The organism is Paenibacillus sp. BC26 (assembly GCF_900116125.1).
In the GTDB taxonomy this organism is placed as follows: Bacteria; Bacillota; Bacilli; order Paenibacillales; family Paenibacillaceae; genus Paenibacillus_Z; species Paenibacillus_Z lignilyticus.
The window spans coordinates 57672-173014 of record NZ_FPAD01000007.1; the positions used below are offsets into that span (position 1 = coordinate 57672).

Here is a 115343-nt window from a genome sequence, read left to right on the forward strand (position 1 = left end):
AGACGTTCCTTGCTCCAGTTCAGCCAGCCGCCATTCGTATTGTAGGCTTTGATTTTCTCCGGCTTATGTCCGCCGAGATACTTCCAGAGCGGCAAATTCGCCGCCTTGGATACGATATCCCAGAGCGCGATATCAACGGCTGCGAGCGCCATATGGGTAATGCCGGCCCGACCGATCCAGTGCATCGGTCCAAACCGAAGCTCGTCCCAGATTTGTTTGATCATCGTCGGATCCTTGCCAATCAGCACAGGTGCATAGTAACGATCGATCGTATCCGCAATCATCTCGTCGCCTTTCGCAGTCGTACCGGTATAACCATACCCCGTAATGCCTTCATCCGTTTGAATCTTGATTCCCGTTACGCCCCAATGAGTCGCTACGTTGATCGCATCGGTAATCGGCGGTGTGATCGGTACATGAAGGATAAAGCTTTGCGCGCTAACAATTTTCATCGGGTTGTCCTCCGGTTATATGGGATTATTAGTTTCTCGTTCGCTTAGAATGTGCTTGCCTTGTGCGTATCCGGACACCAGCGTGCCGCGCGATATTGGGAAATCAGTACATCAACTGCCTTGTCCGTTCGAATGGCGGTCAACGCTTCGAAAGCATAGGCACGTGTATAGCGGTCCGAGCTCAGCAGCCCGGTTTGCAGGCCGGTTACTACGAGGTCCGGATCACCGAGCTTCCCGATGCGAAGCAAGGATAACGCTGCCGTATAACCGATTTTGTTCTTGATATAATCCTGGTTGTGTACATAATAGTCGCCGTTGCCTGCAGTTTCATTCTCCGAATGCTCCTGCTCGACCGCTTCCTCCATGACGCGAACGAGAGCAGGTATTGCAAGCTCAATCGCCCCGCCAATCATCCCGAGCGATTCGACAGCGTTGCGGCGAACCCATTCACTGGCATCGGCGAGCGCGGCTATTAAGGCCGGTACCGCAGGCTCGGCCTGTATGCCAGCCATGCCGAGTACGAAAGCGGCAAGGGCTCTGCTATTCTCCTCTGCATGCTGAAGAACATCGATGAGACTCGGCACCGCCGCGGCACCTGCCGCTTGAAGGCCATAGGCTGCACGCTGTGCAGTTAATTTGGATCCTTCCTTCAGCGTGGTGAGCAGCACCTGCATCCCGGCCGATCCGATATGACCCAGCGCATATACGGCGTTCAAAGCCACATCTTCGACTGTATCGGAAATCAGCGCTGCAAGCTTCGATGCTGCAGCTGACGCCGCTTCGCCCATTAGCCCCAGCTCGTCGGCAGCGCGTCCGCGGCGAATGGCGTCTTCGCTCGCCAGCTCTTCAATCAGAGCCTGTACCTCATCTTCGTTACCGGTAATGACAGGCTTAAAGCTCTTCTCCCCTCTGAGCCAGTTCCATGCGTCATGCCATAAATTCAGATGCGCTGACGGCGCTTCAACCGGAAACGCCGGCGTACCGTTCGTATGATTCCAGCTTGGCGACTGCGGAGCCTGCAAGCGTACAAATTGAAACTTCAACATGTAACGATCGAGATTCGAAGTATTGAGCGATGCTTTATGCCAGATATCAAAATGGACCAATGCGATCGTCCCCGCTTTTCCGGTAGGCAATATGACGGCTTCATTGGGGAATTTCTCGTTGTATTGGGAGCCGGGCATAATAGCGGTCGGTCCCATTTCTTCGGTAATGTCCTGCGTGTAGTAGAACATCATGACCCACCAAGGACGATGGCTGCGCATCGAGGACCAGTAGCCGTCCTTGTGCCACTGCCCTCCGCCCGGCGCTTGATTTCCCGGCTGATTGTAATGCATATGGCGGTGAGGATGCATATAATAGTCAGGTCCGAGTACGCTTGTCAGTGCTCCTTTTACAGTCGGAGTATCAAAGAATCGCTGGATATCAGGCACGCGCGGCAAAATATTATTGCCCGGATTGCCTTCATTTTGCAGCACGTAGTCGATTTGTTTCATTACATTCTGATGCAGCGCCGACGGTAATTCATTGTGTAAAACCACGAATCCATTGGTTATAAATGAGATTATCTGCTCGTCGCTTAGCAAATTCATTTCATTGTGCACGGTGATGCAGCTCCTTCATTCGTAAGTTATTGTGTTATATTTAATGTAAACGAGAAGAAGAGTTTTGTATTTAGCATACAGTCATCCAGTTGCACAATAGTCAGGTATATTTGAGTCCAATCATCCCGTATACAATAAAGGAGGTACCCTACCAGCCATGGATTTCAGCAAGTTCCATCCTTATGTCTATTACGCGACCAAATATGCCTTCTATCGCGGACAGACCAGCAATAACCGATACGTCTATTCGAGCTCCATCTATATCGTGACGGAAGGGAAAGGCATCTTCGGTTTGCGCGGGAAGCAATACGAAGCACTTCCGGGCATGATGGTTTACATGGAAGCCGGGCAGCCTCACGATTGGATTGCGGACGCCACGGACCCGCTCGTTCATGTGTGCTGCTATTTCGATTGGCACTATGTAGACAGAACCGAAGTGTTTAAAGATCACGCCGCGCCGCTATGCTATGACTTTGCACAGCTGCGAACCGAACTGGTGGGCGAGGCGTTCCCTTACCCGCTTCCGGAAATCTCCTCGATTAGCGCATCCCTGCTCAATTGGACTGACCTGCTGCAGAGGAGCTTTATTTCGAGCGAGCACACGACAGAGCGAACCTTCCTGCGGAGCATGGCAGCTCAGAGCCATTTTGCCGTATTCATCAATCATTTCCTAACCTACTCGCTGCAAGAGAAACATATCCCGGACCCGCGGATCGGCAAACTGCTCGCACGCATTGAGGTGGATTTAATCAATGGCCATGCGATCGATTTAGAGAACTACTCGGAGTCGCTTGGCGTAAGCCGGGGTTACTTCTTCGAGCTGTTCAAGAAAACAACCGGTTTATCGCCGATTCAGTACATCAATCAATTCCGCATTAACAGAGCAAGGGAAGATCTGAGCTCTTCCAATTTGAGCGTTATGCAGATCGCGGACAAATACCATTTCAATTCCGTTCACTACTTCTCCAGAATGTTCAGCAAATATGTCGGCGTGTCGCCTCAGACCTACCGAGAATCCGAAGCCTCAAGCAAAATCCTGCTTTAAAACAAATAGCCTGGCAGTGTATGCACTGCCAGGCCTCAGAGTGTAGAGAAACCCACTTTTTCTTAATGACGGGTTTCTTTTTTCATTTATGATGGTTCAGTTCCATCGCTTCTATTGGAGGCTGCCCGAGAATGTCGCTCCCGAAGTCTAAAGGTTGCCAGTGCGCCTAATCTCCCTTTATCTGCGTCTCACAATTGTAACGGTTGCCAGAGAGGCTATTTCGTAATTAAAGTAGGGTTTCCGCTTATATAAGGACAAATAAGGTTTCTGGCAACCGTTAGAACGCATCCCTTCTTCCTTAGCAAGGGATTCTATCTAACAATCCGGTCCAGACTATTGTAGACGCGGGCAAGTAAGCAAGTAGTACAACAATACTTAACCGCTGTGTACATCCGATCTGCGGAAATACCAGGCAATAAAGAGAAGCGGAACGAAGAAGGCAATCAGCATCGTCGTCACACCGAGTGAAACATTGTTATAATCAGGTGCTGCATGGGTAACCAGATTCAGCGGCACACTCCACGGATAATACATAATGAATCTGGACTGCATAATGGTGAGCTCCGATACGACGGCAAAGACGCCAAGACCCATCGCCGGAATATAACTGCGCCACAATAGGGCTACCGCAGCAGCAATCGGCAGTAAAGCGTACTCCAGGACGAAGAGCAAGCCATATTTCCCGATTGCTTCGCCAATGACAGCCAAGGTCGGCATTTCGCTAGTAAACAAGAAGCCTGTACCAAAGGTAAGCAGGAACGATAGCAGGATAACCGAAAACAGTACCGGAATGGCGATGATAAACTTGGCAGTCAGCACCTGGTTACGCGAATGCGGCCCCGTCAATAGGTTGTTTACGGTACGCTCTTGGAACTCCCTTGCGAATAAGTAACCGCCCAATAAAGCAAATAAGGCCGGACACATCAGCATCGTCAAAATAAACAAGTTATTCTCGAACAAATTCCCCCACTCGAAGGCCCCCGAATTGTTCAGTTGTATGAAGAATCCGAGTGCTCCCGGGAGCAGCGCGCCAAGCAGAACCAACCAAAGCATGCGGGAATTACGCCACTTGAGCCATTCACAGGCAATGAGATTAAGCACGGGCCGCACCTCCTTCCACAAGTCGCACAAAGTAGTCTTCGAGCGAATCCTTCATTGCGGAAAGACTGTTTACAAGAATGCCTTCCTTCACGAGCAGTCGGTTCATCTCGCCCGGCACCAGCCCGTCATCGTAAACACGGAGCCAGCCGTTCTCATCCAGTCGGCAATCACGAATGCCCATCTCCGACACTAACAGCTCCATTGATTTCTCCTGTTGATCCACTTGCAGACTAATATAGTGGCGGTTACGCTCCTTAAGAGCATCCATAGTCGACTCCTCCAACATGACGCCGCGATGGATGATGCCGACTTTCGTCGCCAGCTGCTCCACTTCACTCAGAATATGGCTGGAAACGAGAATCGTAATTTTCCGTTTCTGCGCGAGCTCTTGAATCAGCAGCCGAATTTCTTTAATCCCCATAGGATCAAGGCCATTGGTCGGTTCATCCAGAATAAGCATCTCCGGACTGTGAAGAATCGCTCGGGCAATGCCCAGACGCTGCTTCATACCGAGGGAGAAGTCGGCCGCCCTGCGGTTTCTGGCCTCCCATAAACCTGTCGTATGGAGCGCATCCTCCACCGCATCTTGACCGCGAACCCCCATCATTTTGCGATGAATATCCAGGTTCTGGATTGCCGTTAAATTCGGATAAAAGCCGGGATATTCAATAACGGAGCCCACTTTGCGCAGCACGGCATTACGGCCTTTCCCAATGCGTTCCCCAAGCAGCTCGACAGATCCCGCCGTCGGCTGAATGAGTCCCATCATCATACGGATAGCCGTCGTTTTGCCAGCCCCGTTCTGTCCGAGAAAGCCGTAGATATCTCCGGGCATTAACGTCATATCAATGCCGTTCACGGCTTTAACTCCTTTATAATGTTTGCAAAGTCCGCGGACCTGCAGGATTGGCTGATTCATTTCCTTGATACACTCCTTTTGTCTATTAAGCGATGTCCTTGCGCCGGAAAGCCGCACAGCCCAGTCCGAGCAAGAGGATGAAATAAATGACGGTATAACCGATAAAAGCGGCACTTGGCACATTAATGGCGGAGAAAGGACCGAGCGATTGAATCATATCCGTGGTCACCGGTAGATTCAGCCCACTGAACAGCTCATAGGTAATCCGCCGCAGCATCGCATTGGAAGGCATCAGCATGGAGATAAACAACGACAGCTGGCTGGCCGTTTGGTTAGCGCCTGTACCTTGGATCGCATACAAATTCTCGGCGAAGCCGCTGAACAAGCTTAAGCCATACAGCATCGCGCAGGCTACCCCATTGCCAAGCATCGGTAAATAAATCGAGCCGAGCAACGTAACGGCAAGCAGCAGCTGCGGCGCCCATACGAAGTACAGCAGTGCTTTCAAGGCAGAAGGCACATCGAGCGGATAGTCCAGCCAATAATGAACCGGAAGCAATATCGCCAGAAACAAGAGGATGCTGTAAATCAAGAGCCAGCCGGCGATGCCCGCATATCTGCCGAGATATACTTTCCATCTCGGTATGGGACGTGCTAAGACGGCCAGCATTAATCCGCTTTCCACTTCCCCCGATATGACCCCCATCGTCGAAAACAAGACGAGGAACGCAATAATCATCTGGGAGAAAATCAGTCCAAGCGTAAGAAACGACAAGCCATTCATCAAAGCCTGTGCCGGAACGAGTTCCCCTTGCGTATGCGATGCAATCTGGGATAATCCGTAGCAGAACAACCCGACAAACAACACGGTAAGCACCATGCTTACGATCCATATTTTCTTGCGAAACAGCTCCTTGCCTGCATAAGAGATCCACATCATACAGGAGCACCTCCTTCACCGGTGCCGCTGCTGCCGCGATTCTCTCCGGACATCGCGAGGAACCAGTCCTCCAGCTTCTCTTGAACAGGCCGCACTTCATAGACGGTTACGCCTTCTTCCATCAACAGTCGGTTCATGAAACCAATCTGTTCATGGCCCCTTGCAGTCACTTGAAGAACAGCGCCGCCATCACTCTCTTGCTTCGCGATGAGGAAGGACATCCCAGGCAGCAGCTGACCCTCAAGCGCCTGCTGCAGCTCAGGCAGCCAGCCGGAAACGGTAATTCTCCAGCTTAGGCCGCTTCTCAAGAGATCCCGCATTGGCCCGACCGCACGCAGCTTACCATGATGAAGAAACGCAACTTCATCGCATACGGCTTCGACATCCTCAAGCAAATGCGTATTCAGGAACACGGTCTTTCCTTCCGAACGAAGCCGTTCCAGCAGCAAGCGAACCTCATAACGTCCGATCGGATCAAGCGCTGACGAAGGTTCATCCAAAATAATGAATTCCGGATCCATCAGCAGCGCGCAAGCAATTCCGAGCCGCTGCTGCATCCCCTTGGAATAGTGACGAACGCGATTCAAGCCGCGTTCATTAAGCCCGCATATGCGAAGCACTTCCTTAATGCGTGCCGTAAAATCGGCTGACTTCGAATCGGAGCGGGCTATGCCGCATAATCCGGCATGATAACGCAGCACTTCCTCCCCTGTTAACCACTCCTGGAAACGAAACAGCTCAGGCAAATACCCAACCTTGCGCCGCGACTCCGGATGGCCGATCGGCATGCCGAAGAGGGTTCCACTGCCGGAATCCGGACGAAGCAAGCCGACAACCATCTTAACAAAAGTGCTCTTGCCCGCTCCGTTAGGTCCGAGCAGACCGAATATTTGTCCCCGCTCTATTTCCAGGGAAATATCGGTACAGCCCGCACCGGATGCATAAGTCTTAGTCAGCCCTCTCGTTTGCAATATGCTCATTTCATAATTCCTCTTGCTTCATTCAGAAGGGCTTCTTCCGTTGGATAGGACTGCATCGATCCGCTCAACTGATACACCCACTCATTCTGCAGCCAGATGATAGAACGTCCGTTGACCGATGCCGTAACAATTGCCTCATTGCCATCGACTTTTGTCGTATGGATATTGTCTGTGGAGGTCGAAGGAATCGGAAGCGTCGTGCGCCAATCCCCGATACCGGCGAGCTTAGCGCGCATGTCTTCCGGAATGACGGGCAAATCAAGCACGGCCTGGCGAATTTGCTCCACATCGATGTCATCGGACACTTCGAGGGATGGTGCCGGCATTTGAATCAGCTGTTTTGCCGTCTGCCCCTCCTGAGTTACTTGCTTCGTCATAAATGTACCCGGCATCTTGAGCACGATTGGCGAATTCTCGACGGAATCCGGGAATTTGGTTTTCCCGCCAAACATGGCAAGCAATTTGTTAATTTCCTTTGGATGCAGATTGAAGGTAACCTGCTGCTCCGGCATATATTTCATCACCTTATCCCCTTCACCGGGGAGCTGTTTCAGCGCATGACTGCCTGCCAATTCGGCTGCTTCCGCCTCATCAACCTGGCGCTGCTGACCGCCGCCTTGCTGCTGGATATCACCGTATCGATTCAAATCCAGTTCACGCGAGCCGCCCGTTCCATCCTGCAGCGCTCTCTGGAAAGCATTCAAATCGGATTGGCTGATCTCAATGGTTTCAAAGTGCTGGACGCGGAATGTGCCGAGCATAGCCGCCATCACGCCCTGTCCCCAAGACGTGAACAGCAGCATGCTCGCGAGCACCGCGGCTGTTGCACCGGAAAGCCATCTTTTCTTCTGCCAAAACGGCTTCTTCTTACGTGTTCCTTCATTAATAGCAGCGATTCGCAGCGATGCCTGCGGCTGTTGCTGTTCTGACAAGGCAAGCTCTTCAACCGGCTGCTGCCCGCTTGGCTGTTGCTCCGCTTGCGATTGCTGCGGCTTCGCATCCTGCATCCAAACCGCAGGTACCTCTTCCTCCTTCACCGCATCAAACAATCGTTCAAGCGCATTCTCGATGTCAGCATCGCTAATGCTAAGCTCTTGCGCATCTGCATGATTCAATGGTTTATGTTTCATTGCTCCATAACCTCCTCGGCACTCATATTCTTCTTAAACCGACTGGCCGCCCGCATGAGCAGCGTCCCGACAATCTTGGGGTTCACCTGCAGGGCCTCCGCGATTTCAGCATGCGTGTAGCCTTTTTCTTTGAGCAGCAGTGCCTGTCGGTCCCGCTCGGACAACTTGTTCAGTACATTTCGAACGACATCCCGTTCCCAATTCTGAATGACTGCCGCATCATTGGACGGATGGACCTGTTCTTCCGTTAACGCTTCGTTCATCTGTTTCTCCGTCAGATTCTGTTGTCTGCCGGACTTGCGGTAATGATCATATACGATACGGGTTAACACCCGGTGCAGCCATGCTCCTGTACGATCAAGATCTTCGGGTGGATTACGGTAAAGCCGCAGGAACACTTCCTGGGTTAAATCCTCTGCTGCTGCGCGATCTCCGATGAGAGAAATAATCTTGCGCAGCACGGCGGGATAATGTTCCCGGAACAACGCTTGAAACCGTTCCGGCCTATTCTGGTTTACCATGTATTCGCCTCCTTCATCTGTTAAGACGACGCATTTAGCCCAAATATAGCACACCCCATAAAAAAAGCTAACGATCCCCGTATAGTGCCTTAATACACAATAAAAAAACAGCCGACAGAGTGACCTCTGTCGGCTGTTTTTCGATCATATGATCATAAACCATTAACCTTCAACTAGTGTTTTGTAAGCATCCAGTTGTTTTTGGATTTCGTCTTTCACTTTGTCATAACCGGCAGCTTTCAGTTTATCGCGAAGCGCGTTAACCGCAGCAGCAGGGTCGCCTGCTTTACCGAACAGAATCGCCGGAAGCTGCTCGCCGATTACTTGGGAGATTGCAGTCATTTCAGGATCTACGCTTGCTTTGTCGAATACGAATTTGCCGTAAGGGAATGGTTTCTTGATGGCATCGTATTTAGCATACACATCGCCAATACCGCTCCAGTCCGTGTCGGAAGGAATTTCGAATTTGTCGACGCGGCCGCCCCAGAAGTCTGTGTAGAAGCCGTCTTTTGCTTCATCGTAAGCAGCAGGACGGAAACGCTTGCCGTCTTTGATTTCATACTGTACGCCTTCAAGACCGTAGTTGATCAGTTGGTACACTTCTTTGTCTTGACGGATCAGCTCATACGCCATCAGAGCGCGTTCCGGATGTTTGCTGTGCGCGCCTACAGACGTACCGCCATGCGTAATCGGCATGGAGATCAGGTTGCCGCGAGTATCGGAGTAGGAGAACATTTGCAGCTCGGAGCCCGGTTGTTGTTTATCCATTTCAACGCGAAGGCCTTTGTACGTTTGCGTATGGTGGGAATCTGCGCCGGTGAGACCTGCTTTAAGTGCAGCACGAGTATCTCCTTTATAGTTCAGCACATCCTCACGCCAGAAGCCTTTGTCTGCCCATTCCTTCATCAAGCCGGCAAATTTAATGAAATCATCGTTGAAGATCGGGCTGTCTACCGTATAACGATCATCGTAAGATTTCGCATAGTATACGTTCGCATAACCAGTGGAAATCGGCAATTCAATGTTATCTGTGTATGTGGTAGCAAAGCCGTTATAGAACGTGCTTGTGCCGCCGTTTACATCATAAGGGACAACGCCTTCTTTTTTGTCTTTCACGCCTTGGAAGTACTTGCCAAGCCCTTCGAAATCTTTAATCGGCTCGGTAATGCCAAACTCTTTCGCCCAGTCGCCGCGGTAGTACACGCCGTGGTTAACCCATTGCGTGTAGTGATTCTCCGGAATCAGGACGATATCATCCTTGAATTTGCTTTGCTCCCAATCCTCTTGCGGAATTTCAGCAAACGTTTGCGGCGCATATTGCTCCAGCAAATCGTTCAGCGGCAAGAAAGCACCGCGCTGCGCATTGCCCCAAGTATCGAGCCAGTCTGTACCGATCGTGATCAGGTCAATCGGTTCGCCGGAAGCGAGCAGCAAGTTGTACTTCGTTTGCCAGTCCGCCCACTCCACCCATTTGAACTCAAGCTTCGCGTTGATTTTTTCTTTCATAATGGCATTTACTTTCTCCATTACGGCTTCGAGCTGGCCATTCTTTGGTTTATCGCCCAGCACGACATAAGAAATGGTTTCGAATTCGCTCGTATCGATTTTGCTTACATCCGCACTGTTATTACCGGACGTATTGCTCGAGGAATCCCCTGATGTGTTGCCGGAAGTGTCCCCTGTGTTACCCGTGTTCTTGTTGTTGTTGTTGTTACTTCCGCAAGCCGCGATACTGAAAACCAGGATGAGCATAAGTACGATGGTGGATACCCGCTTCAAGTTTCCCATTCTTTGTAGCCTCCCTTTTTAGATACATCGCTTTGTTCCGCCCTTAAGATGTGGAAGCGCTTTCGAGCGGCTATGGCAAGAGGATCGGCAAGCTTCCCCTAATACCCGTTACCCTTTTACTGCACCAACCGTAATCCCTTGAATGAAATAACGCTGTACGAACGGGTAGAACATAATAACCGGCCCCGTCGCAACAACCGCGGTTGCCATCTTCATCGATTCCAGCGGCATATCCCGCAGCGGAACGTTCGATGATGCGGATGAGTTTCGAATAAAATCGGCGCTTGTGATGACGTTATAGAGGAACAGCTGCAGCGGACGATACTTCATATCCGGTGACAGAAACAGCATCGCGTTATACCACTCATTCCAGTAGCCCAGTGCGATAAACAAGCCAATCGTAGCCAGCGCCGGTGTAGTCATCGGCAGAATGAGTCGCATGAAGATGGTGAAATCGCCTGCTCCATCGATCTTCGCGGATTCGGTAATGGCATGCGGGATCGATTTCGTGAAGCTCTTCATCATAATGATGAGGAACGGGCTCATTAATCCCGGCAGCAGCACCGCAAGGTAATTGTCGCCCAAGCTTAAGTATTGTTTGATCAGCAGATAGAAAGGAACAAGTCCGCCGGAGAACAACGTTGTGAAATAGATGAAGAACGAAATGGAGTTCCGCTGCTCAAAGTCCGGCCGCTGAAGCGCGTAGCCTGTCATGGCAACCAAGAACAATCCTGCAATCGTGCCCACTATCGTAAGTCCGATCGTCACCGCGTAAGATCCGATAATTAAATCCGGATTCTCGAAGACGATTTTGTAAGCAAACGTACTGAAATCCCGCGGCCAAATATTAAAGCCATGTTTCGCAATGGAGGCTTCTTTCGTAAACGAAGTTCCCAGTACGACCAGAAACGGGACCAAGCAGCAGAGCGCGAACAAGCCGATGAATACATATCCGAAGCCTCGAACCATTAAGGACGTCCCATCCGTCCGAATGCGCTTTTGGACCACTTCCATGCGAGTCCCTCCTAGAACAATGAGTTATCCGGTGATGTTTTCTTCACGAGCCAGTTCGCTGTGAGGACGACGACGAAACCGAATACCGACTGATACAAACTTACCGCGCTGCCCATCGAGAAGTTAAAGTTGTTCATCAGGGAGCGGAATACATACGTCTCGATAATATCCGTTGTCGCATAGAGCGATGTATTGTTTGCGCCGACGAGGTTGTAGAACAAACCGAAGTTTCCTCGAAGCACGCCGCCAAGCGAGAACAGCAGCAGAATAATAAACGTTGGCTTCAGCCATGGCAGAACGATGTAGCGTATCCGTTGAAGGGCGTTGGCACCGTCAATCTCGGAGGCTTCGACGATTTCGGAATCAAGCCCCATGATGGCGGCAAAATAAACGATGGATCCATAACCGGTCGACTGCCAGAGGTAGGTGATAATAATGATGAACGGCCAGACATGCGGGTTCGAGTACGTTTTGACCGGATCCGCGCCGATGGTCTTCAAGATACTGTTCAGCATCCCGTAATCGTAGCTTAGGATGTTGTAGGCGATGAGCCCAATAATGACGAATGAGATAAAGAACGGCAGGAACATGATCGTCTGCGATACTTTCTTGAACCATTTCTTGCGCAGCTCATTCAATAGAATGGCGATGAAGATTTGCAGGAAATTACCAAGAATGATGAAGGCCAGATTGTACAAAATCGTATTTGCGGTCAATCGCCACAAGTCGCCCGTCATCACGAGGAATCTGAAGTTATCCATCCCGATAAATGCGCTTTTGAAAATACCGTCCGTATAGTTGTATCTAATGAAGGCAAGGTACAAGCCCGGCATTGGCAGATAAGCAAATATGGCAAAGAACAAAATGGCCGGTACGCACATGAGAAGCAGCGTACGATTGTTCCACAGCCTCTTCCTTCGCGTTTGCATCGACTGAGCAGTCGACTTCGCGGCTGCTGCCGGCTGCGCGATTGTTTTCATCCTAACTCCTCCCTCCAGATCAAGTTGTATAAACTATAGCTGCACGCCTGCAGGTACAAAGGTTAAGCTCTCGAGCTGCGATGCCGCTCCCGCCTCAACCGCTTCCAGCAGAATGAAGAGCTTGTTATCGCCCTCTGCGATCCAAGGCGCCGGAAGGAAGAAGGAATCCTGACTGCCTCCGCTCATCGCCGGTCTCGACTCACCGCCTGCTGTCCATAACCGCCCTACAATTACGCCGCCAAAATAAACCGTTGCTTTCATCCCGCTGCCTTTTACATATACCCGCCAGCCATTTGCACGCGCTTCCGGCGGCAAATTCCCATAGAGCCAAGACACGCTTCCCGCTTCCATTGTGACCGGCAGCATGGTTGGAGCAGCGCCCTGCTCGGATTCTTTCGCATGTGCGAGCAATCCGGCTTCGTCTGCAGCGGATAGCTGCCAGTTGCGAGCAGCATTTCCTTCGTAGACGATAACCTCTCCGGCTCCTAATCCAAGCACGCGCTCCAAGAACACGGTGACTTGAACTTCTTCGCCCGGCTGAACATGCTGGGTGATATTGAGATAAGGATCAAATGGGTGAACCGTACCGATGGATGCGTCGTTCACGAACACCTGCGCCAATGCTTGAATGCCTTTGAAGTGCAGCGTCCACGAATCCGCGCTAACCGATGCCGTGAACGTTTTGCGATAGTATTCACTGGATGGATGATCCGGTGAGAGCCATCCGCCAAAGGTGCATATCGCCCAAGCTTGATCATCATAGTTGCTTTCCAGCAATTCCGGCTGCAGCGTGCGCGATTTCACTCGCAGCATTCGCCAATGCAGCAACGGCTTCACGCCTGTAATTGAAACAAGTCCGGTCAAACCCTTCATGGAATTAAGTCTTAGTGCCGGCAGACGAGGATCATCGAAGTTGGTATGTCCCCAAATTTCTGCGCGGGCCGTCAGCTTGCTTCCCGCACCGCCGATATGGCTGCTCCGGATAAATCGGCTGCCGCCGCCCGGCGTAATCGTTCCCAAGTAGCTGTCTCCTGCATAAAGCGAGATCATGTCGCTGCCATTCTGAACGAGAATCCCTTGCACGGTTTGTTCTGCCGTATCGATGCCGCTGTCCGCTTCGTACCACGCATAACCGCGGTAAATGCCGCTATGCTCCAGGAAGTCCGCTGCCGGGAGTGCTGCGGCAGCTTGCGCCGACATGCTTGCTTGCGGCGTTACTTGTTTCAAGGACCAGTCGATATCGATCTCGCGAGGTGCAAGATCATACTCGATTGGGCGGCCGATCGTAATTTCGCCGCCGGCATGAATCGCATTCATCAGCAGCGCATCTGCTCTTGCTAAGCCGATTAGTTCAAGCTCGGTACCGTCCGCCAGCTCTAAGGTACAAGAAGCAATCGTCCCCGCTTTCGCTTGGAAAACGAAGCGGTACTCGCCATCATCACCGTTAGCCGATGCCGCAATGCCTTGCTCTTCGATGCGGACTGCCGGCTGCTTCAAGTTCAGCGCGATTTCGCCTTCGTACTCGCTGTGGAACACAATGACCGTCTTCGCAGTTTCGCGGTGTACATCCGTCAGCTCTGCCGTCGAATAGCGCAGTACGCCATCGATTCCCCAGCCGCTCATCGGAACCCCGATCGGCAGCATTTCGCATCTTGCCGGAATGGTGCGAAGCTTCGAAGCTTGCGGAATCAAGCTGCCGGTACCTTGCAGTTCAAGCTGTACGGCTTCCTCTTGCTCGCCTACATTGGCTACGAACAGGAGATGCCCGCCTTGCGCGAGTTTCAACTGCCGCTGAACCAGTGTTCCTGGTGCTGCCGCATCAGCCGAATCCACGAGCCGTCTTGCTGCTGCAATATCCGCTGCCGGAGCAGTTTGCGCTTCGGCAAGCGAGCTGCCGTAAGCGGTAAGCACGCGGCGCATCAAGCGGCCTTCGTACGCTTCCTTGCGAATATGGCCTTCAGGCGAAATCATGCCGTAGAAGTCATAATCGGATGTCATGAGTGCCAGCGGGTTTCCCCAGTTGTTTGTACCGTTGGTGAAGCCGAAGTTGGTTCCGGAAACTTGAAGGTAAGGACCTAGCAGCTTAGCACCGCAAGATAACAAGCGGCGAAGCAGGAAGTGCGAGCGGTTTGTCTCGGTGACCAGCAGCGGCAGGTCTTGTTGCGCCAGTCTCTGTTCATAAGAGGTTACTTTGTATTCAAACTCGGGGTCTTTGTCATTCGGATAAAAATTACAAGTCGGTGCGACGCCTTCCACAAGGCCGGAAGCTTCGTAAAGTCCGCCCTGTCCCGCACAAGCAATTAACGGAACCTGTATGCCGCGGCTTACTGCCATGTCTCGAAGGGCGGTTATGTAACCTTTCGGATCAGGGCAGTCGTAGAAGTCGAGCTCGTTCTCAAGCTGCACGCAGATGATGGAGCCGCCTCGCTGCTGTTCGTACTTGGCCAGTATCGGGAGAATGCGATCAAACCATTTCTCTACTGCCTGCAAATAATTGCTATCTGTGCTGCGGATAACCATATCCGGTTTGGCGAACAGATACGCGGGAAGTGCGCCTCCGTCCCATTCGGAGCAAATGTACGGCCCCGGTCTTGCGACTATCCAAAGTCCAGCGTCAGCGGCCATCTGCAGGAATGCTTCCACATCCCGCTCGCCGCTGAAATCCCAGCTGCCTTCTTCCAGCTCGTGAAAGTTCCAAGGGAAGTAAACATCGATGGCGTTGTATCCGAAGGCCTTCACTTGTTCCAATCGTTCGCGCCAGTGAGCCCGTGGATTGCGAAAGTAGAAGAGTGATGCGCAGAGGATAATTTCGGCTTGGCCGCCGATGCGCAATGCGGAAGACGAAAGCTGCAAAGCGGAACTCGTTTTCATGTCCATGTTCATGCGTTCGATCCTCCCTGAGGTGAGCCATTGACCATTTTTTATGAAACCCATTTCATATGCCGTTAAAATAAAAATACACTTTAACGTTGCGGGTTTGAGCGAAGTTTGAACAACATCACAGATACCGTTTGTAAGTGTATTTCGGGTGACTACATGCGTCTGCATCCTGCCGGTTTATACGATTGTGTGGGTTTTTATGAAACCCATTTCATACCTGGGTTAAAATTAAACCCTTGCTAGAGGGTCATCTTGATTTGAAGTGTACATTCAAAATGATAGCGCTGTCAATACTATTTTTTTGAAAGAATGTTTACCCCTGCGACGACAGGTTTCCGTCCGCGCTAATGCTGACACCAACCCGCAAAGGCGCTGTACTTTCACGCACGACAAGCTCAGGCTGAAGGACGGTTAGCGTATCAATGCCGTTCTTCCCGATCAACTGATGCAGAATATGAGCAGCCGTACGGCCAAGCTCCAAACATTTCAGCGAAATGGTAGTCAACTCCGGAATTACGTTAGCCGCGAGCGGAATATCGTCGAAGCCAATAATCGACATATCCTCGGGAACACGCAAACCATGCTTAACGGCAGCTTTGATCGCACCGATTGCCGATAGATCATTCGCGCAAACAATAGCCGTCGGCCGACTTTCCGTTTCCCCGCTGAGCAGCTGGTTCATGAAAACTTTGCCTGCCTCTACCGTGAAGCCGCCCGTAATAATCCAATCCTCGCGAATCGGCAATCCGGCCTGCTGCATCGCTTTCGTATAGCCTTCCAAGCGCTGCACCGTATTGGACATCTGCTTGTATCCGCCGATAAAGGCAATATCCGTGTGGCCAAGCCCAATCAAATGCTCGGTCGCAAGCACGCCGCCGGCAACTTCGTCGATGATGACGCGGTGAAACTTCGCACCCGGCAAATTGCCGTTAATCAGTACGACAGGAAGACGTTTGTTGACTTCCGCTACTTCTTTGGCCATTTCCTTGCTGCAACGGGCAAGATCAATTCGGCCGCCAATCATAATAATCCCATCGACCTGCTTCTCCATGAGGATATTCAGGTACTGGGATTCCCGCTGGTACTGCGCCTTGATGTCCTGGTTGGAGGAGCCGGTATCGCATAGGAAAAACGTATAGCCGTTGTTTCTTGCTTCCTGCTCGAGACCTGCCAGCACTTCCGGGAAGAACGGATTCGTAATGTCAGGCAAAATAATGCCGATCATGCCGGTTTCCTTCTTGATCAGGCTGCGTGCAAGGGCGTTGGGTTGGAACTGATGCTTCTGGATGAGACCCATGATCCGTTCCCGAGTTGATGCTTTTACTGGTGCCGTGTTGTTCAAGACACGTGAGACGGTTGCGACGGAAACGTTTGCTTCTCTGGCAATGTCGTAAACAGTAACCGGTTTCATTATGCCTCACCCTTTGGGCTAAGATCTGTCTAGGTGACAGTTTTTCACTAGCATAGCAGAGTTTTTTCCTTCTTGTAAATGGGGCAAGCTAATCTAGTGATGTCGAATTTATGTATATTATCGAAATACATATATTTGAAAATACAATAAAAAAGTTGAAACTCCATCCATTTTAACATGGATATATTTTGCAGTCTATGATTGGTTCGTCATTGCTATTTTAAGGAGGTTTTTTTATAGATTAGGTAGGCAATATATTTCGCTGTACCCTCTCCAACGTCTATTAACATCACGCGCTCACTGCAAAAGTTTGTATTAATTCATACCAAAAAAGCCCGGTTCAGGGAAGGACCGACCGATGAAGATTTGTTCAATTATTGGACAAAATTGCCAGTAATCGAAAAATGTAAGATGTTAATAAATAGAAATAATTAGGATGATATTTCTGCTCCAACAATTAATTTAGAATACTGTTATTTGAGGAGCATGCGGATGCATCCATTCGTGAAAAATGGGAGTTCCACGTTAAAGTCCAACTGGAACCGGTTGAATATTCCTATTTCTTGCAGGGAATTCAAACGACAAATTTAGTTTCGTTTTGACAATATACGCACGAGTATTGCAAGTAATGCGCTGTTGTACCTTGTGCCGCCGATGATCCCCAAATAACGCCGCTAATTTCCGGCCATATAACGCCTTACAGTTCGTTCGCTTTTCGCGGAGAGCTCTAACGAATCGTACAGGACTTATTTGCCCGAAAATAACAAAAAAAAAAATTTAACGAATCGTACAGGTCTTATTCGGCGGTTTACGGGCAAATGAAAGCCGATTTTCTCAAAATAAGACCTCTACGATTTGTTAGATTCGCGGAGACGAGAAATTCGGCCAAATAAGGCTTCCGGGATTCGTTAGCTTTTCAGCCATCCCCACCACCACAACAAAAGCCGCCTCAAAAGTCACAGCACTTTTGAGGCGGCCCTTCGCCGAACACATCGCAACGATGCAAAACCTACAAAATTCTTGCCGCTCCGCAGCTGCGGAAAGCCGCTTCCGCCGCGCCGCCGCGCGACAAATCCGGGCCATCCGCCTCGTCGCTGTTGCCGATATCCGCTGCCACGATAATGGCGCCTTGACGCAGTGCCTCGCGGCATGGTTCTGCATCGCTGCTATCCAGGCCAATGTCGGTCAGCGCGTTCTCCATATTGCGTTCATCGCCCAAGAAGGCGGTTGAGATCAGGAATCCATTGCTCGGATAGGTCATGCCGCCAATAAAGCCGCCGCTAATATTGAGGCCGCTGGCTGCAGACATCGGCGCATAAATGCGCAGATCGTCTACTCCATGATCGTCTGCCGCAGCGCGTGTCAAGAGCAGATCCGTCATCTCGTCGGCATGCACGTTCGTTTCCGATTCGATCTGCCGCGAGTGCTCCCGGTCCTTGGCCAGCACCTTCAGCTCATGGTTCGTAAATCCCGCCTGCTCCAGTGCCTGAACCGCCGTAACAGCTTCATTTTCCGTATTGAATATGCCTATTTTGTATGTCATGTTCTTCGCCTCCGCATCCCGTAATTAAGTTTGTTATGCCCTAATCGGGGAGGATTAAACCGGATGATGAAGGAAAATCTGCCATACCAAACAGGATCAATAAGGCTAAACCGACTGTTAAGGACGAGACGGCGAACCGTCCGGAATCCGCGAGAGCGTCCACCCCGGCAGCACATCATGACAAGGATACAAGGCCGCTTTCTGTTCATCCAATTCCACGCCGAAACCGGGGGCGTCCGGGACATACGCGTAGCCGTTACGGAGAACCGGACTGCCGGGGAACACCTCGCGCATCCGATCGGAGATCGCGCTCCATTCCTGGACGCCGAAGTTCGGACTGCTGAGGTCCAGATGAATGTTCGCGGCCATGCCGACCGGCGACAGGTCCGGCGGGCCATGCCAAGCCGTGCGAATGCCGAAGGCTTCGCATAGCGTACCCAGCTTCTCCGCAGGAGTCAGGCCGCCAATGGCGCTGACGTGGCAGCGAATGAAATCGATCAGCCGCTCCGTAATAAGCGGCATCCATTCCGCGGAATGGACGAACAGCTCGCCCATCGCGAGCGGTGTCGCGCATTGCGCGCGGATATGCCGAAACCAATCGAGATGCTCCGGCGGCAGCGGATCCTCGAGGAAGAACAAGCGATGCGGCTCCAGCTGCTTCGCCAATCGCACCGCCTCAATCGGCACAATCCGCTCATGGATATCGTGCAGCAGCTCGACCTCGAAGCCGAGCTTAGCGCGCAAATGATCGAACATTTGCGGCACGCTGCGCACGTAGGCATCCGGGTCGAAATAAGCACCCGGCAGCACATGGTCGGGCTGATGCAGCTTATGGCCCTGACCGCCGTAGCCGCCTAATTGACAGCGGACATAGCGGCAGCCCTGCTCCATAAACATGCGGACATTCTCTTCCACTTCGCTGGCATCCCGTCCGTCGGCATGGCGATAAACGGCCGCTGCCTCCCGCACTTTCCCGCCTAACAGCTCATAGACGGGGACGCCGCATAGCTTGCCTTTGATATCCCACAACGCCATATCAATCCCGGATACGGCATTGTTCAATACCGGACCGTTGCGCCAATAGCCGCTGACCATGGCGGTTTGCCAAATATCCTCGATCCGTCTCGGATCCTTGCCAATCAGGAACGGCTTCAAATAGTGCTCCACCGCCGCCGCGACGGCAAGATGCCGCTGCGTAAACGTCGCACAGCCTAGGCCATATAGACCGGGCTCATTCGTTTCGATCTTCACGACAACGAGATTAACCCCATCGGGCGCGGTCATGATGACCCGAACGTCCCTGATTTCCAATTGTGCCATAGTGAGGACAGCTCCTTTTGAACCCTATAGATTAGCTAGCTGCTCTTCAGCATCCGCCGGAATTTCATGCCAACCATCGAATTTGCCGAGCAGCTGCTGAATGTAGAACGGTCCGCTCTCACGGAGCTGACGAGAACGCTCGCCTGCGAAGTTATCCACCCGGTTCTTGCAGAACGACTGCAAGTAGTTATAATACAACGCGCGCCGTTCCTCGGTCGGGTGCACATTCGGCTTCGCAGCATGCCACAGAGCACCATGGAATATAACGGCGTCTCCCGCTTCGGCCATCACATCGATCTGACCTTCAATCTCGCTCAGCCCATCCGGCGGATTCTTACCAGAGAGATGCGAGCCCGGAACGACGACAAGCGGCCCCTTCTCCAGCGTAATTTCATCCAAGTAATAAGCGCAGTTAATCGATACCGGAAAATACCAATAAGGCGGCAGCGGATCCGGGTAAACATGCGAGTCCATATGCCAGCCGACAGGCATTCCCTTGCCCGGCTTAATGCGCGTAGCATTCACGCTTTCCATCTGAACCTTCGGTCCCATTAACGCTCTCATCAAATGAAATACCGGAGGGTTAACGAGCAGCGGTACGAATGCCTCATCCCGGTCGATAATGTCGGGAATTTCCCGTGTAGTAAAGCCCTCCGAAATGGCTATCACTCTATCAATTAATGTCGAAACCTGATCGGGAGACAAGGCCCGCTTCACGACAAAATAACCATCTCGTTTAAACTGCTCGACCTGCTCTTCCAGTGTCATGCTCATTTCAATCGTTCCTCCTTGAAATCATGATTTTAGGATGAGCGCCTTATTCATCGGCATATTGCCTCTTGGGCTCACATCAAATAATCGATTGCCGATCCAAGTGCCTTCATAGCGCTCGCCGGCTACGATTTCTTCCCGCTTCACAAGCTCGGAAGGAAAGGCCAATTCCACCGTCTCGCCGGCCTCCAGCCCCGCCACAACCAAATACGGATGTGCAAGCGAAACGCTTTGCTTACGCGGGGTATGGCAAGTAATCGCGTCCGTCGACAGCCAGCCCGGAACGCGGATATAGAGATCGCCGGCTTGCTTCGGCTGTATGCGCAGCACACCGGCCTCCGGCACCTCGTACTCCATCTTGACGTGCTCATTTTCCTTCGTCAGCCACAGATTGACATAGAGCCGATCCTCGCCGAGCGAGGTCGCATGATCCCAGACCAGGTACAATCCTCTGCCGCCGGCAGCGCAGCAGCAAGCCATCGTATCCACCTTGCCCCGGTTAGAGAAATCATTCGGATTCATCCGGCCCGTAAAGCCCCCCATATAACGTTTCGGAACGTTGCGATATGTACGCGTCGGCGTGTCCGGCTTATCCGTCACTTCCCTCGCCCACGACACATCTCGCACCTGCGAGGCTACGAGCGTATTCGCGAACCGATCGGCATCGTCCCAGCAGGCGACATTGCCGTTCTTCGCCAAGTAAATCGCCGTATGAATCATATCCGTGGTGCAGCAGGTTTCGCTGTGCTGAATAATGCCCGGCAGCCAGCGGTATCGCTCATCGACCGGCTCTTCCCCGTTCAGGCCCGTGCCTTCCGGGAACCATCCATATGTACTCCCCATCGTGCAGGCCCAGTCATAGACCTTCTGGCACCAAGCGATGAGCTCCGCATCCTGCTTAATGGTGGCATAGCGCAATATTCCGGCAACCGCGCCCATCTTGGAATGAAAGTGGCCATCATCCGGATATCGTCCCTGCGACCAGAAGCTGCCGTCTGCCTCGAATACCCGGGAATGCTTCACGACGAAGCGAGTGAGTTTCTCCAGCATTTCCGCGGCAAGCGGATCGCCATATTGCTCATAATAAATCGCCAGCGGCAGGATAAAGACGCCACCGCCATAATGCGTCGGCTCCACGATGAACCCATGCTCCGTATAGATTTGCTCCGGAACAGCCATGCCCGGAACGTACGTCTCAAACGGATAGCAGATGTAATCCTCGCGCTCGACCGCAATGCTCCGCATCCCTTGCAGCATCCGTTCGATCCGCGTCTTCGCCTCATCCTCTTTATCGAATTTGAGCCAGCTCAATAGCCCCAGAAACACGCTCCGCTGGTCAAACATATTGGCGCCCGCAGGAACATCCCAATCATTGCTCATCCGGTAAAACAGCCCATCCGACTCGCTCTGCATCCAGCGCAGCGCATCCTTCATATGCGTCTCGGCATCCCGGCCAAGACGCTCGCCGACGATTTCGCCGCAGAGGATCGAAGCATCGAGAAACCGGCCAACCGCATCGCCGAAGTCCCACTCGCTATGCCAGGCGAACGATTCGTCGCTGCCGATCTTCGCAAAGAAATACGGTAAATGATGATAGTCCGGATCAAGCATTTCCTTATAATGATGAATCGCTAGCGCCGCCAATTCTCTGTAATCCAGTGCTCTGCCGAGTTCCACCTACTGATCACCCTTTCAATGAGCCTAGCATGATGCCCTTCACAAAATACTTCTGCAAGAACGGATAAATACATAGAATCGGCGCCGTCGTCACAATCAGCATCGCCATCTTGATCGATTCCGCCGTTACCGTCACGGTTCCTTTATGCATCTTGCTCAGCACCGCGAGATTGGACGCTTCATTCGACTGAATCAGGAACAGCAGCAGATTCTGCGCGGTCCACAGCTTCGTATTGGAGATAAACGTGAAGCCCGTGAACCAATCATTCCAGTGGCCTACGCCGACAAACAGCGCAATCGTGGCGAGTACCGGCTTGGAGAGCGGGAAAATGATGCTGAAGAAAATCCGGAAGTCCGAAGCGCCGTCAATCTTCGCCGATTCCTCAAGCGCCTCCGGTAGTTCCGTCATAAACGTGCGCACCAGCATAATGTTGAAGGCGCCGTACAGACCGGGAATAATATAGGTCCAGAAGCTGTTCAGCAGATGCAGCTGCTGCAGCGTGATGTAGAACGGAATTAACCCACCGCTCAGGAACATCGGAATGACGATCCACCAGTTCAGGAATTTGCGCAGCGGGAAGCTTTTCTTCGTTAGGACGAAGGCAAACATCGCCACCAGCAGCACTTGGGTAATCACGCCTACAAGTACCCGAGCAATGGTCACGCCATAGGCCAAGAAAATATCTTTATCGTTAAAAATAACGCTGTAATTCTTCCAAGTGAACATACGCGGCCAGAGGTAAATGCCCCCCTTCTGCGCATCCATCGCATCGTTCAACGAAATCGCCAAAATATAAATGAACGGATAGAGGCACAGGAACGAGAACGCGAGCATGAGCACCATATTGACAACGTTAAACCATTTTTCTCCACGTGATCTCTGCATGAGGCACTCTCCTATAAACCATGCTGGTCCCTTAGCTTCGTCTCAAACCAATTGGCTAGCCGAATGCTGATCCACCTGATGGTGAATCAAACCAATCGGCACTAAATTAACGATTCCTGTTTAAACAGCTTCGCGATAAAGTTACAGAGCAGGAATAGAAGCAGTCCAACGGTCGCTTGGAAAACACCCATGGTCGCGCCGAGCGACAGGCCCATAAATCCGCCGGAATTGCGCAAATAGCTCAAGATGAGCGTATCCAGAATTTGACCGACCTCTTGCACCTGCAGGTTCCCCATCGTCCAGAGCTGATCGAAGCCCGCGCTCATGAGACCGGAAGCGCTCAGAATGAACAGAAGCACCATCGTGCCGCGAATGCCGGGCAGCGCGATATGCCAGATCTGGCGTACTCGGCTTGCGCCGTCGATGCTCGATACCTCGTACAGATGCGGATCAATGCTTGAAAGTGCTGCTAGATAAATGATGGCGTTAAAGCCGATATTTTTCCAAAGTTCGGTGAAGATTACGATCGGCAGGAAGGCATTTGTGCTCCCCATGAAATAGAACGGTTCATTCATGAAGCCGATCTTAGTCAGCATTTCATTAATAAGTCCGCCATCCGGAGACAGCAGCTTATACCACAGCCCCGCCGCGATAACCCACGAAATAAAATAAGGCAGGTAGCTGATCGTTTGAACGAAGCGCTTGAATACGGTTTGATGAATCTCGTTAATAAGCAGCGCGAATAGAATGGTAGCCGGAAAACCGATGACCAATTTAAGTCCGCTGATGATCAGCGTGTTGCGCAGCGCGTTCGTAAAGTCCGGTAAATGGAAGATCGTTTGGAAATTATCCATGCCGACAAAGTCGCTGCCGGAGTACCCTTTAACCGGATTGTAGTCCTGAAATGCCATGATAATGCCGATCATCGGGTAATAAGAGAACAAGAGAAAGAAGACGAGCCCTGGCAGCGCAAAAATATACAACCAGCGTTGATCCCACATTTTACGGCCTATTTTCCCCATGAGAAGCTGTCTCCGGCTTGGCGTTTGCTTCTGCGTTTCAGCGAGAGTCGTCATCGCGAGACCCTCCTTTTCGGATAAATGGTGGAGGAGAGCGCAGAAACGCTCCCCTCGTATGCGAGTTTGGTCAGGCGATTACTTCAAGCTATCGAGATTAATCGACTTCGCCGCTTCCGTTCTTTCTTCCACGACTTTGTCATAGCCGAGCGCACGGGCATTCTTGCCCCAATCCTCTACAAGCTTCTTGATGTCATCCGGGTTCTTCGCTGTAATAGACTTCGCCACCAATTGCTTGTAACGATCGCTTTCGCCTACGGTTACTTTGTTCTCGACATCGCCCGGATCCACGTAACGCTGCGGATCTGTGATGAATTCCGTCGGGAATTTGGAGCCTAGGTTTTTCCACGTTTCGATCATGTCATCGCGCATTTCGTAACCGGATGGAGCTTGGTTCTTGATTAGCGCTTCGTAGTTCGGAATGAAGGAGTAGACGTCGATACCGAGATGGGCGCGTTTGTTCCAGTCGCCTTGCGTCTCATCGAAGAAAGCTTTGGTGTCTACGATCTTGCCATCGGCGTTGCGCTCCCATTGCTGGCCTTCCAACCCGTATTTGGTCAGAATCGTGCCTTCCTCGGAAAGGACATAATCAAGCGTCTTGAAGAACGTATTGACTTCCTCTTCCGGAAGACCTGCCTTCACCGCCCACAGACTCCAAGCTTCCAGTCTGAATTGCGGCAAGCTCGGTCCCGAAGCGATTGTCGGATCGTACAGCTGTACGCCAACGAACTTCGCGTTCGGATCGGTCTTCTTTATGCTGTCCGTGTAAGGGTTCGCCTGCTCCCAATAAGCGCCGTGAACGGCACCGATGCGGCCTTGGTTCCCTTTCTCGTCAATTTGGCCCTGCTTGAGCGAGAAGCTTTCTTCTTCAATTAAGCCTTCTTTGTACAGCTTGTTGTAGAAGGTCAGCGCTCTGATCAAATTGTCCGGCTGCGACACGTCAGAGCGTGCTGCTTTGCCGTCGGCATCCGTGTACCACCAGCCCGTGCCATTGTTTTGGCCCGGCGGGAAGAACACGTTGATCATGTTGCGGAAGTTTTCGCCGAATGCCGAGTAAGGTACGACCGGCTGGCCGTTTACATCTTTGATTTGTTCCTTGAATGCTTTCAGCGCATTATAGAACTCATCGATTGTTTTCGGATAACCCAGGTTGACTTTATCGAGCCAGTCCTTGCGAATCCAGATTGTCGGCTGGTCAATCGCATAAGCCTGCATATTGGAGAAGTTTTGCGGGATGCTGTACAGCTTGCCGTCGTGAGGATTGGTCGAGAAAGGCAGCAGCTTCTCGACGGCTTTCTTCACATTCGGGTATTTATCCAGCCAAGGCGTCAAGTCTTCCAGCTTGCCGCTTTCGCCCATGGTGTTTAGAATGAGCTTTGTTTTGCCGTCTGCCCCAACCGCTACGAAATCCGGCCAATCGGAACCGCCGGTGGATGCCCATAGCTGCAGCTTCTGCACGACATCGCCGTAGCTGCCCGTTTTGAGCACATCATACGTTAAATTGTTCAGTCCGAGGCGCTTCGTCAGCTCAGGGAGGACGATATCCTTAGCCGGATCGGCATTATCCCAGCCCCAGTTGAACGCCGTGATTTTCAAATCGCTGACCGTTCCGAGCGGTTTCTCTTCTGTATTCGTCGCTGCTGCATTGTTCGTAGCGGCGTTGTTCGTTGCTGCCGCGTTGTTCGTCTTCGTTGTATCGTTCGTGGCGGTATTGGTCGTAGTGTCGTTGTTATTGCTTCCGCTGCAGCCAACGACACCCAGAGATAGGGTTGCTACACTTAACAGAATGCCTACTTTACGCTGGATTCTCACACGTTATTCCCCCTGTACATGAGTGATGGAACCTTGCTCAACAAAAAGGAACAAAACTGATCTTCAGTGCAGTCCACGCCGCCCGGCCAATCGACCGTGCTCCACTCCCCCTTACTTCATGCATGCGATACATGTGTGCGGGATTCTCATGCCCCCCTTGGCCGTGCAAGCATTCGCAATCCCAGTCGTTATCTATGTGGTACAGGTGATCCGGGAGATTCCGTCCGCCTGCGAAGTCCAGCCGAACCTGCCCCCGATCATCCTCATCCCAAATTCACTCCAGCCCCCGGTGAGGCGAGGAGGCTGCTATAATGCAGACTACCAATGAACCTTGCCGCTGCGCTGAGCGGCGTAAGGAATACCCTGCACGAGCGGTGCTGCCTGCTGATTCATCCATTCGCGCTTAAACAGCGGATAAATTTGTCCCGAAGGCGTAACGGAGATTACGGTGTCGCCGCGCCAACGAACGTTATAATCCTGTCCGGAAACACGTTCAACCTTCTCTACAGTGGTTATTGGATAGAGAAGCTGGACCAGCTGACCGACTTGCAAGCCATCGAGACGGATATAACCATCCTCCGGAAGCTGAACGCTTATGACTGCACCGTCGATGGATACGGTAATATCCTCGAAAGCCACCCAAACCGGCACGCGGACACGCAAGCTTGGCGCATCGTGGATGACGAGCTCGAGCTTGCCCTCATACGGCTGGTAGCTGATCACCTCAACCCAATCGCTGTTGCGGCTAAGCGACATATGGACGGAAACGACGTCGTTTTGCTTCGTCACGATATCATCCCAAACCAGGTAGCAGGCCCGAATGCCCGCTCCGAGACAGCAGCCCTCCACGCTCTCGCGGCAGTTGTCCAGCGACCCCGGCTTCGACCAGGAAGCCCAGCTTCCATAGAGCGCCCGCTCGAATTGCGGCTTCTGTGCTTGATCGACATTCGGCAGCAGCGGATCGGTATGTACGATTTGGTTCTCCAGCAGCTGATTGCGGGCGAACCGCTCTAAGATCGCGTAATAATTCGGATCGATATGACGGGCGATGAGCAACCCCAAATGAATGGCGTCCGTGATCGAACACGATTCGCAGGAAGCGTCGTCCGGACCGACACCATCCGGTATCCAGCCCCAAGAGCTGGAATAGCGCAGCGTCCAGTCGAAGACTGTTTTCATTTTCGCAATGGTGGGCGTGTCATTGGTTCTTAAAGCACGGCGCATGAGAGCTACCGCCGCTGTGAGAATGCCTCCGGAATGCGTATGTCCTTGATAATGACCCTCTGCATCGAACGTACCGCTGACATCCAGCACGAAGCGGCCCATGCGATCAAGCAAATCCTCGCAATCCGGTGCATCGACGCTTTCGGTGTACCGAGCAAGCGCAAGCATAATTCCGCCGAGCGGGAAGGTCGGATAGCCGTTAAAATCTCCGAATACGGCGTGCTCCATCGTGTTCCAGCCTTCGGCATTCCGGAACCAATAGCTGTAGTCCTCTTCATGCTGAAGCTTGCTTCTGATCGCAGCGGCGAGCTTCTCGATGACCTCTCCTCCGGCTTCAGACGGCGAATCCAGGTACAAATCGACGTAAGCCAGGAGCATCCTGCCCGCCATGAACGGATTCAGAAACGGATCGCAAGTGTCCAGCATCGCACGAAGCGCTTGCTCTTCTTCCACATAATCGGTGGCCCCGGTGATAGGACGTCCGAGTAAATACGCATCGGTGAATCGGGAGCACATATCGCCTAAATCCCAGATATGGTGTTCAAGCTTAGGCTCGGGCTGCAAGCGAAGCAGAAAATAAGGCCGCATGTTCTGTTCGGGATCCAAACGGTTCGCAATCGCGCTGAAACCGCGCTCGATCGCTTCCTGCAAATAATACGTTTTCGGTCTGCTTGCCATGTGAGCTTCGTTTACCATCGTTACTTCCCCCTGTTTGTTCGCATAGATTCTATAGGTATGAATCGAATAGCTAATCAACGTGAATGGAGACAAAACGAAATAAATAGAGCGCTTACATTTTGAGCTTAGAAAAAAGCTGTGTTGAGGCTTGATGATGTACTTGACGATGAAGATTGCTGTGAGAAGAACTTCGAAAAGGTGATATTGCTGAAGTGGTGTACTAGGAGGCAGTTCAAAATTATATATCAAATATACAACTTATAAACTTTACTTGGTGGCTGTTTACCTGCATCATACTCCCATATTACAGCCTCTGTAAAGAAAAAAATTGGAAATCCGCAAAGAAAGTTGTATATTCATTATATCAGGAGAGAGAGTGTGATTATATGACTGCACCAACGAAAAGAGTTCCCCTATACAACCAAATACGCACGTATATAACCGACCAAATCGCGCAGGGTCAGCTTCTCCCCGGGGATCGACTGCCATCGGAAAACGAGCTTGCGGAGCATTTTGGCGTCAGTCGCATTACGGTCAAAGGCGCCTTATCCTCACTCGTGAAAGAGGGTACCGTTTACCGCATTCAGGGCAAAGGCTCCTTCATTGCGGATCAAGCCCAAGGCGAGCCTCTTCGTTATCAGTCGCCGGAAATCCGTACGCTGAAGCTGATCTCCTTGCTGATTCCGAGTCTGAAAACCGCCTATATGGTGAATTTGGTCAAAGGTGTGGAAAATGCCGCTTCGAGTCAAGGCTACCGCGTTATCGTCTCGCTGACTCATGAGTCGGTAGAAACAGAGTGCCAGCTGCTTGCCGAGGCCGAGGAAATGGGCGTAGCCGGCGTAATCGTCTATCCCGTCGAAGGGGAGAGCTATAACGAGGATATTCTGAGGATGACCTTGCGCGGCTACCCGATCGTGGTTATAGACCGCTATCTCAAAGGGCTCGAAACCAACTGCGTTTGCACGGATCATTTCAGCGGCGCTTACGCAGCAACTTCCCATCTGATCGAAGCAGGCCATTTCCGAATTGCTTTCCTTACCGCTCCTTACACGGGAACGACGAGCATGGAGGATCGGCTTGAAGGGTACCGGCAAGCGTTGGCTGACCACGCTCTGTTAAGCGACCCAAGGCTTGTGTTTACCCGTACGGAGCCGGAGCAAATTGAGCTTTATCTGCAGCAAAATCCCGATGTTACCGCTGTATTCGCGCTCAATTCCTCGCTCGGATTGAAAGTGTTTGCGGTTGCGGAGCAGCTGCAGCTCTCCATTCCCGATCAATTGTCCGTTATCTTCTTCGATGACTATGAATATTCGACCCGGTGGACGCTGCGCCCGACCTGTATTCTGCAGCAGGAGGAAGAGATCGGCGCCCAAGCAGGACGGCTCATGCTCTCGCTTGTCAGCAATCCTGCTCAAGAGCGCAAGAAGATTGTGCTGCCTCCTCGCCTTGTTATCGGGGGCACGACGGCTGCACCATCATTTCGATCGTAAGCGTTATGTTTCAAGTCCCCTTGGAAGGGGTATACAACTCGTAATAAGAAATTTTGGATACAGGAGCGTCGAGCTATGAAACAAACCGATAAACTATTTTTGCGTACGGAGAATCAGGAAGGCAAATGTATCGTTTATGTCGGAGGCGAGCTGGATTTGGAATCCGCCGTTCATATGCGTGCAGTCATGACTCCACTGATTGAATTGACTGATCGAGAGCTAACACTTAATTTGCGCGAGCTCCGTTATGTGGATAGTACCGGCATCGGCATTCTCGTGTCCGTACTGAAAGCCAGACATGCCAAACAAGCACCTTTTAGCGTGGAAGCTGTTCCTCCTCATATTCGCAAGCTGTTCGATATGACGGGCATCACTCCATTTTTACTCAAACAAGCCTAATTCGTAATTGCCGCAGAAAGGGACGAGAGCATAATGAACATACAAGTCGAAGAAGTAATCACCTTGCAGGTGCCGGCTTCGGCGGAATATATTGACCTGGTTCGATTAACGCTCTATGGATTAGCTGTCAAAATCGGCTTCTCCTACGAGGAAATCGAGGATATGAAAGTGGCGGTATCCGAGGCGTGTAACAATGCGGTTCTCTACGCTTACGGCGACCTGAGCACTGGGGAGGCCGCTCCGGTTCCACAGCCAGCGCCGCGGATTGAGGTGCGCTTCATTAAGAAGAACGATGCCCTCTCCATTATCGTCAAAGATGATGGCCGCAGCTTTGATGCGTCAGCCGCAGCCGCACGTGCCAAGCCGGTAGACGGAAAGTCGATCGATGAACTCCAAGCAGGCGGACTTGGCCTGTTCTTGATGCAAGCATTGATGGATGACGTGGAAGTGAACAGTGAAACCGGAACGGAAGTGGTTCTTACCAAGCGCCTAGTAAAGAGCGGTGAATTGTGATGAGCGCCCAGCCGGTTAAGCAGCCCAAGCCCTCAAGCATGGAACTTATTATGGCTTATCAAAGCGATCCGACGAACGATATCGCCGAACAGCTCATCGCCCATTACGAGTCAATGGTTCGAATGGCCGCCGGTAAAATCTCGCGAAACCGCCCCGATCTGTACGAGGATTTAATGCAGGTAGGCCAGATTGCGCTGCTTCGTTTATTCGGCCAATTCGACAGCTCGCTCGGTGTGCAGTTTGAGCCTTACGCCATGAAGAGTATCATCGGGCATATGAAAAATTATTTACGCGATAAGTCGTGGTATGTTCAGGTCCCTCGCCGTATTAAGGAGAAAGGGATCGCCGTTCAGCAAGCGATCGACGAGCTGACCGTGAAGCTTGAACGCTCTCCTAGAATCGAAGAAATCGCGGAGATCATGTCGCTGTCCGTGGAGGAAACGACTGAGATTCTGGCAGGCCGCGAGCTCTATCATTACGTCTCGCTGGACACACCGATTTCTGATGATGACAACACGTCATCGCTCGGTGATTTGCTCGGATCGGATTCCAACGATTTTGAAAACATTGACCGAAGGCTCGATCTGCAAGCTGCACTCTCGAAGCTGAAGCCCGAGGAGCAGAAAGTATTGCTGCTCGCTTATCAGGAGGGACTCCCCCAGCGACAGATCGCGGATCAGCTTGGCATCTCTCAGATGAGCATTTCCCGAATACAGCGGCGTGCGATCGATAAATTAAAGCAGCTGCTGCATGAGCATCATGAGCAGGAAGAGTAGAAGCACGCTGTAGGCCGAGCAGGATGGCCGCGGCGTGCTTTTGTGTTTTTGGATAAAATTGTCGGCGGCGCAGTTGTGCTTCACGCGGGGTTCGCGTTATGATGGTAACATGTTTAGCTATACGTACGGACAAGCAGGAGGCTTCTAAACCATGATGCATCGGATGCTGCAATTTCCGCAAGCGTGGGAATGGCTCATGCTTCACGAACAGCGGCCGGCGGGAACGTCCGGTCTTAGTCGCAGCAGCAAAGCAGCAGTCGATGATGCCAGTTCGGGGGCGCCTGCTACTGCTGCTGAACTGGCGGCAGAGCTGGCTCACGCGAAACAAGCCGTTGTGCAAGCCCATCCGGAGCTTGCCAGCTGGCTTAATAATGTTATAGGCATAGCACACAATCAAATTATCGTGTCTGAGCTTCCGGGCGGTGAAGCTATTTTGCATGGGACCTTGCTGTTTCAGGTGTCCGAGGATGAGACCGACATCCTCCCTTTGCATTTTCACATCACCGATCGGAAGCTGGTCACGTATATGTCGGATATGCGTCTGTCCGTTCGGCTGCAGCTGGATCCTTGGCAGGATAAGCTGAACCGCTGTCAGAGTGCGCCGGAAGGTTTCTTCGCGCTGCTTGGCGCCGTGCTGGAGACGTTCCATGAAGGGCTCGATCGGTTCGAGACGCGGCTCGGCGATTTGGAGCAGAAGATGCGCAAGTCGAATCGCACCGGCCTGATGAATGTGATCTTCGAGCGGCGCTATGAGCTGCTGCACTGGAGCCACTTGTTCATTCCGATCAAGGAAATTCAAGGCGCAGCCCGGGAAGCCTTCATGCATACGCTGCTGGAGCAGGAAGAATTCAAACGGATGGAGCTGAAACTCGACCGTATTCACGGGCTTCTCACCCATTACGCGATGGAGATCGACACGCTTCTCATGATGGACGATGCCATCTCGAATTTCCGCGGCAATGACATCATGAAGACGTTGACGATCTTCACCGCCTTGTTCATGCCGGCCACGGTCATCGGCGCCATCTGGGGCATGAACTTCAAGGATATCCCTTGGGCCAGTGAGCGCTGGGGATTCGTGACTGTCAGCCTTGTGATCGTCGTAACCACCCTCTTCATCTATTGGTGGTTGTGGCGTAAAGGCTGGACAGGCGATCTGCTGACCGGCCGGCACAAGGGCGACCACGCCGGCATCAGCTCGCGCAGCGAAGACATCGCGCTAGTCGGCGGCGACGATGCGCCGCTGTCGCGGCTTCGCCGGGGCGGCGGCCGCGCTGGCGCGGCGGAGCCCGGCGCGGCGCGGCCGGCGGACGGCGCGAGCCGCAGCGGCGTCGAGCACGACGCGCCGCTGCCGTCGCGGGCGCGACGGTAGTGACGCGGGGCCGTGGGTGGACGCTAGTCGCGGATAGGGCTGAGAGTCGGATTTTCGGACTCTCAGCTTCTTTTTTGTGCGGTTTCGCCGCTGAGAGTCGGGTTTTGCGACTCTCAGCCTCCGGCGCGAACAGTTTGGGGTGGTTTTCGGAGCTGAGAGACGGATTTTCCTACTCTCAGCTTCTTTTTTGTGCGGTTTCGCCGCTGAGAGTCGGGTTTTGCGACTCTCAGCCTCCGGTGCGGGCAGTTTGGGGTGGTTTCCGAAGCTGAGAGACGGATTTTCGGACTCTCAGCTTCTTTTTTGTGCGGTTTCGCCGCTGAGAGTAGGGTTTTGCGACTCTCAGCTTCAAAGCGACAGTTTGGTGTGGATGCTGAAGCTGAGAGTCGGATTTCCGGACTCTCAGCTTCTTTTTTGTGTAGTTTCGCCGCTGAAAGTCGGATTTTGCGACTCTCAGCCCCCGGCGCGGGCAGTTTGGGGTGGTTTCCGGAGCAGAGAGACGGATTTCCCTACTCTCAGCTAATTTTTTGTGCGGTTTCGCCGCTGAGAGTCGGGTTTTGCGACTCTCAGCCCCCGGCACGGGCAGTTTGGGGTGGTTTCTGGAGCTAATATGCCGCTATCGGTGGCGGAAATCATGCGAGAAGTGTTAGCTAGTCGAGTTATTGAGCACTGATAAGCGGAATATCCGCTTATCAGGCTTATTTCGGGTGATTTTCCTTACTGTTAGCGGTTATGCCGATTAAGGTGAGGGAAATCATGCGGAGTATGGATTCAGGGTGCTGGTGCTCGTTCATGCGCGGGTACAGGATGCGGATTTCAGTGTCTAGGGGTTCGGGTTCGGGTTCGGGTTCGGGTTCGGATTCGGGTTCGGGTTCGGGTTCGGGTTCGGGTTGATGTTGATGTTGATGTTGATGTTGATGTTGATGTTGATGTTGGGCAAACAAAAGAGCCCCCACAACCATGGGGGCTCTCTCAATCCCTACTTCAAATCCACGACAACCAAGCAGCGGTCGTCGGATTGCAGCTCTTCGGTGTGCGCGCGCGAGAAGAGCGCTTCTTCGAGCGCTTGCAGCGGCGCGTGTATGCCGTAAGGCTGCAGCAGCTCGGTGAGGCTGGCCTCGCGGTCTTCCGCGTAGTCGCTGCCGACGAGATCGTAGATGCCGTCGGTCAGCAGCACGATGCGGTCGCCGGGTCCGATGGCGAGCGTGTGCTTCTCGATCGGCATTTCGCTGAACATGCCGATGGCGACGCCGCCTTGGGCGAACCGTTCGATGCTGCCGTCGCTTCGAATGAGCATCCCCGGCGGATGGCCCGCATTCACATATTCGAGCGTGCCTGCGCCTAAATCGACGACCATATACAGCCCCGTGAAATAGTACTGGATCAGCTGATCCGCAAATTGCAGCTGCAGCGATCGACGGTTCAGTTCCTTGATGACGCGTTTGGCCCCGGACTGCTTCGTCATCGCTTCCTTGAGCACGGATGCGATAAACATACAGGCTAGCGAGGACGATATGCCATGGCCCATCGCATCAATCACGGCTACGCCATAGCGGTTATCATCGATTCGATGCCACGCGTACAAATCGCCGGACAGCTCCTCCGACGGGCGGAATATCGCATCGATGGCAATACGCTCGTCATCCACCGGCTGCGGGAGCGCCGCAAGCTGAACCTCGCGCGCCAGCTGCAGCTCTTCCCTCATCCGCCGGTCTCGTTCCTTATGCCAATCCTTCTGCTCCTTCAGCCGCAGGGCCACGCGTATACGAGCAAGCAGCTCTATGCGATTGATTGGCTTCGTCACATAATCGATCGCCCCGGCATCCAGCGCTTCGGCCAGCTTCTTCGAATCGCCGATCGCCGTCACCATAATGATCGGAATATCCCTCAAGCGCGGCGATTCCTGAATCATCGCACAGGCTGTAATCCCGTCTACGCCCGGCATCATCATATCGAGCAAGATCAAATCGATGTCATGATCGTCATCGCCCGGTGCTTCCTCCGGCTCACTCCCTTGCCTGTTCAAGCCAAGCAAACTAAACAATTCGCTGCCAGAGGCAGCCTGCAAAACATTCGTATACCCCGCACGCTTCAATATCTCTCTGACAACCGTAATATTCATCGGATTGTCATCCACCACTGCAATTCGCATCTTCAATTTCCTAGGCATTTCTGATCTCCTTATCGTTGTCCTTTACCGGTACGATGTTATGTACTTCGTTACCCCCGAAGATCAGGCTTGAATCTGGAACATGTAGGACAGCTGCCTAAAGCACATTGGCCCATAGCCTCATACACTGGTAGCAAGGAGAGTGGGTGCAGAAATGAACAATGGCAGTGCGATGGACATTCGAACGGCCATCTTTTTGGCTGCGGTTTGTGGGCAAACTTATGTGCAATACAATAATGGCGGGTTATTCCTGGTGCCTGAATCCTACCGGCTGGTCGGGTCGTTCGATGCCGCTTCCTACATCGGAAAAGAAGAGCCTTTCGGCTTCGTTATCGAATCAGACCGAGCGGTCATATTGGCTTTCCGCGGCACAAGCTCCCCCACTGACTGGGTGATGGATATGATCGCCCAGCAAATTCCGTTCAAGCCCGTTAAGAATGGGGGCAATACGCACAAAGGGTTTACCGAGGTCTATATGTCGGCTCGGGATCAAATCTTCCGTTTGCTTAATCAAGTGCCGAAGTCGAAGCCGCTATTCGTAACCGGACATAGTCTTGGCGGAGCATTGGCGACACTCGCCTCGCTTGATATCGCTGCCAACCGCATGCCTGCCGCCCTCATCACCTATACGTACGGATCGCCTCGAACCGGAGATCCCGCTTTCGTTCGCGCCTATAATGCAGCCGTGCCGGTCACCTTCCGGGTGCAAAATGAATACGACGTCGTGCCTCACCTGCCGCCGCTCGTGTATCAATCCCCGAATACGGACAAAACGTACTATTATTTGCACGTCAAAGAAGAGGTCAAACGGAACTTCCGAATGGGCTCCGTCGGAGGAAATCATGTAATCAGCAGCTATTTTGCCGATTTGGCGCGGGAAGCACCTTCGTTTACAATGGCGATTTGTTCAGGACCTCCCGGCTGGTGCCCTCAGTAATGAGGTCATCAGCCCTGATGGGATTTCTTATAGGGCATGTCTGCGCTTAACTTAGCCCTTCAAACCAGCCAGTTCGGCAATACGGCTTCGCTCCGCCTTCGTCATCCCTTTAAGGACAAGCTCATAGGAGTGTTTAATCATATCCTGCAGCTCGTCTTGCGGAATCGATCCGTCGAGCGCGATGGAGTTCCAATGCTTCTTGTTCAAATGATAACCCGGCGTGATGGCATCATACTGCTGCCGCAGATTCTCCGCGATAATGGGATCGCATTTCAAGGAAATGCTGCCTTCCGAGAGGAGCGCGAACATTTTGCCGCCTGCCTTCATCACCAACGGATCCGGTCCAAACGGATAATCCTTCTCTGCCCCCGGCATGGACAAGCAATAGATCGTTAACTCTTCCATCCGCTAATCTTCCCCTCTTCACACAAAAGTATAGTTCGCAAATGCAGCCGCTTGTCCATAATACGCGCCGGCTTCATCATACAAGTTCCATACGACAGCCTGCTCGATTCGAAAACGTCGGCCGCTGCTGGAAATTCGGATGCCGTTGTAGTCGTCGATATAACCTTGACCTGCGACGGCTTCCAGAAATCGCTGCCGCTCCTCTTGCATCATCGGCTCCGCCGTATGCTTCGATTCGATTTGCGTAAAAGCCTCCCAATCCATTTCCCATAACGACAAAGCCGCGCGGTTGCCGTAATTTAGCACCGGATCCTGCTGCGTGCCATGCGAAAGCACCACGAGATCCGCATGAAATAACGCTTCCGCTGCCGACTCCTGCTCTCCCTGCGGAATTAACGGCTTACCCAGCAGCCGATTGTAGCTGTTCAAAATAATGGCGGCATGGCGCTCTCCCGCGCCGACACCGGTCAGTTGCTGCAACAATGCCATTTGCTCCCTTCAATCTTCAACTTTCAACTTCAATCCATTTAAAAAAACTGAAGGTGAATTTCACCCTCAGTTCTTCGGTTTCGCTGCTATACGCCCATTTTCTTGCGCTGATTGTTAACTTTTTTGTGGTTTTGGCTTTTCATCGTTTGTTGGTTGCCGCCTGGACCGTGTTTTTGCTTACTGTTCGCATTCGCTTGCTCTTGTTTCTTCTGGGCGAGCTTCTGCTTCATTGCTTCGGCAAGGGAAATTTTCTTCGGCTCTTGCTCTTGCACTTCCGGCGTCGTTTGGTTTTCTTCCATTTCAGATCACCTCGTCTGTTTGTACTAGTTGTATTGTAGCCTTTTTTTCGCTTGCTTTCCAGTGTGCGAGGCATCAATTTTCACATCTTTGCCATTATATCCCGCATGCTACTCCCGCAGCGCATCCTTCAGCTTGGTGGACATGTTGTCCGTGCTTCCCGCACGCAGCTTTCCGCGAAGCTTCGCAACCTCTTGCTGCAAGCGGAGCTTATCTCCCCGCAGCTGCTCAATCTCGGCTTGCGCCTGTATAAGCTGCTCTTGCAATGAAGAAATCGGCTCGTTCATCGCCGGCTTCCCCCTCCCTCTATTCACATCACTTCTCTCTATTGTAACGCTGACCCTCCTCAATGTAAAAAAAGCTCCGACGTCGCAGCAACCAGCGCTCTCCATGGAGAACGCCAAGTGCCGCAGCTATCGGAACCTTGCTTGTTAACTTGGCTCCTTACTTCACCGCAACGGCAACCTTCTGCGTCGTCACGAGGACATTCTTGCTGTCGAACGCTTTGACAACCACATCAATCTTCTTCCCTTTATACGGCGCAAAATCAATCTGTGCCGTCCAAGGCAGCGATGTTACGGTCGCCACCGTCTTGCCGCCGATCGTATAGGTCACTTTGCCGAGTGTTGGCGACCATGTTTTCACATAAGCGGATATCTTCTGCGTCGAGGCCGGTACCGGCGAAGCGGTGTTAATCGGCTTGTAAGCAACCGGCGATTCATCGCCAAGGCCGCTCAGATAGAACGGATTGGCAACGGACTGCTTGTAGCCTTCGAGAAGCTTCTGATTCGCCGAAAGCATATAATATTTTATCCGAGCCGAAGCATCATGGTTGCTGTCGAACCAAAATACCGCTTTTACCTTCGGGTACAGCATCGGAAGCGAAGCGTAAAATTCTTTCATTTTGTACACGGCCCAGTCCGTCTTATCTTGTTTCTTCTCCGGATACATGTACGCGACGCCGCCTTCAGAAATATAAACCGGTTTGCGCGATGCGTATTGTTTGTAGATATAATCGAATTTCTCCAAATGGCTTGAACGGTCTTCCCCTTGCTTCAGCGGATCAAGAGTAGGGTTAAAGATGGTATACAGACTGACACCCACCCAATCTACTGCATCGTCACCCGGATAGTAGTCGTTAATGCTATATTCCGGCGAGCGGTCCGGCGCCCAAACCATAGCCACATTATCCGGTGCTTCCTCGTGGAAAACCTTCGCCACAACACGGAACTTATCGATGTAATTCTTCGGGTTCGTTTCATGCCAAGGCACCCAGTCGCCATTCATTTCATTCGCGAAACGCAGGAATACGTTAACGCCGGATGCCGCAATATCACGTGCCAGCTGGCGCAAATACGCATCATCTTGTACTTCGCCAAGTCCCTTTAGCGGCTGAATGCCAAGCTGCAGGGCGACACCGGCTTCACGTGCGCGATCGATGTGGCTCTTAATGCTTGAAAGCGGCTTCCCATATGTAAAATAAATCAAATAAGCTGCATGATCCTTACCTGTAAGCGCCGGGAATCCCTCGGTGTAGAACGGTTTTGCCGTCTTCGAATTGTGCACGGCCGGATCAAGCTCCGCGTATGCACCGATATAAGCGCCATTCTTCGGTTCGAAAATCGCTCCATGCGTGTTCGTAGAACCGAGTGAGGAAGCCGCAGTCTCCACAAACAGTCGTGCCGAGCTGCGAAGCTGATCGGCCTTGCGTTTGGCGGCGATGCTCATCTGCGTCATGTTCGCTTTGCCGGTATACTCCGCTTCCTTATCCCAGTTCGTTACGGCATCGTCATATTTCTTCAGCTTGGCATAATCGTCGCCGATGCGGCGGTACATGCCGGCTGCATTACCGTACTCTTTCTTCTTCAGAAACTCAGGCGCGATTTGATTGTATTTCGCAATAGCCTCCGCATATTTCCCTAGCTGGTCGAGTTTCTGCGCTTGTTTGAATATCCCCCATACGTCCATCGCCTGTACCTCGTAGGTATGGAATGTCGTAAAAGCAACAATAATCGTAAATAATGCCACCATCATTTTACGGCTAAACGTAAAGTAATTCTTGTAAGTCACCATGATTCCTCCATGTGCTAGTAGTAGAAGTTACAGCGACATTTTACAGCATATGGGATGGATTGGAAAGACAAAGTTTTACAAAATGTTACAATAATCAGCTTCCTGCAACATGTTACGACATTCATTCGTTAAGTCTGGTATAGGCGGTAAGACAGGCTTGGCAGCAGTGACCAGTTGTAAATGAGATTCTAGCGTCTATAATTATCTTTATTATGGTTTGCGCTTTATTATAGGAGGAACAGCAATTGAAAACGAATACCCGTATGTCCTATCTCATACTCGGCGCGGCGCTTAGTGCCGTTATTCTAACGACCCAAACTTCATGCACCAATAACTTGTTCGGCAAAGCCGCTTCCCAAAACAATGAACTGAACGCCGGCAATCCGGTTACAAGCGATGATGCGGCGTCGAGCACCGTTAAGACGAGTACCGGCGATACGAAGGGCGCGACCGGAACAGCTTCCGGAACCGGCAATTCCGATTCAAACGGCGGTACATCAGACTCCACGGATAATGGTACTACAGATCCCGGAAAGTCGAGCGTCAGTACTTCCGCCAACGTCCAATCGAGCAATCAATCTGCTTTTATAGCGTTTATGCGTGAAAATGCTCCGTCCCGCACTATTAAGAAGAAGGACGGCGTTGTATATGTGACCAACACGGACAGCCCGCTCGTTCTCGTCAACAAGAAGCGCGAACTCGAATCGTCTTACGTACCGAAGGATCTTGTGAAGGCAGACGTCGGCTTCTCCTTCTCCGGCGACAATCCGAAGCAGCAGCTGCGCCAAGTTGCGGCGACGGCGCTGGAGAAGCTGTTTGCCGGGGCAAAACAAGACGGCATTGAGCTGAAAGCCGTATCCGGCTATCGCTCTTATGCTTCTCAGCGTTCCATCTTCAACAACTATGCCAAGAAGAACGGCGAAGAAGAAGCCAATACGTTCAGCGCGCATCCCGGACAAAGCGAGCATCAGACCGGACTTGCAATGGATGTGTCGAGCGCCAGTGTCAAATACGATCTTGATAAGAGCTTCGGTGAAACGAAGGAAGGCAAATGGCTGAAAGAGCATGCGGCGGACTATGGTTTCATCATTCGCTACGAGCTCGGCAAAGAAGACGAAACCGGCTACATGTACGAGCCGTGGCATATCCGCTACGTCGGCGTCTTCATCGCACAGGAAATCAAGAAGAAGGGCGAAACGTTCGAAGCTTATATGGCACAGTTCTGATACGATGTAAATGAAAACAAGCCCTCCCGGCTAAGACGCCTGGGGGGCTTGTCGCGTTATCGTGGATTATGCTGCGTTATTCGCCAAGCTTCCGGAACAGATCCCTAAATACGGAATCACGATGCGCATAGTGGGCACACCGGATGAAATGGCGGGAACGATCGACGCTCCAGCGGAAGTCCTCCGACAGCAGCGGGCTGTGCACAAGCGTGCTCGGTATCCAGCTTGGATCAACCAGATAAGCAATGGTCGAGATGTCCCAGATGACGCGGGAATAGCCGAAGTGATCTTTGCTGCAATCCCGATAGGTTTCGTACAAATATTGACCGATCGGCCCTTTGTCGCGGACGTAATCCTCGACCTCGGACAAGGTTGTCGCCAGATGGGAGGCTACCCCTGCACAAGGAACCAAGATAAGCGGAACGCCGCTGTTAAGCACCGTGCGGGAGGCATGCAGATCTTGAGCCAAATTGAATTCCGTTGTATCGTGCCAGTGCAGCGCATGTCCGCCTAGCCAGACGACAACGATTTTCTCAATAATACGAGGCTCCATCAGCAGGGCAGAAGCTACATTCGTAATCGCTCCGATCGCGACAACATACAGAGGGTCATCTTCGCTTGATGCCATTGCCCGCTCCACCAGGTTTCTAGCAGCTTCGCTCTCTTGAGGAACGCCGGCTTCGGCCAGGTAGCCCTCGGACCCGCGGTAGATCGGAATATCCGTCATCTCCGGCATAATCGCCTGGATCTTGAGCAGCTCGTTGTAGCTTTTCTCCATGCCGTCCTTCGGACCTTCAGACAGATCGTTGAAGAACGGGGCAGCATAGAACGCTTCAACCGTTACGCTTTCCGGCGATTTCAATGCGTAGATGACGGCGAATTGATCGTCGATTTCGTTGTATGTATCCGTATCCAACACCATTCGAACCTTGCGCTGCGGATGTTCTAAACGCTGCAGAAGCTTTTGCTGAGGCAATTTTGGAAATTCAACCATGTCCCTTGTCATCCTCCTTGAATATATCCTGTATTCCTTTTATGATGTGGTTATGAATTCAGGATTTTTCTCGCTTACTACGCTTATTCTACAACGAATACCGCATATGAAGATTATAGGATATGGCTGTTTGTTTGCATGATTTGGCTAGGATAATGAGAGGGGGAGCATGCTGGATGCTGGCGCAAATGGATTTTCTGTTTCAAGCTACGCGGCATGCGCATTCGTATATGCCGATGCATGAGCATACCTGCTACGAGCTGGTCTATTATCAAACGGGGAAAGGCCTTACGCGCTTCCATGACGCGGTCTATACCTACACGCCCGGCACGTACGCGATCATTGCGGCAGGAACGCTGCATGACGAGCGGCGTACGCAGGATACGGATGTTATTTTTGTCGGCTTTCGACTGCCTCGGGGGGAGCTGCTGCTCAAGGAAGGGCTGTATCAGGATGACTCCTCTTCCCCGATCTTGCCGCTTCTGCTGAACATGATTGAGGAAATGCAGGAGCAGCGAGCCTATTATGCGGAACAGTTGAATTCTTACATCAGCTCCATCGTGATCGCGCATCAGCGGGCCGCGGATACCGGCACATCGGGAGGATCGGTTGATCATCTGCTCTATGCCCGCACCTTCATCGACGAGAACTGCAACCAGAAGATTACGATCGAAGAATTGGCCGAGATGGTCGGGTACAGCTACCACCACTTCCGGCATCTATTTAAGGATAAGTTCGGTTTATCGCCTATTTCCTATTTACTCCGTAAGCGCATACAGAAAGCGGAGCATCTGCTCCTGCACTCCGCACTCCCTGTCACCGCCATCGCGATGGAATGCGGCTTCTCGAATGATGCTCAATTCTGTACGATGTTCAAAAGGGAGAAGGGGGAGTCGCCTCGCGCCTTCCGGCAAAGCCGGGCAGCCGCTAAGGCTTAGAAGCCTACTGCTGGTTGCCGCCCGCTTATTGCCGCGCCGCTATTCCGGCGTCGCACAAGGACGACCGTTGATATAGTAGGCGGTTTCTTGATATACCTTGAACGCAACCTCTACTTCAGCAACACCGGCCTTATTCAGATGTTGAGTAACGGCACGGGCAAGCTCATCTTGAACGGCTTGTCCTCTGTCGAACCAAGCAATTTCTACAAAAGGATAGGTAGGCACCGTTTCGCCTCCGAACACGGACACCAATTGCAGCGCGTCAATCGTGAAATTATCGGTACCGCACTGACAGATGCCTGCCATCTCTTCGACCAGAGCCTTGCTCACTTCCGCTAATATAGACGTTTCAACGCCTCGAACATTTAATTGGGGCATAGGGAATCCTCACTTTACTCGTATTCGTGCAGCTGCTCTTCCTCTGCAATGTTTTGCAAATCGTAGCCGGATATCGTAATGATGCGGTAGTCCGGCGTAATCTCGGCATGCTGCTTAGCCAGCTCCAGCAAATAACGCGGCGAACCATCCTGCTCCTCATCATAGATGAGAATGAGTCCCTCGGAATTATTGAGCAGGAACCGATCTCTCGCCTTGAACTGCCACGGTCCGTCATACTTCTGTTTGGAGATTGCGCTCACGTAATCCGCACCGGCCAGAATTTCGCTGTAGGTCGTTTTCTTCTGCTCGTTCCAATTCTCTTCTTGATCCAGGAAAGGGGTAATAATCGCGAGTCGCAAGCTCTCGTAGCTGGCTTTCAGCTCGATGGTCACTTCCGCTGCCCACAGCTCCACGCCCCAGCCGCCGCTCACAATCACCCACTCCAGTCCATCCTCCACAAGAGCCGTAATCTGTTTCTTGAGTGCTTTCTTGATGATGGCGATGCCGGGATGCTTAGCCGAGAATATGCCCAGCTCCGTTGCTCTATAACCTGTAATCAATACCTGCTTCATCGCGGTTTGCTCCTCGTTTACTCTTCCAAATAAGGGTAGCATACGCGTGACGAAATTTCACCAACTGCAGCGAACTTATGGACAAATTCGAAGCTCCTTTAGCTCGGTTCTCCCTACATTGAACAGAAAAAAACTGCCTCGAACGTGCACCGATGCACGTTCGAGACAGCTTCTCGACTCTACTCCATCCCTTGCGGATAATGAGGCTGCGGCTCGTGAATGACCGTCCCATCGTCCAGCTGGATTTCGGTTGTGAATTCCCGCGCTCCCTTGTGCAGCTTAATGACGCGTGCACCGCGGGGAAAGCCTTCCCGGCCGTAGGTCTGGTAGCCGCTGGCCCGGCCGTAACATAAGCTGATGCCATGCAGGTCACCGCGGTAATCATTGACGTGATCATGCCCGCAGAAGGTTCCCACGACATCGCCCATCTCCACCATCGCGGTGAACATGCCCGAATTGATAGGAGCACTTGCGACACCTTCAAACTTACTGCCGTAGCACAGCTCTTTTCTCCATACCTCTTCGTATTCCGGCAACGGAATATGGAAGAAAGCGAGCGAGGGCAGCGGCTGACCGTCGTTTGCAGCCTTCAGTGCAGTGGATTGCGCCGTATACCAATCGATCTGATCACGGCCAATCCAAGCATAACCTTCAAGATTCGGAATCTCCGAATAGCTCCCGCTGTCGAGGAGATAGAGAGCATGATGAGGTTTGCCGGTGCCGGAATCTTGAATGAGCAGCTTAAAATTCCCTGTACCTTTAAGCTCCTCCGGACCCGCTTCGCTCACACAATACTCATGCTCCAGTTGAACGTCCATCAACTCTTCTCTTGTTATCCCATGCTCGGTATCATGATTCCCGAAAACAGCTGCCCATGGGATGCCCCTGAACTCGACCTCACTCACAGCCTCACGAAAAGACTGCCTCGGATCCGTGCAATTGTCGCTGTAAATCACATCGCCTGTAAAGATGACCAAGTCTGGAGAAGTTTTCTCGAGCACCCGCTCCATCAGTAATCGAGTCAGGATGTCTCCCGGCTCCCCATTTTGCCAGTGAAGATCCGTAAATTGCACGATGGTAAATGTGCCGTCCTCGCGATAATGCAGTTTTTTCCCCATCTTACTCATCCCCTATCCTAGAGCGATTCCCCTCCGGCTTCGATCCCGATAACGCCTTCAATTGAAGCAAGCGAAACGATGACTTCCTCGAAGCGCTTCTTATAATTAAGCTTCACTTGCATCCGGACGATCAGCATCTCGCCGGAATCGCCTTGCGCGGCTTCTTCGTTCTCCACGATGATTTTGCTAATCTGGATACCGAAGTGGTGAAGCTCCGTTACAACTTTGTTCAGGCTTGCGGAATCTTTGTTTATTTTCATCACCAAGTCCTGCTTGCGCTTGGTTCGCGAGAATTTCTTCTCGAACTTATTCAGGAAAAACAAGCTGACCACAACAAGGAGCGTGAGCACCGCAGATCCATAATAGAACCCTGCGCCTACCGTAAGCCCAATTGCAGCGACTACCCAAAGCGAGGCAGCCGTCGTAAGTCCCGAAACCGTAATGCCTGTTCGCAGTATCGTCCCTGCGCCAAGAAAACCAATCCCGCTGATCACCTGGGCCGCTAACCGAGCCGGGTCTAGCCGGACATTCGGATCTGCCGCAAACTCGGCAAAACCATACATGGATAACAAGACGATCGCCGCAGATCCCAAACAAACGAGAATATGTGTCCTAAATCCTGCCGAATGCCCGCCAAGCTCGCGTTCTACTCCGATTAAACCACCCAGAATAAGCGCGAGCACTAATCGAATCGTCAGCTCCAAATAACTGATTTGCCAGATGCTGGGGTCGTACACTTGTGCCGCTGTTTCTCCCATATGCGTCAATCCTTCTTTGTTTATGGTCCTTTGCTTATCTATACGCAAGGCAACAGCGAATGCCTACTGATAGGCCGAAAAAATATAAATTCTTGACATGATCCCCGCGCTGCTAGCTGCGTTTGAATTGCGATTCAAACCAATCCCAGCCGGAACCGACATGTTCGGGACGATGAGCGTCCGAGCCATAAACCAGTTCAATCCCCTTGGTCATACATTCCTGCATGAACCACTCCGGCACGTACGGCTTGCCGCAGCTCGGCACACGCAGGCCAGCCGTATTGACGTCGATACCGACATTTCCTTGTTGCAGCAACGGTAAGAGAGTCGTCAAGCGGCTCCGAATTTGCGCTTCATCGATCGGCGGAAGCTTCAGTGCGAATTTCTCGATTAAATTAATATGACCGATCCGCTTGCGCATCGGAAGCTTACTTGCGAAAGCAATGGCAGCTTCCACATGATTGTAATATTCGTCGACGACCTTCTCCATCGTACCGTAGTAGCTCAATAAGTTGGCCGTGAAATCGTCAGCCGTGAAATCAACGCAGTACATACCGTCTTTACCCGGTAAATAGTGAACTGAATAAACGACATCCTCCAGCTGCTGCTGATACCGCTCTACGATCGCTTGCGTAAACGGCAGTGCACCTTGCAAATAGTCCAGCTCGAGTCCGACGACGATATCGATTTTCGCTTCATACTGCTGCTTGATCGAGTTCGCATAGGCCATATAGAGAGGAAGCTCCTCGCTCGGCATGGCAAGCTCGTACATCAGCTTCTCGTCTTGTACCCATTTTGCAGGAAGCGGCGGATGCTCACTGATGGTATAACGCGTAAAACCAAGCTCAATGGCACGGTCCACATATAGTTCCGACGGTGCATCGTTGCCGTGATAGCAGAACTTTGTATGCGTATGTCCATCCCATTTCATTTCGTTTGACATGCTGCTCTACCCACTCCTCTAACGGCTATTTACTCATCCCATGGCAATATGTACCTTTCCAGTATATCATCTTGAAAAATGCCTTCAATAAGGAGCTGCAGCACGTGAAACTGCTCCTTCCAACAAGCGGCATTTCTGTTATAATGAATTCTGTTCATTTAGGTTAATCTAAAATAGAAATCCTTGTAAATTTTTTCACCCCAAGCAAAGAAGAGAGGAACATGTATGATCAGCCGATTTAAACGACTTCTTATCGGGCGGCCGATGAAAAGCGCAGAACTCGAAGGCGAGAAGCTCAGTAAGCTAAAAGCGCTCGCCGTACTGTCCTCCGACGCCTTGTCGTCGGTCGCGTACGGAACGGAGCAGATCTTGCTCGTACTCATGGCTGCCGGTTTTGCCGCAGTGTGGTACTCCATTCCGATATCCATTGCCGTGCTCGGTCTATTATTAATACTCATTATCTCGTATCGTCAAACCATCTTCGCTTATCCGAAGGGCGGCGGCGCTTATGTCGTGGCCAAAGATAACTTAGGCGTATCCACCGGGCTGCTTGCAGGCGGATCGCTGCTTGTCGATTATATTCTGACCGTAGCCGTTAGTTCATCGGCAGGAACCGATGCCATTACATCCGCATTTCCTTCGCTGCATGATCATCGGGTCAGCGTCGCCTTAATCATGATCGTCTTTCTAACCGTCATGAATTTGCGGGGAATTGGGGAGTCCGCTTCCGTACTTGCCTATCCCGTCTATCTGTTCGTCGGCGCGATCTTCGTATTGATTATCGCAGGCGTTGTAAAAGTAATCGTAGGCGGCGTCCATGCCGATGTGCCGGAGATCGGCGCCGCGGTGTCCAACATCAGTTTGTTCATGTTGCTTAAGGCATTCAGCTCCGGCTGTTCGGCGCTCACCGGCGTCGAGGCCGTATCCAATGCGATTCCGAACTTCAAGAAACCGGCGGAGCGCAATGCCGCGACAACGCTCATCATGATGGGTAGCATTCTCGGTGCCATGTTCATCGGTATCAGCTTGCTCGCTTATTGGTACGGCATCGTGCCAAGCGCTACGGAAACCGTCGTTTCCCAAATCGCGAATGCGACGTTTGGACGAGGTGTCCTCTATTATGCGATTCAAGGGATTACCGCATTGATTCTGTTCCTTGCGGCTAACACAGCCTACTCTGCTTTCCCGCTGCTCGCGTTCATGCTGGCCAAAGACAAGTATATGCCCCATGCGTTCATGGTGCGCGGAGATCGGCTCGGGTTCTCGAACGGGATTATTTTTCTCGGCGTGTTCTCTGCGCTATTAGTCGTCCTGTTCCACGGGGACACTGAAAATCTTATTCCGCTCTATGCGGTCGGGGTATTTATCCCGTTCACGCTATCGCAGCTTGGGATGATGGTCCGCTGGATTAAGCTGAAACCGGCGAACTGGGGCGTTGGGTTGACGGTTAATACAATCGGTATGTTGACCACGCTCATCATTACGCTGATCTTTATCTTCACGAAGTTTAGTCAGATTTGGATGGTCTTCATCTTCTTGCCGATCGTTATTATCGGGTTCTACAAGATCAACCGCCACTATATGAATACCGCTGATGAGCTTCGCATTAACATCGATAAAGAGAAACCTGCGATTAAAGGCAGTACCATCGTCGTTCCGGTCGCTGGCATTACGAAGGTCGTTCTGCAATCCATCAGTTATGCCAAATCGCTGACGGATAACGTGGTGGCGGTCTATGTCGGGTTCGATGAAGAAGAAATCGAGCGGCTCGAGAAGAAATGGGAAGAGTGGAATCCCGGCGTGCGGCTGATCGTCCTGCGATCAAGCTACCGCAGCATCATTCGCCCGCTCGTCCGCTTCATCGAGACGGTGGAATGGAAGACGCAGGAGACGGATCATATCACCGTGCTGATTCCGCAGTTTATCACGAAGCACTGGTGGCATAACATTCTGCACAACCAGTCGAGTCTGCTGCTTCGCGCGTACCTGTTCACGCAGAAGGACGTTGTTATTGCGACTGTGCCTTACCGGTTGCACCGGTAAAAGCACCGCTGAAAAGCATCGTTAAAAAGCACCGCTGAAAGCACCGATAAAAGTACCGCTAGAAAACATAGCTAAAAAGCAGCTTTAGAAAGCATCGTTAGAAAGCATCGCTAAATAACACAGCTAAAAAGCAGCTTTATAAAGCATCGCTAAAAATACCGCTAAAAAGTTGAAGAGCTGTCCCGGCCGTCATCCGTAGGATGAGGGTTGGGACGGTTTTTTTGTAGTGCGATGGTGGTGGTGCGTTGGTAGTGGGGCGAGGCGGGGATGGTGGCGAGGAATTGGTGGGGATGGCGTGGCAGGCGTGGTGGCGGGCTGCTTTGGCGGCTGAGAGACGGCTTTTCCGACTCTCGGGGCGCGGTAGTCGTGGTGGTGGGCGATTTTGGTGGTGAGAGACGGTTTTTCCGACTCTCGGCATCATTTTTCAGTTGTTTTGTGACGGAGAGTCGGTTTTTCCGACTCTCGGGGCATGGTAGTGGTGGTGGGAGGCGATTTTGGTGATTGAGAGTCGGTTTTTCCGGCTCTCAGCATCATTTACCAATGATTCTATGATTGAGAGTCGGGTTTTCCGACTCTCAGGACGCAGTAGTTGGTGGTAGGAGGGGCTTTACTCGGCTGAGAGTTCGATTTTCGCACTCTCAGCTTTGATTTTGCATGATTTTACCTATGAGAGTTCCATTTTGAGACTCTCAGGGGGTGGGAGCAGTAGTTTGAGGGGGTTCGGCGGCCTGAGAGTTCGATTTTCGAACTCTCAGATTTTGTATTGGCACGATTTCTCCTATGAGAGTTCCATTTTGAGACTCTCATGGGGCGGGAGCAGTAGCTTGATGAGGTGCGGCGGCCTGAGAGTTCGATTTTCGAACTCTCAGATTTTGTATTGGCATGATTTCTCCTATGAGTGTTCCATTTTGAGACTCTCATGGGGCGGGAGCAGTAGCTTGAGGAGGTTCGGCAGCCTGAGAGTTCGATTTTCGAACTCTCAGCTTAGTATTGGCGCGATTTCACCTGCTGAGAGTTCCATTTCGAGACTCTCAGCAGGTTGGAGCAGTGGTTTGAGGGGGATCGGCGGCCTGAGAGTTCGATTTTCGAACTCTCAGCTTTGATTTTGCATGATTTTACCTATGAGAGTTCCATTTTGAGACTCTCAGCAGGTGGGAGCAGTGGTTTGAGGGGGTTCGGCGGTCTGAGAGTTCGATTTTCGAACTCTCAGATTTTGTATTGGCACGATTTCTCCTATGAGAGTTACATTTTGAAACTCTCAGGGGGTGGGAGCATTGGTTTAAGAGGGTCCGGCAGCCTGAAAGTTCGATTTTGAAACTCTCAGGCAACGGTAGTCGCAATGGGAGGAACTTGCGGCGGGCGAGCTAAGCCAGGCTTGTACGCCGCAGCCAATAAAAAACGACTCCTAAGTAAGCGAGTCGTTTTCCGTCAAGGCGCGAACAGCTCCAGAAACGCGCTAACGCTCATCGGCTCCAGCAGCTGCGGGTCCTCGCATACCGCTACAATGCGTGCCGTTTGTTCTGCGGAGAATCGCGTCAGCAGATTAGATTCAAACTTCTTTTTCAACAACGGAATACCTTCGTCCCTCCTGCGCCTATGACCAATCGGATACTCCGTCAGTACGTCATCCGTCGCGCTGCCGTCCGTGAAGAACACCTGCACGCTGTTTGCGATCGAGCGTTTGTCCGGATCCAGATAATCCTCGGAGAAACTAGGCCGCTCCTTCACCTCCATTAAATTCCGCAAACGATCAACCCTTGGATCGGCCGCCGCCTCATCCTCGTAATGATCGGCAGTCAACGCGCCGTGGAGCAAACCGATCGCCGTCATGTATTGCAAGCAATGGTCGCGGTCGGCAGGGTTGTGCAGCGGGCCTTTTTTGTCGATGATGCGAATTGCGGATTCGTGTGTGGTGATGGTAATCCGGACGATTTCGTCTAGCCTTTCGGAAACGTGAGGGTGCAGCGCGATGGCGCTTTCCACCGCGGTTTGCGCGTGGAATTCGGCTGGGAACGAGATTTTGAACAGCACATGTTCCATGACATAGGAGCCGTAGGGACGCGAAAGCGAGAACGGTTTACTTTTGAAAAGCACATCATAAAAGCCCCATCCCTTGGCCGACAACGCGGATGGATACCCCATCTCCCCTCGCAGCACCATCAGCGACAACCGCAATGCACGGCTCGTTGCGTCACCGGCTGCCCAGGATTTGCGCGATCCGGTGTTCGGCGCATGCCGATAGGTGCGAAGCGCTTGGCCGTCGATCCACGCATGGGACAGCGCCTGCGTGATCTCATCCTTCGTACCGCCGAGCAGACCGGTCGCTACCGCGGTGGACGCCACTTTTACAAGCACGACATGGTCGAGTCCGACCCGGTTAAAGCTATTTTCGAGCGCCACTACGCCTTGCAGCTCATGCGCCTTAATCATTGCGGTAAGCACATCGCGCATGACGAGCGGAGGCTGTCCCGCAGCCTGCCTTACCTTGCTTGCATAGTCGGCAGCAGCGAGAATGGCCCCAAGATTATCGGAGGGATGCCCCCACTCCGCGGCAAGCCATGTGTCGTTGTAATCCAGCCAGCGAATCATGCAGCCAATGTTAAAAGCAGCCGTCACCGGATCTAGCCGAAATGCTGTCCCCGGCACACGTACGCCGCCTTCCATCTCTGCTCCCGGTACAACCGGACCAAGCAGCTTCGTGCAGGCCGGATAGTTTAACGCAAGCATGCCGCAGCCAAGCGTATCCATCAAACAATAGCGAGCCGTCTCATAGGCAAGCTCGCTGTCTACCTTATAGTCCGTTACATAGGAAGCCATATCGGCAAGCACTTGATCCGGCTCAGGCCGACTATTATCCTGACCATGTCCCATTGCGGCAGTACACCTCCCATTATCGCTTAATGGCGTTCATGAACGGCCAGCCAAGGCAGCGGATCAGGTCCGACATAGGCGGCGGTCGGCCGAATAATGCGGTTATTTTGCCGCTGCTCCATAATGTGCGCCGTCCAGCCCGTCAAACGAGAGATCACGAAGATCGGCGTGAACATCGGCGTAGGGATGCCCATGAAATGATAGGCGGTGGCGCTGTAGAAATCGAGGTTCGGAAATAAGCTTTTTTCCTGACGCATGACCTGTTCAACCGCTTCCGAAATCGCATAGAGCTGGCTGTCATCCGCCCACATGGAGAGTGTCTCCGACCATTTCTTGATGATGTCCGAACGCGGATCGGAAACGGTATACACCCGGTGGCCAAACCCCATAATGAGCTGCTTCGCCGCCAGTCTCGCACGCGTGGCCGCTTCCGCTTCCTCCGCATTGTCGAACTGAGTTATCAGCTCCATGACAGCCTCATTCGCTCCGCCGTGAAGATTGCCCCGCAGCGTGCCGATCCCGGTCGCAATACAAGAGTAATAGTTCGACAGCGTGGAAGCCGTTACGCGTGCGGCAAAAGTCGATGCGTTAAACTCATGCTCGGCATACAGAATAAGCGAAACATCGAATACGCGAATGGCGAGATGCTCCGCATGTTTGCCGTGCAGCAAATAGAGAAAATGGCCCGCAACCGTATAATGGTCGAGGTCGAACGGCTCTTCTTGCACCTCGCCGGTGTCCGAACTGTCCGAGCCGGGCGCATCCGAAGTGACCTCAGATTCCACTCCTTCAGCAGCTTTAGCGTCAACGGGAACTTCGGTTGCCGAGGATTCCAACTGAGGCTCCTCCGCCGAACCATCCCCAAGAGCAGCCCGCCTGTGAAAATGATACCAATGCAGCAGCATCGGGCCTGTCAGAGCAATGAGCCGATCCGCAATATCGGCTGCGCCGACCGATGCCGATTCCGGCTCCATCGTCCCGAGCGCGGTGCAGCCCACCTGCAGTACCTCCATCGGATGGGCATCTGCAGGCAGCAGCTCCAGAATTCGCTGCAGCGTCTCCGGCAGCTGACTCGCTTCCGCCAGCTTGCGCCGGTAAGCCGCAAGCTCATCGACATTCGGCAGCTTCCCCCGAATGAGCAGATAAGCCGTTTCTTCAAAGCTGCCGTGCTCTGCCAAATCCTCGATGGAATATCCGCGGTAGGTGAGTCCAAGTCCGTTTTTTCCTACCGTACTGATTGCCGTTTCACCGGCTTCAATGCCGGCCAAGCCTCCGGGCTTCTTCACGGTCATCTCTCATTCCTCCTCCGAGTTCCGTGCGGCGAACAGCGCATCCAGCTTGCGCTCATAATCGTAGTAGCCGAGATAACGGTACAGCTCCTCGCGCGTCTGCATTTCGCCAAGCACGGAGGCTTGAGACCCTTGCTCCCGAATCGTTTGATACACCTTCAGCGCTGCCGCATTCATCGCACGGAAGGCCGACAACGGATACAGCACCAGCGATACCCCTGCCGCTGCCAGTTCATCCACCGTGAAGAGCGGCGTCCGCCCGAACTCCGTCACGTTCGCAAGCACCGGCACCTTCACCACGTCCGTGAATGCCTTATACTCCTCCAAGCTCCCGGCCGCCTCCAGAAAAATCATATCCGCGCCGGCCTCCACATATGCCTGCGCCCTTGCGACAGCGCCTTCCATGCCTTCCGAAGCAAGCGCATCCGTACGCGCCATGAGCACGAAATCCGCGTCAATCTTCCCATCTGCCGCGCTTCGGATACGATCCACCATCTCCGCGGAGCTGACGATGGCTTTGTTCGGACGATGGCCGCAGCGCTTGGCGGCCACCTGATCCTCGATATGAATGCCAGCGGCACCGGCACGGATCATCTCGCGCACGGTGCGCGCAATGTTAAACGCCGAACCGAAGCCGGTATCGGCGTCCACAAGCAGCGGCAAATCAACCGCGCTGCTGATGCGCCGCACGTCCTCCAGCACATCGCCCTGCGTCGTAATCCCGAGGTCCGGCAATCCAAACGATGCGTTTGCCACTCCTGCGCCGGACACATACAGCGCGCGAAAACCCGCCGATTCGGCGAGCAGCGCGGCATAAGCATGAATCACTCCTGCCACCTGAAGCGGCTTCTCTTGCTGCAGCGCCTCTCGAAGCCGGCGTCCCGGCGAGCTGCGATTCGTAGATCCCATATGCCCTCATCTCCCTCCACAACAGACCGCAAGCAAACGCCGCAAGGGTTATCCGTTAACTCCCTCGCAGCAGCTCGCCGGAAATCACCAGCCGATGAATTTCGTTCGTCCCCTCGTAGATTTGCGTCACTTTCGCATCGCGGAACAGCCGCTCCGCATGCAATTCAGCCGCCAAACCGCTGCTGCCGCACCACTGCAGCGTCTTCGTCGTCGCATGCATCGCGGTATCGCTGGCGAACATCTTCGCCATCGACGCTTCCTTCGTGCACCGCATGCCGCGCTGATGCATATCCGCCGCGCGATATACGAGCAGCGCAGCCGCCTCCACCTGTGCCGTAAGCTCCCGATACTCCGCCGCGGCTCTGCTCCGTTCCCGATGCGGCAGCGAACGCAGCTGCTGCTCGCTCAAGGTCAGCGCCGCTCGCGCAATCCCGAGCGCCTGCGCGCCAATGCCAATCCGCCCGCCGTTCAGCGCCGATTTGGCGATGGCGAAGCCTTGCCCCTCCTCGCCGAGGCGCTGGCCCGCCGGCACGATCGCATCCTCTAGAATCAGCTCGCAGGTGTTCGATCCGTGCAGCCCCATTTTTTTCTCCTTTTTACCCACACGGAAGCCCGGCGTATTCTTCTCTACCAGAAAAGCAGTAATCCCGCCTACACTGCCGCTTTGCCCGTTATGCACCGACGCGAACAGCACATATTGGTCGGCTTCACCCGCATTCGTTATAAACACCTTTGTGCCGTTCAGCACATAGTTATCCTCATGTCGAACCGCTGCCGTCCGGATCGTCGAGGCATCTGAGCCTGCATGAGGCTCGGTTAATGCAAAAGCGCCCAACCATTCCCCGGAGGCAAGCTTAGGCAGACAACGCAGCTTCTGCTCCGGCGTACCATGATATAGAATCGGAAGCGTCCCAACTGACGTATGCACCGACAAAATAACCCCAACCGTCGCACTCACCCGAGCGATTTCTTCAATCGTGAGGATATAGGAGGTTAGCTCCAGCCCGCTTCCACCCCATGCAGCCGGCACCGGCAGCCCCATCAAGCCCTTCGCGCCCATCTCCCTCACGAGCTGCGCCGGAAAGCGGTCATGCTCCTCCATTTCAGGGATGACTTTGGCTACCTCCTGCATCGCAAAATCTCGGACCCTCGCACGCAACCGTTCTTGCTCATCCGTAAAATGCAGCAGCATAGCAGCGGTCACCCCCCTTCGTACACGTAGAAGCCTCGCCCGCTCTTGCGCCCCAGCCAACCGGCAGCGACATAATTGCGAAGCAGCGGACAAGGCCGGTATTTGGAATCCCCGAAGCCGTCGTGCAGCGTTTCCATGATGGCAAGGCAGGTATCGAGCCCAATCAGGTCAGCCAAAGTCAGCGGTCCCATCGGATGATTCATGCCCAGCTTCATCACGCCGTCGACGGCTTCGATCGAAGCCACGCCTTCATATACCGTATACACGGCCTCGTTGATCATCGGCATCAGAATGCGGTTGGACACGAATCCCGGATAATCCCGCACCTCCAGCGGCGTCTTCCCCATCCGCTCCGCCAGCTTCGCAATGGTGGCATAGACATCATCCGATGTTCGCAAGCCACGTATGATTTCGACCAGCTTCATGACCGGTACGGGGTTCATAAAATGCATCCCGATCACCTGTTCCGGCCGCCCCGTCACCGCAGCCAGCTCTGTGAGCGACAGCGATGACGTATTGCTTGCCAGAATCGCCCCTTGCCCGCAAATACCATCGAGCTTAGCTAATAGGGCTTTCTTCACCGGCATGCTTTCGGTTACCGCTTCGATGACAAGATCAGCGCCAAAGGCTGCATCCAAGTCAGCCGCGGCGGTTATTCGTCCAAGCGTCTGCATGGCCGACTCTTCCGTGATTCTGCCTTTCGCAACGCTGCCGGTGAGCTGCATGCCGATTTGCGCCAATGCCTTGCTGATGCGTCCCGCTTCCGCATCATGCAGCAGCACTTGGCAGCCTGCCTGCGCGGCAACAAGTGCGATGCCGCTTCCCATCTGGCCTGCTCCGACGACCGACACATGGTGGATATCTGCCATGAATGACTACCGCCTTCCCTAAGCCCCTCTGCCATTTGCAATTTTCATTGCCTCTATGCTCTCTATACTCCCTACTCCACCCGAACCAACACGGCATCGCCTTGACCGCCGCCGCTGCAAATCGCGGCAATCCCAAGCCCCCCGCCGCGCCGCTTCAAGTCGTTAATCAGCGTGATCACAATCCGCGCTCCGCTTGCCCCGACGGGATGGCCGAGCGCGATCGCGCCGCCGTGCACGTTGACCTTGTCGGCATCCCAGCCCGCCAGCTTCCCGCAGGCCAAGACGACGACCGCGAACGCTTCGTTGATCTCGAAGCGGTCGATCGCATCCATCGCGAGCCCATGCTGCTGCAGCAGCTTCTGCACGGCAAAAGCCGGCGCAATGGGATAGTTGCGCGGCTCCACGCTAACCGCGGCATGACCGAGCAGCACGGCCTGCGGAGCGTAGCCATCCTGCAGCGCCCTGCTCTTCGTGGCCACGACGAGCGCGGCCGCACCATCGTTGAGCCCCGGGGCATTGCCGGCCGTAATCGTGCCGGAATTCCCGGCAGCGAATACCGGATTCAGCGCTGCCAGCTTATCGGCGCTCGTATCTCCGCGGGGAGCTTCATCCTTATCGATCGCGAACACGTGGCTCTTCGTCGGCACTGCGCCAGGTAACGGAACGGGGATTATTTCCGAATGAAAGTAGCCCTGCAGGCTGCTCTGAACGGCACGCTCGTGACTGCGCAGCGCCCATGCATCCTGCTCCAAGCGGCTGATGCCATATTCAGCGGCAATGTTGTCGGCATAGTCCCCCATATGCATGTCAGCGAAAGCGCAGCGTAACCCATCGCGGAGCAATAGATCCGCCGCCCGGCCATCCCCAAGACGCATGCCTAACCGGGCTTCCGTCAACGCATACGGCACTTGGCTCATGCTCTCCATGCCGCCTGCGACGATCAGCTCCGCATCGCCCGCCCTAATAATCTGCGAGGCCATCGTCAGTGCCCGCATCCCCGAGGCGCACACTTTATTGATCGTCTCAGCCGGCACCGTCTGGCTGACTCCTGCCAGTATGGATGCTTGCCTTGCCGGATTCTGGCCCGCTCCCGCTTGAACGGCCATGCCCATAATGACCTCGTCCACTGCCGCAGACGAGATCCCTCCGCGCTGCAGTGCCCCTTCAATGGCGAGTGCGCCAAGCTGAGTCGCCTTCATCCCCTTCAGCGCTCCGCCAAACTTGCCGAAGGCCGTCCGAGCGCTCCCTACAATGACGAGCTCAGCCATGGCGTCGCCCCCTTTCCCTTCCGCTTCCGCCACTGCCTCTTCCTTTGGGCTGCGGCATTTTCGGACTGAGATCCAGTCCTTTGAAAATCTGCACCGCCTTCGCATCACGCATAAAGCGCTCCACCGGATATTCCTTCATATAGCCATATCCGCCATAGACCTGAACGGCATGTATCGTCGATGTCATCGCCGCATCCGCGGCAAAGCTAAGCGCCAGCGCAGCTTCCCAGCCTTCACCGTCCGTAAGCCCCCGATCCTCCTGCCAAGCGGCTTGATACACAAGAAGCTTCGAGGCATCGGCAGCAGTCCGCATATCCGCAAGCATCCAGGCCACCGCTTGATGTTTCGCGATCGGCTTGCCGAACTGCGAACGCGCCTTGGCATATCCAAGCGCAGCTTCCGCAGCGCCTTGGGTAATTCCCGCGGCAACCGCGGCAAGGCCGTAGCGCACACCCGCCGCCGCTCGGCCTGCAATCGCGCCGCCTTGACCGTCACGACCGATTCGCTGCCGCTTCGGTACGCGGCAATCCTGAAATTTCAAATGCGCCATTCCCGCCGAGCGCAAACCAAGCTTCTTCGTGACCGGTTGAATCAAGAGGCCGGGGCTGTCTTTCTCGATGATAAAAGCGCTGTAGCGCTTGCGTCGTCCTGCCGCACTTTCTCCGGTTACCGCGTAAATGATGAAGAAGTCTGCCGTCGTGCCGCCGAGGATATATTTTTGCTGACCGTTTAGGACGTAACACTCCTCTTCCGCCCCATCACCCTGCAACTGCAATTGCCCAGAGACGCCAATTCTAAGCGTGGTGTTCGGATCAACCGCTCCCGGAAGCACGCCCGTACCCATGCTGTTGCCATCGATAAGTTTCCTCAGATAATGACGCTTCAGCTCCACGCTCCCGAACCGATGCAGCGGCCACGCGGACAGAAAAACATGCGCCCACAGCGCCGCGCCAAGCGACGCGCTTACGCGGGACAACTCCTCCAGCACCAGCACGAAACTTAGAAATCCTCCACCTGCGCCCCCGTCCTCCTCGGGCCAAGGCAATGCCGTAAAACCCAGCTGCGCCATCGCGTCAAACGAACGCCTGTCGAATAATTCGGCCTCATCCAGTCCGCCTGCTTCCCTTGCAACCTCATGCTCCGCAAACCGTGCCGCCATCTCGCGAATCATCAATTGTTCTTCCGTCAGAGAGAATTTCACCTCATACGCTCCCCCTTCTTGAATCAGACAGAAGCGTTGCCTGCTATTTGGCGCTTATTACATCGTATTTTCGCCGGAGCCGATTCATGATAGAGTGGGAACAAAGGCCTCATGTTTTGACCATTACGGGTTGGAGATGATAAACGGATGAATGGTGAGAATAAGCTCGATAATCAAGCAAAAGATCAATCGCTCGCGGCAGTATTTCCGGATGCCTATACGGCGGTGAAGACCGGGAACGTAGAGCAGCTCAAGCAGCTGCTGCAGGCGCATCCCGCTTTGGCGGATGCCAGGTCGCTGCAAGGGAGAACGCTGCTGCACCATCTATGTGACTGGCCCGGACATTATCCGAACCAGCTTGAAATCGGACAAGCTCTGCTGGATGCGGGAGCAGATGTTAATGCGAGGGCCATTGATCCGGAGCGCGGTGAAACGTCGCTGCAATGGACGGCCAGCAACGACGATGTTGCGATGGCGACCTTGCTGCTGGATGCCGGCACGCCAATTGACGGCTTGAATGATGACCGCAGACCGCTTGCGCAATCCCTTTGGTATGGCTGCACGAAGATGACGAAGCTGCTCGTCCGCCGAGGCGCGGCGCTGGATCTCGAGCTTGCTGCCGCCGTAGGCCGAGTCGATCTGCTTCCCTCCTTCTTCAGCCCGGATGGAACGCTTCTGCCTAGCGCCGGCAAACACCGCGAGCCTGTAAATACAACGACTCCAAGCGCTCCCGAAGAACTGCTGCAGCAGGCGCTCATCTATGCCATTATTGGAGGCAGCTATGAATCCGCCGCCTATCTGCTTGACCGCGGTGCCGATGTGAACGGCATTCCTTCCGGCTTCGACCATACCGGCGCAGCACCGCTCCACTGGGCAGCGGCCGGTACGAATACGGCCATCATCCACCTGCTTATGGATCGAGGCGCTGATCTGAATGGGAGAGATCGCCGTTATAACGGTACGCCGCTCGGATGGGCGAATCATTTCAAACGGACCGAGCACGAGGAGCTGCTGCGCAGTTTAGGCGGCTTATAGAGACAAGAGAAAAGGCCGAGCAGTCTTCCCCCCGCATGCGTGCGAGTGGAGACCGTTCGGCCTTCTTCATGTATCCGTACATCACTTTGGCGCTGTCATGCCCATCTGTTCCCATTCTTCCTTGGAAGGACCATACACACCTGCAACAGGCAGTCCGGCTTGACGCATTAGCATGGTCAGTTGACCGCGATGATGGACTTCATGCTTAATGAACTTCGACAGCGTAACACCATTTTGCCATTCCAGACCAAACAGGTTATGGCTCTCAAGCAGCTTCTCATCGGACCACTGTGAAGCCGCTTCAAGAATGGATGCCGCTGTTTCGCGGTAGGTTGCAGCTATAACCGCTGCCGATTGCGGCGGTTCTGCATGGGTAGCCGGAGCCTTGAAATCAAGGCCGATGCGGCGCAGCATCCCTGAATCATCGTGGATCAAATGCCATGCCAAGCGGCCAAGCGGCCTGCGGCCTTCCTCGATCGACTGTGTCAGCGATTCATCTGTCAACAGGTCCAGCAGCTTCTGCGTCCCTTGCGATTCCACTTTGTAGTCCTCAATAAAATCCTTCACCGTTCTAAACATAAGTTTTCGCCTCCATAGCCTGCTTTGCATTCAATATTCTTCTCGCATTCACTATATCGCAGGTCTCCTGACAACAGCATGTCAGTGGAGTTCAACTTTTATTCGTTGTTCATGCTGTTTAGTTTCTTTCGCACCATATTCAGTTCGGGATGACGTCCCAGAATCGATTCATATTGGGCTTTCGCCTCCGCTTGCTTACCCGCTATGGCCGTAAGATCCGCCAGCGCGAGATCTGCTTTCCAATCCGCAATGGCAGCGTCCGCCGTTACGGTTCCCCGATACGTACGGAAGGCCTCCTTCGATTCTTTAAGACCTCGCTCTGCCTGCTGCAGCAGAACCCCCGCCTGCCTCATCTTAGCTTTCGCCAAATGATACTTGGCATCCGGGAAGTTAGGCTGCACTTCAAGGGCACGCAAGCAAACGCGCTGTGCTTGCTCATAATCCTTCGTGCTCATATAGATTTTGTTCAAATACATAAGGACATCCAGCAGCCTGCCAAAATTCGGCTTACCCGGCGCAAGCCGCTCCGCTTCTAGGAATAACGCTTTTGCCTTCTCAATGTCCCCTGTCGCAAGCGTCTCTCTGCCATAATAGAGCAGCCAGCCCGGATTGTCCGGTTCCTGCTCCACCATCAGCTTCAGCAGCCGTAAGTTGCGTTCCAGCTTGTTCTGCTGACCCATAATAGCCGGCTCGTAGCCGTCATGATGAAGCCGAATGCGAACCGGACGCCGCATCATGCGGTTGTCGTACATATCTTCGCCTTCAATCACAACCTGCTCGTGAACACGCCCGTAATAATGCAAGCCGCGATTAAGCGGGAACATCCGTGGATTCGCATAATCAGCCGATATTTTGCCTTGGATCTGATTGACCTGACATACATTTAGAACCGTGTGCTGAAACCGATCATGGAACATCGATGCCGCCAACCGGACAGCGCCGATGTCCTCCTGAAAGAGCCATTCATCCGCATCCACCCAGAGCACCCAATCGCTCTTGATATGCGGCAGAGCTTGATTTCGTTTCCACGCAAAATCATCATTCAGCGCCACGCTCCGAATAATCTTCACCTTCGGCATATGCTCGACAAGCTCAATCGTTCCGTCCGTAGAATCCGAGTCAATGATAATGATCTCATCCACGGCATCCTGTAAACTATTGACGCAGCGGACGATACAACGCGCTTCATTCCGCGTCATAATAGCGGCCGCAACGGTTACGGGCGGTTGCAGCTGCCACAATTCCTTTAGTTCCTCTCGCATGTCCCCCGGCGGTTTGCCCGCCAGCACCTTCTGCACCTCGCTGCCCCATTGCGCCTGCGGGTCGAGCACGCTGCCTCTCTCGAAGGCATGCCCTGCTTCTTGAACGTAGCCTTGATGCAGCAGCGCTTCCCCAAGAAACACCCAATTCTGTGCAAGCAGCGGCTGGCTGCGCAGACTATCCAGTGCGAGCTTCTCCGCCAGTTTGAACTTGCGGGCCGTTAGCGCTTGACGAATGGCGTTCGAAGCTGACTGTTTTCTATCCGTTGCCTGATTCAAGGGCTCATTCTCCTTCGGTTTGAGTTGAAAAGAAAAGGCCAACCTGAAGTAAGTTGGCCATTAGTTAAACATCATTTCTTCTAAGCGGATCCCGGGTCTATTTCCTGATCCTCTTCTTCGATATACATGTAGAAAATGAGTACTCTGGTTATATTTCCGTCCGTGATACTTACATTAATGATTTCACTATCGCCTGGGCCCATGTTTTCTGTATTCACGTCAAAAGATAACATCGTCCCATCTAAAGAAATGCTGCTATGAATAATATACTCACTGTCAATGTATTGGAGCTCCAAGGACCCTAAGTTCATGCCCGCTAATAGCCCTGTAAGGTCCTTGTTGACACTAGATTCGTCTGCAAGAACGATGCTATCATCGTAAACGGTAAAGTAGCGATAAACGCTATCATAACCAAACGGCAGTCCATCGGATGTAGCGATTCTCAGTGACCTTGTGCCGGTTTCCACCCCTGTAACAACCAGAATCCCATTCGCATAGGTCGTCGAGATGCAGATGCCGCTTTCCCCACAGATTGAATCGTCAGGCTGGGCAGTGACCGTAGTAATTGGATCTCCCTCGGCATCCGTGATTAGCAACTCAACCGTTTCGCCTTTCTTGAGCGGGGTCGGCATCTCACTCTCATGGTCTACATACGGAGCCGAATTCATTCTGATCTTCAGAGGGTAGCTTTTCACATTTGTTTCAATCCCCTCATCATCTAATGTACGGCCTTCTACCAGAATCTCTGATACATTCGTGAATGAAGCATCTGTCCATAAGCTTAAATAATCATCATTTGTCCACTCGTTCAGCGAATAACTGCCAATGCTCTTAACCTCATCTTCGTTATACGCAGTAACTCGGAATTCATCGGCATTACGGAAGATGTCCTTCATATAAACGTGAGCATTGTGATCCGTGTAATATTGCACATTGTTAAAAAATTGCACGCCGATATCTTTTACTCCAAGCCCTACATACAGATTGAAAGTATCTGTAATCGTCAAGCCGTATCCGTCTCTAGCTGAAACGACAACAGTGACATTATCATCATCTTCCAACGGAATCGTTAACGTCGACTCTTCAATCGGCAGCATTGCGCCGGTTTCCACATCAAACGCGACGTAATCGAAATAACCATAGAAATAATTGGCTAAATCAATCGTATACTCATCCTGCTCATTGCTGATATCATTTACATCCGGAAGGCTGCCTAATTGAGATTCATCGACCTGAACCATAACCGGGGCAGAAACCCATGTTTCAAAGCCGTCATCGCTAGCCTGTAAATCGAAAGAAGTGAAGCCTGGGGAGCCCAGCGCATTCAAATAATAACTCGATCCATTAAGCGTTCCGTTTAGACTGCTATTGCCTTCGAAGGATGTACGATATGCAAGCTGCTGACCGTCCACCTCGGTGAAAATCTGAGACAGATCCAGCATGGCCGTTTGATTCGGGCGAAGCTGAATGTAACCTTCCAGACCTACCATACCCGCAATAGGTTCATCGTCTACCGGCGAAATATTCACAGTAACGGTCACTTCATCCGAATACGAGGTTCCGTCATAGACCTTGAACGTAAAGGAACCCACTCCGTTGGCGTTCTCATTCGGCGTATAGGTGAATTCGCCCGTCTCTTGATCAAGCGTTACATCTCCTTTTACCTTGGTCCCCGCTAAGAAAAATTGTAGCCCTGCTCCGTTGCCGCCTGCTCCTGTTAATGTTCCGGATACAGCCTCATCTTCAAGCGTTTCAACGGTTTGCTGTATCGCTTTCGGCCTGCCGTCACCAACGGTAATAAATACCGTTGCCGTATTGGAATCTCCCCAACCATCGTTCACTACATAAGTGAAGGAGTCAGTGCCACTGAATCCCTCGGCAGGCGTATAGGTAAACATACCCGGCTCCGGCTCATTCATGATCAACTCTCCATGCTGAGGCCCGTCTACCAAACTATAGACCAAAACATCATTCGTGTTCACATCACTGCCTTGCAAAACATAGGAATGCGATTCATCTTCAGGCACTTGAAGCTGCATATCGGATGCAGCCGGCAGCTCATTTTCAGCTATCGAAATTACTACGGAAGCAATATTGGAATACTTCTTTCCGTCATAAACTTGATAAGCAAACGAATCCGCACCGGAAATACCGCTCATCGGGGTATAAGTAAACTCGCCCGTTTCTGGATCCAATTCTATTTCACCTGCACCTGGGGAAAGATAAATGGAATAGGTCAATTCATCCCCATCTGCATCCCCGCCGCGCAAGATATCCTCGTACGGAGCATTCCCCGTCACTGCGATTTCAAAGTCTTCCGCTACCGGAGCTACATTTACCGAGTGTATTGAAATGGATACGGTCGCTTCCCGGGAATACCCTGTTCCATCATAGACCCTATAAGTAAACGAATCGAATGCTTGCTCACTGCCATCCTGTTGATACGTAAAATGACCTAATTCGGTTGAACTTATCGTCACTGTACCGTGGCTTGGCGCAGTTACAATGCTATACGACAGCGAATCGCCTTCATCAAGATCCTCACCCCAAAGATTTCCTTCAACACTGTTGCCAACGTTGACATCCACACTTAATTCGTTCGCAGTAGGGGGATCGTTTACAGGCTTGACCGTGATCGAAACGATAGCTGCTACCTGCGAATCCTCCGTTCCGTCATTCGCCTTATAAGTAAAGGAGTCGGTTCCTGAATAATCCTCATATGGCGTATATCTGAACTGATTCAACTCGAGTGAGCTATAGCTCAGCGTACCGTGACTTGGTGTCGATGCCGTTACGAATGAAAGAATATCCGCTGCATCTGCATCCGTTCCGGTAAACGTACCAACATAGCTGCCATCCTCATCCACTTCAAAGCTAATAGCGCTGGCTACCGGCTTATCGTTCACAGAATTAATCGTAATTCCTACCGTAACCTCTTCCGAATCCTCCGTGCCGTCGTTCACGATATACGTGAACGAATCGGTGCCATAGTAATTCTCGTCCGGCATGTACGTGAACTTGTTCTGCTCCGAAGAGCTTGCGATTAACTCACCGTGCGCTGGACCTTTGCCTTCTACAATAATAGCTGTCAACTCTTCGTCGTCTGCATCCGTCCCGCCGAGCTGAATGGATGTAGTAGTATCTTCATTCAGTTCTACACTGAGCTCGTTTGCTTCAGGCTGGTGGTTCACATCGATAATTGTAATCTGTACCGTCTTAACATCCGAATATTCTTTGCCATCATAAATTCTGTACGTGAATGAATCCGAAGCGCTTGTCTCCCCATTCTGAATATAGGTGAATTGTCCCGGATTCGGCGAATCCAGCGTAACCGTGCCGTATTCCGGCCCATCGACGATCATGTACTGAAGCGTGCTCGTCTCTCCCGGATCCGCGTCCCAGCCGTTGAAGCTAACTTCTTTACTGTCACCTTCATTTACTTCAAAACTAATATCCTGCGCTCTCGGCGCATCATTTTGAGCCGAGATGTTAATGTTTACGACCGACTCATTCGAATCTTTCTCTCCGTCATTGACGACATAGGTGAACGAAGTGCCTCCATACGAGTTTGCGATCGGCGTAAAGCTGTAATTGCCGTCTTCGTTTAAAGTAAACGCATCTGATGCAGGAGGCGCCGACGTCAGACGATAAGTCAGCTCATCGCCTTCCACGTCACTCCCTGTCAATTTACCAGTGATGGATTGATCTTCAAGGATGTTGATATCCTGTACTCCCTTAACTGTCGGCGCGTCATTCACGGCGTTGACCGTGATCGTCACCGTGACCTCTTCCGAATCTTCCGTACCATCGTTCACGATATACGTGAACGAATCGGGTCCGTTATAGTTCGCGTCCGGCATATACGTGAACTTATTCTGCTCCGACGAACTTGCGATCAACTGGCCGTGAATCGGACCTTTGCCCTCTACGATAATAGCTGTCAACTCATCTTCGTCTTCATCCGTACCGCCGAGCTGAATGGATGTCGTAGTATCTTCATTTAGCTCCACCACACTGAATTCGTTCGCTACAGGCGCGTCATTCACGGCATTGACCCTGATCGTCACCGTGACCTCTTCCGAATCCTCCGTACCATCGTTCACGATATACGTGAACGAATCGGGTCCATTGTAGTTCGCATCCGGCATGTACGTGAACTTGTTCTGCTCCGACGAACTTGCGATTAACTCGCCGTGCGCCGGACCTTTGCCCTCTACGATAATAGCCGTCCACTCATCTTCGTCTGCATCTGTCCCGCCGAGCTGAATGGATGTCGTAGTATCTTCATTCAGTTCCACCACACTGAGTTCGTTCGCCACCGGCGCGTCATTCACGGCATTGACCCTGATCGTCACCGTGACCTCTTCCGAATCTTCCGTACCATCGTTCACGATATACGTGAACGAATCCGGTCCATTGTAGTTCGCATCCGGCATGTACGTGAACTTGTTCTGCTCCGACGAACTTGCGATCAACTCGCCATGAATCGGACCTTTGCCCTCTACGATAATAGCCGTCAACTCATCTTCGTCTTCATCCGTACCGTCGAGCTGAATGGATGTCGTAGTATCTTCATTTAGTTCCACCACACTGAGTTCGTTCGCTTCCGGCGCGTCATTCACGGCGTTGACCGTGATCGTCACCGTGATCTCTTCCGAATCTTCCGTACCATCGTTCACGATATACGTGAACGAATCGGGTCCATTGTAGTTCGCATCCGGCATGTACGTGAACTTGTTCTGCTCCGAAGAACTTGCGATCAACTCGCCATGAATCGGACCTTTGCCCTCTACGATAATAGCTGTCAACTCATCTTCGTCTTCATCCGTCCCGCCGAGCTGAATGGATGTCGTAGTATCTTCATTCAGTTCCACTACACTGAGTTCGTTCGCTTCCGGCGCGTCATTCACGGCGTTGACCGTGATCGTCACCGTGACCTCTTCCGAATCTTCCGTACCATCGTTCACGATATACGTGAACGAATCGGGTCCGTTGTAGTTCGCATCCGGTATGTACGTGAACTTGTTCTGCTCCAAAGAACTTGCGATTAATTCACCATGCGTCGGATCCTTGCCTTCTACAATAATAGCCGTCAACTCTTCGTCGTCTTCATCCGTACCGCCGAGCTGAATGGATGTCGTAGTATCTTCATTCAGTTCCACTACACTGAGTTCGTTCGCTTCCGGCGCGTCATTCACGGCGTTGACCGTGATCGTCACCGTGACCTCTTCCGAATCCTCCGTACCATCGTTCACGATATACGTGAACGAATCGGGTCCATTGTAGTTCGCATCCGGCATGTACGTGAACTTGTTCTGCTCCGACGAACTTGCGATCAACTCGCCGTGCGCCGGACCTTTGCCCTCTACGATAATAGCCGTCCACTCATCTTCGTCTGCATCTGTCCCGCCGAGCTGAATGGATGTCGTAGTGTCTTCATTTAGTTCCACCACACTGAATTCGTTCGCTTCCGGCGCGTCATTCACGGCGTTGACCGTGATCGTCACCGTGACCTCTTCCGAATCTTCCGTACCATCGTTCACGATATACGTGAACGAATCGGGTCCGTTATAGTTCGCATCCGGCATGTACGTGAACTTGTTCTGCTCCGACGAACTTGCGATTAACTGGCCATGCGCCGGACCCTTGCCTTCTACGATAATAGCTGTCAACTCATCTTCGTCTTCATCCGTACCGCCGAGCTGAATGGATGTCGTAGTATCTTCATTCAGTTCCACTACACTGAGTTCGTTCGCTTCCGGCGCGTCATTCACGGCGTTGACCGTGATCGTCACCGTGACCTCTTCCGAATCTTCCGTACCATCGTTCACGATATACGTGAACGAATCGGGTCCGTTATAGTTCGCGTCCGGCATGTACGTGAACTTGTTCTGCTCCGAAGAGCTTGCGATCAACTCGCCGTGAATCGGACCTTTGCCCTCTACGATAATAGCTGTCAACTCATCTTCGTCTTCATCCGTACCGCCGAGTTGAAAGGATGTCGTAGTGTCTTCATTTAGCTCCACCACACTGAGTTCGTTCGCCACCGGCGCATGATTCACAGGCACCGCAGGCGTAATGTTAATCGGCACAACTACTGGATCCGAATCTAGCAATCCATCATTGACAACAAACGTAAATGAATCCGCTCCGCTTTCACCGGCGTTCGGCATATAGGTATAATCACCATTCACAGGGTTAAGCTCGAGTGCGCCCTTAGCTGGTGCTTGACCGACCTTTTTGAACGTCAGCGTTGTATTAGCATCTTCATCCAAGCCTTCTAATCTACCGGACGCTAGCTTTCCGGCTGTAGCCTGAATCGAAGCTGGCATTGCCACCGGCGCATGATTCACCACAGGCGCAGCCCCAACCGTCACACTAAACTGCTTCGTAGCACTCTCTTCTCCATCGCTTCCGTTCACTGTAACGATGAGAGACTGCGAGCTTGGATTTACAGCGGTTAGGACTAGAGTACTAGTTTCGCTGTAAAGATGTGCATTGACAAAGGAACTGCTGGATGGAGGGTCAATCAGTTCGAAGGAAAGCTCATCGCCATCTTCGTCGCTGAATAGATCGTTTAATTGAATTTCGGTGTAGGTTCCGGCTGTCATGGTAATCGGTGTTGATTCCGAGGAGACGATCGGCGCATGATTCGGCGTCGGTACTGTACTTGAAACGGCGGCTTGCAGGAGTGTGCGGTAATCACCTGTGGAGTGGAATTCACCGGCGTGGCTGTTGAAATACTTGATAATATCAGCAATCCCCGCTCCGTCTTGATCAGGATCGAGCGCCCCGTTGGCACCGACCTTTAGAGTGAAGCGTTCATGAATGGACATGCTCTCATTCGGTTTATGTACGATGAGATCTACCATGGTAGATCCGGTTTTCTTGAGGTTAAAAGCCAATTTGTTCGTACTCGTAACCTTAACGTCGGCTACGCTGTTGTTCTGGACAACAACGGTATACTCTAGCGTAGCAGCATCTTCGAAAATCGTGCTCAGATCAAGTTGGAAATTACTTCCCGCCTTTATCTTAGAAGCATACTCATTGACGAGCGTACTGTTGATGCTCTTGATGACGACCGGGAGATTAGCCGGCTGCGGGATGGCAACCGGGTCTGCACTGGCAAATCCGGGAACCGCGAGGGCAACCGGAACGGCCAGCATTGTTGCCGTGCCGAATAGTTGGGCTGCTTTCTTCACGGACTTCAGACGCTGTTTTCTCTGTTTCTTAGTCATGAACGAACAAATCCTTCCCCTGGCATATATGAAGAGCGGAATCTATGATCGCAATAGGCATTCTATACCATTTATACTACTGCTACTATACCACGTGAGCATTCGATAGAGAATGCGAAAGTGCCATATTTTTGTCATTTTATGACGAAAAAACCGCCCGCGAGAGCATTCATCTCGCGAAGCGGTTTTGGATTCCGTATTTTTACAAATTATGGTTGATGACTGGTAACAGGCGCGGGATTCTGCTTTACCTTGAACTTAAAGAGGAAGGCAGATAACAGCAGCAGACTACCGTTAATGACGAAGATATAGTGGATCGGCATCATGCCGCCGAGGACGCCTCCGATAATCGGTCCGGCCATCGTTGCAAGCTGCGAAGCGGACTGGTTCAAGCTGAAAGCTCGTCCACGGAATTCCGATTCGGTATGCTGCACGATCATCGCGTTAATCGACGGATTGACTGCGGCGAAGAACAGACCGTACCCGAACCGCAGCACGCCGAAGCCGATATAACCGGTAACGAAAATTTGCAGCAGATTGCCTATGCCGCCGCCGATAAGCCCAATCAACAACACCTTCTGATAACCGAGCTTACGCCCCCATTTGCCCCATCTTGGCGCCATAATGACCGTAGCGATCCCGACCGCCGAGAAAATAATACCGGAGCTTAGTGAAGCGCGATCAGGCGAAATGCCCATATTCAAGACATACAGCGTAATGAGCGGCTCCAATATCATAACCGAAAAGGTGCTGACAGCAACAAGCATCAGCAGGATCATAAACGGCCGATTGGCCAGCGCATGCTTCAGATCATCACGCACATGCGACCTGACGGCCTTGCGATTGAAATTCTGCTCCTTCGCGAAGAAGGTCGCCACAAGGGCAGAGATCAGAACGATGGCACTGGAGAACAGGAAAGCCTCGCGGTTGCCGATATAATGGCTGACCAATCCGCCGGCGAGCGGTCCGAGAATGCTCCCCGTCGCCCCGGCCGTCGACATAATCCCAAGCGCATAACCGGTTTTCTCCTCCGGCGTATTCGTTGCAACGAGCGCAATAGAAGCAGGCACGAAGCCGGCGAGCAGCCCTTGGAAAATACGGATAAGCAGAAACCAGTACGGATCATGGACAAAATAGTTCAATAAATAAAGTGCGGCGAGACTGAAGCCTGAGCGAATCAACATCGGTTTACGTCCATATTTATCGGCGAGCGAACCCCAGAACGGCGATATCAGCGCACTCGCCAGAAAGGTAATGCCAAATGCAATGCCGGACCACGCTTCCAGATGATGCTCCACGCCCAGCTCGGTATTTAAGAAGATCGGCAGAAAAGGAATCGAGATGGAGTAGGCCATGCTGCAGAAGAAAACCCCGATCCACAGTACAACTAAGTTCCGTTCCCATGAAAAATTCATTTGCAGCCACTTCCTGACTTATTGACTTATCTGTTATCGATTTTCTCCGGATACAGATCGTGATTCATCAGACGGTATTGTGCCATTTCTTCAAACTTTGTGCCCGGACGGCCCCAGTTGGTGTAAGGATCGATCGAAATGCCGCCGCGCGGCGTGAACTTGCCCCACACCTCAATGTAGCGCGGCTCCATCAGTGCGATGAGATCATTCATGATAATGTTCATGCAATCCTCGTGGAAATCACCATGGTTACGGAAGCTGAACAGGTACAGCTTGAGAGACTTGCTCTCCACCATTTTCACATCGGGAATATAAGAGATATAGATTGTGGCAAAATCGGGTTGTCCCGTAATCGGGCACAGGCTTGTAAACTCCGGGCAGTTGAATTTCACGAAATAATCGCGTCCGATATGTTTGTTATCGAACGATTCCAGCACCTCCGGGCTGTAGTTGAACAGATAGGACGTGCCTTGATTGCCCAACTGCGTAATGCCGCCGCTTTGCAGCTCTTCTTTCGATCTTCCTGACATTTTCACATACACTCCTTGTATTTACTTGGTTCGAGGGTTACTCTTGTTCTAGTAGCTTACACCTTATCGCAGGCTCAATTCAACCTAAGGGGATGATGCTTTTGTTAACCAGACCTTCAGCAGATGAATACGGATCACACTTCGGCACGTATATCGCAGCTGCTCCGGACGGAGATTTGCGTGAAGCGCTTGAAGTCAATCGCAGCCAAACGACAGCCCTGTACTCCGCATTGACCGAAGAACAAGCGCTCTATCGGTATGCACCGGGCAAATGGAGCCTGAAAGAAGTGCTCGGCCACATCACGGATACGGAACGAATCATGAGCTATCGCCTGCTGCGCGCCGCACGCGGAGACCGCACGCCGCTGCCGGGCTTCGATGAGAATGATTTTGTGCAAGGGGCTTCGTTCGATAATGAAACGGTCGCTGCACTGTTGGAAAACTACAACGCCGTCAAAGGCGCCACTGCTGCGCTGCTGCGCAGTTTACCGCCCGAAGCTTTCCTCCGGAAAGGTTTTGCCAGCAACACCGACATTTCCGCCAGAGCGCTTGCGTACGTCATTGTCGGCCACGAGCTGCATCATCTGAATGTCATCCGCGAACGATACTTGAATCGCTAGAAAATAACCGAGAGAGGTGCATGATATGCACCTCTCTCGCTTTGTCTTGCCACATGAAATTAGTAGCCTTCGTTAGTGCCGCCGCTGACGATCGTCACGCTCGCACTCGCACCGATACGCGTCGCACCTGCAGCAATGAGATTGCGAACGGCTGCCAGATCGCGCACGCCGCCCGAAGCTTTAACGCCCATTTCGGGTCCGACTGTTTGACGCATAAGCGCGATATCTTCGACCGTCGCGCCGCCGGGACCGAAACCGGTCGAGGTTTTCACGAAACCTGCGCCGGCACGTTTGCAAATTTCGGAAGCCGTCACTTTCTCTTCATCCGTAAGCAAGCCCACTTCAAGAATAACTTTGCTGGCTGCGCGTCCTTTGCAAGCTTCTACGACGCCGCGCACATCGTTTTCTACCTCTTCGAGGCGACCCGATTTCAGTGCGCCTACGTTAAGCACCATGTCGATTTCCGTTGCACCGTTCTCGATGGCATCTTTCGTTTCTGCTATTTTGACGAGCGAGCTTGAAGCGCCCAATGGGAAGCCAACAACGGTCGTGATGCCGACCCCTGAACCTGCAAGCTGTTTCGCTGCTTCCGATACCCAGTATGGATTCACGCAAACGGTAGCGAACTTATACTGCTTCGCCTCTTCGCACAGCTTGGCAATTTGCGTGGCCGTCGCTTCCGGTTTCAACAACGTATGGTCAAAATAAGCGGCTAATGCTGCTCCTTGTAACTCGTTACCCATCCTATTTCCTACTCTCTGTCTGTTTTAGTTAGTCCGCTCCAGCAGGTATTTGGCGGTAAATTGATCGGTTATCAGCACGTTCGTATATCTCCCGCGCAGTGCGCCGTAGATCCCGTCGACCTTGCGGATACCGCCTGCTACCAGAATGGATTTTTCTTTCTTCTTCAGATCCTCGAGATCGATTCCGATGGTGCGCTGATTCAGCTCTTGGGAGCAGATCACACCATCCAAATTGAAGTATCGCGAGCAAATATCGCCCGCGCCTTTCTCGAAGATCATCCGAAGCTCGTTCTCGTTGAAATAGTTCGCTTTGATCAAAACGGAATCTTCCGTCGGCGCACCCACCGTCACAATCGCGATGTTCGCCTTCTTCCCCAGCTCCAATATATTCTGGATATGGCGGTCCGTTTCAATCGTCTTCTTCACGACAGGATGATCGACGATCGCGGGCAGAGGAATAAAATACGGAACCGTATGGAGCGCTTTACCGAACAAGTTCACGATTTCGTACGCGTAGGTGTTCGTCTCGGAATGGCTGACGCCCCCGTTCAACTGTACGACCTTTACGTCCTTGACATGTTTATCCTGCAGGTTAAGCGCAACCTCATACAGCGTAGTTCCCCAAGTCGTGGCGACGATGTCGCCGTCCTTGATGATTTTGTCCACGTACTTCGCCGCTGCCGGGCCTAAGTACTTCTTGACCACGGCATCCTCATAATGCGGCACATTGACGATGATGACTTTCTTGAGCCCGAACTTACGCTCGATTTGACATGCGAGAAGGTCATTGTTCTCCAGCGGATCGACGATGCTGATGATCACATAGCCTTCTTCTTTAGCTTGTTGGATGAAGCGACTTACAGTAGGTCTGGATACCCCGAGCTGCTTGGCAATTTCCTGCTGGCTGTAGTCCAGTTGATAATACATCCGGACCGCATCCAGCATTTTTCCCCTTTTATCATCTGAACGTTCTTCATGCACTGGCTCTCAACACTCCCCTGTCAATAGCTCACTCACTCTTCATCAACGTTTGCCCGAATCGAATACCTCCCCTGCTGCCTTTGGTGCTTGTGATGTTTTGGAGAACAGAACCAAGGCGATCAATGTGATAACATATGGGAACACCTTAAGGATAATCGGCGGAAATGAAGCAAATGCCGGAATAACCTGCGATACGTTGGCTACTGTGCTTGCAAAGCCGAAGAACAGGGTTGCAGCCAGAATGCCGATCGGACGCCATTGCCCGAAGATCAAGGCCGCGAGTGCCAAGAAACCGAGACCGGAAACCGTCCCCGTGAATTCGCCGGCGATCGTAACCAGATGGATGCCTCCACCCAAACCTGCGAAAGCACCGGAAATCAACACGCCGATATAGCGCATTTTCCGGACATTGACGCCTGCTGCCTCTGCTGCCTGCGGATACTCGCCGCACGAACGCAGTCGCAAGCCGAAAGCTGTTTTTCTCAGAATTAAGGAGCTGAGTAGGACGATCAGCAAAATGATCCATGTCGTCCAGTACGTCTTTGTGAAGAGCAGCGGGCCCAGAATTGGAATATCCGACAGTCCCCACACATCAAACGGCGGGAAGCCGCCGGCAAGACGGATGTTCCCGCTGCCTGTGATGTTACGGGAGAGGAACACCGTAAGGGCTCCGGCAATCATGTTAATCGCCGTACCGCTGATAACCTGATTCGCGCTGAGATGTATACTCGCGAACGCATGGAGCAGCGAGAAGACCGTCCCTGCCGCGATCGCGACCAGAAGTCCGATCCAGATCGATGCGATCTGATGATCCGGCCAAGCCGTCTGCAGCTTATACATCGTGAAGGCCGAAGCGAAGGAGCCAATGACCATGAGTCCTTCCAAACCGATATTCACGACGCCGCTTCGTTCGCTGAACAATCCGCCAAGCGCCGTAATGAGCAGCGGGATCGTAAACATGATCGCATACGGGAATATTTGTTGAATCGTGATCCACATGCGCTACACCTTCTCCTTTCCGCTGACCGCTGAATTTGCAGCTGCCTCTTTACGCTTGGACAAGAATCGGGTAATCAGCTTGTCCATCAGCACGCTCGTTGCCGCGAAGTAAATAATGATCGCGATAATGGAATCCGCAATTTCCGGCGGTATTTCCGTCATCGCATTCATAAAGCCGCGACCGGAGTAGAGGAGACCGAAGAATAGCGCGGATAACAATACACCGATCGGAGAGTTGGCACCAAGCAGCGCCACCGCAATCCCATCATAGCCCTGTGTCGGCAAGATCCCGATCTGAATGTTGTTTCCGTTACCTGCGTATTGCGCCAAGCCGCCAAGTCCCGCGAGTGCGCCGGAAATCAGCATGGACGTGATGATGCTGCGATTAACCCCGATACCGGCGTATTCAGCCGAGTGACGGTTGAAGCCGACTGCTTTAAGCTCGTAGCCGAGCGTTGTTTTGTTGATGATGAATGCAATGATGATCACGACAATCACTGCAAGGAACAAGCCCAAGTTCACATAGGAGCCGCCGAACAAATCGGAAAGGAAAGGCGCTCTCAATGTAGCTTTGTCAGCCAGGGAACGGGACTCCGTCTCGATCTGTTCTGCTTTCAGATAGGCCGGAACGGCGTAATAGATCGTCCAATAAGCGACCCAGTTCATCATGATGGTCGATACAACCTCATGCACATTGAATCTGGCCTTGAGAAGTCCCGGAATAAACGCCCATACGGCACCGCCGAGGATAGCGGCAATGATCATGAGCAGCAGAAGCAGCGGTCTTGACGTATCGATATTAAGACCTACTGCCGAGGCGCAGAAACCGCCGAACAGCATTTGGCCCGCAGCTCCGATATTAAACAAGCCCGTGCGGAAGGCAAAAGCGACCGACAGCCCCGTGAAGATAAGCGGAGTCCCGGTTGCCAATGTATCTCCGAAGCGCGACGCATTCTTGAGTCCGCCTTCGAAGAGGTATCTGTAGCCCTCGAATGGCTGATGACCCGTCGCGGCCATCAGTATTGCGCCCCCGAGTAAGCCGAATATTACCGCGCATAGGGATATAATGACATTTCTCATTGGTCTCCCCCATTTCCGACTCCGGCCATCATTAGGCCGATATCGTTCTCGTTTGTCTCGGACGCGTTGACGACGCCGATCAATTCTCCGTTATTGAGTACCGCGATGCGGTCTGACACGTTAAGCACCTCGTCAAGCTCCAGCGAGATGAGCAGCACGGCCTTGCCTCTGTTCCGGTGCTCGATCAATCGCTTGTGAATATATTCAATCGATCCGACATCAAGGCCGCGCGTAGGCTGAACCGCGATCAACAGACCCGGATCCAGTTCAATTTCTCGGCCGATGATCGCCTTCTGCTGGTTACCGCCGGATAACGATCGCGATAAGGAAAGCGGGCCTCTGCCCGAACGCACGTCGAAGCTCTCCAATATGCCGCTTGCGTATTTACGAATCGCAGCCTTGTTCAGGATGCCCCGCTTAGCGAACGGCTTGCGGTTGTAGATTTGCAAAATCATATTCTCTTCAAGCGTGTAATCCAGCACCAAGCCCCGTTTCTGACGATCTTCCGGGATATGCGCGATGCCCTTCTGTATCCGGCCTCGGATCGATTCGCGCGTAATGTCGTGACCGTCGATTTCAATCCGTCCGCTTTCGACTTTGCGCAAGCCTGTAATCGCTTCCACCAGCTCAGTTTGTCCGTTGCCCTCTACGCCGGCGATACCGACGATTTCTCCTGCCCGAACATCAAGCGAGAAGTTTTTGAGCCCGGGTACGTTTTTATTATTATTCACGGTGAGCCCATCCAGCTTCAGAATCACTTCGCCCGGACGACTACCTTCTTTTTCAACTTTAAACGAGACATTGCGTCCAACCATCATCTCAGCCATCTTGAGCTCGCTCGTTGTCGCGACATCAACCGTACCGATTGTTTTGCCGCGGCGGATGACCGTACACCGGTTAGCTACCGCTTTAATTTCTTTCAGCTTATGCGTGATCAGAATGATCGACTTGCCCTCCGCGATCAAGCTCAGCATGATTTTGCCCAATTCTTCAATTTCTTGCGGCGTCAGAACAGCTGACGGCTCATCCAGAATGAGCACTTCCGCGTCCCGGTACAGCATCTTCAAGATTTCCACGCGCTGCTGCATGCCAACCGAAATATCCTCAATCTTCGCATGAGGATCCACATTCAAGCCATAACGCTTCGAGAGCTCCTCAATACGGCGGGCTGCTCCATTGATGTTTAGCACAAAACCTTTTTTAAGCTCATTGCCAAGAATAATATTTTCGGTAACGGTAAAATTGCTGACCAGCTTAAAATGCTGGTGAACCATGCCGATGCCAAGCTTGTTTGCCACATTCGGATTTGCGATCTTGACCTGTTCGCCATTGATCTTAATCGTGCCGCGGTCCGGCTGATACATCCCGAACAGGATGCTCATCAGCGTGGACTTACCGGCCCCGTTCTCTCCGAGCAAAGCGTGAATCTCGCCTTTGCGAAGCTGGAGCGTAATATCGTCGTTAGCTACGACCCCCGGAAATTCCTTATGAATATTCAACATTTCCACTACAAATTCCATACGATAGGCTCCTTTACCTAATTGATCGTAAGGGTAAAGCTGATTAGGACGATTAATGGTAAAAAGAGACGGAGCATCCCGTCTCTTCTTTGAATGAAGGTTTATAGCAAAAGACTCTTACTTAATAAGGTCGCCTTTTTCAGCTGCTACTTTGATATCGCCGCTTTTCATTTTAGCTTCAACATCATTGACTTTAGTCATTGTATCTTCGCTAAGGTTCGGATTCTCTTCCGGCAAGCCTACGCCATCGTTCTTGATGTCGAACGTCAATGTTTTGCCGCCAGGGAATGTACCGTCTTGCTCAGCTTTCATCATGTCAAAGGACGCGGAGTTAACTTTCTTCATTGCGGAAGTGATGATGATGGATTTGTCGCCCTCATACACGCCGTCTTTGAATTGGTCGCCGTCAACGCCAACGATCCATACTTCTTTGCCTGCTTTAGCGCGAGTCTTAGCTTCGTTGATTGCACCAACGCCTACGCCGCCTGCTGCAGTGAAGATGACTTTAACGCCGCGGTCATACATTTGAGCTGCCAGTTGGCCGCCTGCCGCTACGTTGTCGAAGCTGCCTTGGTAAACTACGTTTTCTTTTTTGATCGAAATTTTAGTTCCCAGGTTGTCGTTCGCGTATTTCACGCCTTGCTGGAAGCCCCAGTTGAACTTCTGTACGGCAGGAATTTCCATACCGCCGATGAAGCCTGCTTCGCCTTCTTTCAATTGAACCGCAGTTGCTACGCCCGCGATGAAGCCGGATTCATGCTCAGCGAAGAAGATCGAAACCGTATTCTCTTTCACAACCGGTGTGAAGTCGTCAGCAGTATGAGGAGCGCCGTCGATCAGAACGAATTTTGCGTCTTTATATTTATCTTGTGCCGCAAAGATCGCCGTTTCGAATTTGAAGCCCGGTGCAACGATTACTTTGAAGCCTGCATCGTACAGGTTGCCGATTTCTTTCAGGTAGTCAGCTTCCGTCGTACCAGCCGGTTTCAAGTATTTTGTTTCTACGCCAAGATCTTTCGTAGCGCGCTGCAAGCCTTCCCAAGTGCCTTGGTTAAAGGATTTGTCATCAATTGTGCCGGAGTCTGTAACCATACCCGCTTTAAAGGAAGCTTTGGTGCCTTCGTTTGTACCTGCATTCCCACCTGCGTTGTTGGTGTTGTTGTTCTTGCTTCCGCAACCTACGACCATTGCAAATGCAAGCATACAGATCACGATTGTTACTAAACTTTTCTTCATGGTATTCTACTCCTCATTTCCATATTTAGTTTACTGCTAACCCCAGTCTGAACATTTGTAAAAAACCTGTTTTAGCATTTGTTTGACCTGTATCAAATATACGGTGATTTGAGGTTTTTGTAAACTAGTTTTGCGGATTAAATCCAGTGTCTCTACCTTCTTATGTAACGTTTTCTCACACTTATGTCACATCTCAAACGTTTCACGTATAGCATTCCCATAACGAATAAATTCTTCCATATTTTTTGGCTCAAAAATCATTTTTTTCGGCCCACTTCGTTCAATGATGCCGTTTCCGCATCCGATCAACCATAAATGACGGGCGGACAGCCCATAAAGATGCGGCTACTTCACCTTTGTTTCGACAAATTAGCAGAAAATACCACTTTTTCTTTATTAGTTTAACGCGTTTACGCAACCTTGTCCATGTAACATTGTCTTGTTCGTTTATTCATTTACCGTTACACTTTAACCTATCTTCTTCAGGAGGTTCTACTCGCATGAAATCCGCCCGATCCTTATTATTCGTTTATATCCTGAATCAATCGCTGCACTGGTTCATTATCGGCTTGATCCTCCCCGTCTCCAGTTTGTTCATGTTGGATAAGGGACTAAATCTGCAAGAGATCGGACTTGTCTTCGCCGTATCCTCGGCGGCTGTGCTGCTGCTCGAATTGCCGACAGGCGGATTATCGGATGCGCTCGGCCGTAAACGCGTGTATCTGATCTCCTTGCTCTTCATGCTGGGCGCGGTGCTGCTCGTCATGATTTCTTGGAATCTGATTACGCTTATGATCGGCTACATCCTGTTCGGAGCAGCCCGGGCACTTTCCTCCGGATCCATTGATGCTTGGTTCGTAGATGAACACAATCGGCTTGAGCCCGAAGGCGACTTAAGCAGCAAACTTGCAAAAGCAGGGATCTTCATCCCGCTTGCGATGGGAATCAGCGCACTTGCCGGGGGCTGGCTTCCCGATCTGCTCGGTCCGCTCACTTCGGATTTCGGCGCAGGCATCTACTCCATTAATTTCATTGCCATGGCCGTCATGATCTTGGTCCAGTTCTTGCTCACGTTCAAGCTTGTGGTGGAGCAAATCCATGTAAGCAGATCGAAGAGCATGCTGAGCGGCTTCCGCCAGCTGCCTCAACTGGTCGCTGATTCCGTGCAATACGGCTTCAAACAGATTGCCGTGTTCCTGCTTCTGCTAACCAGCTTCGCTTGGGGGTTCGGATTCTCCGGCCTCGAGACCTACTGGCAGCCGCAGGTGAAGAACATGCTCGGCCCCGATTCCGCGAATTGGCAATTCGGATTGCTGACAGCCGGCTATTTCCTCTCTGCCTCCGCAGGGAACCTGCTCTTCACGCCGCTCTCCAGGCTGCTGCGAGTACCGGTAACGGTCATGCTGTTCGGATCGCGTTCAGCGCTCGGCATCCTGTTCCTTATTCTCGCTGCACAACATGGCGTAGCAGGCTTCACCGCCTTTTACTTTATCTTGTTCATGTGCAACGGCATTGCCAGCTCGCCGGACACCGCCCTGTTCAATCAGCAGCTTAACGAAAACAACCGTTCGACGATGCAGTCGCTCAATTCGTTATTCCTGCAGCTCGGCGGCCTGATCGGCTCCTTTCTCCACGGCTACATCGCCCAGTATGCTTCGATTTCCATCACCTGGTGCGTAGCAGGCGGCGTGCTGATTGCCTCAGCCTTCCTGTATCTCAATGTCCGCGAGAACGCGAAAGAACCTATCCGAGAAGTCGGATAGGTTCTTTTCTTGTCTTACGATGCTTGGTCAGAGCAGTCTGCTACTTCGTTATCATTTTATCCATTTGTGCCATGGCATTATCCATTTCCCGGGATAAATCAGCAAGCAAGACGCCGATAAATTGCAATTGCTGCTCGGAATAGTTCTGTATAAAGTCGTTAAATTGACGCTCCGCTTTCTCGTGGTAATGATTATGCGCGAGTTGTACTTTCTTCCCCTCGGCCGTCAATCGATAATACACTTCCTTCAGGTTTCCTGCGGCAGCCACTTTCTCGATCCAGCCTCTGTTCAGCAATTTGACGCTGATTTTGGAAATGGCCCCTTTGGTCATGCCCATCTTATCCGCAATACCGGTCACATTGATGGATGCATGGAGACCAATCTGCTCAACAACATGTACCTCTGACAACGTCAGATCGCGCGTCGCCTTGGCAATTCCCCATTGCTTGGCAAAAGGCAGAACCAGCCTTTTCTCCTTCTTCTCAAACGCTTCATACCGATGAAACAACTGCTGCAGCTGACAAAATAATCGCTTCTTCTCCTGATCGTTCATCGATTATTCGAGTCCGGTTTTGCCGGGCATCCAAAATGGCTTCACTTTAATTTGCCCGCGATCCCATTGTAACGTTTTCTTGAAATAGTTATGAAGCTCCACGCATACTCTCCCATCGCCGCCAACATACACCATTCCTCTTCCTGGCATCTGCTTAGTGATGTCCTCGATTTGTTCAATCAAAGCTTGTACCGGATTCGACGGTAAAGCTCGGAAGGAAAGCTTCGTTACGCCATCCAGGTCCGGGAAGAACGATTGCTCCTTCTCCGCGTACACGATGCTGAACACTTTCTTAGAGGCAGGGATATGCCGGTTAAGCTCATAAAGATGGGCCAAGGCCGAAATATCGCCAATCAGGATGCAATAGTCCCCGGAATCGTCTGATACGAATTTCCCCTTCGGCCCTGCGAAGTGAACCGGGTCGCCAACCTTTACTTGCTTCGCCCAACGTGCCCCTGAACCGGAAGAGAACGTACAAGCAGCTATGTCTACAATCCGGCTCTGAGCGTCATAATTCCAGACCGAATATGTCCGGATCATCTCCGACATTTTGACCGGTTGATCCTCCCCCACGAATACGCGAAGAAATTCCCCCGGTGAATACGGCATCTTTTCCGACTCCTGCAGCTCCATTGAAATGCGATACGTATGATCGGCAATTAGTTGTTTATGTACAACGACCGCCTTGCGCGACATTTTCTTAACCAGACTTTCTACCAGCCCCATGATTTCACGGCTCCTCTATAATCGTTTCCTAGGAAACAATATAGCATGACGCCGCTGCACTGTAATCCGTCTCGAGGATGAGTGCATACACGAGAACGCAAAAGAACCTACCCGAGCAGTCGGATAGGTTCTTGTCAGTAATGAAGCACAATAAGCTGCATCAGTCCGTAATATTGCGCGTGTAATATGCAATAATATCTTTACGCCTTATAATGCCGAGGAAGATGCGATTATCATCGACCACCGGAACGAAGTTTTGATCGGCCGCCAGAGTCAGCATGTCGTCCATCATCGCTCCAATAGCAACGCACTCATTATAAATCCTCTTCTTAAGTCGGCTCACAGGAACTTCGTTCATATTATCAAAGGTTAAGCCGGCCGTATCCTTAAGCTTCCATAGCAAATCGCCTTCGGACAATGTGCCGATATACTTTCCTTCCTCATCAATAATTGGTATTGCTGTATAGTGGCAAGCTTCCAGCTTCTCAATTGCATCTTTCATTGTTGCTGAGGTCGTCAGATATGACACTTTATCCTTCGGCAGCAAAAAGTAACTAATTTCCATTACATTCGCCCCTCCTCTGGTTGCAGGTTCAAGATTGTTATTACCTCGAAACCGCTTGTTTGAAACACTACCGTTCAAAATTAATGCTGCCTATTAGTATACTGGGTATCGGCGGAAGGCGTCTGCCCTCGGCAGGGCATACACTAAATGCAATAAACGTTTCCGCATGCCCAGCTTTTCATTCTTCGTAAGGAGTGATTCCGTATGTTCATGCAAAGTCCGGGTCAAATGCAAAATCCCGGTCAGGCACAGATTAACATGTCGGTGCAGCAGAAAGCAATGTATCTTACTGGGCGCCTAGTCGGGATCTCCCTGCGAAACGGCCAAGGCGTATCCGGCGTCATCTGCGGCGTTCAAGGCGGCGAGGTATATGTCATGCAATATTTGTACGCGAGTCAATTCGCGACATTCCATTATCCGTTCAATCAAATTAATGATATTATGCCGTATCCGGCTTGTCAGTAGAGAAGAGGCTGGATTCAAACCAATTAAAGAAGTTTAAATTTACTGATTATCGTTAAAATCGTAACTTGTGCCGGATCGACTGAATCTCGCATAACGGAAAGCCACCTTTTCTGAACTCAGGAAAGGTGGCTTTATTCATTTTGGAGCAGTACTCTACACACATTCAACAAAGTAAGAGGAGACACAACACTTAACTTCGCACCAACCATTTGCTTCATTTCAGTCGGCACGTTTCCGTTACATATAGGCAGTAATTGTAGTCGGTTTAGTATTATTTACAGATAGAGAAGCAAGTGCCGAATCATTGAAACCTTTAATAAGAAGCCACACCGCGAGGATCATTTCGTTCGCTGCTACGGGCAGCGCCAGAATCCCACCCCAGAATGAAACCTGTTCGATTACGCCGAACATGACCAGCAGCGCGCAAGTGAAAACGAGAATCGCCCCTGTCATGCCCAAGATCGGAATAAACCTCGGTACAAGCCTCGATCTATAGAAGATATAACTGTACATCATTGTATTGATCCCCAGCAAGAATAACGGCCCAAGCAGAAAGGTCCAGTCATGTATCGCTGTTAATAGAGTGCCGGAAGCTTGAAACGCGGCCGTATCCGTCGCTCCTCCCGCAACAAATGCTCGACTTAGCGTCACCAAGGACAGCACGCTGATTATGCCAACCGCAATCATAATCGCTTCAAGAAATCGAAAGCATACATGCCACAGCGCAATCGTTTCATTGTATTTTCTGAGAATGGGGAACATGGTGGTTGCCGTACCAATCGCAGAAACGACAAGCGTTAACTCCATCACCGTTCCCAATATGACTTGGTTTGCTTGCTTAGCACCTTCAACCAGATAATCAGGATTATTTAGGATCGGTTTGTACAAAATAAAAGCAGCGATTATCGACGTAACGGCAGCAAGGATAAACAGTACTCCCACAATCTTCGCAGCTAATTTAGGTGGCATCATGTTCCCCATCTCCTCTTCTATTCCCCATAAAAGAAAATTTCTTCCAAAGGCAAATTAAACGCGTGCGCGATGCGAAAAGCAAGCTCCAAAGACGGGGAGTAATTGCCCTTCTCCAAAGCCACGATGGTTTGTCTGGTTACGCCCACCTTGTCAGCCAATTGCTGCTGTGTGATTTCATCATGGGTGAAGCGTAATTTGCGGATGTGATTGCCGACAAGATGCTTACTCATCTTAGACTTAAACTCCTCTCCTATAGTGATAAAGTTTAGTGAAGGAGCCGGTCACATCGGATATGAATCCGCCGGCGATCAGAATAACGAACATGACCTGTGAAGGCTGATCCATAACCAGCGATCCCATAGCAAGCAGAAAACCGAGGATAAACACGAAGAACGAAATCCGATTCGCTTTAAGCTCGATAAGTTTATCCAGCTCATCTGCGAAGGTCGGCTCTTTTTCTTGCGTGGTGATTCTGAAGATGATGTTAAAAATAACGCTGACCAAGATATGCGCAACGATAGAGACCACCATGAGAATGAGGACGAACGAGCCCCAATAATGAAAGACTTCCTCCGCTTCAAGCCCGCCTTCGGGGTACTGTGAATACATGTACAAGCAATAAGAGCCGAAAATAACGATAGTGCTGATTAAAGAAACGATGCTCTTCTTCTCTTGGTAAGTCATGGATTTGCCTCCTATTTATCATTTCCCATAAATGAAGTAAATTACCTTATACATAATGTAATGAAAACCATACATAATGTCAAGTTTACTATACATAAATAGGCGGAAAAATAAACTCCCTAAACCAACTTCAAATAATAAGACTTTATAAGCGGTCTATAGATAAGGCATAATTGAAATGGTTATAGCGCTTATACTTACTGCGGGTGGGCTGGAGGAACGCCGATGTACAAAGTGATTATTGTGGATGATGAAGCGGTTGTCCGGGTCGGATTGAAAAATACGATTAACTGGAACGAGCATGGCTTCGAATTGATCGGCGATTATGCGAACGGTCGCGAAGCTTGGGATGCAGTCGAGCAGCACAAGCCGGACCTCGTTATCTCGGACATCAGCATGCCATTCATGGATGGCCTTGAGCTGGCCGGATTGATCTCTACTCAATATCCTTATATCAAAATCATTATATTAACGGGCTTTGATGAGTTCGAATATGCGCAGCAAGCGATACGATTGAAAGTGTCCGATTTCATCTTAAAGCCGATCACGGCCAATGAAATCCGCGCCTTGCTCAATCGCGTCAAGAAAGAAATGGACGAAGAAACCAAGCACCGCGAGGATCTCGGGCGGCTGAAGAGCCAATTGAACCAGAGCCTTCCTCTATTGAAAGAACGCTTCCTCGAACGCCTGGTCGCAGTAGGACTCAATCATGAGGAAATCACCGAACGGTTCTCCTATTTCGGCATTCCGGCGCCGCTTCCCCTGCATGTTGTGCTCATCGTCGACATTGATGATTTCGGAGACCGGGAGCTTCATTCTTATGAGCATGATGTGGAGTTTCTGCGGTTTGCGGCTTTTGATATCTTCAAAGAAACGCTCGAACGCGAGGGCGTTATGCTCTTCCGTACGAGGGAGGAGCGCATGGTTGCCATTATATCGGGTCAGGATGACGAAAGCTTGCTCTACGAGCAGGTCTATTCCCTGGCGGAGCAAGTGCGGCACCATATCGAGAAGTATTTAAAGTTTACGGTCACGATCGGCATCGGACGAGCCTGCGCTCATCTTGAACAGCTGCCGGAATCGTATAAAAGCGCGCTATCCGTCTTGGACTACCGCTTCTTGCTCGGCAAGAACCGCGTGCTCAGCATTTTGGATATGGAAGGCAAACCTTCCATTCCGCTGCCTCCTCAGCTCGATTGGGACCGCAAGCTGGCTTCCGCCGTCAAGAGGGGCGCTGCCCAGGAAGCTTTTCAGCTTATCGAGGACGGTGTCGCGGAGCTGAAATCCTCCCTTGCTCCGATCGAAGCCTGCTTCCTGCAGATGCAGAAGGTCGTGCTGTCCTTGATGAACTCGATTCAAGAGCTCGTTGCCCATGATCCGGAAGCGTCCTTCGACCGGCAGATGCGGCTCATGGATGTCTATGGACTCAAGACGCTGGATGAAGTCGAGATTTGGCTCAAGGATGTCGTGCGCTCGGTGATGTCCACGATTGCCGATAACCGCAGCCATTTGACGAACATGCAAATTCACAGGGCAGTCGAGTATATCGAAACGAACTACGCCAACGATAAAATGTCGCTACAGGATATCTGCCGTCACGTCTTGATGAGCACCAGCTACTTCAGCCTCGTCTTCAAGCAGCATACCGGCGAAACGTATATCGAATATTTGACCGGGGTACGCATTGCGCGGGCGAAGGAGCTCCTTCATAACACGACGATGAAATTCTATGAAATTGCCGAACAGGTCGGCTACAAGGATCCGAATTATTTCAGCATCCTGTTCAAGAAGCATACCGGTATCACCCCAAAGGACTTCAGAGAGAAGCAGCTTAAGGAGAGCGGAAACTAACGATGCCAAGCGAACGCGCGCGAAGAATACCCCTTTTTCCGTTAAAAAGCATTCAATCGAATATCTCCTTGGCGTTCTCTCTTCTCATCCTTGCGGCAATCGTGCTGACGAGCTTAATCAGCTATCAGCTGTCGGTCGATGCGGTTGAACGTAATTCCAAGGGTTATATCGAAGAAATCATCAAACAAGTGAACATGAATATTCAGTCCTACGTGGATAACATGGAGAACATTTCCTTGCTCGCGTTGACGAACAAGGACGTGAAGTACTACATATCCGACAATTCGTACATCAGCGCCGAGGATCGTCGGATCTACGAGAAACGTATATCCGACCTCTTCCAAGCGATCTTATACACGCGCAATGACATCGCTTCGATTATGGTTTTTGGCTACAATGGGCGTTTCGTTTCCGACAGGCGCATTACGAACTTGAATCCCAATATGAAGCTGTCCGATCAAAGCTGGTTCCAGATGGCCAAAAGCGAGGGCGGCAAATCCGTCATCTCCTCGCCCCATGTGCAGAACATTATCCAGAACGAATACCGCTGGGTCGTTTCTTTGAGCCGGGAGCTCAAAAGCACGGACGGCATTACGGCGGAAGGCGTCTTCCTGGTCGATCTGAACCTCAGCATCATCAATGATATTTGCAAAAATATCGACTTAGGCAAGAAAGGCTACCTCTTCATCGTCGATAATAGCGGCAACATTGTCTATCATCCTCAGCAACAGTTAATTGACAGTAAATTGCGGACGGAGAGAATCGCCGATGTCATCAAGGCATCAAGCGGCAGCTCCTTCGTCGTGAATGACGGCGAAGGCAAGCGGATTTATTCCGTGCAGGATACGAATTTCGGCTGGAAAATCGCCGGCGTTGCCTACACGGACGATCTTATTGCGAGCAAGGACGACTTAAGAAACTCGATCCTCCTCTATTCCTTGTGCGGACTGGCTATCTCCCTGCTTATCTCGGTTTGGCTCTCGCACCGTTTATCGAAGCCGATCAAAGTGCTGCAATCCGATATGAAGCAAGTGGAGAAAGGCAACTTCGACATTCAGACGGAAATCGGGCAAATGAACGAGATCGGGCAGCTCGGCCGTTCCTTTAATATGATGGTCAGTCGAACCAAGTCTCTCATGGAAGAGACGATTCATAATCAAGAGAGCAAGAGGAAGAGCGAGCTGCTGCTGCTGCAATCGCAGATCAATCCCCATTTCTTATACAACACCTTGGATTCCATCGTATGGATGGCGGAGCAGAAGCAGCATGAAGAGGTCGTTCTGATGACATCGGCATTAGCGAAGCTATTTCGTGCCAGTATTACGAAGGATCAGGAGCTGGTACCGATTCGCGTGGAGATCGAGCATATCACGAACTACCTGCTCATTCAGAAGATGCGGTACGAGGAGCTCGAATATGATATTCAGATGGATGAATCGATTCTGGGCTTCAAAACGTTGAAGATCTTGCTTCAGCCTTTAATCGAGAATGCGATCTATCATGGCATACGCAATAAATACGGCATTAATGACGGCATCATTACCATTCGCGGCTGGCAGACGGAGGATAAGATCATCTTCGAGGTCGAGGATAACGGCTTCGGCATGACGCCGGAGCAGGCCGAACGCCTGCTGATCCCTGTCGAAGGGGAAACCCGCAATCAAGGCATTGGGATCAGGAACGTCAACGAGCGGATTAAGCTGTATTTCGGCTATGAATACGGCATCCAAATTCGCAGTGAAATCGAAGTCGGCACTTGCGTTTCGATTTCGATCCCGAAACTCGGTTAAAGGGAGAATGTTATGTTTAGGCAGAGATTTACGATAGGGCTGGCCCTTGTATTATTCATTGCAGCGGTTTATTCGATTTTCTACTTTAAGCTGTTTAGCGTGACGAACCATCATGAGAAGAGCATTACGGTCGTCCTGAAGTCCTTAAACGTTCGTTCGGATTTCTGGCAGGCGGTCAGTGCGGGATCGGCGGCGGCGGCCAAAGAGAACGGGCTCACTCTTAACGTCCAAGGCCCGCTGCAAGAAGGAGACGCGGAGGAGCAAATTCATGTGCTGGAAGAGGCCATCAGTCAGAAGCCGCAAGCGATTGTGGTGGCACCTTATGCGGATGACCGCATGCCTGCCTTATTCAAACAAATTCGTGAAGAGGGCATTAAATTGGTCGTGATCGATACTCCGCTTGAGATGAAATCCGCCCCCGTTGTCGTGTCTAACAATCATGTAGAGGCCGGGCGGTTAGCGGGAGAAACGGCAATTAATGTGACGAAGAGAAATCCCGTCATCGCGATTATAAGCGATCATGCGGATGCCACCATCTCGAAGGAGCGGCTGGAGGGTTTGAAGCATGCCCTTGAGCGCTATAAGAACAGCATTGTCGGCGTTTATTATGGCGAGCAATCCGAAGATAAAGCCTACGACATGGCCAAGAAGCTGCTGGACGAAGGTCGGTCCTTCAATACCTTCATTACGATGAACGAATCCGCGACCATCGGCGTTGCCAAATTGTTAAAGGAACAGAACAAAGCAGGTGCGATCAAGCTGATCGGCTTCGACAGCTCCTTCTACGAAATCCAGCTGCTGGAGGAAGGCGTCTTGAATGCGGTCATCGTGCAGAAGCCGTTTAATATGGGCTATCTCGGCGTGAAGAGAGCCTTAAGCCTGATCGAAGGCACGAATACGGCTCCCGTTACATACATCGAATCCAATGTCATCAATCGCAAAAATATGTATTTGCCGGAGAATCAGAAGCTGCTGTTTCCATTCATTGAGAACAAATAGAGAAGGGTGTGAGCCGCATATGAACGTCTTCTTCCGTCCCGCGCATTATTCGAAGGCAGCATTTTCTGCAATCTTCCTATCCGTTATCCTGTCCTCCTGCATGTCATCGGGCGAAGAGCCGACTCCTCCCGCCAAGGAGGATAGAGCCCTTATTCGGTTTGTTGCCGCTGAATACAGTACGGAAACGAAGCCGTTCCTGGAGAAGCTCGTGAAAGATTTCGAAATCAAAAACCCGCTGATCGACGTCGAGCTGCAGGTCGCGAACTGGGACATTCTTGATGGCATCTACACGACGATGATTAGCAAAAACCAACCGCCCGATCTTTTAAATACGAATGTATACGCTCATTTTGCCCAGGACGGCCTGCTCAATGATATGGGTACGATTATTTCGAAGGAGCTCGCCGCTAGACTCTACCCGAATTTAGTCGCGATGGATCGGATGAACGGTACGCAGTTCGCCTTGCCGTACGTTGCCTCGACGCGGAATTTGTACTACAACAAAGAGCTGCTGGAGAAGGCCGGTATCAAGTCTCCGCCAACCACTTGGTCAGAGCTCGAGAAAGCGGCACAGCAGATCAAAGCTGCAGGCGCTGCAGATGGTTTCGGCGTTGATCTGACTGACAATGAGACCCAAGCGTATCTCTCCTATTTCTTCTATGGAGCCGGAGGTTCATGGACCAAGGATGGTAAATGGACAATCAATTCTCCGGAGAATATCGCGGGATTGACATACCTGAAGCAGTTGTTCGATAAAGGGTTAACCGATCCCGAGCCGACCGTTACGACGCGCGACGAGAAGCAGCGGATTCTGGGCGGAGGCGGACTTGCCATGCTTATCTCGGGCAACTACTTCACTTCCGTTGTGCCGAAGGAATTTCCCGCGCTCAAGTGGGACAAGGGCCCCATCCCCGTGAAAGACGGGCAGCCTCCGATTACGTTCGCCGTGCAGGACGTGCTCATCTCCTTTAAGACGGATCATACGAACAAAGAAGCGTTGTCCAAGTTTCTGGATTTCCTATACGACGATTCGGCCTATGGCGATATGATCAAGCGCGAAGGTCTCCTCCCCGTCACGAGTACGGTAGGCAGCCGGATGTCCATGCAAGACAATGTCATGAAAGGCAATCTCGATGCGCTGAGCAAAGCGATGTTTTATCCGGTTGGAGAACCCGCTTGGCAAGCTGTTCTCGATTATGCCCGCAAGATGGGAGATGCCGTCCTCTACGAGCATCTTACTCCCAAGGACGCCTTGGACAAGCTGCAGCAATTCGCCGAAACGAAGAGCGGCCGGTAACGCGGCAAAATAAGAAAAGAAGAAAACAAAGAATTCGTGGAAGATATTCGATAGAGACTTAAGCCCTCCCACCTTATGATGAGAACAAGCGCTGGAGTTCACTTGTGAGCTACCAAAGGAAGCGTAAATCATCATTACTGGGAGGGTTTGTTTTTATGACCATGAACAAAAAAATGGCTGCAATCGGTCTTGCCGGCATTCTGGCTGCCGTATCGCTAACAGGATGCGGTTCCAAGAATAACAACGAGGCTGCAAGCACGACTACCGAAAATACGACGGCCAATACCTCGGAGAACACAACAGCAACCAATACCACTAACACCTCCACGGATACAACCGCTAAATTAACCGGCGACTTCGAAATTCAATATTTCGTTGGCGGATACGGCGACAAATGGTGGAAACAAGTTATCAGTGATTTCCAAGCCGCTAACCCGGATCTGAAAATCAAACAATCCGGCGGTCCGCAAATCAATGAGCAAATGAAACCGCGTTGGATCGGAGGCAACCCCCCTGATTTCGTGTACATCGACGGCGCCGGCTTGAATGACCGCCAAATGGTTGAAGATGGCCAACTTGAAGATTTGACCGACTGGCTGAAGGATGCCAAGAACATCGACGGCGATCTCATCACCGATATTCTGGCACAGCCTGCACAGCAATTCGACGGCAAAGTATACAACATTCCACTCGTACTTAACTCGTGGGGCGTGTTCTGGAACAAAGCCTTGTTCAAAGAAAAAGGTTGGACGGAGCCAACAGATTTCCAATCCTTCCTGGATACAAGCGACAAAATCAAAGCGGCCGGCATCAATCCATTTATCCACACAGGTAAATATCCGTACTACATCAACGGATCGATTCTGTATCCGGCCATCGTTTCGGCAAACAACAATGATTTCACCATCCTTCAAGACATGGCAGCTAACAAAGTAGAAGCTTTCGAAAGTCCTGCCGTACTTACGGCTTTGAACAAAATCGTAGAGCTGCGCGACAAAGGCTTCATCGATCCGGCGTCGATTCAAATCAACCACACCGATTCGCAAATGCTCTTCCTGCAAAACAAGGATGCGTTTATCCCGAACGGCCTATGGCTGCCTAACGAAATGTCCAAAGACATTCCGGATGGCTTCGACTTCGGCTTCATTCCTTCCGTAACGCAAGATGCTGGCGGCAAAGTCGTAGCGAATACTTCTACATCGACAGTAGCAATCGCTAAAGATGCGAAGAACAAAGATGCAGCGAAAGCATTCCTGCAATTCATCTTCTCTAAAGCGCAAGCTTCCCAGTGGGCAGAGCTTAGCGGTGCACCTTCCAACATCAAAGGCGATATCAGCGCTTCCAATGCGCCGAACTTCGTTAAAGATGCTGCGAAATATCTGACAGATCCAAATACAGTTGTTATCCCGACGATCACTTACAACGCGGACGTGGATAAAGCGATGATGGATGCAACAGATGCCCTTACAATTAGCAAAATCACCCCTGAAGAGTGGGTCAAACGTGTAACTGACGCAGTAAAAAAAGTAAGTAAATAATAAGCCTTCAGAGGCTTAACGCGGAGGGTGATCGGGGCAGACGCCTCGATCCTTCTCTGCGAATTTACTCGGAGGGATGGCAGGCACTATGACTCATAGAACCACTAAGTGGCAGCGTAATGTGTTTATCGCAACCTTCATTATCCCTACTCTATTGTTCTTTGGGGTATTTACGATTTATCCGGTTGCGCAAGGATTGTATTTCTCGTTCTTCGACTGGTCCGGCATGTCGCAGCATAAAACGTTTATCGGCTTGGATAATTTCAAGGAATTGTTTCACGATCCCATTGTATGGAGAGCGATTGGCAACGATTATTTTCTGGTAGTGGGCAAGGTTATCGGCATTATGACGATCGCCACCTTTTTCGCTGTAGCGCTTACCCGGTTTGGCTTTAGGCTCTCAGGGTTCTTCCGTTCGATTTTCTTCATTCCGAATGTTATTTCCGTCGTCGTTATCGGCGTATTGTGGAACTTCATATATAATCCGCAAATCGGTTTCTTGAACGCGTTTCTGTCGTTATTCACCAAAGAACAGGTCACGATTACTTGGCTTGGATTTACGAATCACACGATTTGGATGCTGCTGCCTCCGGCCATTTGGGCCGGTATCGGATTTTATATGATCCTCCTGATCGCCGCGATCCAGAGCATTCCGGACTCCTATTACGAAGCTGCCAGCTTAGAAGGAGCGGGACAATGGGGGCAATTCCGCAACATTACCCTTCCGCTCGTTTGGGAGCAAATTAAAGTTTCGACGCTCAATATCATGATGACGACGCTTAACGGCTCGTTCGTCATTGTGTGGATTATGACAGAGGGCGGTCCGGATAACAGCACGCAGGTTATGGGCTCCTATTTATACCAAATGGCATTCCGCCAATATCATTTCGGCTATGGTGCTTCGATCGGATTTATCATCTTGATCTTGTCGTTAATTACGACTATCGTACTTCAACGGTTAATGCGCCACGAAACCGTCGAGATGAGTTAAGGAGGACTTCGAGATGATTGTAGGTTTAAGAAATCCAGTCGCTAAACTATTCTTCTATGGAATCCTTGTCGTATGGGGCATATCCGTCTTATACCCACTGCTTTGGACACTCCTGGACGCTTTGAAAAATAACGAGCAATTCTTCCGCAACGCGCCGTGGTCCTTACCGGAATTCCCGCTTCTGTGGTCCAATTTCTCCTATGTATGGAGCAACTACAACTTCGGCACCTATTTCATTAACTCGATTGTGGTCACGGCCGGTTCTACGGGGCTCGGCCTTATCTTATCGGCTATGACGGCTTACGTGCTGGCAAGATACAAGTTCAGAGGCAGCAACATGCTGTATCTGCTCTACATTTCGTCGATGATGATTCCGTTCGTGCTGGCTCTTATTCCATTGTTCTTCCTAATGAATTCGATGCATTTGATTAACACGAAGTTCGGATTAATCGTCGTCTATGCCTCAAGCTTGCTGGCTTTCGGAATCTTCGTGCTCGTCGGTTTCTTTAAATCATTGCCGAAGGAACTTGAGGAAGCGGCTATCGTCGACGGTACTTCTTATTTCGGCACGTTCTTCCGGGTCATGCTGCCGTTGTCGCAGCCGGGGTTGATTACCCTTGCGATCATTAATGTCTTGAACATCTGGAACGAGTATATCGTAGGTACGATCCTCGTTAATGATCCGCTGCAGTATACGCTGCCTGTTGAGATCGGCGTTATGCGAGCAGAAATGCAATATCGGACAGAGTGGGGTCCTCTATTCGCTGCTTTGCTCATCACGATCGTACCTGTTCTGTTCATGTACATCATCTTCCAACGTCGAATCGCGAGCGGCATAACCGCTGGCGCCGTTAAATAAGAATAAGGGCTGTCCCATCGTCGTCTTGAATGACTTGTGGGACAGCCCTTTTTTTCGCATTCGCTGGCCGGATTCCGTTATACTTGTAATAAATGGATAGTGGCGAAGCGACAAATTCAAGGAGGCAGAGATGATAACACGAACCATCGATGGCGTTTCCTTCGGGTTGAAAGAAGATTTTGACTTTGATTTTCTTGGTGAATACGGCGAGGTCTTTGCCGTATTCGATAAGCAGGATTCGGGATACCTGTGCTTTGGCGTTCAGAGCGAGAACGAGTGCAGGAGTGAGAACGATAACGAGAGTAAAAACGAGAACAGGAAGCTGTTCTTGAAAATGGCCGGTGCAGCCACATTAGAGAGTAATGTCAGTCCGGAAGCAGCCATCGCTAGACTTCGATCCACCGTAGTTGTTTATGAGGATTTGCGTCATCCGGTGCTCATAGCTATGATCGCGCACAAGGAAATTCCCGAGGGCTATCTGACCGTCTATGAATGGTTCGATGGCGAATGTATGGGCAGACAATATCAGTCTCATGATAAATTCTTAGCTCTGCCGATCGAAGAGAAGCTGGCGATATACAGAGACCTCTTGCTATTTCACATTCATACCAACAACTGCGGTTATATCGCCTTAGATTTCTACGATGGCAGTATCATGTATGACTTCCGCACGCAACGGACCATGGTTTGCGACATTGAAGTGTACAGCAAGAGACCCGTAATCAATACAATGGGACGTATGTGGGGCTCCAGTCGGTATATGTCTCCGGAAGAATTCCAGCTAGGCGCCGAGATTGATGAACGCTCCAATGTTTTCGTAATGGGGGCCACCGCATTCCAGCTGATGGGCGGCGGCATGGACCGTTCTATCGATAAATGGCAAGCTTCCGAGAAGCAGTACCTCGCAGCTCTGCGCGCGGTTAGTGCAGAGAAAGACGATCGCTATCCGACCATCGCTGACTACTACGAGGCTTGGACGAACGCTTGACGAATATGCGATAATTGGTACCTCTCTTGATGGCTGCTCGCTCGCTTTCCCACCAATGTGCGGTAACCAGTACCTCTCTTTATGCATACTCGCTCGCTTTCCCGCCAAGTGCGGTAACCAGTACCTCTCTTCACGCCTTCTCGTTCGCTTCCCCGCCAATGTGCGGTAACCAGTACCTCTCTTCATGCCTGCTCGCTCGCTTTCCCGCCAAGTGCGGTAACCAGTACCTCTCTTTCAGCTACTTTCACGCTTTCCCACCTATGTGCGGTAACTGGTACCTCTCTTGCGGACAGCTGCTAATCACTCTCTGGGAGAGCTCCAAACGACAAAGAAATGTTGCCCAGGAGGCAACATTTCTTTGTCGGATATTTCCGCTGGGCGAACCCACCCCATCTTAGAAATCGAAGTTGTCCGGGTCCGGGCCGACGCGAAGGTTCTGGTTTAACTGGTCAATGCGGGCCACCTCATCGCTCGAGAGCTCAAAATCAAACAGCGATGCATTCTCGATGATGCGATGTTCCTTCGTTGACTTCGGAATCGTCACAATGCCATGCTGCAGATCCCAGCGCAGGATGACTTGAGCAATCGATTTGTTATGAGCGCCCGCGATTTCTTTTAACACAGGATGCTCCAGCAGTTGACCTTGCATTAACGGAGACCACGCTTCGATTTGAATGCCATGCTCCGCGCAGAATCGTCTTAGCTCCTGCTGCGATAATTGCGGGTGGAGCTCCACCTGATTCACCATAGGTTTCACAGTCGCATCTTTCATCACGTCTTCAAGATGATGGATTTGGAAATTGCTCACGCCAATCGCTCGTACTCGGCCCTCTTTGTAGAGCGTTTCGAGTGCCCGCCAAGCCTCTTTGTATTTGCCTTTCACCGGCCAATGGATAAGATACAGATCGAGATACTCGAGGCCTAGTTTTGCTAAGCTAGTCTCATAAGCAGCCAGCGTTGCCTCATAGCCCAAGTCGGCATTCCACACCTTCGACGTCACGAACAGCTCCTCTCTGGCGATCCCGGACTCCGAAATCGCTTCTTGAATCCCCCGCCCCACACTTTGCTCATTTCCGTAAATGGCTGCTGTATCTACACTGCGATAGCCCTGTTTAATCGCTGTTTTGACAGCCTGGACAAGCTCATCGCCTTCTGCCACTTGAAATACGCCGAGCCCCAGCCAAGGCATCTTCACACCGTTGTGTAATGTTGTTGTATCCTGTACATGTTTCGAAATCATAAGAAAAACCTCCTGTATTTATGTTTAGTATGATGAAGATGTAGTTGTAGTTATAGACGAAGTAACAGATCCCGATGCAGCACTTGCTTCAGCTCTCCGCTCCAAGACGCGTGCTCTCCCCGTTAAGATAACCGCTCCGAAGACCATCAATGCTCCAACCCATGCGGTATGAATAAGCCCGATGGAATCCGTCACGACGCCGCCCATATAGGCGCCAATCGCAATGCCCGCATTAAACGCGGCAATATTAACAGCAGACGCGACATCAACCGCTTTAGGCGCATAACGTTCAGCCAGAAGCACGACATACACTTGCAGGCCCGGCACGTTCATGAAAGCCAGCAGCCCCATGAAGAAAATCGTAATCAGCGCCGCAATTTTAAACGGGACGGTGAACGTTAAGACGAGCAGCACGATGGATTGCAAAATAAACATATAGAACAATGCAGTGAGAGGCTTGCGGTTGGCCGCTTTACCGCCAATTACGTTGCCGATTGCAATGGCTATGCCATATACGAGTAGAATAACCGCGATCGTCGTATCTTTAAATCCGGTTATATTGTGAAGCAACGGGGATAAATAAGTGAAGACGACAAAGGTGCCCCCGTATCCAATAGCGGTGATCGAGAATGCTAGCAGCAGCCGTCCATTCGTAACAATCTTAAGCTGCTCGCGAAGCGGCGTTCGGCTCCCTTTGCGCATAGTCGCGGGAATCAATATCAAGTTGGCGATCAGGGCAATGATGCCGATCGCGACGATCCCGATAAAGGCAGCCCGCCAGCCCCATTCTTGACCGATCAAAGTTCCCAGCGGCACGCCTGTAACGGTCGCCACGGTAAGGCCGGAGAACATAATCGCAATAGCGCTAGCTCTGCGGTTCTCAGGTACGAGATCAGCCGCAATTGTAGAGCCAATCGACATGAAGATGCCGTGCGCGAAAGCAGAGATTACGCGTGCCGCAAGCAGAATGCCGATCCCGCTCGCCCCTGCCGCAAGACTGTTCCCCACAATGAAGACAAGCATGATCCAGATCAGCAATGTTTTTCGCGGGATACCAGTCGTTAAGGTAGTCAATATTGGAGCTCCCAGCGTTACCCCAAGCGCATATATAGTTACCGTTAAAGCGGATGTAGTCACAGATATGTTCAAGTCTTTCGAGACCAGAGGCAGCAGCCCCACGCTGATAAACTCCGTCGTCCCGATTGCGAAGGCGCTTATGGCGAGCGCAAGCAGGGCTAATGTACTTCTTTTCTTATCGAGTGGCAAGTGAGATGCCTTCTTTCGTTTGATATTCCCGGCCGGTAAGTGCTACTATAGGTGAAATAAGTTTGTATGAACAGTACGTACTTTAAAGTGATATAGGCACTTCTAAGTGCTATACGCACTAAAAAGTGCCTATCGGGTTCGGGGAGGAACGGCCATTGCTCAAGAAGAAATACAACATCTCGGTGGAAGCAACACTGGAGGTGATCGGCGGAAAATGGAAATGCGTCATCCTTTGTCATCTGACGCACGGGAAGAAACGAACGAGTGATTTTAGACGCCTCATGCCGGGCATCACGCAGAAAATGTTAACGCAGCAGCTCAGGGAATTAGAGCATGACGGCATCGTGAATCGGATCAGCTACAACCAGGTTCCGCCTAAAGTGGAGTACCAGCTCAGCGACTATGGCTGGAGCTTGGAAGCCATCTTAAATGCGCTGTGCAATTGGGGAGATACGCATATTATTAAAGAATACGGCGATCGATCCGCTGTGCTGGAGGATAGCATTCTGAATAATAAAGACGTTCACATAGAAAGCCCCCTCGGGTAGTCAGAATTCCAAATCAAGTTCTTGGAGTACACCTGCCAATCGCCAACTAGCCCATCCAACTTTACCAGCTTCCCGGAGTCCTCGCCGCTCTAACGACTTGTAGAAGCCTTATTTCGTATAAAATGGCAACTTCAAAATTCTAACGAATCACAGAGGTCTTATTGAGCAGAGTTAAGCAGAGATGCTGGGGTTTTGGAACAACTAAGACCTGTACGATTCGTTAGAATTCCAAAACGAGTATTTTGGAGCAAATAAGACCTGTACGATTCGTTAGAATTTTCAAAGCCGTCATTAGCTCGTAGATGTGCTCCGGAGTTCGATCATTTCAAACCAAACTGCAACAACGCGCATCGATTGAATATCGATGCGCGTTGTTTTTTATTTGTTGCTTGCCACGGGTATGACCAATAGAAGGCCTTGATTATTGCGGCTCGGCAGCTGCTTTGAAGTAGTCCGGCTTATAGGTTGTTGCAAAGAATGCGGTAAGCATCGTAAACGGCAGCACACTCAAAGCAATAACAAACGGAGTGATGGGCATCATAAACATGACGAAGATCAGCCAGCCTACCGGTACATATAGCAGCAAGATGCCGAAACCGAGCACGGACGATGCAATCATCCGTCCGATACGATGCCAATCCATCAGGGCGACAATCAACATGCCCAGTGTCGATAAGGCAAATACGTAACTGAGCTCAACGAATAAGAATAGGGTTCCGATTGTGAGCAGCAATTGAATCGGCAGTAAGCCTGCCAGCGCTACGGCAAGTGACTGTCTGCGCATCCGGAGGTACATGACAGCAAGGATGATTAAGCTAAGCGCGACGAACAGACAAAGAAATACATAGTCATTATTCGTCCGTTTGCTTATCCCCATCATCTGTGTCACTACTACGACGATTCCCCAGCTCAACAGTCCCGCGGCCCCGATCATCCCAGCAAACCAACCCGTGCCAATCAAGATTTGACGAAGCAGAACCTTTCCCTGCCGAAGCTGCATCAACAACCAGAATAAAGAAGCAAATACTGCCAATGCAGCTAAGATATAAGCGACTATATCAGTCATGACTACAAGATGGCCAGGTAGGAATGTAAAGAAAACACTATCCCTCGTTGAACCGCTGCTTCCCCCTCCAATCTGCTCATGCCCTGCGGCATACTCAGCCAGTTCCATGGCAGTCTGCAAGAAGTTATAAGCTGTGCCGCGATCCAGATTTTCAACGTTATCCGTCATTCTATGATAATGCTCCACGCCTTCTGCCACTGCGAAATTAAGCCCGGGATAACCCGCTTCCATAAAGAAAGTCAAATCCGTGCCGTTTGGCATTTTGCGATACAGCCCCGTGGTGAATGAGAACGCAATCGGGTGAGAGCTTGCCGCTTGAAAATGCCGCAACAGCTCATAGTTCGGCGCAGAAGTCTCAAACATGAGCAGGCCGCCGCGATCCCCGCGCGCATCGAAATTAAGGACAAGACCAATCTTACTCGTAAGCTCCGGATGCGACTTCACGAAAGCTTTTGCACCCAACGCGCTCTCCTCCTCCCCATCCGTAAACAGGAAGTAGAGATCATTCTTCAGCAGCTCGGGATGGCTCCCTTGTTCGCGCATGACTTCTAACAGAGAACTTACGGAAACCATATCATCTGCCGCACCAAGGGCCTCGTCCTCACTGTCGTAATGGGCCAGCATGAGGATACCGCGGTCCGTGTCAGGCGCGTCCAGTTTCACCCAAATATTGCTCAAGGCCAGGTCTTTCAATGGCGGACCTTCTCTGTGAATAACTTCAACCGTTTTACTTCCCGGAGCGGCCTTCTTGTCTCCCGACGAAGACTTCTCCTTTTCAATTCGAACCTCTCTCGGCGGTCCATCCTGGGCCAGATGCTCGGCTTCCAAGTCGGCGGCCGTGTACACTTCCCGGTCAACGGTCGGTTCCAAGCCCATGTCTCGAATTTCTCCCAGTAGATGGGCTCGTACGGCTTCCAGCTCCTTGGAACCGGATGGATGCGGCGCAACGGTCATGGCAGTCAAATTGGCAAGCATCCGTTGAAAAGCCGGATAATCCGCACCGGATTCCGATGGCGGTGACGGCGGCCGCATTTGCAGAAAACCAAACCAGAGCCCCGCGATAACTACGATAAGCATAAGTACCATCGATATTCGTTTATTCATACTTCCTCCCTATGCCATTCATCTACAGCTATGATAGCTCAGAATCGGTTAAATTTTGGTAAAACGTTCAATGTTCGCGAGATATCCGCCCATTTTCCAATTTTTGAGCGGAAACTATATTGACACCCGATATATCCAGGAGTATTATATCGGTATAAGATATATCGACTGACGATATAAATAAAAAAGGAGTGAACCCTATGGTCAAAGATTCCTTGCCCCTTACAGAAGCCTTTTATTACATTCTTGTGGCGCTGCACGTAGCGCCTTCCCATGGTTACGGAATTATGCAGGACGTCGAGAAGATGAGCGGCGGCCGAGTGAAGATCGGGGCGGGCACGCTCTATACGGCACTGAACACCTTGCTGAACAAAGGGCTCATTACGCCGTTTCCCGCACCGGATGGCTTCGATCCAAGGCGGAAGATGTATGCCATCACAGAGGACGGCAAGACAGCCGCAGCCGCCGAGATGCTTCGATTAGAAGAGCTTCTGAGAGCCGGACAGCTGGCTCACATTTCATACAAGGAGTGATCAGAGATGAAACCAAATACGGAGAAAAAGTACCGGTTGAACCTGAGCTGGGATTACGAGAATGAGGAAAAGTGGATGAACGAGCAATCCGCTCGCGGTCTGCATCTCCGGAAACCCGGTTTCTTGAGCAGTACCTTCGTTCGAGATGAGGCTGTAAGATATACCTATTGCCTGGACTATCAGGCAGGTCTGACGAAGAAGAACGGCAAGCTGCAGGAATATATTGAGCTTTACCGGGATGCGGGCTGGGAGTATGTGACCTCCTATGGAGGGATCTGGCACTATTTTCGCAAAGAGTGGGAGCCCGGAGAGGTGCCTCGCCTATACTCCGACCGCGATTCGCTTGCCGCGCATTATAAGAAAATCCAAAGCATGATGGGCGTGATGCTGCTCTTGAACATCGGGCTATGTGCGATCAATATGGCGAACCTGCTGCCTCGCGGCCATCAATTCTGGGGCGTAGTGTTCCCCCTAGCGGCCATCTATATCTTCCTCTTCGCCTTGCTCCTAGTCGGTTACCTGAAGATGGGCAGCAAGATCAACAAGCTTACCAAATAGACATAGAAAAAAGAGGCTAAAAGCGCCCTGTTACTCAGGACGTCTCAGCCTCTTTTTGACTTCTATGATTAGTTGATTTCGTAGATTTTGAACAGCTCATCGAGCATCAGGTTTGCTGCAATGACACCGCCCGCTGTATTCCAGATCGCATCGCTTACGCGAGTCGCCTTCTTGTTCTTCACAACGTTCAAGCTCTGCCACAGCGGATCCTTCAGCATTTCCTCTTCCATCGCCGTACCTTTGCCATCGCCGGTCTCGTAAGTGAAGTAGAACAACCGATCCGCATCTACCTCCGGAAGACGTTCCTTGGTGATTTCTTCTACGAATGTATCCTTGTAGTTCTTCTGATTATCAGGACGGGTAATGCCAAGCTTGGAGAACGCGATTCCCGTAAAGGTATCGTCCAGATAAATACGCGTTTTGCCTGCCATGAAGCGCACGACAGAGACTTTCTCGTTCAGCTTGTCGCCTGCCTTCGCTTTGAAACCAGCAGCGCGGTCATCGTAGGCTTGGATGATTTTCTCGCCCTCGGCTTTTTTGCCCAGTGCATCCGCATACAGCATGAAGTTCGACTGCCATGCTCCGCGGAGCGTTTCCGAGAAGATCGTCGGTGCGATTGCATTCAGCTGATCGAATACTTTCTCTTGGCGCAGCTTGTTGCCGATGATCAGATCCGGTTTAAGGCTGGCAATCAGCTCCACGTTCGGCTGGCTCTCTTCGCCAACTACCGTGACACCTTCCATGTCTGCTTTGATATGCTCGTACCACGGATCGCCTGTCCATGATTTAACAGCGCCAACGGGCTTCACGCCAAGTGCCAGCAAAGCTTCTGTACCTTCGTTCGTCAATACCACGATACGCTGCGGAGTCCCTTTAATCGTGGCCTCTCCCATTGCATGCGTGATCTTATGTTCTTCCGAATTCGCTGCCGGCGAATCCGATGCATTACCAGTGTTATTGCCAGCATTATTGCCGGAATCGGACTGCCCGCAAGCGGACAAAATGAGTGCGAAAGTGAGCAACAGGACTGAGACGGACCACATGTACTTCTTCTTCAAAACAGATACCATTACGTAAATAACTTCCCTTCGTATTTGAAAATGATTATCAATGCTTTTACAGATAGCAACTATAGCAGGGATAAATTCGGATGTCAATGATTTTGAGAATCACTCTCATTGACATCTAGGTGCTCATCACCTAGAATGACGAAGTGCATTTATTCTTTTCTACACATAATCTCTCAAGCTGGGAATGGGGCAATTATGAACACCTTACTTACAACACGCTTTCAGAAGGTACTAGGTCTAATCGCCTGTTTCGTCCTTCTCGTGCTCGGGATGTCAGGCAGCATTATTTTTGGAACTTCCAATATAAGCCTACATACCATTATGGAATCTTACACCGCCTATAATGGTTCGCAAGAGCACCTCATCATCCAAACGGCAAGGATGCCCAGAGCTTTAATCGCAGCATTCGCCGGTGCAAGTCTGGCGGTTGCAGGTGCATTGATGCAGGGCATTACGCGCAACCCGCTTGCTTCACCAAGCCTCTTTGGCATCAACGCCGGGGCGGCTTTCTTCATTGTCGTAAGCTCCGCATTCTTCGGGGCAACCAGTCTGGGAACGTTCGCGACGCTGGCATTCGTTGGCGCTGCCTTCACGGCATTGCTTGTCTATATTCTGGGTTCAATCGGCAACGATGGGCTCACGCCGCTGAAGGTGACGCTCGCCGGAGCGGCGATGACGGCGTTCTTCTCTTCCCTTTCCATGGGCGTGCTGCTTACCGGAGGACAGACCTTCGATCAAGTCTTGTACTGGTTCGTAGGTTCTGTAGCCGGACGAGACATGCACATCTTCACGACCGCAGCCCCATATATGGGAATTGCGCTTCTAGGCACCTTGGCCCTCTCCCGTCATATGAATTTGCTCGTATTGGGGGACGATGTCGCTACGGGACTTGGGCAAACGACAGTCTACGTGAAGCTCGCAGCTGCCGTCATTATTGTCCTGCTCGCCGGCGGATCGGTTTCCATTGCAGGCCCGATTGCATTCGTCGGCATTATTATTCCGCATATTACGCGTTACGTGGTAGGCATTGATTTTCGCTGGGTTCTCCCTTACTGCGCCTTCCTGGGTGCTATATTGCTGCTCGTCGCTGATGTGGGTTCGCGTTTTATCGCGTATCCCGGAGAAGTGCCCGTCGGCATCATGACCGCAATCATTGGCGTTCCATTCTTCGTGTATATCGCCAGAAGGGGGGAGCGTTAAGATGAGCAAATCGCTGACACTGCGAAACAATCGGCTCTCGTTTCTAATCGAACGCAGAACCTTATCGGTTATTCTGCTCTTAATCGCTGCCAACTTGGTTGGCGTTATCGTCTGCGTAGGTCTCGGCAGCACGTTCATAAGCCCGATCGCGGTCATTCGCTCGCTGCTCGGTATCGGTGATTCTGCGGACTCCATGATTATTTTCTCGCTGCGAATGCCGCGTGTCGTCATTGCCATCATGGTGGGCTCGATGCTGGCCGTATCCGGAGCTCTGCTGCAAGGTGTCGTGCGCAATCCGCTGACATCACCGGACGTTATCGGCATTTCCGGAGGTGCCTCGCTCGGCACCGTGTTCTTTATCATTTATTTCTCGCATGTCAGCATACGCTTCATGCCGCTCAGCTCGATTGCAGGCGCTTTTGCCGCGGCATTCCTGATCTATCTCTTTGCCTATCGGCGCGGCATTACCCCGCTTCGGCTCGTACTGATCGGGATCGGCATGGCAACCGCGTTAACGGCGGCAACCTACATGCTCATTCTAACCGCATCGTTTACACCAACTGCGGTAGCGGTGAAAGCCTTCACGTTTATGACGGGAAGCATCTACGGCGTTTCCTGGAAACGTGATGTGATGACACTGCTGCCTTGGATGATCGTATTCATGCCCATCGCGCTCATCTATGCCCGGCATCTGAACGTACAAGAGCTCGGCGATGAAGTCGCTACAGGCGTGGGCAGTTCCGTCAATGCCAAAAGAACGATCCTGCTCATCATCAGCGTCGCGCTCGCAGGCACGGCGGTCGCCATCGGCGGCGCCATCAATTTCATCGGACTTATGGCTCCGCATATTGCGCGCAAGCTTGTCGGTCCCTCGTATGGAGGCGTCATCCCGGTGTCTGCTCTGATCGGCTCGCTCGTCCTGCTGCTGTCTGATTTGGTCGCCAGAGTCGCGTTTATTCCGCTCGATATCCCTGCAGGCGTATTTACAGCCGCAATCGGAGCGCCGTTCTTTATCTTCTTGCTGTATCGCCATCGCAACTCGTAGAAGGAGTGAATCTTGTGTCCGTTATTGCAGCTAATAACCTCACGTTATCGTATGGAAAGAAACCGATCTTCGCAAACCTGGAGCTGGAGATTCCTAAAGGGCAAATCACCGTGTTTATCGGGAGCAACGGCTGCGGCAAATCAACCCTGCTGCGCTCGCTTGCCCGGTTAATGAAGCCGCAGGAGGGCTCTATCGTGCTCGATGGCTCCGACATCGCCAAGCTGTCCAGCAAAGAAGTAGCAAAGCGCCTGGCCATTCTTCCGCAAGGTCCGACAGCGCCGGAAGGACTGACCGTGCAGCAGCTTGTGAAGCAAGGACGCTACCCGTATCAGAGCTTCCTTCAGCAGTGGTCCGCAGAGGACGAGAAAATGGTGAAGAAAGCGCTGCAAGCGACACATATGGAGGAACTGTCCGGACGTACGGTCGACTCCCTCTCAGGCGGACAACGCCAGCGTGCTTGGATTGCCATGACGTTAGCGCAGAACACGCAAACGATCCTGCTCGACGAGCCGACCACCTATCTGGATATGACGCATCAAATCGAAATATTGGATCTCCTATTTGATCTGAATGCGCAAGAAAACCGCACCATCGTGATGGTGCTCCATGATATCAATCTTGCTTGCCGGTACGCGCATCATATTGTAGCGGTTAAGGAAGGACGCATCTTGGCGCAAGGGAAGCCGGAACAAATTGTGGATGCCTCGTTTATCCATGAGGTCTTTAACATGGAAAGCCAAGTCGTGCAGGATCCTATATTCGGGACACCGCTGTGTATTCCATATGGTAAGGGGCGGAAGCTTCTCGGCGATCAGGAACAGCATGCGGCAAATGGGAATACGGCGAATGAAAGCGAGGTTGAGGCGCTTGAGGCGCTTCTGGCGACTCACTAAGCTAGCAAAAGAAGCCCCCGCGGTTCTGTGTTTGTTTACACAGAACCGCGGGGGCTTCTTGTTTATGATTTGGCCAAGGCGTCTACCAGCAATTGCGCGAAAAACTGCGCGCCGTTCTTCCTCAGATGAACACCGTCGTTGCCGAAGAAGTCGTCTTGACCTTTGCTTGCCGAATACCAGTCAATGAGCGAGAGTCCCGGTGTCTTCGCGACCTTCTCTGCCAGCATGCCGTTGACGACATCCTGCCATTTGCGAGGAACGCGCGTATTGACGAGAATGACTTTGTGTTCACTGCCAATGGCCGTTAGCAGCGTGTTTAACTGCTTCTCCGTAAATGAGCCGTTCGTGCCAAGCTCGATGATGACGGTTTGGCCCAACTGGTTGTTTGCCTTCAGCTCCAAGACCGCCTCATCAGCTTCAGACATCTGTCGTCCGATTTTCCCGTCCACGACAATTCCTTTCACAAGCTCTTCCAGATAGGGTTTGGCATCCAGAAGGATCGAGTCGCCGATCACCGTGACGCTGCCTGCCGCTGGTGGTTTAATCGGTGTGTGTGGCTTGGGTAATTTTGCAGGTGGAGGCGTTGGCGTTGTGGTTGCCCCGCTGTCTTTCGAGCTGTCAGGAACACTCGCATCCTTGCCCGGTTTATCCTCCGCTGAACCCGTTTCACCGGACTTCCTTATAGTCGACTGATCAGGGCTTGTCCCTTGACCTTCCGGTTTAGCATCTGTCGAATGGCCTGAATCCGCATCCCCATCGCCCGGTTCACTTGCACTCCCGTCCCCTGGCTTAGTATCGCCCGGAGTCGTATCATCCGGGTTCGTATCCTCCGGGTTCGTCACAACCGGATGATCTTCGGATTCCTTGTGCCCTTCCGATACAGCCTGTCCGGCTTGATCTTCACCCGGCCTTTCATTCGAGATACCCGGCTTCAAAATCGGAACACCCACCGATAAACCGCCATCTATCGCGTACAATTGGGTCGAGCATGATACGCTGACAGCCATCAGCGTGCAGAGCGACATGACCATCACGATTCGACTTGCGCGAAGCGGCTGCCGTTGCCTTTCCACTAGCTGCGATAGCTTGCTGCGAATTCTGCCAAGCGCACCTCGCCGGATCGGCTCCTCGACAAAACGCCAAGAGAGCTCGGCCGCGGCAATGGCTGCCGCCACCTGAAGCAAGGCTCGCGTCGCATGAAACTCGTCTACTTGCGCCGCAGGCGTAGTCAAAGCAATAATTGGATAATGATAGAGATAAATGCCATAGGAGCGCACGCCTATCCAGCGCAGCGGCTTGCAGCCAATAATGCGGCCAAACCTGCTTGATGGATGTGCCAATGAAGCGACCACGGCCGCAGTGGCAACAGCCAATATCACCATGCCTCCGCGATACAGCAGCTCATCGTATTCGCCAACAGTCGCGATCATCGCCAGCACGACGGCCAGTCCGCTGAAACCGGCGATATCCAGCACCATTTTCGTCTTGCTTCTGGCATGGTCGGACAGCTTCCAGCTTGGCCAAACCACGGCCAAAGCAGCCCCGATCAACAACGCAAAAGCCCTTGTATCCGTACCGTAATAGACCCGGCTCGGATCAAGCCCCGGCACATAGAGCGCAGCCATCAGCCCCGCCGAAGCCGCCGCCCCTGCCAAGATGACAAGCGCCAGCTTCCCCCGCTGCGGCACCAATCGCACGAGCAGCATCAGCAGCACCGGCCATACGAGATAGAACTGCTCCTCGACGGCGAGCGACCACAAATGGCCAAACGGCGAAGGCGGCCCAAACGACTCGAAATACGAGACCTGATGGAAAATCAATCGCCAGTTGCTCGTATAAAGCAGCGCTGAGCCAATCTCCCCTTTTAAAGAGGAGAGTCTCGCCGGGTCTATATAAAGCAGCCAAGCTGCTACGAGCAGGAGCATGATAAACATGGCCGGCAACAGCCTTCTCGCCCGGCGAATCCAGAAATCGCCGAGATCCAGCCGCCTTGTTTGACTCTGTTGTTTTAACAAAATATCGGTAATCAAGTAGCCGGAGAGGACGAAGAAAATGCCTACGCCAAGCAATCCGCCCGGTACCCACGATAGATTCAGATGATAAGCGATTACCGCAGCTACGGCAATTGCACGCAAACCATCGATTCCGGGCATGTAGCGACCGCTGTTTCCTAATGGTTTTGGCATATTAACATTCTCCTTCCGGCAGGGGACCGTTTCCCCCTACTTGCTGACTGACTAACCTGTCTCTAGGCTGCATGTTTGATTATAAAACGAGATGGCCGGTTTTGCGTTACAGAAGAGTTACATTTCGGTCGGTTTCAAATGGAACTGCCCCGCTCCATCCTGTAACTTGGTTCAATAACCCGCCTTAGCCGAACCGAATCACATCCAGCGCAAGTTTACTTCCGTCAGTCAACGTTACACGTACCGTGTGAGACCCCGGTGCCAAGCCTCCCGTCTCAAACCAAACGCCGGTCTGCTCCGCTGCCTGATCAGCAGCGGTACCCGCCTCAGTACCATCGATCGCTACCGATGCCTTCCCCCCGGCCATATGGCGCTCTCCGCAGAGCTTTACCCATGTGCCATGGAAGGAAAAGCTAAAACTATCGCCTGCCGTGTCGCTCCACGTATAATCATCGTTATAACTGCCCGCAACTCCGCGCTCCCGTTGCCAGTTCCCTTCATATGCGATGCCGGGATTCGAATCATTGATCCGATTCTCGATACGTTCCGGGTGAATGCCGGTCTTCACGGCGCGGAGCGCATCCAGAAACATCGTGCCTTCCTGCTTCGTCGGCATAATGCCTGGACCGCCTTCATCCAGCTCATTCCATGCATAGATTGCCATCACCGGCGGCGTGCTCGTATGCTGCGCATGATGGAACAGCCAGTCGCGCATTTCGCTAAGATGCTCGAACCATTCCGTATACGTCGGATATTCAAACGAGTACCCGTAATAACTGGCCCCAACCGCAGCCGTCCAAGCATCATTATGGCGCGGACTCGGATCGATAACCGCGCTGACGCCGGGGATCACCTTAAGTCCCTTCTCGATGTCGCGTTTGTTACGATCATGGCGAGCCAGCTCCTCATAAGCATAATGCCCCTCGCCGCTGTGCGAAGCAGGACCGTAATCGGAAACGCCGTCGAAACCAAACCGCGCGGCAGACGCGTAATCGTTACGCATATCCACCAAGTATGGCGCTCCCAGACCGGCTTCGGCGCAAGCCTCCGCCAAGTAGGCCAGCTCTTCGGCCCAGCGGCTGCCGAATCCGCGCTCCGCATCATCGAGGAAGGCCGTGTCCATCCAGAACAGCAGCGGCCGGTTGCCGTCTACAAGCACATACTGCTTGTCCTTCATCAGCTCGACAAACTCAGGTACATTGCGTCTCCGCCAACCCCGCCGCTCCTCTTGGGCAGCACCGCTTACCCAACCGGTCTGCAGGATAAGCGCAAACTGCAGGAGATCATGCTTGGATGAAGCCATGTAATCCTTCAATGGATTGTTCAAACGTCTAATCCCTTCATGAGGATCGTCGTCGGGATACCAGACGAAAGCCCAGAAATCGAGCTGGCCGTCAGCGGCAGCTTGAATTTGGCGGTCAACCCGCTCCGCGTGATCCGGCACCTCTGAATCGAACCAGCCATCGATAGGTTCCCTGCTGGTGTAAGCCGTATACAGCGATGAATCTACGAATCCCGCATAAGATGCATTCGTCGGAAACCAAGCATCCCACCTAATTGCTCCTGCCAGAAAAGCTTGTCCATCCCGCATCCCCATCTTCCCATCCCCTCTCTTGATAGAAAAAATGCCCTTCTCCCGTGTGGGAGGAGAGCGGATTTCCGTTCCGATTAATGAACCTTCTGCGAAGCGGCTTTCTTGCCCATTTCGTCAGCTTCCTGCTCAAGCGCAGGGTCATCGTTCACGGGCATACCGGCCACCGACAGAGTCGGCTCGATGCGCCCTTTGCGCTGCTGTACGACATGCTGCAGCTCATGACCGATCAGCTCTTGCCCTTCTTGAGTGTCCGGTTGATATTGACCCGGCGCAAAATGAACGTCGCTGCCCTGCGTGTAAGCAAGCGCGCCTACTTCTCTTGCAGAAGAGGAGTTCTCATGAACGCGCACATCCGACATATTCGTTTGAAGGGCAGCTTCCATCTTCTGCTGCAAGCTTGCAGGAAGTTTCCCTTGCTGCCGCTGTTCGTCATCTCCCTCTGCGCTGCGCTGAACGACAGACGGGCGGCTGTTATGCATCATCTGCACAACCGCGCGATTGCCTGCAGCTTTCTGCAGCTGCAACACCTGCCGGGGAGAGAGCATGTGTTCACTGCCTAATGCTGGAGCTTGGGCTTGAGCTGACGTTGAGGTTAAACTTGCGGTGCTCCGAGCTTCAGCTTGATAAACGGTAGGACGTTTGAACTTGGCAGACGGGGACTGATGCTCGTGCGACACTGGGACTCCTCTTTTCTAATGGGTTTTGCGCAACCGTTTGACGATCAACATCACTACGCCAAGCAGCAGCAGGAGAACGCTGATCGCCGCCATCATCCATTTGAGGGTAGTAAAGAGGCTGCTCGCCTTTGCGATGAACGTGATTTGATCCGGGTATTGGGTCAGCATCGTCACGATGCATGCATTTTCTAAGTAATCCAGAAGAAGCGTGATGTAAATAAGAAGAGGTAGTTGATGCGCCCATGATTTAGGTGCGAACGCACGCCGATAAATAACAGTCGTCAGCAGCGCGAAGAATAGGCTATATACAATGGGATAGATAAAGTCCGCTGTGAGCGTAAAGGTGACGTAAAAGGCTCTTCCAGCGTCGCTGTATGCCCCGATAATGGCATACGCTTTGTCTACGGAATAAGAGAGACGCAAATCCAGAATGCCTGCACTGCCGGAATAATCATTCAGCTTGGATGATCCGTAAGGCAGCACAACCGCTTCGATAATCAACAATACGATGAACAACCCTGTGATAACTTGCCAAATACTCAGCCTTGTCTGCATGCGTTGCAGTACGGTCAGCATGGCGATTCCCCTTTTCTTCACATGGAATAAATAGGGTTGAAATCTGGGGTGTCATCGTTATTTTAAAGGATTTCCGCCGCATTTAACACTACCAGTTTGCCAAATCCGGCAATTCTTTTTAAGCAGCTCTTCAGCCCCTCTGGAAGACTTCTATTCCTCCCCCAAAAGCAAAAGGAGACCGCCCTCACAAAGGGCAGTCTCCTTCTCACTGATGCTGTTAAGCAGCTGTACTTATCCGAAATAATTCGCTAATCCTCTTGCGATAGCCGCAGCTGCCTTCTTCTGATAAGCGGATCCGCGAACAATCGATTCATCCTTGCGGTTCGACAGAAATCCGAGTTCAACCAGCGTCGCTACCGTGTCATTCTCCCGCAGTACGTACAGATCGCCGAAGGATAAACCATGGCTGCGAAGTCCGCCGACTTCAGTCAATTCGTCCTCAATAGCTTGCGCCAGCGGTCTGTCTTTCTTCTCGGAATAGAAGAAAGTAAGGATGCCGGACGTTTGTTTCTCGGAAGAATTATAATGAATGCTGACGAACGCATCCGCGTCCGCTCTTTCGCTTATCCGTACACGCTCCGAGAGCTCGGGCTTCTTATCCGTCGTCCGCGTCATGATGACCGTAGCTCCTAAGCTTTGCAGTTCCTGCTTGAGATAACCCGCTGTGCTAAGCGTGAGGTCTTTCTCCTTTGTTTCGTACGTTGTTCCGATCATGCCCGGATCATTGCCGCCATGCCCGGCGTCAACGACGATGACCTTGCCTCTGAGTCCCTTGCCGGAACGCTTCGGCGGGACAGCGCCTTTGCCGACGTATGCCTTGGCCACCCAGCCCGTTGTACTGCCTGCCGTACGGATTTTGATCCATTCGCTCTGACTGCCCGTAATCGTAATCTGCTCGCCTTGCGTCAAGGAGCCGACTACCTTATAGCCCACACCCGGGCCGGAGCGAATCCGAAGCGAGTCCGCAAGCACTGTAGCCGTAGAACCCGGGCTTGTACTTACCGTACCGCTCGTAGGCGGCTCATCAGCTGCCGGGCTGGATTCCTGGCCGGAGCCATCCAGCTTGCCGAGCAGATATCCGGCTGCCCAACCGGTCAACTTGTTGTGTTTAATCTGAACCCAGCCGTCGCTGTCTTCATCCGTAACCGAAACGATATCGCCTTTATTCAGCTTGCCTACGACAGATGCTTGCAGGGACGGTTCGCTGCGTACATTGAGCGCGCTGCTGTTCACTTTAGCTTGATAAGGGAATGCCGATGTGGCAGAAACCATGGAAATGCCAAGACTGCCGACCAGAAGCGTAACCATTAATACTAGGCTGATATATCTACGCATAGAGTCTCCTTCCAGTGGATAAAAAAGGTAGACTCTTATTATATCAGCAGTTTGCCGATTAAGGCATCCTATTTTACAAAAAAATTAGGTATTGCGAAGGTTGTCGAATAAAGTCGATTCCAAATTCTATACCTATGTCCCTATCCCTTCTGGATATTCAGACCGAGCTCTTCCGCTCTGACAAGTGCCTCAGGGGAAAACTTATTCTTGCCATACTTCTGAAGGAATTCTTCTTCCGTCACCGGCACCCACCGAAACTCGCGATTCTGGTAAACCCACACCTTCTTGCCCCAATCCACGTGAATCGTGCGGCTGTTCACCTTCTTCACGACGCCGATTTCGGTAATGACATTCGTATTATTGAACGTTTTCACGCATAGCTTGTTCAGCATTTGACTCATCCTATCGTCCTCCTTCTTCATCTTGGTGTTGTTCTTCATTATACCCGTAAAATAAGCACAATAGCTTATGGCCGGGTAAAATATAAAGTCCGGCAAGCAAGGCGCATCATGCGCACTTTACTCACCGGACTCGCTTAGCTGACCATTATAGCTTTCTTCCGTACATCACTGCAAAATTATAATACTTGTATACGCAGTCCACATCAGAGAACCCGGCATCGTTCAACCAGCCAAGCTGGGTTTGCAAATCCGTCATCCGATCAAGCTTCGTCCGCTCGTAAGCGGCTGCGATTTCCGGCTCTGACAATCCGCTTGCTTCTACCTTCCCTCTCCAATTCTCTTTATAGAGCGTATCTACGAAAGGCGTATGTCCCAACACTTGATCCGCATTGATAAACACGCCGCCGGGCTTAAGATTCGCGAAGCTGTTGCGATACAAAGTGAGCTTATCCGCATCGGACAGATGGTGGATCGACAGCCCGGAAACGATGATATCGAACGCCTCTCCCGGAACATAGGCCGTGTAGTCTTCACAGAGGTACGTAACACCGGACGATTCCATTTCCTCCAACCTCAACTTCGCGACGGCGAGCATTTTATCGGACAGATCGATGAGCGTAAGCTTCGCTTTCGGATAACGCGCCAAGAGATAGGAAGATAGCAGCCCCGTTCCCGCACCCAAATCCAATATCGAAGGCGTCTCCGTCTCCACCTCAGCGAGTGCCGAGGCAACACCATAGAAGTCGTCAAAGCAAGGTATTAATTTACGCCGCTGCTGATCGTACACGGCTGCCGTATCATCGAATGTACGGCGAACATGCTGATGTTTCTCCATTCCGAACACCTCCAGGGATTGCCTTCATCATAATGCAGGGAAGCCAATCCGTGAAATATTTAGAATCTATGAGCTCCATCACTTTCGCCTATATTAATTCGGTGATATTTATCCACTCCGTACTTTCTTCCCTGGAAGAAATCACAAGCGCTGATATTTATCCGCTCCGTACTTTCTTCCCTATTGACAATATTCACCTATGCGATTAGAGTAAAACTATATTTCCGACAAAACAACTTGGATTAGGGGGATTAAACGATGGGACATATAGACAACAACTTTTTGTCAGCCATTGAAACGAACTGGTACAGCTTTGTTACTTCCATCTTTGTATTCTGGGTATTATTCTTTCTTGCACGTAAGCGGGTGAATTTCGGCGCTCGGGTTCTGATCGGCCTTGGCATCGGACTTCTCGTCGGCATACTCTTTCAGAATTTGGACTATGACACCAAAGGCATTACAACGTTCGGCAGCATGTACATAAGCTTAATTCGTATGCTCGTTGTTCCGCTGGTCTTCATCCTAGTACTGAACAGTATTTCTTCCTTAACCAACCTGGAGTATTTGCGCAAAATCGGTCTTAAAACCTTCGCTTGGTTCCTGGGAACGACCGGAGTCGGCTCCATAATCGGCCTTCTGATCGCACTTGCGTTCAATCCGGGCAGCGGCATTCAACAAGCGGCTCCGGCGGATTTTGAAGCTCGCGAAATTCCGACCTTCTCCCAAGTAATCCTTGACCTTGTTCCATCCAATCCGATTAATGAAGCGGCTAACGGCAAAGTAGTACCCGTACTTATCTTTGCAATCTTCCTTGCCGTAGCGATTATCAAGCTTGGATCCAGAAATGCGGAAACGGTGAAACCCGTACGTGATCTGATCCAGTCACTCGCTCAAGTGCTTCATCAAGTCGTGAAGTTCATCATCCGTCTGACGCCTTACGGTGTATTCGCTCTGATTGCCGGCGTTACATCCCACTATGGCTGGGAGACGCTGCAGGAGCTCGGAAGTGTAATCATTACCTCTTATGTTGCGCTGATCGTACATTTCGTTCTCGTATTCGGCGGTCTGGTCTTCTTCGTGGCTAAAGTCAATCCAATCCGGTTCTTCCGCAAAATCTATCCGACAATCGCTGTCGCGTTTACAACCCGAAGCAGCTACGCAACGCTTCCCGTTAATCTGGATGTCATTACGAAGCGTCTGCATGTATCGCCGCGTATCGCGAGCTTTGTCGCACCGCTTGGTGCTTCCGTTAACTTTAACGCATGCGGCGGCATCTGGCCGGCCATTGTCGTCGTCTTCACCGCTCAGGTGTACAGCATTGACCTATCGTTTACGGATTATATCGTGCTTGTGCTTGTCAGCATTGTTTCATCGATCGGCGTTGCCGGCGTTCCGGGACCTGCCGTTATCTCGACAACCGTCGTATTGACTGCTCTGGGTCTTCCGCTCGAAGGAATTGCCATTGTTGCCGGCGTTGAGGCACTGATCGATATGGGCCGCACAACGGTTAACGCAACAGGAACAACCGTTACTTCCTTGCTCGTTGCGAATTCGGAAGGCGAGTTTGACCGCGAAGCCTTCAACAATGACAAGGACGACGAGATTTCCTTGCAAACTGCAATTTAATAAGCAGTAGAATAGCCCTCCCGTCCAACTCAATTGGACGCCGGAGGGCTTTTTGTTACGAATTAATCATCGGATCCAGGATAGCCCGCATCTCCGCTTCCTTCATCGCACCGACTCGTTTTTTCACAATATTACCCTTACGATCAACGAAAACAGATACCGGAATGGACGTAATGCCGTACTTCATCGCGATCTTCTTATCGGGATCGAGCACAGCGCGGAACGGATAGCCGTTGTCCTGTAGGTACGAGGCAGCCTTCTCTCGATTCTCACCGACATTGACCGTCAGAATAATAAGATCTTTTTCCTGATATTGCTCGTAGATATTCTTCATATCCGGCATTTCCTTCTTGCAGTATTTGCACCAGCTGGCCCAGAAGTTGATGTAGACGTTACGTCCTCGCAGCTCCCGCAGGGAAACATGATTCCCGTTCAAATCCTCTAACGTAAACTCGCTGGCCCGATCCTCGGTTGCCTTGGCGGTTGGGGGTGCAACGCCGGCTTCCGCATCGCTTAGACTGTAATGACCGGTGACATACACGGCAGCCGCAATCATCATGACAACAAGCAGTGTCCCCCATAGCAGTACGCTTCTCTTCATTCTTCAAGCTCCTTCTAAAGATCGAACAGGCCTTCTCCTCCGCTAATCAGCTCCAGATTATCCGTAAAGACGAGGACACCGATGATCACCATAATAACTCCGCTAACAATGGATACGATCGGATAATAAACCGCAAACCGCTTCATATACCCCGATAAATTCCCCACCAGGAGCGCTGCCAGTATAAGAGGCAGGGCCAGTCCCATTGCATAGGCTGCCAGAAGCCATACGCCTTTCCCGATCGTGTCCATGCTGCCTGCATAAATGAGAATGGAAGATAGAATCGGCCCGACACACGGCGTCCAGCCTGCTGCGAAAGCCATCCCCAGCAGAAGCGAGCCGAAGGCCGTCTTCTCCCCTACTTTGCCAAACGACAGCAGCCTCTTCTCGGCATACAAGGCTTTTATCTTCAAGAGACCTGTCGTATGCAGGCCCAAGAGGATAATCAGCACGCCGCCGATTTGCTTCACCGCCTCCAAATTCATCGTCAGCAGCTTGCTGACAGAGCTCACTGAAACCCCAAGCAGCATAAAGACTGCCGTGAATCCGGCAATGAAGAAACCCGCTTTCAGCAGTAATTTCATGCTTGCTTGATGGGATTGATGTTCAGCAACCGACGTCCCAACAAGATGACTGAGGTAGATCGGAATAAGCGGCAGCACACACGGAGACAGAAAAGAAAGCAGTCCTGCTGAGAAGGCAACGATGACATCCATGCTTTCTCCTCCTACACTTATTTCAAAATGGACAAAATGGGCAGCCGATTGGATGCCCATTTTGAACGAGACTTTTATTTGCTCGAAAGCAAGTTATACAATACCTGAGCGACCTCAGCTCTTGTCGTAACCCCTTGCGGGCTTAGCTTGCCGTTATTGCCGGATACGATTCCGCTTTCTACGAGCGCTGCAGCTGCCTCTTGCGCATAGGCTGCAATTTGATCAGCATCCTTGAAGCTGCTTACGCTTACGCCTGATTTGGCCTCAGGAAGCTTGCCAAGTGCATCAAGCGAGCGATACAGAAGTGTAAACAGATCCTGGCGGGTAATGGCTTTATCCGGTGCGAACAGATTGTCGCCAAGGCCGTTGGTAATGCCAAGACGTTTCGCTGCACCCAGATAATTCGTGTAATAGGTATTGCCTGCATCCGCGAAATTAGCCGCTTCGGTTTCGTTCGGCACGATGCCGTATGCTTTCAATAACAGCACCAGGAACTGGCCGCGCGTTACATTCGCGAGCGGGCTGAAGTGAGTATCATCCGTACCCGTAGCAATATCTCTTGCCGACAGGAAGGTTACCGCTTTGCTGTACCAAGAAGCCGGTGCAACATCGGAGAATGCAACCTTGTTGTAGCCCACGATATATTGCGAGAAGTGAGTCGTCACGAAGTCTACCGTTCCGGTTGCAGCGTTGAATACGCCGTTTACCGTTTCCAAGTAACCGTCATCGGTCAAATAGTAGACCACGACTGCATTTGGATCCTCGTCCGCTTTCAGCGTATAAGGCACGCTGACTTTGACGCTGCCTCCGCCAAAAGTAGAAACCGTTTGGTCTCCGGCTTTCACGGTAAGTTCATATACAGGTCGGTCGCCTAATACTTCCTTGCCTTCTTCGGTAAGCTCGCGCTTAGCAATTTCAATCGTGATATCGCCGTCGCCGGAGACTGCGCGAATGTTCTCTACTGCTTTCGTGTCGAACGCAATCGATCCGACTGTGGTGTAGTTCACTTTAACCTGTGCTCCAGTGCCATCCGCAACTTCGTTGAAAGCACTGCGCGGAATGCTTAGCTGGCCGGTTTCGGTAGCTGCGCTTGCTTCTACCTTAAACTCGACTACAGCTGATTTTCCGGCCGTTTCTGCTTTCTTTGCATCAGCTACAAGAGCTGTAACAACTTCCTTCGTGACGACAGCTGATGTTGTACCTGTAGCCGCATCGGTTTTGGAAGGTACAGTAAAGCTTGATGTAGCTGTATTACCTGAAGTTGTATTCGTTACCTCTACAGTAGGAGTCGTGACTACTGCGTAAGGCGGCGTTGGTGGACTAATGATTGGATCTCCCGGAACGACAACATCCACGGATGCTCCCGGGTTGTACAGTACTTCAGTTGGAGCAATTAGCGTCGAAACATTGTTCACACGCTGGCTGACAGGACCATTGTAGCCCGGTTTCGCCGCATAACGGACATTGTAAGTGCCCGGCGCTAAGCCTGTAATGGAATTGCCCGTTACTGCCGTGTAGCTTGCAGCACCGGCCAGCTTG

100 protein-coding genes (2 of these 100 cut by a window edge) are annotated in these 115343 nt (G+C 51.7%); 29 read left to right on the forward strand and 71 right to left on the reverse strand.

Features of this window, described 5'->3' with window-relative positions:
* Both BM412_RS29815 and BM412_RS29820 read right to left on the reverse strand, forming a co-directional pair.
* A protein-coding gene (locus BM412_RS29815; protein ID WP_091225355.1) for a mandelate racemase/muconate lactonizing enzyme family protein crosses the window boundary here: on the reverse strand, positions 1 to 452 show its beginning. Its footprint begins 646 nt before the window's first position; 452 of the gene's 1098 nt are visible here — the first part of the coding sequence; the start codon lies at positions 450 to 452; its stop codon lies beyond the left edge, outside the window.
* A gap of 44 nt (positions 453 to 496) precedes the next feature.
* Positions 497 to 1948 carry a HEAT repeat domain-containing protein gene (locus BM412_RS29820; protein WP_256256668.1) on the reverse strand — a complete coding sequence of 484 codons (1452 nt, stop codon included), beginning with the start codon at positions 1946 to 1948 and terminating at the stop codon, positions 497 to 499.
* A gap of 265 nt (positions 1949 to 2213) precedes the next feature.
* On the opposite strand from BM412_RS29820, the gene BM412_RS29825 reads away from it, so the two are divergent.
* Positions 2214 to 3101, forward strand: coding sequence for an AraC family transcriptional regulator (locus tag BM412_RS29825; protein WP_091225356.1), 888 nt, complete (start codon positions 2214 to 2216; stop codon positions 3099 to 3101).
* Between the two features lie 375 nt (positions 3102 to 3476).
* Here the strand turns inward: BM412_RS29825 and BM412_RS29830 are convergent, their stop codons facing one another.
* The 19 genes from BM412_RS29830 to BM412_RS29920 all read right to left on the reverse strand — a co-directional run bounded on the left by BM412_RS29830 (position 3477) and on the right by BM412_RS29920 (position 27710).
* Complete coding sequence (locus tag BM412_RS29830; RefSeq protein ID WP_091225357.1) at positions 3477 to 4202, reverse strand: ABC transporter permease; 726 nt, start codon at positions 4200 to 4202, stop codon at positions 3477 to 3479.
* Positions 4195 to 5121, reverse strand: a complete 927-nt coding sequence (locus BM412_RS29835; protein WP_091225358.1) for an ABC transporter ATP-binding protein — start codon at positions 5119 to 5121, stop codon at positions 4195 to 4197. The genes BM412_RS29830 and BM412_RS29835 overlap by 8 nt, the downstream gene beginning before the upstream one ends.
* 25 nt (positions 5122 to 5146) lie before the next feature.
* A complete protein-coding gene (locus BM412_RS29840) occupies positions 5147 to 6001 on the reverse strand; it encodes an ABC transporter permease (protein ID WP_091225359.1) in 855 nt (284 codons plus the stop codon).
* Positions 5998 to 6981, reverse strand: a complete 984-nt coding sequence (locus BM412_RS29845) for an ABC transporter ATP-binding protein (protein ID WP_091225360.1) — start codon at positions 6979 to 6981, stop codon at positions 5998 to 6000. The genes BM412_RS29840 and BM412_RS29845 overlap by 4 nt, the downstream gene beginning before the upstream one ends.
* Entirely contained in the window at positions 6978 to 8111 is a 1134-nt protein-coding gene (locus BM412_RS29850; protein ID WP_091225361.1) for a hypothetical protein, read from the reverse strand. The genes BM412_RS29845 and BM412_RS29850 overlap by 4 nt, the downstream gene beginning before the upstream one ends.
* Positions 8108 to 8632, reverse strand: a complete 525-nt coding sequence (locus BM412_RS29855) for a sigma-70 family RNA polymerase sigma factor (protein WP_091225362.1) — start codon at positions 8630 to 8632, stop codon at positions 8108 to 8110. Before BM412_RS29855 ends, BM412_RS29850 begins: the two co-directional genes overlap by 4 nt.
* A gap of 162 nt (positions 8633 to 8794) precedes the next feature.
* Complete coding sequence (locus BM412_RS29860) at positions 8795 to 10420, reverse strand: ABC transporter substrate-binding protein (RefSeq protein ID WP_091225363.1); 1626 nt, start codon at positions 10418 to 10420, stop codon at positions 8795 to 8797.
* Positions 10421 to 10528: 108 nt separating this feature from the next.
* A complete protein-coding gene (locus tag BM412_RS29865; protein ID WP_091225364.1) occupies positions 10529 to 11434 on the reverse strand; it encodes a carbohydrate ABC transporter permease in 906 nt (301 codons plus the stop codon).
* Between the two features lie 11 nt (positions 11435 to 11445).
* Positions 11446 to 12363: an ABC transporter permease gene (locus BM412_RS29870; protein ID WP_091225459.1), complete on the reverse strand. Its 918-nt coding sequence runs from the start codon at positions 12361 to 12363 to the stop codon at positions 11446 to 11448.
* 84 nt (positions 12364 to 12447) lie between these two features.
* Entirely contained in the window at positions 12448 to 15297 is a 2850-nt protein-coding gene (locus tag BM412_RS29875; RefSeq protein ID WP_177246157.1) for a beta-galactosidase, read from the reverse strand.
* A 310-nt stretch (positions 15298 to 15607) separates the two neighbouring features.
* A complete protein-coding gene (locus BM412_RS29880) occupies positions 15608 to 16705 on the reverse strand; it encodes a LacI family DNA-binding transcriptional regulator (RefSeq protein WP_091225366.1) in 1098 nt (365 codons plus the stop codon).
* A gap of 1009 nt (positions 16706 to 17714) precedes the next feature.
* The gene (locus BM412_RS29885) at positions 17715 to 18248 is read right to left on the reverse strand and encodes a general stress protein (RefSeq protein WP_091225367.1); all 534 of its coding nucleotides are present in this window, start codon (positions 18246 to 18248) and stop codon (positions 17715 to 17717) included.
* Positions 18249 to 18365: 117 nt separating this feature from the next.
* The gene (locus BM412_RS29890) at positions 18366 to 19568 is read right to left on the reverse strand and encodes an enolase C-terminal domain-like protein (RefSeq protein ID WP_091225368.1); all 1203 of its coding nucleotides are present in this window, start codon (positions 19566 to 19568) and stop codon (positions 18366 to 18368) included.
* Between the two features lie 24 nt (positions 19569 to 19592).
* Positions 19593 to 20342, reverse strand: a complete 750-nt coding sequence (locus tag BM412_RS29895) for a phytanoyl-CoA dioxygenase family protein (RefSeq protein WP_091225369.1) — start codon at positions 20340 to 20342, stop codon at positions 19593 to 19595.
* Between the two features lie 21 nt (positions 20343 to 20363).
* Entirely contained in the window at positions 20364 to 22016 is a 1653-nt protein-coding gene (locus BM412_RS29900; protein WP_091225370.1) for a glycoside hydrolase family 127 protein, read from the reverse strand.
* A 7-nt stretch (positions 22017 to 22023) separates the two neighbouring features.
* Positions 22024 to 22902, reverse strand: a complete 879-nt coding sequence (locus tag BM412_RS29905; RefSeq protein ID WP_091225371.1) for a carbohydrate ABC transporter permease — start codon at positions 22900 to 22902, stop codon at positions 22024 to 22026.
* Between the two features lie 101 nt (positions 22903 to 23003).
* Positions 23004 to 23978: an ABC transporter permease gene (locus tag BM412_RS29910; protein ID WP_091225372.1), complete on the reverse strand. Its 975-nt coding sequence runs from the start codon at positions 23976 to 23978 to the stop codon at positions 23004 to 23006.
* Between the two features lie 78 nt (positions 23979 to 24056).
* On the reverse strand, positions 24057 to 25790 hold the full coding sequence (locus BM412_RS29915; protein ID WP_091225373.1) for a type 2 periplasmic-binding domain-containing protein: 1734 nt from the start codon (positions 25788 to 25790) through the stop codon (positions 24057 to 24059).
* Positions 25791 to 26108: 318 nt separating this feature from the next.
* On the reverse strand, positions 26109 to 27710 hold the full coding sequence (locus BM412_RS29920) for a glycoside hydrolase family protein (protein ID WP_091225374.1): 1602 nt from the start codon (positions 27708 to 27710) through the stop codon (positions 26109 to 26111).
* A 368-nt stretch (positions 27711 to 28078) separates the two neighbouring features.
* On the opposite strand from BM412_RS29920, the gene BM412_RS29925 reads away from it, so the two are divergent.
* The 5 genes from BM412_RS29925 (at position 28079) to BM412_RS29945 (ending at position 32242) form a co-directional block, all read left to right on the forward strand.
* Positions 28079 to 29182, forward strand: coding sequence for a GntR family transcriptional regulator (locus BM412_RS29925; RefSeq protein WP_091225375.1), 1104 nt, complete (start codon positions 28079 to 28081; stop codon positions 29180 to 29182).
* 75 nt (positions 29183 to 29257) lie between these two features.
* Complete coding sequence (locus BM412_RS29930; protein ID WP_091225376.1) at positions 29258 to 29581, forward strand: STAS domain-containing protein; 324 nt, start codon at positions 29258 to 29260, stop codon at positions 29579 to 29581.
* Between the two features lie 33 nt (positions 29582 to 29614).
* On the forward strand, positions 29615 to 30094 hold the full coding sequence (gene rsbW, locus BM412_RS29935; RefSeq protein WP_091225377.1) for an anti-sigma B factor RsbW: 480 nt from the start codon (positions 29615 to 29617) through the stop codon (positions 30092 to 30094).
* Positions 30094 to 30870, forward strand: a complete 777-nt coding sequence (locus BM412_RS29940) for a sigma-70 family RNA polymerase sigma factor (protein WP_091225378.1) — start codon at positions 30094 to 30096, stop codon at positions 30868 to 30870. The genes rsbW and BM412_RS29940 overlap by 1 nt, the downstream gene beginning before the upstream one ends.
* Positions 30871 to 31021: 151 nt before the next feature.
* Entirely contained in the window at positions 31022 to 32242 is a 1221-nt protein-coding gene (locus BM412_RS29945; RefSeq protein WP_091225379.1) for a magnesium transporter CorA family protein, read from the forward strand.
* A gap of 976 nt (positions 32243 to 33218) precedes the next feature.
* On the opposite strand, the gene BM412_RS29950 is transcribed toward BM412_RS29945, so the two are convergent.
* Complete coding sequence (locus BM412_RS29950; protein ID WP_371264879.1) at positions 33219 to 34409, reverse strand: PP2C family protein-serine/threonine phosphatase; 1191 nt, start codon at positions 34407 to 34409, stop codon at positions 33219 to 33221.
* A 154-nt stretch (positions 34410 to 34563) separates the two neighbouring features.
* Here BM412_RS29950 and BM412_RS29955 point away from each other — a divergent pair, with 154 nt between their 5' ends.
* Positions 34564 to 35346 (forward strand): lipase family protein, encoded by a 783-nt coding sequence (locus BM412_RS29955; RefSeq protein ID WP_256256670.1) that lies wholly within the window; start codon positions 34564 to 34566, stop codon positions 35344 to 35346.
* A gap of 51 nt (positions 35347 to 35397) precedes the next feature.
* On the opposite strand, the gene BM412_RS29960 is transcribed toward BM412_RS29955, so the two are convergent.
* From BM412_RS29960 to BM412_RS29975, 5 genes are all read right to left on the reverse strand, one after another.
* The gene (locus tag BM412_RS29960; protein ID WP_091225380.1) at positions 35398 to 35751 is read right to left on the reverse strand and encodes an MmcQ/YjbR family DNA-binding protein; all 354 of its coding nucleotides are present in this window, start codon (positions 35749 to 35751) and stop codon (positions 35398 to 35400) included.
* An 18-nt stretch (positions 35752 to 35769) separates the two neighbouring features.
* Positions 35770 to 36234, reverse strand: a complete 465-nt coding sequence (locus tag BM412_RS29965) for an MEKHLA domain-containing protein (protein WP_256256671.1) — start codon at positions 36232 to 36234, stop codon at positions 35770 to 35772.
* Positions 36235 to 36326: 92 nt separating this feature from the next.
* On the reverse strand, positions 36327 to 36539 hold the full coding sequence (locus BM412_RS29970) for a hypothetical protein (protein ID WP_091225382.1): 213 nt from the start codon (positions 36537 to 36539) through the stop codon (positions 36327 to 36329).
* A gap of 108 nt (positions 36540 to 36647) precedes the next feature.
* On the reverse strand, positions 36648 to 36824 hold the full coding sequence (locus tag BM412_RS32295) for a hypothetical protein (protein WP_177246158.1): 177 nt from the start codon (positions 36822 to 36824) through the stop codon (positions 36648 to 36650).
* A 157-nt stretch (positions 36825 to 36981) separates the two neighbouring features.
* Entirely contained in the window at positions 36982 to 38607 is a 1626-nt protein-coding gene (locus tag BM412_RS29975) for a glycoside hydrolase family 26 protein (protein WP_256256672.1), read from the reverse strand.
* Positions 38608 to 38855: 248 nt separating this feature from the next.
* Between BM412_RS29975 and BM412_RS32720 the strand changes: the two genes are divergently transcribed.
* Positions 38856 to 39836: a M15 family metallopeptidase gene (locus BM412_RS32720; protein WP_256256673.1), complete on the forward strand. Its 981-nt coding sequence runs from the start codon at positions 38856 to 38858 to the stop codon at positions 39834 to 39836.
* Positions 39837 to 39912: 76 nt separating this feature from the next.
* Here BM412_RS32720 and BM412_RS29985 read toward each other — a convergent pair whose 3' ends face one another.
* The gene (locus tag BM412_RS29985; protein WP_091225383.1) at positions 39913 to 40830 is read right to left on the reverse strand and encodes a nucleoside hydrolase; all 918 of its coding nucleotides are present in this window, start codon (positions 40828 to 40830) and stop codon (positions 39913 to 39915) included.
* 176 nt (positions 40831 to 41006) lie between these two features.
* Between BM412_RS29985 and BM412_RS29990 the strand changes: the two genes are divergently transcribed.
* Positions 41007 to 41768 carry a helix-turn-helix transcriptional regulator gene (locus tag BM412_RS29990; protein WP_177246159.1) on the forward strand — a complete coding sequence of 254 codons (762 nt, stop codon included), beginning with the start codon at positions 41007 to 41009 and terminating at the stop codon, positions 41766 to 41768.
* Positions 41769 to 41807: 39 nt separating this feature from the next.
* On the opposite strand, the gene BM412_RS29995 is transcribed toward BM412_RS29990, so the two are convergent.
* The 5 genes from BM412_RS29995 to hisJ form a co-directional block, all read right to left on the reverse strand.
* Complete coding sequence (locus tag BM412_RS29995; RefSeq protein ID WP_091225385.1) at positions 41808 to 42146, reverse strand: DUF1904 family protein; 339 nt, start codon at positions 42144 to 42146, stop codon at positions 41808 to 41810.
* 14 nt (positions 42147 to 42160) lie between these two features.
* A complete protein-coding gene (locus BM412_RS30000; RefSeq protein ID WP_091225386.1) occupies positions 42161 to 42718 on the reverse strand; it encodes an SLOG family protein in 558 nt (185 codons plus the stop codon).
* Between the two features lie 179 nt (positions 42719 to 42897).
* Positions 42898 to 43836 carry a metallophosphoesterase family protein gene (locus BM412_RS30005; RefSeq protein WP_091225387.1) on the reverse strand — a complete coding sequence of 313 codons (939 nt, stop codon included), beginning with the start codon at positions 43834 to 43836 and terminating at the stop codon, positions 42898 to 42900.
* A gap of 17 nt (positions 43837 to 43853) precedes the next feature.
* Entirely contained in the window at positions 43854 to 44594 is a 741-nt protein-coding gene (locus BM412_RS30010; RefSeq protein WP_177246160.1) for an MgtC/SapB family protein, read from the reverse strand.
* 112 nt (positions 44595 to 44706) lie between these two features.
* The gene (gene hisJ / locus BM412_RS30015; RefSeq protein ID WP_256256674.1) at positions 44707 to 45537 is read right to left on the reverse strand and encodes a histidinol-phosphatase HisJ; all 831 of its coding nucleotides are present in this window, start codon (positions 45535 to 45537) and stop codon (positions 44707 to 44709) included.
* A gap of 225 nt (positions 45538 to 45762) precedes the next feature.
* On the opposite strand from hisJ, the gene BM412_RS30020 reads away from it, so the two are divergent.
* The gene (locus BM412_RS30020; protein WP_091225388.1) at positions 45763 to 47580 is read left to right on the forward strand and encodes an APC family permease; all 1818 of its coding nucleotides are present in this window, start codon (positions 45763 to 45765) and stop codon (positions 47578 to 47580) included.
* A 1428-nt stretch (positions 47581 to 49008) separates the two neighbouring features.
* Here the strand turns inward: BM412_RS30020 and BM412_RS30025 are convergent.
* The 7 genes from BM412_RS30025 to BM412_RS30055 form a co-directional block, all read right to left on the reverse strand.
* On the reverse strand, positions 49009 to 50451 hold the full coding sequence (locus BM412_RS30025; protein WP_091225389.1) for a bifunctional 2-methylcitrate dehydratase/aconitate hydratase: 1443 nt from the start codon (positions 50449 to 50451) through the stop codon (positions 49009 to 49011).
* A 26-nt stretch (positions 50452 to 50477) separates the two neighbouring features.
* The gene (locus tag BM412_RS30030; RefSeq protein WP_091225390.1) at positions 50478 to 51743 is read right to left on the reverse strand and encodes a citrate/2-methylcitrate synthase; all 1266 of its coding nucleotides are present in this window, start codon (positions 51741 to 51743) and stop codon (positions 50478 to 50480) included.
* A 3-nt stretch (positions 51744 to 51746) separates the two neighbouring features.
* Positions 51747 to 52649, reverse strand: coding sequence for a methylisocitrate lyase (gene prpB, locus BM412_RS30035; protein ID WP_091225391.1), 903 nt, complete (start codon positions 52647 to 52649; stop codon positions 51747 to 51749).
* A gap of 55 nt (positions 52650 to 52704) precedes the next feature.
* Complete coding sequence (locus tag BM412_RS30040) at positions 52705 to 53841, reverse strand: acyl-CoA dehydrogenase family protein (protein WP_091225392.1); 1137 nt, start codon at positions 53839 to 53841, stop codon at positions 52705 to 52707.
* A gap of 8 nt (positions 53842 to 53849) precedes the next feature.
* A complete protein-coding gene (locus BM412_RS30045; protein WP_091225393.1) occupies positions 53850 to 54710 on the reverse strand; it encodes a 3-hydroxybutyryl-CoA dehydrogenase in 861 nt (286 codons plus the stop codon).
* Positions 54711 to 54781: 71 nt separating this feature from the next.
* A complete protein-coding gene (locus tag BM412_RS30050; protein WP_091225394.1) occupies positions 54782 to 55978 on the reverse strand; it encodes an acetyl-CoA C-acetyltransferase in 1197 nt (398 codons plus the stop codon).
* Positions 55971 to 57179 (reverse strand): acyl-CoA dehydrogenase family protein, encoded by a 1209-nt coding sequence (locus BM412_RS30055; protein ID WP_091225395.1) that lies wholly within the window; start codon positions 57177 to 57179, stop codon positions 55971 to 55973. The genes BM412_RS30050 and BM412_RS30055 overlap by 8 nt, the downstream gene beginning before the upstream one ends.
* A 147-nt stretch (positions 57180 to 57326) precedes the next feature.
* On the opposite strand from BM412_RS30055, the gene BM412_RS30060 reads away from it, so the two are divergent.
* Positions 57327 to 58214, forward strand: coding sequence for an ankyrin repeat domain-containing protein (locus BM412_RS30060; RefSeq protein WP_091225396.1), 888 nt, complete (start codon positions 57327 to 57329; stop codon positions 58212 to 58214).
* A gap of 81 nt (positions 58215 to 58295) precedes the next feature.
* On the opposite strand, the gene BM412_RS30065 is transcribed toward BM412_RS30060, so the two are convergent.
* The 5 genes from BM412_RS30065 to queF form a co-directional block, all read right to left on the reverse strand.
* Positions 58296 to 58793 (reverse strand): DinB family protein, encoded by a 498-nt coding sequence (locus tag BM412_RS30065; protein ID WP_091225397.1) that lies wholly within the window; start codon positions 58791 to 58793, stop codon positions 58296 to 58298.
* Positions 58794 to 58891: 98 nt separating this feature from the next.
* Positions 58892 to 60331 carry a tetratricopeptide repeat-containing glycosyltransferase family 2 protein gene (locus BM412_RS30070; protein WP_091225398.1) on the reverse strand — a complete coding sequence of 480 codons (1440 nt, stop codon included), beginning with the start codon at positions 60329 to 60331 and terminating at the stop codon, positions 58892 to 58894.
* Between the two features lie 80 nt (positions 60332 to 60411).
* The gene (locus BM412_RS30075; RefSeq protein ID WP_091225399.1) at positions 60412 to 67569 is read right to left on the reverse strand and encodes an Ig-like domain-containing protein; all 7158 of its coding nucleotides are present in this window, start codon (positions 67567 to 67569) and stop codon (positions 60412 to 60414) included.
* Positions 67570 to 67778: 209 nt separating this feature from the next.
* Positions 67779 to 68984 carry an MFS transporter gene (locus BM412_RS30080; protein WP_091225400.1) on the reverse strand — a complete coding sequence of 402 codons (1206 nt, stop codon included), beginning with the start codon at positions 68982 to 68984 and terminating at the stop codon, positions 67779 to 67781.
* Positions 68985 to 69010: 26 nt separating this feature from the next.
* The gene (gene queF, locus BM412_RS30085) at positions 69011 to 69514 is read right to left on the reverse strand and encodes a preQ(1) synthase (protein ID WP_090985217.1); all 504 of its coding nucleotides are present in this window, start codon (positions 69512 to 69514) and stop codon (positions 69011 to 69013) included.
* 101 nt (positions 69515 to 69615) lie between these two features.
* On the opposite strand from queF, the gene BM412_RS30090 reads away from it, so the two are divergent.
* On the forward strand, positions 69616 to 70134 hold the full coding sequence (locus BM412_RS30090) for a DinB family protein (protein ID WP_091225401.1): 519 nt from the start codon (positions 69616 to 69618) through the stop codon (positions 70132 to 70134).
* 59 nt (positions 70135 to 70193) lie between these two features.
* Here the strand turns inward: BM412_RS30090 and deoC are convergent, their stop codons facing one another.
* From deoC to BM412_RS30120, 6 genes are all read right to left on the reverse strand, one after another.
* Complete coding sequence (deoC, locus tag BM412_RS30095) at positions 70194 to 70877, reverse strand: deoxyribose-phosphate aldolase (RefSeq protein ID WP_091225402.1); 684 nt, start codon at positions 70875 to 70877, stop codon at positions 70194 to 70196.
* Between the two features lie 24 nt (positions 70878 to 70901).
* Complete coding sequence (locus BM412_RS30100; RefSeq protein ID WP_256256675.1) at positions 70902 to 71804, reverse strand: sugar-binding transcriptional regulator; 903 nt, start codon at positions 71802 to 71804, stop codon at positions 70902 to 70904.
* A gap of 96 nt (positions 71805 to 71900) precedes the next feature.
* Positions 71901 to 72857 (reverse strand): ABC transporter permease, encoded by a 957-nt coding sequence (locus BM412_RS30105; RefSeq protein ID WP_091225403.1) that lies wholly within the window; start codon positions 72855 to 72857, stop codon positions 71901 to 71903.
* A gap of 3 nt (positions 72858 to 72860) precedes the next feature.
* Positions 72861 to 73937 carry an ABC transporter permease gene (locus BM412_RS30110; protein ID WP_091225404.1) on the reverse strand — a complete coding sequence of 359 codons (1077 nt, stop codon included), beginning with the start codon at positions 73935 to 73937 and terminating at the stop codon, positions 72861 to 72863.
* Positions 73934 to 75457, reverse strand: a complete 1524-nt coding sequence (locus BM412_RS30115) for an ABC transporter ATP-binding protein (RefSeq protein WP_091225405.1) — start codon at positions 75455 to 75457, stop codon at positions 73934 to 73936. Before BM412_RS30115 ends, BM412_RS30110 begins: the two co-directional genes overlap by 4 nt.
* A gap of 117 nt (positions 75458 to 75574) precedes the next feature.
* Positions 75575 to 76693, reverse strand: a complete 1119-nt coding sequence (locus BM412_RS30120) for a BMP family lipoprotein (protein WP_091225406.1) — start codon at positions 76691 to 76693, stop codon at positions 75575 to 75577.
* A 500-nt stretch (positions 76694 to 77193) separates the two neighbouring features.
* On the opposite strand from BM412_RS30120, the gene BM412_RS30125 reads away from it, so the two are divergent.
* Complete coding sequence (locus BM412_RS30125) at positions 77194 to 78456, forward strand: MFS transporter (RefSeq protein WP_091225407.1); 1263 nt, start codon at positions 77194 to 77196, stop codon at positions 78454 to 78456.
* A gap of 40 nt (positions 78457 to 78496) precedes the next feature.
* Here BM412_RS30125 and BM412_RS30130 read toward each other — a convergent pair whose 3' ends face one another.
* From BM412_RS30130 to BM412_RS30140, 3 genes are all read right to left on the reverse strand, one after another.
* Positions 78497 to 79009, reverse strand: coding sequence for a MarR family transcriptional regulator (locus tag BM412_RS30130; RefSeq protein ID WP_091225408.1), 513 nt, complete (start codon positions 79007 to 79009; stop codon positions 78497 to 78499).
* A 3-nt stretch (positions 79010 to 79012) separates the two neighbouring features.
* Positions 79013 to 79735 (reverse strand): siderophore-interacting protein, encoded by a 723-nt coding sequence (locus tag BM412_RS30135; protein ID WP_091225409.1) that lies wholly within the window; start codon positions 79733 to 79735, stop codon positions 79013 to 79015.
* A gap of 160 nt (positions 79736 to 79895) precedes the next feature.
* On the reverse strand, positions 79896 to 80300 hold the full coding sequence (locus BM412_RS30140) for a CBS domain-containing protein (RefSeq protein WP_091225410.1): 405 nt from the start codon (positions 80298 to 80300) through the stop codon (positions 79896 to 79898).
* Positions 80301 to 80504: 204 nt separating this feature from the next.
* Here BM412_RS30140 and BM412_RS30145 point away from each other — a divergent pair, with 204 nt between their 5' ends.
* Positions 80505 to 80765, forward strand: a complete 261-nt coding sequence (locus BM412_RS30145) for a hypothetical protein (RefSeq protein ID WP_371264882.1) — start codon at positions 80505 to 80507, stop codon at positions 80763 to 80765.
* A gap of 237 nt (positions 80766 to 81002) precedes the next feature.
* Here BM412_RS30145 and BM412_RS30150 read toward each other — a convergent pair whose 3' ends face one another.
* Genes BM412_RS30150 through BM412_RS30160 form a run of 3 tightly spaced genes read right to left on the reverse strand, consistent with a single transcriptional unit; the run spans position 81003 to position 82421 of the window.
* Positions 81003 to 81737 carry a DUF4386 domain-containing protein gene (locus tag BM412_RS30150; RefSeq protein WP_091225411.1) on the reverse strand — a complete coding sequence of 245 codons (735 nt, stop codon included), beginning with the start codon at positions 81735 to 81737 and terminating at the stop codon, positions 81003 to 81005.
* A gap of 17 nt (positions 81738 to 81754) precedes the next feature.
* Positions 81755 to 81967: a helix-turn-helix transcriptional regulator gene (locus tag BM412_RS30155; RefSeq protein ID WP_091225412.1), complete on the reverse strand. Its 213-nt coding sequence runs from the start codon at positions 81965 to 81967 to the stop codon at positions 81755 to 81757.
* A 7-nt stretch (positions 81968 to 81974) separates the two neighbouring features.
* Positions 81975 to 82421 (reverse strand): hypothetical protein, encoded by a 447-nt coding sequence (locus tag BM412_RS30160; protein ID WP_091225413.1) that lies wholly within the window; start codon positions 82419 to 82421, stop codon positions 81975 to 81977.
* 225 nt (positions 82422 to 82646) lie between these two features.
* On the opposite strand from BM412_RS30160, the gene BM412_RS30165 reads away from it, so the two are divergent.
* From BM412_RS30165 to BM412_RS30200, 8 genes are all read left to right on the forward strand, one after another.
* A complete protein-coding gene (locus tag BM412_RS30165; protein ID WP_091225414.1) occupies positions 82647 to 84272 on the forward strand; it encodes a response regulator transcription factor in 1626 nt (541 codons plus the stop codon).
* A 2-nt stretch (positions 84273 to 84274) separates the two neighbouring features.
* Positions 84275 to 86062 (forward strand): cache domain-containing sensor histidine kinase, encoded by a 1788-nt coding sequence (locus BM412_RS30170; RefSeq protein WP_091225415.1) that lies wholly within the window; start codon positions 84275 to 84277, stop codon positions 86060 to 86062.
* Positions 86063 to 86074: 12 nt separating this feature from the next.
* Positions 86075 to 87061: a substrate-binding domain-containing protein gene (locus BM412_RS30175; protein WP_091225416.1), complete on the forward strand. Its 987-nt coding sequence runs from the start codon at positions 86075 to 86077 to the stop codon at positions 87059 to 87061.
* The gene (locus tag BM412_RS30180; RefSeq protein WP_218163204.1) at positions 87048 to 88358 is read left to right on the forward strand and encodes an extracellular solute-binding protein; all 1311 of its coding nucleotides are present in this window, start codon (positions 87048 to 87050) and stop codon (positions 88356 to 88358) included. Before BM412_RS30175 ends, BM412_RS30180 begins: the two co-directional genes overlap by 14 nt.
* A 155-nt stretch (positions 88359 to 88513) precedes the next feature.
* Complete coding sequence (locus BM412_RS30185) at positions 88514 to 89896, forward strand: ABC transporter substrate-binding protein (protein ID WP_091225418.1); 1383 nt, start codon at positions 88514 to 88516, stop codon at positions 89894 to 89896.
* A gap of 88 nt (positions 89897 to 89984) precedes the next feature.
* Complete coding sequence (locus tag BM412_RS30190; protein ID WP_091225419.1) at positions 89985 to 90887, forward strand: carbohydrate ABC transporter permease; 903 nt, start codon at positions 89985 to 89987, stop codon at positions 90885 to 90887.
* A gap of 13 nt (positions 90888 to 90900) precedes the next feature.
* The gene (locus BM412_RS30195) at positions 90901 to 91746 is read left to right on the forward strand and encodes a carbohydrate ABC transporter permease (RefSeq protein WP_091225420.1); all 846 of its coding nucleotides are present in this window, start codon (positions 90901 to 90903) and stop codon (positions 91744 to 91746) included.
* A gap of 130 nt (positions 91747 to 91876) precedes the next feature.
* Positions 91877 to 92734 (forward strand): protein kinase family protein, encoded by an 858-nt coding sequence (locus BM412_RS30200; RefSeq protein WP_091225421.1) that lies wholly within the window; start codon positions 91877 to 91879, stop codon positions 92732 to 92734.
* Positions 92735 to 93128: 394 nt separating this feature from the next.
* Here the strand turns inward: BM412_RS30200 and BM412_RS30205 are convergent, their stop codons facing one another.
* Positions 93129 to 93974 carry an aldo/keto reductase gene (locus tag BM412_RS30205; protein ID WP_371264883.1) on the reverse strand — a complete coding sequence of 282 codons (846 nt, stop codon included), beginning with the start codon at positions 93972 to 93974 and terminating at the stop codon, positions 93129 to 93131.
* A 24-nt stretch (positions 93975 to 93998) separates the two neighbouring features.
* Entirely contained in the window at positions 93999 to 95240 is a 1242-nt protein-coding gene (locus BM412_RS30210) for an MFS transporter (protein WP_091225422.1), read from the reverse strand.
* A gap of 155 nt (positions 95241 to 95395) precedes the next feature.
* Here BM412_RS30210 and BM412_RS30215 point away from each other — a divergent pair, with 155 nt between their 5' ends.
* Positions 95396 to 95788 carry a winged helix-turn-helix transcriptional regulator gene (locus BM412_RS30215; protein ID WP_091225423.1) on the forward strand — a complete coding sequence of 131 codons (393 nt, stop codon included), beginning with the start codon at positions 95396 to 95398 and terminating at the stop codon, positions 95786 to 95788.
* A gap of 421 nt (positions 95789 to 96209) precedes the next feature.
* On the opposite strand, the gene BM412_RS30220 is transcribed toward BM412_RS30215, so the two are convergent.
* A complete protein-coding gene (locus tag BM412_RS30220; protein WP_091225424.1) occupies positions 96210 to 97958 on the reverse strand; it encodes a M28 family peptidase in 1749 nt (582 codons plus the stop codon).
* A 200-nt stretch (positions 97959 to 98158) separates the two neighbouring features.
* Between BM412_RS30220 and BM412_RS30225 the strand changes: the two genes are divergently transcribed.
* Positions 98159 to 98491, forward strand: a complete 333-nt coding sequence (locus BM412_RS30225; RefSeq protein ID WP_091225425.1) for a PadR family transcriptional regulator — start codon at positions 98159 to 98161, stop codon at positions 98489 to 98491.
* A 6-nt stretch (positions 98492 to 98497) separates the two neighbouring features.
* The gene (locus BM412_RS30230) at positions 98498 to 99049 is read left to right on the forward strand and encodes a DUF2812 domain-containing protein (RefSeq protein ID WP_091225426.1); all 552 of its coding nucleotides are present in this window, start codon (positions 98498 to 98500) and stop codon (positions 99047 to 99049) included.
* Positions 99050 to 99117: 68 nt separating this feature from the next.
* On the opposite strand, the gene BM412_RS30235 is transcribed toward BM412_RS30230, so the two are convergent.
* Positions 99118 to 100119, reverse strand: coding sequence for an ABC transporter substrate-binding protein (locus BM412_RS30235; protein WP_091225427.1), 1002 nt, complete (start codon positions 100117 to 100119; stop codon positions 99118 to 99120).
* A gap of 195 nt (positions 100120 to 100314) precedes the next feature.
* Here BM412_RS30235 and BM412_RS30240 point away from each other — a divergent pair, with 195 nt between their 5' ends.
* The 3 genes from BM412_RS30240 to BM412_RS30250 are packed head-to-tail and all read left to right on the forward strand — an operon-like array spanning position 100315 to position 103257.
* Entirely contained in the window at positions 100315 to 101319 is a 1005-nt protein-coding gene (locus tag BM412_RS30240; protein WP_091225428.1) for a FecCD family ABC transporter permease, read from the forward strand.
* A 1-nt stretch (position 101320) separates the two neighbouring features.
* Positions 101321 to 102364, forward strand: a complete 1044-nt coding sequence (locus tag BM412_RS30245; RefSeq protein ID WP_091225429.1) for a FecCD family ABC transporter permease — start codon at positions 101321 to 101323, stop codon at positions 102362 to 102364.
* 14 nt (positions 102365 to 102378) lie between these two features.
* Positions 102379 to 103257 (forward strand): ABC transporter ATP-binding protein, encoded by an 879-nt coding sequence (locus tag BM412_RS30250; protein WP_091225430.1) that lies wholly within the window; start codon positions 102379 to 102381, stop codon positions 103255 to 103257.
* A gap of 62 nt (positions 103258 to 103319) precedes the next feature.
* Here BM412_RS30250 and BM412_RS30255 read toward each other — a convergent pair whose 3' ends face one another.
* From BM412_RS30255 to BM412_RS30285, 7 genes are all read right to left on the reverse strand, one after another.
* The gene (locus BM412_RS30255) at positions 103320 to 105443 is read right to left on the reverse strand and encodes an acyltransferase family protein (RefSeq protein WP_091225431.1); all 2124 of its coding nucleotides are present in this window, start codon (positions 105441 to 105443) and stop codon (positions 103320 to 103322) included.
* Between the two features lie 184 nt (positions 105444 to 105627).
* Positions 105628 to 107040 carry a glycoside hydrolase family 71/99 protein gene (locus tag BM412_RS30260; RefSeq protein WP_091225432.1) on the reverse strand — a complete coding sequence of 471 codons (1413 nt, stop codon included), beginning with the start codon at positions 107038 to 107040 and terminating at the stop codon, positions 105628 to 105630.
* Positions 107041 to 107111: 71 nt separating this feature from the next.
* Positions 107112 to 107564, reverse strand: coding sequence for an eCIS core domain-containing protein (locus BM412_RS30265; RefSeq protein WP_218163205.1), 453 nt, complete (start codon positions 107562 to 107564; stop codon positions 107112 to 107114).
* A 165-nt stretch (positions 107565 to 107729) separates the two neighbouring features.
* Positions 107730 to 108269, reverse strand: coding sequence for a hypothetical protein (locus BM412_RS30270; protein ID WP_143111726.1), 540 nt, complete (start codon positions 108267 to 108269; stop codon positions 107730 to 107732).
* Positions 108270 to 108521: 252 nt separating this feature from the next.
* The gene (locus BM412_RS30275; protein ID WP_091225434.1) at positions 108522 to 109625 is read right to left on the reverse strand and encodes an N-acetylmuramoyl-L-alanine amidase family protein; all 1104 of its coding nucleotides are present in this window, start codon (positions 109623 to 109625) and stop codon (positions 108522 to 108524) included.
* Between the two features lie 140 nt (positions 109626 to 109765).
* Positions 109766 to 110026: a hypothetical protein gene (locus tag BM412_RS30280; protein ID WP_091225435.1), complete on the reverse strand. Its 261-nt coding sequence runs from the start codon at positions 110024 to 110026 to the stop codon at positions 109766 to 109768.
* A gap of 145 nt (positions 110027 to 110171) precedes the next feature.
* A complete protein-coding gene (locus BM412_RS30285; RefSeq protein ID WP_091225436.1) occupies positions 110172 to 110861 on the reverse strand; it encodes a class I SAM-dependent methyltransferase in 690 nt (229 codons plus the stop codon).
* A 258-nt stretch (positions 110862 to 111119) separates the two neighbouring features.
* On the opposite strand from BM412_RS30285, the gene BM412_RS30290 reads away from it, so the two are divergent.
* Positions 111120 to 112487 carry a dicarboxylate/amino acid:cation symporter gene (locus BM412_RS30290; RefSeq protein ID WP_177246162.1) on the forward strand — a complete coding sequence of 456 codons (1368 nt, stop codon included), beginning with the start codon at positions 111120 to 111122 and terminating at the stop codon, positions 112485 to 112487.
* A gap of 55 nt (positions 112488 to 112542) precedes the next feature.
* Here the strand turns inward: BM412_RS30290 and BM412_RS30295 are convergent, their stop codons facing one another.
* The 3 genes from BM412_RS30295 to BM412_RS30305 all read right to left on the reverse strand — a co-directional run.
* The gene (locus tag BM412_RS30295; protein WP_091225437.1) at positions 112543 to 113088 is read right to left on the reverse strand and encodes a TlpA family protein disulfide reductase; all 546 of its coding nucleotides are present in this window, start codon (positions 113086 to 113088) and stop codon (positions 112543 to 112545) included.
* 14 nt (positions 113089 to 113102) lie between these two features.
* Positions 113103 to 113804, reverse strand: coding sequence for a cytochrome c biogenesis CcdA family protein (locus BM412_RS30300; RefSeq protein ID WP_091225438.1), 702 nt, complete (start codon positions 113802 to 113804; stop codon positions 113103 to 113105).
* 74 nt (positions 113805 to 113878) lie between these two features.
* Positions 113879 to 115343: the 3' end of an S-layer homology domain-containing protein gene (locus tag BM412_RS30305; protein ID WP_091225439.1), read on the reverse strand. 2990 nt of this gene lie beyond the right edge of the window; the window shows 1465 of its 4455 coding nt (coding positions 2991-4455); the start codon falls outside the window, past its right edge; its stop codon occupies positions 113879 to 113881.

What these genes read in the sequence shown, in the direction of transcription:
- BM412_RS29820 (WP_256256668.1), bottom strand. Translation starts at nt 1,948, where the DNA reads ATGAAACAAATCGACTACGTGCTGCAAAATGAAGGCAATCCGGGCAAT.
- BM412_RS29825 (WP_091225356.1), top strand. Translation starts at nt 2,214, where the DNA reads ATGGATTTCAGCAAGTTCCATCCTTATGTCTATTACGCGACCAAATAT.
- BM412_RS29835 (WP_091225358.1), bottom strand. Translation starts at nt 5,121, where the DNA reads ATGAATCAGCCAATCCTGCAGGTCCGCGGACTTTGCAAACATTATAAA.
- BM412_RS29840 (WP_091225359.1), bottom strand. Translation starts at nt 6,001, where the DNA reads ATGATGTGGATCTCTTATGCAGGCAAGGAGCTGTTTCGCAAGAAAATA.
- BM412_RS29845 (WP_091225360.1), bottom strand. Translation starts at nt 6,981, where the DNA reads ATGAGCATATTGCAAACGAGAGGGCTGACTAAGACTTATGCATCCGGT.
- BM412_RS29850 (WP_091225361.1), bottom strand. Translation starts at nt 8,111, where the DNA reads ATGAAACATAAACCATTGAATCATGCAGATGCGCAAGAGCTTAGCATT.
- BM412_RS29855 (WP_091225362.1), bottom strand. Translation starts at nt 8,632, where the DNA reads ATGGTAAACCAGAATAGGCCGGAACGGTTTCAAGCGTTGTTCCGGGAA.
- BM412_RS29860 (WP_091225363.1), bottom strand. Translation starts at nt 10,420, where the DNA reads ATGGGAAACTTGAAGCGGGTATCCACCATCGTACTTATGCTCATCCTG.
- BM412_RS29865 (WP_091225364.1), bottom strand. Translation starts at nt 11,434, where the DNA reads ATGGAAGTGGTCCAAAAGCGCATTCGGACGGATGGGACGTCCTTAATG.
- BM412_RS29870 (WP_091225459.1), bottom strand. Translation starts at nt 12,363, where the DNA reads ATGCAAACGCGAAGGAAGAGGCTGTGGAACAATCGTACGCTGCTTCTC.
- BM412_RS29875 (WP_177246157.1), bottom strand. Translation starts at nt 15,297, where the DNA reads ATGAACATGGACATGAAAACGAGTTCCGCTTTGCAGCTTTCGTCTTCC.
- BM412_RS29880 (WP_091225366.1), bottom strand. Translation starts at nt 16,705, where the DNA reads ATGAAACCGGTTACTGTTTACGACATTGCCAGAGAAGCAAACGTTTCC.
- BM412_RS29885 (WP_091225367.1), bottom strand. Translation starts at nt 18,248, where the DNA reads ATGACATACAAAATAGGCATATTCAATACGGAAAATGAAGCTGTTACG.
- BM412_RS29890 (WP_091225368.1), bottom strand. Translation starts at nt 19,568, where the DNA reads ATGGCACAATTGGAAATCAGGGACGTTCGGGTCATCATGACCGCGCCC.
- BM412_RS29895 (WP_091225369.1), bottom strand. Translation starts at nt 20,342, where the DNA reads ATGAGCATGACACTGGAAGAGCAGGTCGAGCAGTTTAAACGAGATGGT.
- BM412_RS29905 (WP_091225371.1), bottom strand. Translation starts at nt 22,902, where the DNA reads ATGCAGAGATCACGTGGAGAAAAATGGTTTAACGTTGTCAATATGGTG.
- BM412_RS29910 (WP_091225372.1), bottom strand. Translation starts at nt 23,978, where the DNA reads ATGACGACTCTCGCTGAAACGCAGAAGCAAACGCCAAGCCGGAGACAG.
- BM412_RS29920 (WP_091225374.1), bottom strand. Translation starts at nt 27,710, where the DNA reads ATGGTAAACGAAGCTCACATGGCAAGCAGACCGAAAACGTATTATTTG.
- BM412_RS29925 (WP_091225375.1), top strand. Translation starts at nt 28,079, where the DNA reads ATGACTGCACCAACGAAAAGAGTTCCCCTATACAACCAAATACGCACG.
- BM412_RS29930 (WP_091225376.1), top strand. Translation starts at nt 29,258, where the DNA reads ATGAAACAAACCGATAAACTATTTTTGCGTACGGAGAATCAGGAAGGC.
- rsbW (WP_091225377.1), top strand. Translation starts at nt 29,615, where the DNA reads ATGAACATACAAGTCGAAGAAGTAATCACCTTGCAGGTGCCGGCTTCG.
- BM412_RS29940 (WP_091225378.1), top strand. Translation starts at nt 30,094, where the DNA reads ATGAGCGCCCAGCCGGTTAAGCAGCCCAAGCCCTCAAGCATGGAACTT.
- BM412_RS29945 (WP_091225379.1), top strand. Translation starts at nt 31,022, where the DNA reads ATGATGCATCGGATGCTGCAATTTCCGCAAGCGTGGGAATGGCTCATG.
- BM412_RS29950 (WP_371264879.1), bottom strand. Translation starts at nt 34,409, where the DNA reads ATGCCTAGGAAATTGAAGATGCGAATTGCAGTGGTGGATGACAATCCG.
- BM412_RS29955 (WP_256256670.1), top strand. Translation starts at nt 34,564, where the DNA reads ATGAACAATGGCAGTGCGATGGACATTCGAACGGCCATCTTTTTGGCT.
- BM412_RS29960 (WP_091225380.1), bottom strand. Translation starts at nt 35,751, where the DNA reads ATGGAAGAGTTAACGATCTATTGCTTGTCCATGCCGGGGGCAGAGAAG.
- BM412_RS29970 (WP_091225382.1), bottom strand. Translation starts at nt 36,539, where the DNA reads ATGGAAGAAAACCAAACGACGCCGGAAGTGCAAGAGCAAGAGCCGAAG.
- BM412_RS32295 (WP_177246158.1), bottom strand. Translation starts at nt 36,824, where the DNA reads ATGAACGAGCCGATTTCTTCATTGCAAGAGCAGCTTATACAGGCGCAA.
- BM412_RS29985 (WP_091225383.1), bottom strand. Translation starts at nt 40,830, where the DNA reads ATGGTTGAATTTCCAAAATTGCCTCAGCAAAAGCTTCTGCAGCGTTTA.
- BM412_RS29990 (WP_177246159.1), top strand. Translation starts at nt 41,007, where the DNA reads ATGCTGGCGCAAATGGATTTTCTGTTTCAAGCTACGCGGCATGCGCAT.
- BM412_RS29995 (WP_091225385.1), bottom strand. Translation starts at nt 42,146, where the DNA reads ATGCCCCAATTAAATGTTCGAGGCGTTGAAACGTCTATATTAGCGGAA.
- BM412_RS30000 (WP_091225386.1), bottom strand. Translation starts at nt 42,718, where the DNA reads ATGAAGCAGGTATTGATTACAGGTTATAGAGCAACGGAGCTGGGCATA.
- BM412_RS30005 (WP_091225387.1), bottom strand. Translation starts at nt 43,836, where the DNA reads ATGGGGAAAAAACTGCATTATCGCGAGGACGGCACATTTACCATCGTG.
- BM412_RS30010 (WP_177246160.1), bottom strand. Translation starts at nt 44,594, where the DNA reads ATGGGAGAAACAGCGGCACAAGTGTACGACCCCAGCATCTGGCAAATC.
- hisJ (WP_256256674.1), bottom strand. Translation starts at nt 45,537, where the DNA reads ATGTCAAACGAAATGAAATGGGATGGACATACGCATACAAAGTTCTGC.
- BM412_RS30020 (WP_091225388.1), top strand. Translation starts at nt 45,763, where the DNA reads ATGATCAGCCGATTTAAACGACTTCTTATCGGGCGGCCGATGAAAAGC.
- BM412_RS30025 (WP_091225389.1), bottom strand. Translation starts at nt 50,451, where the DNA reads ATGGGACATGGTCAGGATAATAGTCGGCCTGAGCCGGATCAAGTGCTT.
- BM412_RS30030 (WP_091225390.1), bottom strand. Translation starts at nt 51,743, where the DNA reads ATGACCGTGAAGAAGCCCGGAGGCTTGGCCGGCATTGAAGCCGGTGAA.
- prpB (WP_091225391.1), bottom strand. Translation starts at nt 52,649, where the DNA reads ATGGGATCTACGAATCGCAGCTCGCCGGGACGCCGGCTTCGAGAGGCG.
- BM412_RS30040 (WP_091225392.1), bottom strand. Translation starts at nt 53,841, where the DNA reads ATGCTGCTGCATTTTACGGATGAGCAAGAACGGTTGCGTGCGAGGGTC.
- BM412_RS30045 (WP_091225393.1), bottom strand. Translation starts at nt 54,710, where the DNA reads ATGGCAGATATCCACCATGTGTCGGTCGTCGGAGCAGGCCAGATGGGA.
- BM412_RS30050 (WP_091225394.1), bottom strand. Translation starts at nt 55,978, where the DNA reads ATGGCTGAGCTCGTCATTGTAGGGAGCGCTCGGACGGCCTTCGGCAAG.
- BM412_RS30060 (WP_091225396.1), top strand. Translation starts at nt 57,327, where the DNA reads ATGAATGGTGAGAATAAGCTCGATAATCAAGCAAAAGATCAATCGCTC.
- BM412_RS30065 (WP_091225397.1), bottom strand. Translation starts at nt 58,793, where the DNA reads ATGTTTAGAACGGTGAAGGATTTTATTGAGGACTACAAAGTGGAATCG.
- BM412_RS30075 (WP_091225399.1), bottom strand. Translation starts at nt 67,569, where the DNA reads ATGACTAAGAAACAGAGAAAACAGCGTCTGAAGTCCGTGAAGAAAGCA.
- BM412_RS30080 (WP_091225400.1), bottom strand. Translation starts at nt 68,984, where the DNA reads ATGAATTTTTCATGGGAACGGAACTTAGTTGTACTGTGGATCGGGGTT.
- queF (WP_090985217.1), bottom strand. Translation starts at nt 69,514, where the DNA reads ATGTCAGGAAGATCGAAAGAAGAGCTGCAAAGCGGCGGCATTACGCAG.
- deoC (WP_091225402.1), bottom strand. Translation starts at nt 70,877, where the DNA reads ATGGGTAACGAGTTACAAGGAGCAGCATTAGCCGCTTATTTTGACCAT.
- BM412_RS30100 (WP_256256675.1), bottom strand. Translation starts at nt 71,804, where the DNA reads ATGTATTATCAACTGGACTACAGCCAGCAGGAAATTGCCAAGCAGCTC.
- BM412_RS30105 (WP_091225403.1), bottom strand. Translation starts at nt 72,857, where the DNA reads ATGTGGATCACGATTCAACAAATATTCCCGTATGCGATCATGTTTACG.
- BM412_RS30110 (WP_091225404.1), bottom strand. Translation starts at nt 73,937, where the DNA reads ATGAGAAATGTCATTATATCCCTATGCGCGGTAATATTCGGCTTACTC.
- BM412_RS30115 (WP_091225405.1), bottom strand. Translation starts at nt 75,457, where the DNA reads ATGGAATTTGTAGTGGAAATGTTGAATATTCATAAGGAATTTCCGGGG.
- BM412_RS30120 (WP_091225406.1), bottom strand. Translation starts at nt 76,693, where the DNA reads ATGAAGAAAAGTTTAGTAACAATCGTGATCTGTATGCTTGCATTTGCA.
- BM412_RS30125 (WP_091225407.1), top strand. Translation starts at nt 77,194, where the DNA reads ATGAAATCCGCCCGATCCTTATTATTCGTTTATATCCTGAATCAATCG.
- BM412_RS30130 (WP_091225408.1), bottom strand. Translation starts at nt 79,009, where the DNA reads ATGAACGATCAGGAGAAGAAGCGATTATTTTGTCAGCTGCAGCAGTTG.
- BM412_RS30135 (WP_091225409.1), bottom strand. Translation starts at nt 79,735, where the DNA reads ATGGGGCTGGTAGAAAGTCTGGTTAAGAAAATGTCGCGCAAGGCGGTC.
- BM412_RS30140 (WP_091225410.1), bottom strand. Translation starts at nt 80,300, where the DNA reads ATGGAAATTAGTTACTTTTTGCTGCCGAAGGATAAAGTGTCATATCTG.
- BM412_RS30145 (WP_371264882.1), top strand. Translation starts at nt 80,505, where the DNA reads ATGTTCATGCAAAGTCCGGGTCAAATGCAAAATCCCGGTCAGGCACAG.
- BM412_RS30150 (WP_091225411.1), bottom strand. Translation starts at nt 81,737, where the DNA reads ATGATGCCACCTAAATTAGCTGCGAAGATTGTGGGAGTACTGTTTATC.
- BM412_RS30155 (WP_091225412.1), bottom strand. Translation starts at nt 81,967, where the DNA reads ATGAGTAAGCATCTTGTCGGCAATCACATCCGCAAATTACGCTTCACC.
- BM412_RS30160 (WP_091225413.1), bottom strand. Translation starts at nt 82,421, where the DNA reads ATGACTTACCAAGAGAAGAAGAGCATCGTTTCTTTAATCAGCACTATC.
- BM412_RS30165 (WP_091225414.1), top strand. Translation starts at nt 82,647, where the DNA reads ATGTACAAAGTGATTATTGTGGATGATGAAGCGGTTGTCCGGGTCGGA.
- BM412_RS30170 (WP_091225415.1), top strand. Translation starts at nt 84,275, where the DNA reads ATGCCAAGCGAACGCGCGCGAAGAATACCCCTTTTTCCGTTAAAAAGC.
- BM412_RS30175 (WP_091225416.1), top strand. Translation starts at nt 86,075, where the DNA reads ATGTTTAGGCAGAGATTTACGATAGGGCTGGCCCTTGTATTATTCATT.
- BM412_RS30185 (WP_091225418.1), top strand. Translation starts at nt 88,514, where the DNA reads ATGACCATGAACAAAAAAATGGCTGCAATCGGTCTTGCCGGCATTCTG.
- BM412_RS30190 (WP_091225419.1), top strand. Translation starts at nt 89,985, where the DNA reads ATGACTCATAGAACCACTAAGTGGCAGCGTAATGTGTTTATCGCAACC.
- BM412_RS30195 (WP_091225420.1), top strand. Translation starts at nt 90,901, where the DNA reads ATGATTGTAGGTTTAAGAAATCCAGTCGCTAAACTATTCTTCTATGGA.
- BM412_RS30200 (WP_091225421.1), top strand. Translation starts at nt 91,877, where the DNA reads ATGATAACACGAACCATCGATGGCGTTTCCTTCGGGTTGAAAGAAGAT.
- BM412_RS30205 (WP_371264883.1), bottom strand. Translation starts at nt 93,974, where the DNA reads ATGATTTCGAAACATGTACAGGATACAACAACATTACACAACGGTGTG.
- BM412_RS30220 (WP_091225424.1), bottom strand. Translation starts at nt 97,958, where the DNA reads ATGAATAAACGAATATCGATGGTACTTATGCTTATCGTAGTTATCGCG.
- BM412_RS30225 (WP_091225425.1), top strand. Translation starts at nt 98,159, where the DNA reads ATGGTCAAAGATTCCTTGCCCCTTACAGAAGCCTTTTATTACATTCTT.
- BM412_RS30230 (WP_091225426.1), top strand. Translation starts at nt 98,498, where the DNA reads ATGAAACCAAATACGGAGAAAAAGTACCGGTTGAACCTGAGCTGGGAT.
- BM412_RS30235 (WP_091225427.1), bottom strand. Translation starts at nt 100,119, where the DNA reads ATGGTATCTGTTTTGAAGAAGAAGTACATGTGGTCCGTCTCAGTCCTG.
- BM412_RS30240 (WP_091225428.1), top strand. Translation starts at nt 100,315, where the DNA reads ATGAACACCTTACTTACAACACGCTTTCAGAAGGTACTAGGTCTAATC.
- BM412_RS30245 (WP_091225429.1), top strand. Translation starts at nt 101,321, where the DNA reads ATGAGCAAATCGCTGACACTGCGAAACAATCGGCTCTCGTTTCTAATC.
- BM412_RS30255 (WP_091225431.1), bottom strand. Translation starts at nt 105,443, where the DNA reads ATGCCAAAACCATTAGGAAACAGCGGTCGCTACATGCCCGGAATCGAT.
- BM412_RS30260 (WP_091225432.1), bottom strand. Translation starts at nt 107,040, where the DNA reads ATGGGGATGCGGGATGGACAAGCTTTTCTGGCAGGAGCAATTAGGTGG.
- BM412_RS30270 (WP_143111726.1), bottom strand. Translation starts at nt 108,269, where the DNA reads ATGCAGACAAGGCTGAGTATTTGGCAAGTTATCACAGGGTTGTTCATC.
- BM412_RS30275 (WP_091225434.1), bottom strand. Translation starts at nt 109,625, where the DNA reads ATGCGTAGATATATCAGCCTAGTATTAATGGTTACGCTTCTGGTCGGC.
- BM412_RS30280 (WP_091225435.1), bottom strand. Translation starts at nt 110,026, where the DNA reads ATGAGTCAAATGCTGAACAAGCTATGCGTGAAAACGTTCAATAATACG.
- BM412_RS30285 (WP_091225436.1), bottom strand. Translation starts at nt 110,861, where the DNA reads ATGGAGAAACATCAGCATGTTCGCCGTACATTCGATGATACGGCAGCC.
- BM412_RS30290 (WP_177246162.1), top strand. Translation starts at nt 111,120, where the DNA reads ATGGGACATATAGACAACAACTTTTTGTCAGCCATTGAAACGAACTGG.
- BM412_RS30295 (WP_091225437.1), bottom strand. Translation starts at nt 113,088, where the DNA reads ATGAAGAGAAGCGTACTGCTATGGGGGACACTGCTTGTTGTCATGATG.
- BM412_RS30300 (WP_091225438.1), bottom strand. Translation starts at nt 113,804, where the DNA reads ATGGATGTCATCGTTGCCTTCTCAGCAGGACTGCTTTCTTTTCTGTCT.